Origin of the sequence: Exiguobacterium sp. s193, from assembly GCF_018618755.1 — a bacterium.
GTDB lineage: Bacteria > Bacillota > Bacilli > Exiguobacteriales > Exiguobacteriaceae > Exiguobacterium_A.
This window is the reverse complement of the sequence record NZ_JACSMR010000002.1, coordinates 1-115,343: the sequence shown is the minus strand read 5'-3', so window position 1 is coordinate 115,343 and position 115,343 is coordinate 1. Positions and strand designations below refer to the sequence as shown.

General features: G+C 45.3%; 108 protein-coding genes, 15 tRNA genes and 2 rRNA genes (1 of these 125 running past the window's edge). 37 read left to right on the top strand and 88 right to left on the bottom strand.

From position 1 onward, the window contains the following. The 13 genes from KNQ04_RS04255 to KNQ04_RS04195 all read right to left on the bottom strand — a co-directional run. On the bottom strand, positions 1-18 hold the start of the coding sequence (locus tag KNQ04_RS04255; RefSeq protein ID WP_214847562.1) for a helix-hairpin-helix domain-containing protein. Its footprint begins 597 nt before the window's first position; only the first 18 of its 615 coding nucleotides appear in the window; it begins with the start codon at positions 16-18; the stop codon falls past the left edge of the window. Positions 19-210: 192 nt separating this feature from the next. Continuing rightward, positions 211-939 carry a class I SAM-dependent DNA methyltransferase gene (locus KNQ04_RS04250; RefSeq protein ID WP_214847560.1) on the bottom strand — a complete coding sequence of 243 codons (729 nt, stop codon included), beginning with the start codon at positions 937-939 and terminating at the stop codon, positions 211-213. Continuing rightward, complete coding sequence (rsfS, locus tag KNQ04_RS04245; protein ID WP_214847558.1) at positions 939-1,286, bottom strand: ribosome silencing factor; 348 nt, start codon at positions 1,284-1,286, stop codon at positions 939-941. Before rsfS ends, KNQ04_RS04250 begins: the two co-directional genes overlap by 1 nt. After that, positions 1,283-1,858, bottom strand: a complete 576-nt coding sequence (gene yqeK, locus KNQ04_RS04240) for a bis(5'-nucleosyl)-tetraphosphatase (symmetrical) YqeK (RefSeq protein ID WP_214847556.1) — start codon at positions 1,856-1,858, stop codon at positions 1,283-1,285. Before yqeK ends, rsfS begins: the two co-directional genes overlap by 4 nt. Continuing rightward, a complete protein-coding gene (gene nadD, locus KNQ04_RS04235) occupies positions 1,848-2,417 on the bottom strand; it encodes a nicotinate-nucleotide adenylyltransferase (protein WP_214847554.1) in 570 nt (189 codons plus the stop codon). The genes yqeK and nadD overlap by 11 nt, the downstream gene beginning before the upstream one ends. Continuing rightward, complete coding sequence (yhbY, locus tag KNQ04_RS04230) at positions 2,414-2,707, bottom strand: ribosome assembly RNA-binding protein YhbY (protein WP_088836513.1); 294 nt, start codon at positions 2,705-2,707, stop codon at positions 2,414-2,416. The genes nadD and yhbY overlap by 4 nt, the downstream gene beginning before the upstream one ends. Position 2,708: 1 nt before the next feature. Then, positions 2,709-3,494, bottom strand: coding sequence for a shikimate dehydrogenase (gene aroE, locus KNQ04_RS04225; protein ID WP_214847551.1), 786 nt, complete (start codon positions 3,492-3,494; stop codon positions 2,709-2,711). After that, on the bottom strand, positions 3,494-4,603 hold the full coding sequence (yqeH, locus tag KNQ04_RS04220; RefSeq protein ID WP_214848050.1) for a ribosome biogenesis GTPase YqeH: 1,110 nt from the start codon (positions 4,601-4,603) through the stop codon (positions 3,494-3,496). The genes aroE and yqeH overlap by 1 nt, the downstream gene beginning before the upstream one ends. 141 nt (positions 4,604-4,744) lie before the next feature. Then, positions 4,745-5,329 carry a YqeG family HAD IIIA-type phosphatase gene (locus tag KNQ04_RS04215; protein WP_214847549.1) on the bottom strand — a complete coding sequence of 195 codons (585 nt, stop codon included), beginning with the start codon at positions 5,327-5,329 and terminating at the stop codon, positions 4,745-4,747. 143 nt (positions 5,330-5,472) lie between these two features. Beyond that, positions 5,473-6,252 carry a phosphatidylserine decarboxylase gene (locus tag KNQ04_RS04210; protein WP_214847547.1) on the bottom strand — a complete coding sequence of 260 codons (780 nt, stop codon included), beginning with the start codon at positions 6,250-6,252 and terminating at the stop codon, positions 5,473-5,475. Beyond that, a complete protein-coding gene (locus KNQ04_RS04205; RefSeq protein ID WP_214847546.1) occupies positions 6,245-6,736 on the bottom strand; it encodes a thioredoxin family protein in 492 nt (163 codons plus the stop codon). The genes KNQ04_RS04210 and KNQ04_RS04205 overlap by 8 nt, the downstream gene beginning before the upstream one ends. Positions 6,737-6,749: 13 nt before the next feature. Further along, positions 6,750-7,883, bottom strand: coding sequence for a beta-aspartyl-peptidase (gene iadA / locus KNQ04_RS04200; RefSeq protein WP_251136881.1), 1,134 nt, complete (start codon positions 7,881-7,883; stop codon positions 6,750-6,752). Positions 7,884-7,952: 69 nt separating this feature from the next. Continuing rightward, positions 7,953-8,147, bottom strand: a complete 195-nt coding sequence (locus tag KNQ04_RS04195; protein ID WP_012369663.1) for a YjzD family protein — start codon at positions 8,145-8,147, stop codon at positions 7,953-7,955. Positions 8,148-8,343: 196 nt separating this feature from the next. On the opposite strand from KNQ04_RS04195, the gene KNQ04_RS04190 reads away from it, so the two are divergent. Further along, entirely contained in the window at positions 8,344-9,153 is an 810-nt protein-coding gene (locus KNQ04_RS04190) for a Cof-type HAD-IIB family hydrolase (RefSeq protein WP_214847542.1), read from the top strand. Positions 9,154-9,214: 61 nt separating this feature from the next. Here KNQ04_RS04190 and KNQ04_RS04185 read toward each other — a convergent pair whose 3' ends face one another. From KNQ04_RS04185 to KNQ04_RS04155, 7 genes are all read right to left on the bottom strand, one after another. Beyond that, complete coding sequence (locus tag KNQ04_RS04185) at positions 9,215-10,066, bottom strand: YitT family protein (RefSeq protein ID WP_029332877.1); 852 nt, start codon at positions 10,064-10,066, stop codon at positions 9,215-9,217. Positions 10,067-10,302: 236 nt separating this feature from the next. Continuing rightward, entirely contained in the window at positions 10,303-12,603 is a 2,301-nt protein-coding gene (locus tag KNQ04_RS04180) for a glycoside hydrolase family 65 protein (protein WP_214847540.1), read from the bottom strand. Positions 12,604-12,988: 385 nt separating this feature from the next. Further along, complete coding sequence (locus KNQ04_RS04175; RefSeq protein WP_214847538.1) at positions 12,989-14,020, bottom strand: LacI family DNA-binding transcriptional regulator; 1,032 nt, start codon at positions 14,018-14,020, stop codon at positions 12,989-12,991. A 34-nt stretch (positions 14,021-14,054) separates the two neighbouring features. Beyond that, on the bottom strand, positions 14,055-15,584 hold the full coding sequence (locus KNQ04_RS04170; protein WP_214847536.1) for an alpha-amylase family glycosyl hydrolase: 1,530 nt from the start codon (positions 15,582-15,584) through the stop codon (positions 14,055-14,057). 19 nt (positions 15,585-15,603) lie between these two features. After that, positions 15,604-16,437: a sugar ABC transporter permease gene (locus KNQ04_RS04165; protein WP_214847534.1), complete on the bottom strand. Its 834-nt coding sequence runs from the start codon at positions 16,435-16,437 to the stop codon at positions 15,604-15,606. Continuing rightward, positions 16,437-17,792: a carbohydrate ABC transporter permease gene (locus tag KNQ04_RS04160; protein WP_214847532.1), complete on the bottom strand. Its 1,356-nt coding sequence runs from the start codon at positions 17,790-17,792 to the stop codon at positions 16,437-16,439. The genes KNQ04_RS04165 and KNQ04_RS04160 overlap by 1 nt, the downstream gene beginning before the upstream one ends. A gap of 123 nt (positions 17,793-17,915) precedes the next feature. After that, the gene (locus tag KNQ04_RS04155; protein ID WP_214848048.1) at positions 17,916-19,175 is read right to left on the bottom strand and encodes an extracellular solute-binding protein; all 1,260 of its coding nucleotides are present in this window, start codon (positions 19,173-19,175) and stop codon (positions 17,916-17,918) included. Positions 19,176-19,630: 455 nt separating this feature from the next. On the opposite strand from KNQ04_RS04155, the gene KNQ04_RS04150 reads away from it, so the two are divergent. Then, positions 19,631-21,418 (top strand): glycoside hydrolase family 13 protein, encoded by a 1,788-nt coding sequence (locus tag KNQ04_RS04150; protein ID WP_214847530.1) that lies wholly within the window; start codon positions 19,631-19,633, stop codon positions 21,416-21,418. 339 nt (positions 21,419-21,757) lie between these two features. Then, positions 21,758-22,909 (top strand): cation:proton antiporter, encoded by a 1,152-nt coding sequence (locus KNQ04_RS04145; RefSeq protein ID WP_214847528.1) that lies wholly within the window; start codon positions 21,758-21,760, stop codon positions 22,907-22,909. Between the two features lie 498 nt (positions 22,910-23,407). On the opposite strand, the gene KNQ04_RS04140 is transcribed toward KNQ04_RS04145, so the two are convergent. Then, on the bottom strand, positions 23,408-24,181 hold the full coding sequence (locus KNQ04_RS04140) for an enoyl-CoA hydratase/isomerase family protein (protein ID WP_214847527.1): 774 nt from the start codon (positions 24,179-24,181) through the stop codon (positions 23,408-23,410). A 196-nt stretch (positions 24,182-24,377) separates the two neighbouring features. On the opposite strand from KNQ04_RS04140, the gene KNQ04_RS04135 reads away from it, so the two are divergent. The 7 genes from KNQ04_RS04135 to KNQ04_RS04105 all read left to right on the top strand — a co-directional run bounded on the left by KNQ04_RS04135 (position 24,378) and on the right by KNQ04_RS04105 (position 31,058). Then, entirely contained in the window at positions 24,378-25,760 is a 1,383-nt protein-coding gene (locus KNQ04_RS04135; protein WP_214847526.1) for an MATE family efflux transporter, read from the top strand. Next, positions 25,720-26,187, top strand: coding sequence for a Cys-tRNA(Pro) deacylase (gene ybaK, locus KNQ04_RS04130; RefSeq protein WP_214847525.1), 468 nt, complete (start codon positions 25,720-25,722; stop codon positions 26,185-26,187). Before KNQ04_RS04135 ends, ybaK begins: the two co-directional genes overlap by 41 nt. Positions 26,188-26,207: 20 nt before the next feature. Next, positions 26,208-26,945, top strand: coding sequence for a CDP-diacylglycerol--serine O-phosphatidyltransferase (pssA, locus tag KNQ04_RS04125; RefSeq protein WP_214847524.1), 738 nt, complete (start codon positions 26,208-26,210; stop codon positions 26,943-26,945). A 131-nt stretch (positions 26,946-27,076) separates the two neighbouring features. Continuing rightward, entirely contained in the window at positions 27,077-27,832 is a 756-nt protein-coding gene (locus tag KNQ04_RS04120; RefSeq protein ID WP_214847523.1) for a carotenoid biosynthesis protein, read from the top strand. After that, positions 27,801-28,499 carry a lysophospholipid acyltransferase family protein gene (locus KNQ04_RS04115; protein WP_214847521.1) on the top strand — a complete coding sequence of 233 codons (699 nt, stop codon included), beginning with the start codon at positions 27,801-27,803 and terminating at the stop codon, positions 28,497-28,499. The genes KNQ04_RS04120 and KNQ04_RS04115 overlap by 32 nt, the downstream gene beginning before the upstream one ends. Further along, a complete protein-coding gene (locus KNQ04_RS04110; RefSeq protein WP_214847519.1) occupies positions 28,496-29,572 on the top strand; it encodes a glycosyltransferase family 2 protein in 1,077 nt (358 codons plus the stop codon). The genes KNQ04_RS04115 and KNQ04_RS04110 overlap by 4 nt, the downstream gene beginning before the upstream one ends. Positions 29,573-29,585: 13 nt before the next feature. Beyond that, on the top strand, positions 29,586-31,058 hold the full coding sequence (locus tag KNQ04_RS04105; RefSeq protein WP_214847517.1) for a phytoene desaturase family protein: 1,473 nt from the start codon (positions 29,586-29,588) through the stop codon (positions 31,056-31,058). Between the two features lie 439 nt (positions 31,059-31,497). Here KNQ04_RS04105 and KNQ04_RS04100 read toward each other — a convergent pair whose 3' ends face one another. The 9 genes from KNQ04_RS04100 to addB all read right to left on the bottom strand — a co-directional run bounded on the left by KNQ04_RS04100 (position 31,498) and on the right by addB (position 47,252). Further along, positions 31,498-32,325, bottom strand: a complete 828-nt coding sequence (locus tag KNQ04_RS04100; RefSeq protein ID WP_214847515.1) for a phytoene/squalene synthase family protein — start codon at positions 32,323-32,325, stop codon at positions 31,498-31,500. After that, the gene (locus tag KNQ04_RS04095) at positions 32,291-33,763 is read right to left on the bottom strand and encodes a phytoene desaturase family protein (RefSeq protein ID WP_214847514.1); all 1,473 of its coding nucleotides are present in this window, start codon (positions 33,761-33,763) and stop codon (positions 32,291-32,293) included. Before KNQ04_RS04095 ends, KNQ04_RS04100 begins: the two co-directional genes overlap by 35 nt. Then, positions 33,760-35,250 carry a phytoene desaturase family protein gene (locus KNQ04_RS04090; protein WP_214847512.1) on the bottom strand — a complete coding sequence of 497 codons (1,491 nt, stop codon included), beginning with the start codon at positions 35,248-35,250 and terminating at the stop codon, positions 33,760-33,762. Before KNQ04_RS04090 ends, KNQ04_RS04095 begins: the two co-directional genes overlap by 4 nt. Positions 35,251-35,357: 107 nt before the next feature. Further along, positions 35,358-36,356: a class I SAM-dependent methyltransferase gene (locus KNQ04_RS04085; RefSeq protein ID WP_214847511.1), complete on the bottom strand. Its 999-nt coding sequence runs from the start codon at positions 36,354-36,356 to the stop codon at positions 35,358-35,360. Between the two features lie 230 nt (positions 36,357-36,586). Further along, entirely contained in the window at positions 36,587-36,967 is a 381-nt protein-coding gene (locus KNQ04_RS04080; RefSeq protein ID WP_214847510.1) for a DUF1516 family protein, read from the bottom strand. A gap of 88 nt (positions 36,968-37,055) precedes the next feature. Further along, complete coding sequence (locus KNQ04_RS04075; RefSeq protein ID WP_214847509.1) at positions 37,056-39,596, bottom strand: HAMP domain-containing sensor histidine kinase; 2,541 nt, start codon at positions 39,594-39,596, stop codon at positions 37,056-37,058. Continuing rightward, complete coding sequence (locus KNQ04_RS04070) at positions 39,577-39,954, bottom strand: response regulator (protein ID WP_214847508.1); 378 nt, start codon at positions 39,952-39,954, stop codon at positions 39,577-39,579. The genes KNQ04_RS04075 and KNQ04_RS04070 overlap by 20 nt, the downstream gene beginning before the upstream one ends. Before the next feature lie 318 nt (positions 39,955-40,272). Then, positions 40,273-43,824: a helicase-exonuclease AddAB subunit AddA gene (gene addA, locus KNQ04_RS04065; protein WP_214847507.1), complete on the bottom strand. Its 3,552-nt coding sequence runs from the start codon at positions 43,822-43,824 to the stop codon at positions 40,273-40,275. Further along, the gene (gene addB, locus KNQ04_RS04060) at positions 43,821-47,252 is read right to left on the bottom strand and encodes a helicase-exonuclease AddAB subunit AddB (RefSeq protein ID WP_214847506.1); all 3,432 of its coding nucleotides are present in this window, start codon (positions 47,250-47,252) and stop codon (positions 43,821-43,823) included. Before addB ends, addA begins: the two co-directional genes overlap by 4 nt. Before the next feature lie 143 nt (positions 47,253-47,395). Here addB and KNQ04_RS04055 point away from each other — a divergent pair, with 143 nt between their 5' ends. Both KNQ04_RS04055 and KNQ04_RS04050 read left to right on the top strand, forming a co-directional pair. Further along, the gene (locus KNQ04_RS04055) at positions 47,396-47,776 is read left to right on the top strand and encodes a truncated hemoglobin (protein ID WP_214847504.1); all 381 of its coding nucleotides are present in this window, start codon (positions 47,396-47,398) and stop codon (positions 47,774-47,776) included. Between the two features lie 59 nt (positions 47,777-47,835). Then, positions 47,836-48,177: a hypothetical protein gene (locus tag KNQ04_RS04050; RefSeq protein ID WP_214847502.1), complete on the top strand. Its 342-nt coding sequence runs from the start codon at positions 47,836-47,838 to the stop codon at positions 48,175-48,177. 81 nt (positions 48,178-48,258) lie between these two features. Here KNQ04_RS04050 and KNQ04_RS04045 read toward each other — a convergent pair whose 3' ends face one another. The 14 genes from KNQ04_RS04045 to KNQ04_RS03980 form a co-directional block, all read right to left on the bottom strand. Further along, a complete protein-coding gene (locus KNQ04_RS04045; RefSeq protein ID WP_214847500.1) occupies positions 48,259-48,669 on the bottom strand; it encodes a hypothetical protein in 411 nt (136 codons plus the stop codon). 118 nt (positions 48,670-48,787) lie between these two features. Next, complete coding sequence (locus KNQ04_RS04040) at positions 48,788-49,261, bottom strand: competence protein ComK (protein ID WP_214847499.1); 474 nt, start codon at positions 49,259-49,261, stop codon at positions 48,788-48,790. 110 nt (positions 49,262-49,371) lie between these two features. Then, positions 49,372-50,754 (bottom strand): HAMP domain-containing sensor histidine kinase, encoded by a 1,383-nt coding sequence (locus KNQ04_RS04035; protein WP_214847498.1) that lies wholly within the window; start codon positions 50,752-50,754, stop codon positions 49,372-49,374. Continuing rightward, complete coding sequence (locus KNQ04_RS04030; RefSeq protein WP_214848047.1) at positions 50,751-51,416, bottom strand: response regulator transcription factor; 666 nt, start codon at positions 51,414-51,416, stop codon at positions 50,751-50,753. Before KNQ04_RS04030 ends, KNQ04_RS04035 begins: the two co-directional genes overlap by 4 nt. 130 nt (positions 51,417-51,546) lie before the next feature. Continuing rightward, complete coding sequence (locus KNQ04_RS04025) at positions 51,547-51,702, bottom strand: hypothetical protein (protein WP_214847497.1); 156 nt, start codon at positions 51,700-51,702, stop codon at positions 51,547-51,549. Between the two features lie 97 nt (positions 51,703-51,799). Beyond that, positions 51,800-52,234: a methylglyoxal synthase gene (locus tag KNQ04_RS04020; protein WP_214847496.1), complete on the bottom strand. Its 435-nt coding sequence runs from the start codon at positions 52,232-52,234 to the stop codon at positions 51,800-51,802. Between the two features lie 255 nt (positions 52,235-52,489). After that, a complete protein-coding gene (locus KNQ04_RS04015) occupies positions 52,490-54,034 on the bottom strand; it encodes a fatty acid--CoA ligase family protein (RefSeq protein ID WP_214848046.1) in 1,545 nt (514 codons plus the stop codon). A 125-nt stretch (positions 54,035-54,159) separates the two neighbouring features. Next, positions 54,160-55,047 (bottom strand): SDR family oxidoreductase, encoded by an 888-nt coding sequence (locus tag KNQ04_RS04010; protein WP_214847495.1) that lies wholly within the window; start codon positions 55,045-55,047, stop codon positions 54,160-54,162. Between the two features lie 51 nt (positions 55,048-55,098). Next, positions 55,099-56,088, bottom strand: coding sequence for a lipoate--protein ligase (gene lplA, locus KNQ04_RS04005; protein ID WP_214847493.1), 990 nt, complete (start codon positions 56,086-56,088; stop codon positions 55,099-55,101). Between the two features lie 34 nt (positions 56,089-56,122). Continuing rightward, positions 56,123-56,806, bottom strand: a complete 684-nt coding sequence (locus KNQ04_RS04000) for a DsbA family oxidoreductase (protein WP_214847491.1) — start codon at positions 56,804-56,806, stop codon at positions 56,123-56,125. A 536-nt stretch (positions 56,807-57,342) separates the two neighbouring features. Then, entirely contained in the window at positions 57,343-59,016 is a 1,674-nt protein-coding gene (locus KNQ04_RS03995; RefSeq protein ID WP_214847489.1) for a glycerol-3-phosphate dehydrogenase/oxidase, read from the bottom strand. Positions 59,017-59,153: 137 nt separating this feature from the next. Further along, a complete protein-coding gene (gene glpK, locus KNQ04_RS03990; RefSeq protein WP_214847487.1) occupies positions 59,154-60,644 on the bottom strand; it encodes a glycerol kinase GlpK in 1,491 nt (496 codons plus the stop codon). 28 nt (positions 60,645-60,672) lie between these two features. Further along, positions 60,673-61,497: an MIP/aquaporin family protein gene (locus tag KNQ04_RS03985; protein WP_214847485.1), complete on the bottom strand. Its 825-nt coding sequence runs from the start codon at positions 61,495-61,497 to the stop codon at positions 60,673-60,675. A gap of 188 nt (positions 61,498-61,685) precedes the next feature. Beyond that, on the bottom strand, positions 61,686-62,249 hold the full coding sequence (locus tag KNQ04_RS03980) for a glycerol-3-phosphate responsive antiterminator (RefSeq protein WP_214847483.1): 564 nt from the start codon (positions 62,247-62,249) through the stop codon (positions 61,686-61,688). A 170-nt stretch (positions 62,250-62,419) separates the two neighbouring features. On the opposite strand from KNQ04_RS03980, the gene KNQ04_RS03975 reads away from it, so the two are divergent. Next, on the top strand, positions 62,420-63,049 hold the full coding sequence (locus KNQ04_RS03975; protein WP_214847481.1) for a DUF6198 family protein: 630 nt from the start codon (positions 62,420-62,422) through the stop codon (positions 63,047-63,049). Between the two features lie 472 nt (positions 63,050-63,521). On the opposite strand, the gene KNQ04_RS03970 is transcribed toward KNQ04_RS03975, so the two are convergent. Both KNQ04_RS03970 and KNQ04_RS03965 read right to left on the bottom strand, forming a co-directional pair. Beyond that, positions 63,522-64,265, bottom strand: a complete 744-nt coding sequence (locus KNQ04_RS03970; protein ID WP_214847479.1) for an ABC transporter permease — start codon at positions 64,263-64,265, stop codon at positions 63,522-63,524. Next, positions 64,243-65,160 carry an ABC transporter ATP-binding protein gene (locus tag KNQ04_RS03965; protein WP_214847477.1) on the bottom strand — a complete coding sequence of 306 codons (918 nt, stop codon included), beginning with the start codon at positions 65,158-65,160 and terminating at the stop codon, positions 64,243-64,245. The genes KNQ04_RS03970 and KNQ04_RS03965 overlap by 23 nt, the downstream gene beginning before the upstream one ends. 156 nt (positions 65,161-65,316) lie before the next feature. Between KNQ04_RS03965 and KNQ04_RS03960 the strand changes: the two genes are divergently transcribed. The 3 genes from KNQ04_RS03960 (at position 65,317) to KNQ04_RS03950 (ending at position 68,993) form a co-directional block, all read left to right on the top strand. Next, the gene (locus KNQ04_RS03960; RefSeq protein ID WP_214847475.1) at positions 65,317-65,781 is read left to right on the top strand and encodes a GNAT family N-acetyltransferase; all 465 of its coding nucleotides are present in this window, start codon (positions 65,317-65,319) and stop codon (positions 65,779-65,781) included. A 65-nt stretch (positions 65,782-65,846) separates the two neighbouring features. Then, positions 65,847-67,436: a sensor domain-containing diguanylate cyclase gene (locus KNQ04_RS03955; protein WP_214847473.1), complete on the top strand. Its 1,590-nt coding sequence runs from the start codon at positions 65,847-65,849 to the stop codon at positions 67,434-67,436. A 93-nt stretch (positions 67,437-67,529) separates the two neighbouring features. Next, a complete protein-coding gene (locus KNQ04_RS03950) occupies positions 67,530-68,993 on the top strand; it encodes a glycoside hydrolase family 32 protein (RefSeq protein WP_214847471.1) in 1,464 nt (487 codons plus the stop codon). 133 nt (positions 68,994-69,126) lie between these two features. On the opposite strand, the gene KNQ04_RS03945 is transcribed toward KNQ04_RS03950, so the two are convergent. Continuing rightward, positions 69,127-69,624 (bottom strand): GNAT family N-acetyltransferase, encoded by a 498-nt coding sequence (locus KNQ04_RS03945; RefSeq protein WP_214847469.1) that lies wholly within the window; start codon positions 69,622-69,624, stop codon positions 69,127-69,129. A 265-nt stretch (positions 69,625-69,889) separates the two neighbouring features. On the opposite strand from KNQ04_RS03945, the gene KNQ04_RS03940 reads away from it, so the two are divergent. Then, a complete protein-coding gene (locus KNQ04_RS03940) occupies positions 69,890-72,052 on the top strand; it encodes an ATP-dependent helicase (RefSeq protein WP_214847467.1) in 2,163 nt (720 codons plus the stop codon). 78 nt (positions 72,053-72,130) lie between these two features. Here KNQ04_RS03940 and mscL read toward each other — a convergent pair whose 3' ends face one another. The 7 genes from mscL to KNQ04_RS03905 all read right to left on the bottom strand — a co-directional run bounded on the left by mscL (position 72,131) and on the right by KNQ04_RS03905 (position 78,879). Beyond that, positions 72,131-72,517 (bottom strand): large-conductance mechanosensitive channel protein MscL, encoded by a 387-nt coding sequence (gene mscL, locus KNQ04_RS03935; RefSeq protein WP_214847465.1) that lies wholly within the window; start codon positions 72,515-72,517, stop codon positions 72,131-72,133. Positions 72,518-72,529: 12 nt separating this feature from the next. Then, positions 72,530-73,423: a Cof-type HAD-IIB family hydrolase gene (locus KNQ04_RS03930; RefSeq protein ID WP_353049706.1), complete on the bottom strand. Its 894-nt coding sequence runs from the start codon at positions 73,421-73,423 to the stop codon at positions 72,530-72,532. 64 nt (positions 73,424-73,487) lie between these two features. Then, positions 73,488-74,951 (bottom strand): cardiolipin synthase, encoded by a 1,464-nt coding sequence (cls, locus tag KNQ04_RS03925; protein ID WP_251136878.1) that lies wholly within the window; start codon positions 74,949-74,951, stop codon positions 73,488-73,490. A 107-nt stretch (positions 74,952-75,058) separates the two neighbouring features. Next, on the bottom strand, positions 75,059-76,468 hold the full coding sequence (gene hemG, locus KNQ04_RS03920) for a protoporphyrinogen oxidase (protein ID WP_251136877.1): 1,410 nt from the start codon (positions 76,466-76,468) through the stop codon (positions 75,059-75,061). Further along, positions 76,458-77,390: a ferrochelatase gene (gene hemH / locus KNQ04_RS03915; RefSeq protein ID WP_214847460.1), complete on the bottom strand. Its 933-nt coding sequence runs from the start codon at positions 77,388-77,390 to the stop codon at positions 76,458-76,460. The genes hemG and hemH overlap by 11 nt, the downstream gene beginning before the upstream one ends. Continuing rightward, positions 77,387-78,433, bottom strand: a complete 1,047-nt coding sequence (gene hemE / locus KNQ04_RS03910) for a uroporphyrinogen decarboxylase (RefSeq protein WP_214847459.1) — start codon at positions 78,431-78,433, stop codon at positions 77,387-77,389. Before hemE ends, hemH begins: the two co-directional genes overlap by 4 nt. Positions 78,434-78,576: 143 nt before the next feature. Next, positions 78,577-78,879: a MerR family transcriptional regulator gene (locus KNQ04_RS03905; protein WP_214847458.1), complete on the bottom strand. Its 303-nt coding sequence runs from the start codon at positions 78,877-78,879 to the stop codon at positions 78,577-78,579. 117 nt (positions 78,880-78,996) lie between these two features. Here KNQ04_RS03905 and KNQ04_RS03900 point away from each other — a divergent pair, with 117 nt between their 5' ends. After that, on the top strand, positions 78,997-80,292 hold the full coding sequence (locus KNQ04_RS03900) for an ammonium transporter (protein ID WP_214847457.1): 1,296 nt from the start codon (positions 78,997-78,999) through the stop codon (positions 80,290-80,292). 86 nt (positions 80,293-80,378) lie between these two features. On the opposite strand, the gene KNQ04_RS03895 is transcribed toward KNQ04_RS03900, so the two are convergent. Further along, positions 80,379-81,515, bottom strand: coding sequence for an ABC transporter permease (locus tag KNQ04_RS03895; RefSeq protein ID WP_214847456.1), 1,137 nt, complete (start codon positions 81,513-81,515; stop codon positions 80,379-80,381). Further along, on the bottom strand, positions 81,512-82,246 hold the full coding sequence (locus tag KNQ04_RS03890; protein ID WP_214847455.1) for an ABC transporter ATP-binding protein: 735 nt from the start codon (positions 82,244-82,246) through the stop codon (positions 81,512-81,514). Before KNQ04_RS03890 ends, KNQ04_RS03895 begins: the two co-directional genes overlap by 4 nt. A gap of 338 nt (positions 82,247-82,584) precedes the next feature. On the opposite strand from KNQ04_RS03890, the gene KNQ04_RS03885 reads away from it, so the two are divergent. Genes KNQ04_RS03885 through KNQ04_RS03865 form a run of 5 tightly spaced genes read left to right on the top strand, consistent with a single transcriptional unit; the run spans position 82,585 to position 84,004 of the window. After that, positions 82,585-82,833, top strand: a complete 249-nt coding sequence (locus KNQ04_RS03885; RefSeq protein WP_214847453.1) for a GlsB/YeaQ/YmgE family stress response membrane protein — start codon at positions 82,585-82,587, stop codon at positions 82,831-82,833. 45 nt (positions 82,834-82,878) lie between these two features. After that, positions 82,879-83,130 (top strand): GlsB/YeaQ/YmgE family stress response membrane protein, encoded by a 252-nt coding sequence (locus KNQ04_RS03880; RefSeq protein ID WP_159172722.1) that lies wholly within the window; start codon positions 82,879-82,881, stop codon positions 83,128-83,130. Between the two features lie 44 nt (positions 83,131-83,174). Then, positions 83,175-83,426, top strand: a complete 252-nt coding sequence (locus KNQ04_RS03875; RefSeq protein WP_159172722.1) for a GlsB/YeaQ/YmgE family stress response membrane protein — start codon at positions 83,175-83,177, stop codon at positions 83,424-83,426. A 45-nt stretch (positions 83,427-83,471) separates the two neighbouring features. After that, positions 83,472-83,723, top strand: coding sequence for a GlsB/YeaQ/YmgE family stress response membrane protein (locus KNQ04_RS03870; RefSeq protein WP_159172722.1), 252 nt, complete (start codon positions 83,472-83,474; stop codon positions 83,721-83,723). Between the two features lie 29 nt (positions 83,724-83,752). After that, the gene (locus tag KNQ04_RS03865; protein WP_214847452.1) at positions 83,753-84,004 is read left to right on the top strand and encodes a GlsB/YeaQ/YmgE family stress response membrane protein; all 252 of its coding nucleotides are present in this window, start codon (positions 83,753-83,755) and stop codon (positions 84,002-84,004) included. A 65-nt stretch (positions 84,005-84,069) separates the two neighbouring features. On the opposite strand, the gene KNQ04_RS03860 is transcribed toward KNQ04_RS03865, so the two are convergent. Beyond that, complete coding sequence (locus KNQ04_RS03860; protein WP_214847450.1) at positions 84,070-85,134, bottom strand: hypothetical protein; 1,065 nt, start codon at positions 85,132-85,134, stop codon at positions 84,070-84,072. A gap of 130 nt (positions 85,135-85,264) precedes the next feature. On the opposite strand from KNQ04_RS03860, the gene KNQ04_RS03855 reads away from it, so the two are divergent. The 4 genes from KNQ04_RS03855 (at position 85,265) to KNQ04_RS03840 (ending at position 87,994) form a co-directional block, all read left to right on the top strand. After that, positions 85,265-85,690, top strand: coding sequence for an HIT family protein (locus tag KNQ04_RS03855; RefSeq protein ID WP_214847448.1), 426 nt, complete (start codon positions 85,265-85,267; stop codon positions 85,688-85,690). A gap of 126 nt (positions 85,691-85,816) precedes the next feature. Beyond that, positions 85,817-86,158, top strand: coding sequence for a hypothetical protein (locus KNQ04_RS03850; RefSeq protein ID WP_029332814.1), 342 nt, complete (start codon positions 85,817-85,819; stop codon positions 86,156-86,158). A gap of 84 nt (positions 86,159-86,242) precedes the next feature. Beyond that, the gene (locus KNQ04_RS03845; RefSeq protein ID WP_029332813.1) at positions 86,243-86,812 is read left to right on the top strand and encodes an HTH-type transcriptional regulator Hpr; all 570 of its coding nucleotides are present in this window, start codon (positions 86,243-86,245) and stop codon (positions 86,810-86,812) included. A 267-nt stretch (positions 86,813-87,079) separates the two neighbouring features. Then, positions 87,080-87,994, top strand: coding sequence for a peptidylprolyl isomerase (locus KNQ04_RS03840; RefSeq protein ID WP_214847447.1), 915 nt, complete (start codon positions 87,080-87,082; stop codon positions 87,992-87,994). Positions 87,995-88,037: 43 nt separating this feature from the next. On the opposite strand, the gene namA is transcribed toward KNQ04_RS03840, so the two are convergent. Continuing rightward, on the bottom strand, positions 88,038-89,060 hold the full coding sequence (gene namA, locus KNQ04_RS03835; RefSeq protein WP_214847446.1) for an NADPH dehydrogenase NamA: 1,023 nt from the start codon (positions 89,058-89,060) through the stop codon (positions 88,038-88,040). Between the two features lie 16 nt (positions 89,061-89,076). Beyond that, positions 89,077-89,997: an HD domain-containing protein gene (locus KNQ04_RS03830; protein ID WP_214847445.1), complete on the bottom strand. Its 921-nt coding sequence runs from the start codon at positions 89,995-89,997 to the stop codon at positions 89,077-89,079. A gap of 104 nt (positions 89,998-90,101) precedes the next feature. Here KNQ04_RS03830 and KNQ04_RS03825 point away from each other — a divergent pair, with 104 nt between their 5' ends. The 3 genes from KNQ04_RS03825 to KNQ04_RS03815 all read left to right on the top strand — a co-directional run bounded on the left by KNQ04_RS03825 (position 90,102) and on the right by KNQ04_RS03815 (position 92,418). Then, positions 90,102-91,004, top strand: coding sequence for a magnesium transporter CorA family protein (locus KNQ04_RS03825; protein ID WP_214847444.1), 903 nt, complete (start codon positions 90,102-90,104; stop codon positions 91,002-91,004). 62 nt (positions 91,005-91,066) lie between these two features. Beyond that, complete coding sequence (gene dinB, locus KNQ04_RS03820; protein WP_251136876.1) at positions 91,067-92,146, top strand: DNA polymerase IV; 1,080 nt, start codon at positions 91,067-91,069, stop codon at positions 92,144-92,146. Between the two features lie 56 nt (positions 92,147-92,202). Beyond that, positions 92,203-92,418 carry a YhzD family protein gene (locus tag KNQ04_RS03815; RefSeq protein WP_214847440.1) on the top strand — a complete coding sequence of 72 codons (216 nt, stop codon included), beginning with the start codon at positions 92,203-92,205 and terminating at the stop codon, positions 92,416-92,418. Between the two features lie 405 nt (positions 92,419-92,823). On the opposite strand, the gene KNQ04_RS03810 is transcribed toward KNQ04_RS03815, so the two are convergent. Both KNQ04_RS03810 and KNQ04_RS03805 read right to left on the bottom strand, forming a co-directional pair. After that, positions 92,824-93,201 (bottom strand): YlbF/YmcA family competence regulator, encoded by a 378-nt coding sequence (locus tag KNQ04_RS03810; protein WP_214847438.1) that lies wholly within the window; start codon positions 93,199-93,201, stop codon positions 92,824-92,826. Positions 93,202-93,220: 19 nt separating this feature from the next. Beyond that, positions 93,221-94,357 (bottom strand): DUF445 domain-containing protein, encoded by a 1,137-nt coding sequence (locus KNQ04_RS03805; RefSeq protein WP_214847437.1) that lies wholly within the window; start codon positions 94,355-94,357, stop codon positions 93,221-93,223. 73 nt (positions 94,358-94,430) lie between these two features. Here KNQ04_RS03805 and KNQ04_RS03800 point away from each other — a divergent pair, with 73 nt between their 5' ends. The 5 genes from KNQ04_RS03800 (at position 94,431) to KNQ04_RS03780 (ending at position 98,391) form a co-directional block, all read left to right on the top strand. Further along, entirely contained in the window at positions 94,431-95,264 is an 834-nt protein-coding gene (locus tag KNQ04_RS03800) for a PucR family transcriptional regulator (RefSeq protein WP_214847436.1), read from the top strand. Between the two features lie 119 nt (positions 95,265-95,383). After that, positions 95,384-96,490: an ABC transporter ATP-binding protein gene (locus KNQ04_RS03795; RefSeq protein ID WP_214847435.1), complete on the top strand. Its 1,107-nt coding sequence runs from the start codon at positions 95,384-95,386 to the stop codon at positions 96,488-96,490. Between the two features lie 161 nt (positions 96,491-96,651). Next, positions 96,652-97,413 carry a transporter substrate-binding domain-containing protein gene (locus tag KNQ04_RS03790; protein ID WP_214847434.1) on the top strand — a complete coding sequence of 254 codons (762 nt, stop codon included), beginning with the start codon at positions 96,652-96,654 and terminating at the stop codon, positions 97,411-97,413. After that, complete coding sequence (locus tag KNQ04_RS03785) at positions 97,410-98,060, top strand: amino acid ABC transporter permease (protein ID WP_214847433.1); 651 nt, start codon at positions 97,410-97,412, stop codon at positions 98,058-98,060. The genes KNQ04_RS03790 and KNQ04_RS03785 overlap by 4 nt, the downstream gene beginning before the upstream one ends. Positions 98,061-98,202: 142 nt before the next feature. Beyond that, on the top strand, positions 98,203-98,391 hold the full coding sequence (locus KNQ04_RS03780) for a hypothetical protein (RefSeq protein ID WP_014969669.1): 189 nt from the start codon (positions 98,203-98,205) through the stop codon (positions 98,389-98,391). Positions 98,392-98,796: 405 nt separating this feature from the next. On the opposite strand, the gene KNQ04_RS03775 is transcribed toward KNQ04_RS03780, so the two are convergent. Both KNQ04_RS03775 and KNQ04_RS03770 read right to left on the bottom strand, forming a co-directional pair. Further along, entirely contained in the window at positions 98,797-99,693 is an 897-nt protein-coding gene (locus KNQ04_RS03775) for an aldo/keto reductase (RefSeq protein WP_214847432.1), read from the bottom strand. A 147-nt stretch (positions 99,694-99,840) separates the two neighbouring features. Then, a complete protein-coding gene (locus tag KNQ04_RS03770; RefSeq protein ID WP_214847431.1) occupies positions 99,841-101,577 on the bottom strand; it encodes a phospho-sugar mutase in 1,737 nt (578 codons plus the stop codon). Between the two features lie 91 nt (positions 101,578-101,668). Here KNQ04_RS03770 and KNQ04_RS03765 point away from each other — a divergent pair, with 91 nt between their 5' ends. Then, positions 101,669-102,481, top strand: a complete 813-nt coding sequence (locus tag KNQ04_RS03765; RefSeq protein ID WP_251136875.1) for a sulfurtransferase — start codon at positions 101,669-101,671, stop codon at positions 102,479-102,481. 37 nt (positions 102,482-102,518) lie between these two features. Here the strand turns inward: KNQ04_RS03765 and KNQ04_RS03760 are convergent, their stop codons facing one another. Genes KNQ04_RS03760 through KNQ04_RS03745 form a run of 4 tightly spaced genes read right to left on the bottom strand, consistent with a single transcriptional unit; the run spans position 102,519 to position 108,710 of the window. Further along, positions 102,519-104,942, bottom strand: a complete 2,424-nt coding sequence (locus KNQ04_RS03760; protein ID WP_214847429.1) for a glycogen/starch/alpha-glucan phosphorylase — start codon at positions 104,940-104,942, stop codon at positions 102,519-102,521. Positions 104,943-104,970: 28 nt separating this feature from the next. Beyond that, the gene (gene glgA, locus KNQ04_RS03755; protein ID WP_214847428.1) at positions 104,971-106,422 is read right to left on the bottom strand and encodes a glycogen synthase GlgA; all 1,452 of its coding nucleotides are present in this window, start codon (positions 106,420-106,422) and stop codon (positions 104,971-104,973) included. 13 nt (positions 106,423-106,435) lie between these two features. After that, complete coding sequence (glgD, locus tag KNQ04_RS03750; protein ID WP_214847427.1) at positions 106,436-107,536, bottom strand: glucose-1-phosphate adenylyltransferase subunit GlgD; 1,101 nt, start codon at positions 107,534-107,536, stop codon at positions 106,436-106,438. A gap of 13 nt (positions 107,537-107,549) precedes the next feature. Further along, positions 107,550-108,710, bottom strand: a complete 1,161-nt coding sequence (locus tag KNQ04_RS03745; protein ID WP_214847426.1) for a glucose-1-phosphate adenylyltransferase — start codon at positions 108,708-108,710, stop codon at positions 107,550-107,552. Between the two features lie 208 nt (positions 108,711-108,918). On the opposite strand from KNQ04_RS03745, the gene KNQ04_RS03740 reads away from it, so the two are divergent. Further along, positions 108,919-110,694 carry a transglycosylase domain-containing protein gene (locus tag KNQ04_RS03740; protein ID WP_214847425.1) on the top strand — a complete coding sequence of 592 codons (1,776 nt, stop codon included), beginning with the start codon at positions 108,919-108,921 and terminating at the stop codon, positions 110,692-110,694. A 1-nt stretch (position 110,695) separates the two neighbouring features. Here KNQ04_RS03740 and KNQ04_RS03735 read toward each other — a convergent pair whose 3' ends face one another. The 21 genes from KNQ04_RS03735 to KNQ04_RS03635 all read right to left on the bottom strand — a co-directional run. Beyond that, positions 110,696-111,262, bottom strand: coding sequence for a DUF5366 family protein (locus KNQ04_RS03735; RefSeq protein WP_214847424.1), 567 nt, complete (start codon positions 111,260-111,262; stop codon positions 110,696-110,698). 245 nt (positions 111,263-111,507) lie between these two features. Further along, positions 111,508-111,981 (bottom strand): tRNA (uridine(34)/cytosine(34)/5-carboxymethylaminomethyluridine(34)-2'-O)-methyltransferase TrmL, encoded by a 474-nt coding sequence (trmL, locus tag KNQ04_RS03730; protein WP_214847422.1) that lies wholly within the window; start codon positions 111,979-111,981, stop codon positions 111,508-111,510. Next, positions 111,981-112,466 carry a methylated-DNA--[protein]-cysteine S-methyltransferase gene (locus tag KNQ04_RS15735; protein WP_214847420.1) on the bottom strand — a complete coding sequence of 162 codons (486 nt, stop codon included), beginning with the start codon at positions 112,464-112,466 and terminating at the stop codon, positions 111,981-111,983. The genes trmL and KNQ04_RS15735 overlap by 1 nt, the downstream gene beginning before the upstream one ends. Next, positions 112,456-113,601, bottom strand: coding sequence for a tRNA epoxyqueuosine(34) reductase QueG (queG, locus tag KNQ04_RS03720; RefSeq protein ID WP_214847418.1), 1,146 nt, complete (start codon positions 113,599-113,601; stop codon positions 112,456-112,458). Before queG ends, KNQ04_RS15735 begins: the two co-directional genes overlap by 11 nt. An 83-nt stretch (positions 113,602-113,684) precedes the next feature. Continuing rightward, positions 113,685-113,755, bottom strand: a tRNA-Gly gene (locus tag KNQ04_RS03715). A 32-nt stretch (positions 113,756-113,787) separates the two neighbouring features. After that, positions 113,788-113,858: transfer RNA gene (locus KNQ04_RS03710), tRNA-Gly, on the bottom strand. A gap of 4 nt (positions 113,859-113,862) precedes the next feature. Next, a tRNA-Leu gene (locus tag KNQ04_RS03705) sits at positions 113,863-113,943 on the bottom strand. A 35-nt stretch (positions 113,944-113,978) separates the two neighbouring features. Then, positions 113,979-114,052: transfer RNA gene (locus KNQ04_RS03700), tRNA-Cys, on the bottom strand. 6 nt (positions 114,053-114,058) lie between these two features. After that, a tRNA-Gly gene (locus KNQ04_RS03695) sits at positions 114,059-114,133 on the bottom strand. 8 nt (positions 114,134-114,141) lie between these two features. After that, positions 114,142-114,213 (bottom strand) — tRNA-Gln (locus KNQ04_RS03690). A gap of 10 nt (positions 114,214-114,223) precedes the next feature. Beyond that, a tRNA-His gene (locus KNQ04_RS03685) sits at positions 114,224-114,296 on the bottom strand. 9 nt (positions 114,297-114,305) lie between these two features. Then, positions 114,306-114,376, bottom strand: a tRNA-Trp gene (locus tag KNQ04_RS03680). 4 nt (positions 114,377-114,380) lie between these two features. After that, a tRNA-Tyr gene (locus KNQ04_RS03675) sits at positions 114,381-114,464 on the bottom strand. Positions 114,465-114,500: 36 nt separating this feature from the next. Further along, positions 114,501-114,573 (bottom strand) — tRNA-Phe (locus KNQ04_RS03670). Between the two features lie 7 nt (positions 114,574-114,580). Continuing rightward, a tRNA-Asp gene (locus KNQ04_RS03665) sits at positions 114,581-114,656 on the bottom strand. Positions 114,657-114,664: 8 nt separating this feature from the next. Further along, positions 114,665-114,738 (bottom strand) — tRNA-Met (locus tag KNQ04_RS03660). 10 nt (positions 114,739-114,748) lie between these two features. Then, a tRNA-Glu gene (locus KNQ04_RS03655) sits at positions 114,749-114,823 on the bottom strand. Positions 114,824-114,850: 27 nt separating this feature from the next. After that, positions 114,851-114,941, bottom strand: a tRNA-Ser gene (locus KNQ04_RS03650). Between the two features lie 26 nt (positions 114,942-114,967). Beyond that, positions 114,968-115,042: transfer RNA gene (locus tag KNQ04_RS03645), tRNA-Asn, on the bottom strand. Between the two features lie 6 nt (positions 115,043-115,048). Further along, positions 115,049-115,164, bottom strand: a 5S ribosomal RNA gene (gene rrf, locus KNQ04_RS03640). A gap of 93 nt (positions 115,165-115,257) precedes the next feature. Next, a 23S ribosomal RNA gene (locus KNQ04_RS03635) occupies positions 115,258-115,343 on the bottom strand; the annotation flags it as partial.

Genomic DNA, 115,343 nt, shown 5'->3' with positions numbered 1-115,343 from the left:
AATTCTCGGAATCGTCATCGGTCTCCCTCCTCTTACCTCGACTTTACCAGGCTCGCGTCGTCACGTAGCACCGACTAACTGTCCTATCGAACACCGTTACGGGATAAAGATAATCATCTAGAATGATTTTATTCAGCGAGGGACATCCCTTGACTAAATTAAGGCACAAAAAAACCGCTGTGAAAGTTTCCTTCCGCAACGGTTCGTCGATTATATTTTTTCAGCTACAAAGAAAATTCGTTCCGCTGTCGGCGTTGGTGCATCACTTGTGAAGTCACCTGTTACGGCGAGCGTCCTAAACCCTGCTTCACGAAGCCACGTCACGTATTGTTCCGGCGGATACGTCCGTTGATGATGTGTCTCGTCAACACGGTCGTAACGTCCATCTTCGTCTTCGATGAAGAACGTCAATTCGTGAACGACGGAAAGTGGTGCTTCTCCGGGATCAGCAAACCAAATATAAGAACTTTGTTCGGCGTGTGTCGCGTATGTTTTCCCGTTAAAGAGTGTTTCCATCTTATGCGGGGAATGGACATCAAACAACAACTTCCCGCCTTCTTTTAACGTCTGCGCCGCACGTTCGAACGTTTGTTGCACATCCGCTTCTGTCTTCAGGTAGTTGAGCGAGTCACACAGAATCGTCATTGCATCGACTGGAGCAGGCAATTCGATTTCGCGCATGTCTTGACACCAGAAATCGATTTTTTGCTGTTGTTCCATCGCTTTTTCCTGCGCGATTTCAAGCATCTCTTCCGATAAATCGATACCTGTCACGCGGTAATGCTCAGCGAGTAACAACGTCGCCGTCCCTGTCCCACAACCGACGTCAGCAATCGTACTGTTTGCTTCGACGTATTGCGCTACCCAGGCGACCCATTCGTCGTAGGGAACATCTTGCATCAACTCGTCATAGACGTATGCAAATTGTTCGTACGCCATCAGTCAATCTCGACTTCTACTTTAGGTGCGTCTGACCAGAGTTTCTCAAGGTTGTAGTAGTCACGGTCATCACGGTGGAAGACATGGACAACAACATTTTCAAGATCGGCGAGTACCCAACGTGCTGCGTCAAGTCCTTCGAGACGTTTGATCGGCAATTCATTTTTATGGGCAACTTCTTTCACTTCACGTGCGATGGCTTGTACTTGTTTTTCTGATCCACCTTCACAAATCACGAAATAATCCGCGATGGGTGAGATGTTTTTCATGTCTAAGACGATGATACCTTCTGCACGCTTATCATCAATTGCATTTACGATTAATTTTAATTCTTGTTCGACTGTCATAGGACGGTCCCCTTTCGTTTAGCCGTGACGAACGCATTATACGTTTCAATCGTCAACGGAAAAATCACTGTTTGTTTGTTGCATAAAAATTGGATGGTATGCGCAAGCGTCGCGATGACGGCGTCCGTTAAATCGGCGTCTGCGATCTCCCGTAATGTTTCAACACCCGGATACGTACGATTCGGCTCAATCGCATCGGCGACGAAAATCACTTGATCGAGTAACGGCATATCCGGAGCACCGGTCGTATGGTTCGCGATTGCTTGGTAAATCACCGTGTCCTCGATACCGAGTTCACGTTTGACGAGTTCTGCGCCGATTGGCGCGTGCAAGAGCTCATCGTCATAATCGAGCAACTCGAAATGTCCGAGTTCCCGAGCGAGCGTCCGCATTTCTTCGGCGTCACGATACTTCGCGTAATCGTGCAGCATCGCAGCGAACGCTGCCGTCTCCTCGTCGACCCCGTTTCGCCGCGCGAGTTGACGTGCGGTTTCAACAACTCCAAGCGTATGCACATAGCGCTTATGCGGGAGTGTTTGCTTAATAATGTCGTTTGCTTCTTCAAGTAACATACAATCCCCACTCCTCGATTAGTTGTCGGACAGTTTCCGGAACGAAATAACGGATACTTTTTCCGCGGGCGACACGTTTTCGGATATCCGTTGAGGACACTTCGAGCAACGGTAAATCGACTGCCGTAACCTGCGCACCTGACGGAATCAAATAACGACTCCCCGGACGTGCGACCGCACCGAATTGAATCGCCTTAAACAGACGCTCTGCTTGATACCATGTCTCGAGGCTCGCAAGTGAATCCGCCCCGAGCAGAAAGATGAACTCGTCTGTCGGATACCGTTTTTTCAATTCGAGAACCGTCTCAAGCGTATACGATTTTTCTTGACGTTCGAACTCAATCGTCGAGACGGAAAACGCATCGTTCGCCTGAACAGCGGCTTCGACAAGTTGCAACCGTTGCGTCGCACTCGTCACGTTCGCTGCTTTATGCGGAGGAACGTTTGCGGGTAAAAACCAGACCGCATCAAGACGCAGTTGTTCCTTTGCTTGTTCTGCTATCAATAAATGACCGATGTGGGGCGGATCAAATGTTCCGCCCATCAGACCAATCTTCATCGTGGTAATTGTAACGTTTTATTCTCTTTCGATTCTTTGTAGAGAACAACGACTTTACCGATGACTTGAACGAGTTCAGCATTTGTTCCGTCGACGAGTTCAGCCGCTACATCTTTAGGTGTGTCGGCACAGTTCTGCAAGACTTGGACTTTCAATAATTCGCGTTTTTCGAGTGCATCGATCAAATCAGCACACATCGCTTCTCCAACGCCATTTTTCCCTACTTGGAAAATCGGGCTTAAGTCATGTGCTGTTGCACGTAAAAATCGTTTTTGTTTACCTGTTAACATATTAATATTCCTCCAGTTGCTTTCGAATCACCTGCTCACCAAGCGTAAGATCAGGTGCGTGACCGGTGAAGCGTTCAAATGCTTCAGCCGCTTGTAAAACGAACATCGGGACGCCATCTAGTGTCGCGAGTCCTCGAGCCGAGGCATCACGTAGTAGTTGCGTCGGAGTCGGTCGATAAATAATATCACAAATCAGTGCCGTCGTCTCGGACAACTCGATTGGTGTCGCTTCGACGCGTGGCATCATACCGACCGATGTCGTGTTGATGATTGTGTCATAGGGCGTTAAATCCGGTGACGCTGTCCAGTCGATTGCCTGCGCCTGAAATTCAGCGGCAAGCGCGCACGCCCGTTCATTCGTCCGGTTTATGATTGTGACCGTCCCGTCGAGCGCCGCGACGATTCCTCGTGCCGCACCACCCGCTCCAATCACAAGAATGTTTTCTGACGATTGTCGCGCGGACAAAGCACGGACGAATCCCGTCCCGTCCGTATTCGCACCGACCAGTTCCTCCCCGTCAACGTAGACCGTATTGACCGCTCCCGCTTTTGCAGCAGAAGGCTCAAGCCGATCGAGAAACGGGATGATTGCTGTTTTATAGGGAATCGTGACGTTAATGCCATCGAGCTCGCGCATCCGTAATTGCCGGACGACCTGCGCTAATTCGTTTTCTTCGACGTCCATCATACTATAACAGCCGAAAAGCCCAGCCGCTTCCAGCCATGCCTCGTGCAGCACGGGTGAAAGTGAATGGGCAATCGGATGACCGATGACAGCGAAACGCATCAGACGAGCGCCTCACGTAAGGAAACAGCAACACCTTTAGGCGCGTAGGCAGCTACTCGCCCACCTTTTCCGTGAACCGCAACCCAACCGAGTCCACTGAAGACGATGTCTGTTTTCATGTTGTCACGTAAACTAAACTCATGACGGACGAGCGGTGGTAACATCTCAAGCGTTTTTTCATTCGGAGGCGACAACAGCTCCCCGTTATGATTTGCATAAAGATCGTCCGCCTTATCTAACTTCGTCCGGTGAACTTTAAGTTCATTTGACATATAGATGACGAATGAACGTTTGTTCCCTTCCATGTAGTCAAGGCGTGCTAAACCACCAAAGAATAACGTTTGTTGCGGATGAATTTGGAAGACTTGTGGTTTGATTTCTTTTTTCGGCGTAATCAATTTCAAGTCTCGTCCATCGACATAATGTGCCATTTGGTGATGATTGATGATTCCTGGCGTGTCGTACAGGTTACAGTTATCATCTAGCGGAATGTCGATCAAATCGAGTGTCGTTCCTGGGAAGTGACTGACGGTGATGACGGCCTCTTCTTCTTCACCAAACCGTTTGATGACTTGGTTGATCAGCGTTGATTTCCCGACGTTCGTACAGCCGACGACATAGACATCGCGCCCTTTACGGTAGTAGTCGATTTTCTCTGCTAATTCATCGACGCCGTGCCCTTTTTTCGCACTAATCAAGTGGACATCGACTGGACGTAAGCCCAGTTCTTTTGAGGTTTGGCGCATCCAGTTCATTAAACGATTCGGATTGAGCGACTTCGGCAACAAGTCTGCCTTATTCCCGACAAGCAGGACATCGTTTTTTCCGACGAAGCGGTGTAATCCGGGTAACCAACTTCCGTTGAAATCGAAAATATCAACGATTTTAACGACGAGTGCATCTTTTTGACCGATTCCGTCTAAGATTTTGACAAAATCATCGTCCGTCAATGCGACGTCTTGAATTTGGTTGTAGTGTTTCAGTTTAAAACAACGTTGGCAAATGACCATTTCACGGTCAAGTGCAGATTTAGGCGCATAACCTGGTGCTTTCGAATCCTCTGTTTGAATCTCGACACCACAGCCGGCGCAATGAATTTCTTCGTTCATATGTGTGTTGAGCCGCATCGGGAACTTTCCCTTCTCTATTCAACGTAGCACCCTGCACGCTACTCCCAGAGCGTAACTTCCGACCTATAGCCGTACATGTTGCGACTACTGCCTATCCTTTCATCTACCGGTATGACAGGGTCATTGTTGCTTATCCTGACGCAGTGGCTCGACCTGACGCTTCTCCGCTTCAGACTCTTCTTTGACACGTTGCGTCAATTTATAGATGCCTTTACGTTTCATGCGACGGAAGACGAGACGCTCCATCAAGCGATTGAATTTAGTGACGACACCGTCTGTTTTAACGACGGGTTGGACGTGAATGACTTCGATGCCTACGGAATTTGCTCCTAGCACATCAGTAAACAACTGATCCCCAAGAAATACTACTTCTTTTGCATGATAACCGAATTCCGTTAATGCTCGTTTGAAACCGATTGGTAATGGTTTTCGGGCAGGTGCAATATAGTGCAGTCCGAGTGGATCCGCAAACTTTTTGACACGATCGCCGTTATTATTCGAGACGATGATGACGTCAAATCCGTATTGATTATTCACCATATCCAGCCATGACACCAATTCGTCTGGAGCATCGGCAATATCCCATGCAACAAGCGTGTTATCAAGATCCGTCAAAATTGCTTTGACACCGTTTCGTTTTAACATCTCTAAATCGATATCATAAATGGATGCGACGAAATGTTTCGGATAAAGTCGTTTGAACAAGAATAAAACCTCCAGATAATGGTCTAGCTCTATAGTTAAGTTTAAGAAACAGTTATGTTCTTATCGTTCGATTATAGCACAATCAATGGCGTAGAGCGATGCACAAAAGAAAACACCCTTTCAATTGAAGGGTGCTTTTACTTTCATGAATTCCAATTACCAAGTGCTTGCCCCATCAAGACAGGACCTGTCACGTCATCTTTTAAATCAAGCGCACCTTTCGGACAAATCAAAACGACGGTCGAACCGAACGAAAAATACCCAAACTCATCGCCACGTTTGACCTCACGATTTTGGTTCGTCTGGACAATCGTATTGACGTTCAACGCTCCGACCATAACATGTTCAAGTGCATGCCCACCTTGTGTGATACGTGTGACGCGTCGATAGTTCCGCGTCAGCGGACGTTTCCCGTACTCGAGTCCCAATTCATTGACCGGTGCAGAATCGCGCCCGAGTGTATAACTCGTCCGAACCGTCCCATCAATCGGAACATGGACACGGTGATAGTTTTGTGGACTGAGATAAAAAATCAAGACACGTCCTCCAACGTACGTTGCCGCTTCATGGTGAGAACCAAGCAATTCCGCGACTGAATACGTTTGTCCTTTAACCGTGAAGCGACTGTCTTCCGTCAAGTCATCGACGACAGATAAGACACCATCACACGGACTGACGAATGCTTGCTCAGCTTGTGAAATCGGTCGGACATCTTCTTTTAAGTGACGGACGAACAAATCATGTAAGGTCGGATAGGCTTCGACCGGCTGACTCGCCTCGTGCATCTGTAAGTCATACAACTTAATGAATGGTTTGATCAACGGTCGACTCAACTCGCTCATCGCAAAACGTCGCAGTTGTCGCGCGACGAACGGGCGTCCATTTAATTCGAATAAATTTTTAAAAAACCATTTTTTAATCATTTAAATCACCCGATGATTCTTCTTTTGAATCCTCAACATTCTTACCTGCGAAGAATTCCTTGTAGCTTTCTTCTGTCTGTTCGCCTGCGACACGGCTCACTTCTTTACCATCCTTGAAGTGGACGACAGTGGGTGTTCCTTCAATTTTAAACGTATCCCATGCGGACTGTTCGACGGCAAGATCAATTTGTTCGAACGGAATATCCTGTTTCTCGCCGAGCGGTACTAAGTACGGCTTTACTTTTTCACAGTGGACACAACCCGTCTGGTAGAAATACGTATAGAACTCGTCACCTGACTTTAATTTTTCAGCGACTTGACTCGCTGTAAGATTTCCATCTTTCGTTGCTGAATCTTCATTATCCATGAAGAGTAGTAATGTCGCTCCCAGTATGACGATCAATGCGATGACGCCGGCCGTAATCCAATTCGCTTTTGATTGCGACTTTTTCGACGGCTTCACGCGCGTAGACTTTTTCGACAAATCGATCCCTCCATCATTTTGGCATAAGCCATTTTTTCTGAATCATTATAGCATGTCCACCCGCTAGAATCGTATCGATTTCAAAAGCGTCACTAATCAGTAACAGGTCGGCACGTTGACCCAGTTTGATCGTCCCGCCAGAAATCCCGTACGCTTCGGCAACGTTTCGTGTGACCGTCTGAATGGCGTCCGTAAATGCAACACCATGACCTACCGCCTCTTTGACCGCTTCAAGGATCGAAGTCGGTTGACCGGACTCGATCCGAGTGAGTTTTCCGGACGCATCGAACGCTGGTAAACTCGCACCGGCGTCACTCGACATCGTGATCTGCCGTAAAGGAATCCCTGCTTCAAGTGCCCGTTTCAGTGCAAGTCCTGCAGGTACTTCGCCTTCTTGGATGAAGGCTTTTGTCGTACAGGTCGTAAAATCAATCCGTCCACCTTGTTTCGCCCAGGCGAGACCGGCTTCAAAAATTCGTTCACTTCGATTGATATGTGTCGGTAAAAATTGTTCAATCGGTACATCCGACGTCCGGACGACTTCTTCAAGGAGATGTAACACTTGTTTCCCGTCTCCAATATGGACGTTCATCGTTCCATTGACCCCTTTGACCACCCCGGCGATACGCGCTTCCGCTGCGAGTCGCGTCATTTCCTGAACGGTCGGTTGGGTCGAACGGTGATCATTGATCGCAATCTCGCCGAGTCCGATGACTTCATTGATAAGGACGATATCACGACCGATCGTATCCGTAATCGAAACGGGTGGGACAGCGTAGCTGCCCGTTAACAGAAAAGGTCGGATTCCGTATCGTGTAAATCCACGGATATGTGCCAGTAAATCAATTCCGGTCCGGGTCCAACCATCCGTGCCAAGTAATCCGACGACCGTCGTCACACCACCCGTCAAGAAATCACTAGCGACTAGTGGAGCCGTCCGGGAAGCGAATCCACCTTCCCCACCTCCGCCAATCGGATGAACATGACCATCGATCAATCCTGGAATTAACCGTTTCCCCGTTCCGTCAATCGTTTGTTCAAGCAAATCCTGATCGATATCAAAGGAACCAATCCTAAGAATCGTTCCGCCTCCGACAAGTACATCCGTCGGGATTTCGTCGACAAGCGCTTGTTTAATTAAGATCAAATGTCCTCCCCCTCGCTGTAAACGATAAAAAGCGAGCATATCGCCCAGTGACGATACCTCGCTTTCAAGTTATTCTGCCTTTGTCCCTTGACCAAGACCAAGATCTTCATTGACTGCATCAAGTGCGAAGACAACAAGTGACGTCACGACTGACATCGCTGTCGCGAACCCGAAGTTATACGTAACTGCATCGACCGCTGATACGATGAACACAGCTGTGTTCACGAGTAAGAACGACCAGAAGAATGTAACGAGAAAACGCATTCTTTCCCCTCCATTTCCATAGCTTACTTTTATTAGTCCTACGTTTCGTAGTATATCATTTTTTATATCGTCCGACAGCTATTATCGGATTTTTTTAAGCGTTTTCCTTTTTGTTCAAAACAGTCGCTTTCCTGCTTTGTGTAGCTCCGTATGATAAAGTAATGAAGAAAGAATCTAAAGCGAAGTTGGTGTATGTATGAAACGTCATCTCATCGCCGTCGACCTCGACGGTACACTCTTAAAAGACGATAAGACCATTAGTCCTGCAAATCTTGCCGCACTACACAAAGCGCGTGAAAACGGTCATGAAGTCGTCATCGCGACGGGGCGACCGTTCCGTCATGCGAAACGCTATTATGAAGAACTTGGTTTAACGACACCAATCGTTAATTTTAATGGTGGATTTGTTCATCACCCGAACGATCCTCACTTTAAAGTCAGTCATCACCCGATTCCGTTAAAAACCGTGCAACATATTCTCGAGTCCGTTGCTGATACGAAAACACAAAATATCGTCTGTGAAGTGACCGATCACGTTTATTTCCAACGTGACCCGGTCGGGATTTACGAATTTTATACCGATCATGCCCTGTCGGTAACGACCGGTGATTTGCGGCAGTTGCTGCGTCACGAACCGACCTCGCTGTTGATTCATGCCAAGGGTGAACACGTTAACGAAATCCGGTCGGAGCTGTCGCATGTTCATGCCGAGACCGTCTTAAACCGACAGTGGGTCAAGCCCGAGTATATGGTCGAAGTCATGCGTAAGGGAACGAGTAAAGCGATTGGCTTGGAACAGATTGCCAAGCACCTCGGAATCGAACAGAAACACATCGTTGCCTTCGGTGACGAAGAAAACGATTTAGAAATGATTGAGTACGCGGGACACGGCGTCGCGATGGGAAATGCGATCGGACAGCTCAAGTTACTCGCGAACGGGACAACAAAACGAAATGAAGACGATGGCATCGCCTATTACTTGAAGCATGTCCTCGGACTCGCTTGATGTTAAAAAAACGCATCTCCTTGACCGACAGTTGTCGGCGATCAAGAAGATGCGTTTTTGATTACCCTTTTCGGAAGTAACCAACGACTGAATCGGTGGGTACAACATTGATAAAGACGGTTTCATCTGCGTCGCGGCAAATCCGTTCGATGTCCCGCAGTTCATGCCGTTCGATGACCATCATCAGCGTCGACTTCTCTGCCCGTGAATACGTTCCAATCGACGGCATCTGCGTGATTCCGCGAATGATGTGTTGATGCAGTGCCATCGTGATGTCATCGGCATGGTTCGTGATGATGAAGATCGTCAGGCGTTGATTGCTCGTATGAATCTCATCGACCACTTTCGACGTCACATAAATAAAGACAATCGTATAGAGTGCTGTCGACCAACCGAATAATGCTCCGGCGAGGATGGCGATTAAAAAATTCAAGACGAATAAATAAAGACCGACACTTCGGTCCGAGAACCGGGCAAAAATCAAGGCGACGATATCGAAGCCACCGGTCGACGCACCAAATTTAATCGTGATTCCCGTTCCAATCGCAAGCAGGACACCGCCAAACACTGCGTTTAATGTTTGGTCACCTGGAATGACAGCATATTGTGGAATCAAACCGATAAAGATCGTTGTCGCTAAAACAGAAATCAGTGTAATGATCGTAAAACTACGACCGAGCATAATCCATGCCAAAATGATCAATGGAATATTGAGGGCTAAAAACCAAACGTTCTCACCAAACGCAAATGCCGTGTCCTGTAATACTTGAGTCAGAATCTGGGCAAGCCCTGTAAATCCTGTCGAATAAACGCCACTTGGAATCAAGAACCAGTTCATTGCGACCGCAATGACGAACCCACCAATCGAAGCGACCATTACCTTTAAAATATTTTCCTTCACAACTGCTGTCACACCTTGTTCTCCTCTCTTGCTTGAACTATCTTGGAACACTTTAGCACATAACAAATGACAGCGGATAGTCAAGAATGCGAAAGAAATTGATTTCTTTTTTCGGTAGCGCTTTCATGTGTCAGCACGATGACTAAACGAAAATGACAAAAAAACCGGACGATTTTTCGAGATTCAACAAGAATTTCGAAAATCGTCCGGATTCGTTTTAAGCCTATGGATCCGATTCGTCCTAACGTTTAGAACGTCATCGAAGACGGAACCGTGACGCTACCTTCTGCTGGCACGTCAACGACTTGATCGTGAAGTTTTAATGAAAATGCTTCGCCTGTCGATTGTTCGATCGAGACTTCATTTTGTTTCACGTGGACGTGGATATGATGTCCGCGCCACTGCATCCGGAACGAATAACTCGTCCAGCCTTGTGGCAACATCGGATTAAAGGACAACGCGTCTTCTTGAACACGGAGTCCGGCAAAACCATGCACGATCGACATCCATGATCCGACCATCGACGTGATGTGGAGACCGTCTTCCGTATCGTTGTTGTAGTTATCAAGATCGAGGCGCGCAGAACGTTGGTACAATTCAACTGCCTTTTCTTCATATCCGACTTCCGCCGCAATGATGGAATAGATACAAGGTGAGAGCGACGATTCATGCACCGTACGCGGTTCATAGAAATCGAAGTTCGCTTTCTTTTGTTCGATCGAGAAACGATCCGTCAAGAAGTACAGTCCTTGCAAGACGTCCGCTTGTTTAATGAAGACCGACCGGAGGACCCGGTCCCACGACCAATTCTGATTGAGCGGCAGGTGTTTCGGATCAAGATCAGCAACCATGATTTGTTCTTTGTCCATGAAACCGTCTTGTTGCATGAAGACTGCCGGTTCCGTCTCATCTTTTGGATAATACATTTTTTGATTGATGTCGGCCCACTGCGCAAGCTCTTCATCCGTCAATGCTAATTGATGCATCAATTCGGCTAGACGATCCGGCTCGTTGTCTGCTAAATGACGGTGGACGGTTTGCGCGTATTCAAGACACCATGCTGCCATCAAGTTCGTATACCAGTTATTGTTAACGTTATTTTCATATTCATTCGGTCCTGTCACACCAAGGATCATGTAGACGTCTTTTTGCGGGACATAGTTGACACGGCTCGCCCAGTAACGCGCAATTTCGACAAGGACTTCAAACCCGTATTGTCCGAGATATGACGTATCCCCTGTGTAGTTCGTATAGTTATAGATAGCATGCGCAATCGCGCCGTTCCGGTGAATTTCTTCATGTGTGATTTCCCACTCGTTGTGACACTCTTCCCCGTTCATCGTGACCATCGGATAGAGTGCACCTTTCATACCGACGTTCTTGTCCGCATTCTCTTTTGCTTGCGGCAATTGATTATGACGGTATTTTAACAAGTTCCAGGCGACGTCAGGTTTGGATGTCGCAAGGTAGAAGTTGAGGCAATAGGCTTCCGTATCCCAGTAGGTCGCGCCACCGTATTTTTCGCCAGTGAACCCTTTTGGTCCGATGTTCAGACGTGAATCTTCTCCAGTATAGGTTTGGAACATGTGGAAGATGTTGAAGCGAATCCCTTGTTGCGCTTCGACGTCTCCTTCGATTTTAACGTCTGCTTCTTCCCAGTGTTTCAACCAAGCGGCCTCATGATTTGCGAGGACAGCATCGAATCCCAGTTCAAACGCTTCATTGACACGCTTCATGGCTTGCTCCAGTAAATCGTCGACTTCATAATCACGGTTCGTCACGAGAGCGACTAATTTCTCAACTGTCGCCGCTTCACCCGATTCGACTTGTTTCGTAAAACGATTCGCAACGTATTGTGATGTGCCGTCAACGACTTCACACACTGCTCCTTCGACATCTGTAATCATTGCCGCCGTCACGTGCCAATCGAGTTTTTTTGTTTTTGACGTGACATACCCGAAACGTTCTTCTGTACCATGTTCGACCGGAAGCCAGAATTTTTCATCATAGTTCGAGTCCTCGTTCTCGACGTCCGCGTCAAGATACGATTCAATGATGATTTCTGCTTCGAAGTTGATCGGTGTGACCGTATAACGAAGTCCCGCGATTTCTTTTGTGACGATCGAGAAGAACCGTGTCGATTCAATCTTCGTCTCCTCGACGCCATTCTTCAGTAACATCGTTCGTGTCAAAACACCGTGCTGCATATCGAGTTCACGCTTAAAATCGACGACTTCCCATTCGTTCAAATCGACATTCTTACCATTGATTGAAACACGTACACCCATGATGTTGACGGCGTTCAATACTTTTGCAAAGTACTCCGGATATCCGTTTTTCCACCAACCGACGCGTGTTTTATCGGGATAATAGACACCTGCCACATACATCCCTTGGTGTGTATCTCCTGAGTAATCTTCTTCAAAATTTCCACGCATCCCCATATGTCCATTCCCAATCGAAGTCATCGATTCGGCGAGACGGTTATCCTCGGGATGAAATCCCTGTTCTATGATTTTCCACTCATTCACATCAAATAATCGTTTCATCAGTAGTCGCTCCTTTTATCATTGCCGATTTCGAACGCTTTCAGCGTCATTTGTAAGCGTTTCAATATTTCTGTACATTCTTTATTTTACACATAAAACACACTAATGCAATCGTTTGCACGAAAATAAATTTCTTTTTGCGAAACCGTTTTTACTAACTTACCAGGCTGTAGACAAAGTGCTATCGGGAGATCAAGCGTCTTTTTTCATTGCTTTCCTCGGGCGAGGCGAGACAAGGAAGCGCGACCGGATTGTCTCTCTTCATGCTTCATAAGAGTTTGTCTACACGCTGTTACTTTTCTTGTTCAATCCACGCAGTTTTTTTGATCACACAAAAAAAACTTCATCTCGATTCCGTTGACGGACGAGATGAAGCCAATGTTTTTCATGGTTTTTGTGGACCCCCACAAGATTGACGCACGACTAGATGGTGCGGAACGATGACGCGTTTACCATACGGTGTCGCATCTTCATTGATTTGTTCGATCAAACAATTCGTTGCCTCAAAACCTAAACCAAAGATGTTGATTTCGACCGACGTCAATGGCGGACTTGAAAATTCAGCAATAAATAAGTTATTGAAGCTGACGACCGCCATTTCATCAGGCACACTGATCCCCATCTCGTTCAACGTACTCATAACTCCGAGAGCCATCATGTCATCACTGACGACGACAGCAGTCGGTGGATGTTTCAGTGACATCAATCGCTTAACGGCGTCAGCTCCACCTGTCGTCATGAATGGCGCACTGACGATATAGTTGTCTTCGACCGGAAGCCTCTCTTCCATCAAAGCTGTTTTGTAACCACCGACACGTTCTTGCGTAACGGCCAAATCTTGTGACCCACCAACAAAGGCGATGCATTCATGACCAAGCTGGTGCAAATACTTCGTCACTTCACGTCCTGCGAGGTAGTTATCGGTATCGACATATGTCACTTGCGTCGAATCGCTGAATGGTTTGCCGACGACGACGAACGGAAATTTCGATTCTTGAAGGAACTGAACGACCTTATCATCAGTTCTCGAATACAAGACGACGACCCCGTCGACACGACGGCCCTGAACCATCGAGACGACTCCTTCATATACCTCCTCTTCAGACACCCCCGTCGTCATATAAAGTGAATACCCATTTTGATGGGCTTTCGTACTGATTCCACGGATGACTTCTGAGAAGAACGGATTTTGGAGTGTTTTCGTCGCTGCGCTTGGCATGACGAGACCGATTGCCTGTGTCGTCCGGTTCGCTAAACTTCGGGCATGGACGTTCGGATAATAACCGAGATCTTCCATCGCCTGACGCACGCGTTCCTTCGTTTTTTGACTGATCCGCGGACTGTTCGCGATGACCCGTGATACGGTCGATGGTGCGACATTCGCTTCCCTAGCGACATCTTTAATTGTGACTTGCATCCCCTTCACCTCATCATTTCCCTACAAATGTATTTTACTCTGTTTCTTTCGTCCGATTGACGCGTCTCCGGTGAAGCAAGAGAAGGATTAAGGCAAGGATTGGTGCGATCGATCCAATCGCAACAAGTGACCACCAGTTGACTTGAGAATCTTCTAAGATATACCCGTTTGCACTATTCGCATCCAACGTAATTTCGTAAGCATCCCCATCTTGTCGAACGAGATCAGAGAATAATAATCCCCGTAAGCGTTGATCATCGCCGATTTCTGAAGCTTTGACACGCATCGTCGTTTTCTTTTCACCTAGATTGATCGCGTAAACCGCCGTCTGATTTTTCGTTTCTCGGGCGTATACGGCCATATGATCCGTCTTCCCAATCAGACGTTGCTTCCCTGTCGCAAACGCCGGATAGTCGTCACGCATCTGATTTAATGTTTTTACATAGTCCTGCATCTTGTCATTTTTATCAAACTCCATCATCATCCGGTTGCCTGGATCTTCGCCACCCGGCATCGCGACTTCCGTTCCTTGATAGACGACCGGCATACCTGGAGCAGCATATAAGGCAAACAATGCTAGACGCAGTTGACGTTCTTCGTCCATAGCCCCACCAATTTTTGCTTCCGTGATGAATCGTTTCAAGTCATGATTATCAATGAATGTCGCGAGCGACATCGCCTTCGGATTAAATGTAATATCTCGATTATAAACTGAATCGAGTTCTTCCGCTGAACCATTTTTACGGGCGAACTGATCTTTTATTCCATAATAAAACGGAAAGTTCGTTACGGAATCAAATCCAAGCTTTGAATAGGTAGCAATCCTACGCGGATCCCCATCGAATACTTCTCCGAGTAAAAACAAGTCCGGATGTTTTTCTTTGACAGCCGGAATGAACGTTTTCCAAAAGGCAGGCGGAACATGCCGTACCGTATCGAGACGGTATCCATCAATCCCCGTCTCATCGACCCAGTAGTTCGCAACATCAACCAAGTAATCGACGACTTCTGGATTTTCAGTGTTAAAGTCCGGTAAATCAAACAGCCAGTTATTTTCAACTTCCGCTTGATTGTTCCAATTCATGATCGGTTGTTCTTTATGGAACCAATCCGGCTTTTTCTCAACGAGTGGATGATTTGGTCCTAAGTGATTGACGACTAGATCGAGGACGACTTTGATGTCGCGCTCGTGTGCTTCGTCGACGAGTTGCTTGAACTCCTCTTTCGTTCCGAAGTGGGGATCGATTTTATAATAATCCTCTGTCCAGTAGCCGTGATAACCATTCGGTCGATTCTTAAAAATCGGTGTCAGCCAAATCGATGTAAAACCTTCATCTTTAATGTAATCCAGCCGTTTCGTCACTCCTGCCAAATCACCACCGTGATAGGCTTTCGGATCGTCTTTATTTACATCGCGATCATTACTCGTCTTCCCATTCTCAAACCGGTCGACCATAATGAAATACATTCGTTCTTTTTCCCAATTTGCTGCTTCACCTGTCTGCGGAAAAAGTCCGAAAGACAAGAGAAGCGGCAAGAAGAGAAGCATCACGCCTCGTCTCATGCCGCTAATTCCTCCTTTATTACCCTTTCGTTCCACCTGCCGTCAATCCAGATACGAAGTAGCGCTGGAAGGCGAAGAACAGAAGGACGATTGGTACTGCAGATAAAACGGCACCTGCCGCAAACAACGTGAAGTTGTTATCGAACTGCTCAGAAACCATGTTGTATAATCCGACCGCAAGCGTTTGTTTCTCCGGCGAACGGAGAACAAGTGACGCCAGGATGAAATCATTGAACGGTGCCATGAAATTGAACAACGCGATGACAGCAACCATTGGTTTAGCAAGCGGAAGGATGATTTGCCAGAAAATCCGAAGATGACCTGCTCCATCCATTCGTGCCGCTTCATCTAGCTCTTTTGGTATTGTATCAAAATATCCTTTGGCGAGATACGTATTCATCGGAATCGCTCCACCAGAGTACAAAAGAATCAACGCCAGGTGTGTATCAAACAAATCGAGCATGTTGAGTAACACATAGATTGCGATGATGGCAACGAATTGCGGCACCATCTGTAAAACGAGGAACAAAATCAATGAGTTTTTACGTCCGACAAACCGGTAACGTGAAAAGATATAACCTGTCAACGTAATCAATGCGACTGAGACGACCATCGTAATGACAGCAATCTTAATCGTATTCAAATACCACATGCCGTAATCCGTTTGTGTCGCATCAAACAAATCGAAATAGTGCATGAGTGTCGGATTACTTGGGAAGATATCCGAAGTAATACTTTTCCCTGGGTTAAGCGAGGTCCCGACAACCCATAGGAGTGGATAGACGATAATAATCGAGGCGATCGTCAAAATGAGGTATGACAACGCCATATTGATTCGGTTTTGTTTTCTCATTAGATCATATCCTCATCTTTGAATGATTTTGAACGTTTAAACTGAATGACGGCGATCGTCATGATGAAGAACGACAGTACGAGTGTAATCGCTGCTGCGAAACCGTACTGTGGATTCGAACCGAGCGATAGCTTGTAGATCCAGGAGATCAAGATATCGGTTCCACCTGCAGATTGTCCCGGTACAGCCGGTCCACCATTGTTAAAGAGATAAATGATGTTAAAGTTATTGAAGTTGAACGTGTATTGCGTGATTAAGATTGGTGCTGTCGCGAACAAAATCATCGGCAGCGTAATCAAACGGAATTTTTCACCTGAAGTTGCTCCGTCAATCGTCGCCGCTTCATATAAATCTTCCGGAATCGACTGCAAGATTCCTGTCGTCAATGTCATGATGTACGGGAATCCGAGCCACCACTGAATCCCGATTAATGCGAGACGTGTGTAAGTTGGATCGGTCATCCACTCGACACCACCACTTAATCCAATCGCTGGGAGTAACGTCGTGTTAAAGACACCAAACGTTTCATTGAACATCGAACGGAAAATCAAGATCGTGATGAAGGCTGGTACGGCCCACGATAAAATCAAGACTGAACGGAAAAAGCGTTTTCCCTTAAGACCTTTTTGGTTCAAGAGAACAGCAAGGCCAATCCCGATTGCAATGACACCTGTCGTCGAAGCGACCGTCCAGACGAGCGTCCAACCTAGCACGCTGACGAACGTATCACGGAAAATATCGACCGTGAAAATGTTCAAGAAGTTTTGAATGCCAATCCAGTCAACGAGCTTGGCGGGTGGCGAGTTGTTGAACTTATAGTTCGTAAAAGCAATCAAGAATGTGAAAATCAACGGTAAAACGACTGTGAATACGAGTAGTACCAACGATGGAATCAACATGGCGTACGGGAACCCGTTGTCACGGAAATTCCGTAGCTGCATTTTCAACGAAGGCACTTCCACCTTTAAATCACGCAGTTTACCGATTCGATACGCATCGATAAAGTTCCAGACGTAAATGGCGATACCAAACACAAGTAAAATCAACGCGATGATTCCCTCGACCATTAAGAAGATCGAGTGATCCCCCCTTACGCCTGCTACCTCACCGAGTGTAATCAGACCCCAGATCGCACCACGATCCCCTGGTCCATTCCCGGCTCCTTTAAAAAACAGATCAAAATTGACTAAAAAATATGACAGGACAACGATAAAGAATATCGCGCCTTTTAAAAATTGTTTATTATACAATTGCCCTAAACCTGGCACGATTGAAATCAACGCAGCAATTTTGCGGTGATTCGTTTGTAACTCCGGTGTCGGGTTTGTTTGTTTCGGTGTCGTAATGGCAGCCATCGTCTGTTCTCCTTTCCAAAGGTCATGTCTGACCTCAGGCTTCTCTTCCAACCATAAAGATAAGGGGGAATCAATGATCCCCCTCTCTTTAATTCTTTTTTAATGATTCAATTAAGGAACGGCTTATTGATTGTTGGCTTCGATTTGTTGCTTGATTTGTTTAACAGCATCATCAGCTGATTTTTGTGCATCTTGCTTGTCTGTTGCAACAAGTTGAAGTGCTGCTGCCATCGGCTCCCAAACTTGACCCATCTCGGCGATGTTCGGCATTGGAACACCATCTTTAGATTGTGCGAAGACCGCTGCTGCAACTTCGTTATCTTTAATCGCTGCATCTTCTTGGAGTGAAGTGACTGGTGGAATCTCGTTGTATTTCTCAAACATCGTTTTTGCGTTTTCTTCACCCGTTAGTGTAGAAAGGAATTTTTCTGCCCATTCTTGGTTTTCAGAATATGCAGAAACCGCATACGTTTTAACCCCTACGAATGTTTTAATCGGCTCACCATTCGGAAGCTTCGGAAGCGCCGATGCTCCTAAGTTAATGCCTTTTTCTTTGTAGCTTGCGACTGCCCATGGCCCGTTCATGACAGCGACTGCTTTCTTGTCGCCGAATAATTGGTCAAGTGCTTGACCACCGCCACCGCCGATCAAACCTTTCGGGAAGAGACCTTCTTTGTACCATTTTCCGATGTAATCCATTCCTTCGACAGCACCCTCGTTGTTGAGGCCGATGTCTGCAGGATCAAGTTTTCCACCGTTATCTTTAAAGACATATCCACCATATCCAGCGATTGGACCGTGTGCGAAGTAGAAGTTATCCCAAAGTGCGAGGAAACCATACTTGCCGTCTTTTTTCTGTTCTGTCGACAATTTGTAGAGGTCGTCCATTGAAGCCGGTGCTTCTTTTAACTCATCTTTGTTGAAGAGGAGGATTGGTGTTTCAACAGCTTTTGGATAACCGTATACTTTACCATCAAACGTGACAGCAGATTTTGCAGTATCGATGAATGGCTCAAGTGCTTTTTCACCGTCTTTAAGTTCAGCGATCAATCCTTGGTCAACGACTGTCCCGATCTGGTCGTGTGGAAGAAGAATGATATCAGGTCCTTTTCCAGCAGGTCCGTCGAGTGCAACTTTTTTCTGTTGATCCGTCATTTTAACTTCTTTGACTTCAACTTTGACGCCTTCTTTTTCTTCAAATGCTTTTGCCGCCGCTTTTGTTGTTTCAGCTTTTTCAGTATCTTCCCAGATGACGATTTTATCCGGTTTGCTACCGCTGTCTGATTTAGTAGATGAAGAATCTGAATCTGTTCCGCCGCCACATGCTGCGAGCGCACCGATTGCCATTACTGATACCGAAAGACCTGCTACAAGTTTTTTCATTTCCATGATTGAAAATTCCTCCCCAAGTTAACGTACGAATGATAAGTTCTAATGCACAACGTTTGCATAAAGGTACAACCGTTTTCTCATGATAACGATCGAGTAGTTGTAAGCGATTTATGAAAACGTTTGCATCACCTTTACATTTTTATTATACAATCTAAATTCCTTTTGACAAGTCCTTTTTATTAATTATTTTCTTACATTTCAAAAACATTCTAAAAAAGTATTTCGGAGATTAATTGACACTGGAGATTTTTATCTGCAAAAAAGAAAACGTTTACATTTATTTTATTTGCGCACATTAATGCAATCGATTGCACTTTACAAAAAAAAGATTCTTGACATGCGTTCTTTTCATCCATTCTCATTGACTTTAAGAAAGCGCTTTACTATTCTTAGTTCGAGGACTATTACATTAGAGTGCAATCGATTGCACTAGAGGAGTGACCACTATGCTCAAAGAAGCTGTATTCCATCGCGCCATGTCTCCGTTCGTCTATAAATACGACGAAAACACAATCCACATCCGTCTCCAGACTAAAAAAAATGATGTCGACCACGTCGAATTGATTTGGGGAGACCCGTATGATTGGCATACGGAAAATCCAGACGCCGCCGATTGGAACTTCGATCCTTCGAAAGCAAACTATTGGAACACGTTCGAAACAGCAATGGAACGCAGTGGATCGGATGAATTATATGATTACTGGTTCATCGATGTCATCCCACCGTTTCGTCGCCTTCGGTATGGTTTCCGGTTACACGATGGACAAACGACACACGTATTTACAGAACGCGGTTGGTTCGACGAAAAACCACTCGATGATACCGGTTATTACTTCTGTGTTCCTTACTTAAATAAAATTGATGTCTTCACCTCACCCGCCTGGGTCAAAGACACCGTTTGGTATCAAATCTTCCCGGACCGATTCGCGAATGGTGATACATCGAACGACCCCGCTGGAACACTTCCATGGAACAGTACGGAACCGACGACAACGAATCTTTTCGGCGGTGATTTCCAAGGCGTGATCGATCATATCGACTATTTGGTCGAACTCGGAATCACGGGCATTTATTTCTGTCCCATCTTCAAGGCAAAGTCCAATCATAAATATGATACGATCGATTACCTCGAAATCGATCCCCAGTTCGGTACAAAAGAAAAATTCAAAGAGATGGTCGACCTCCTGCATGAAAAAGGAATCCGAATTATGCTTGACGCCGTCTTCAACCATGCTGGATTCCATCATGAAGCCTTTGCTGATATCCGCGAACACGGCAGCAATTCGTCTTACCGTGATTGGTTCCACCTCCGTGACTTCCCACTCGTCACGGAACCGATGCCGAACTATGATACGTTCGCCTTTGTGCCCGAAATGCCGAAATTCAATACAGAGAATGCGGAAGTGAAAGCATACCTCCTCCATGTTGCACGGTACTGGGTCGAGGAATTCGGAATCGACGGTTGGCGTTTAGATGTCGCGAACGAGGTCGATCATGCGTTTTGGCGTGATTTCCGTCGTGTCGTCAAGGAAGCGAATCCGCAAACGTATATTCTCGGAGAAATTTGGCATGACTCGCAAGAATGGTTACTCGGGGATCAGTTCGATGCCGTCATGAACTATCCGTTTACGAACGCGGCGCTAAACTTCTTTGCACTCGATAAGACAACAGCGACAGCATACGCGAATGAGATGTCGCATGTCCTCTTCTCAAACACGATGAATGTCAATGAAGTTACGTTTAACTTGATTGGTTCTCATGATACACCTCGTGCCTTGACGCGGGCCGGAAACGATAAAAACAAGATGCGCCTTCTCCTGCTCTCGATGCTGACGTTCTCCGGTAGTCCCGTCATTTATTACGGTGACGAGATTGGACTTGACGGAGATCAAGACCCGGGTTGCCGGAAATGCATGCCTTGGGATAAAGAAGCACAGGACTTGAACCTCTTGATGTATACAAAACACTTGCTTCAATTGCGGCAACAACATAAGACCCTTGCGAACAATGGGCATATTTCATTCGTTCATGCAGATGACGAAACAAACTCGATCGTCATGCGTCGCATGAGTGATGACGGTACGTATTACGTCTACTTCAACAACTCGGATCAACAAGTGACGATTCCTGCACCCGCAACAGGACAAGGGATGGATTTATTCTTAAATTCACCTCTACCTTCATTAGAAGTAACGCTTCCTCCATATGCAGGAACTATCGTTCAAGCGCTCTAATTCATAATTGCTATATCGATAAGGTACAGACAATGGGCTGACTCTTTTCTTATCCATCTATGCTCTAGTTGCGCATCACGACGCCCTACTCGAAAAAATCGATAACGAAAACGCCGATGACTCCGTTTACGAAACGGAATCATCGGCGTTTTCTGCGTACAGGTCGGAACGTTCATCCCTCCGATTGATTTTGAAGCACCTGTTCATGCTGCTAAGAGGCGGGCAATCCGTTGCTCCTGGTTAGAGGACTACTGATGAAATTTCGTCTGAAATTTCCGTGTATAGTTATACCGGCGCTTTTCTGGGGTAAAGGAAAGCGTAAAGGAGGACGTGTTCGATATGGAATTATTTTTTTATGCCGGTCTTATTCTTATCGGTTTATTTGCAATCAGTTATTTGAGTGAACGTTTTCACCTTCCGAGCATCCTCGCTTTCATTTTAATCGGGATTGCCATCGGGCTTTATTACGATGCACCTAAAGAATTGAAGTTAGGCGGTGAAGCAGGAATCATCGTTCTATTTTTTTTGCTTGGTCTTAAGTTTTCAATCGCTGACTTACTCAGTCAACTCCGCCACGTTTGGAAAGCCGGATTAATTGACGTTGTCCTCTCTTTCGGTGGGACTTTTCTCCTGACACTTGCATTTGGTTTTTCTGTCCCGGAAGCCTTTTTGATTGGCTGTGTTTTATATGCGACAAGTTCATCGATTTCTGCCCGTTTACTTGATCGTGAACCGGATAAACACAAAGACGTCAACCGCTTTGTTTTGTCGTTACTTATTTTTGAGGATTTGATCGCCCCTCTTCTATTAACGACAGCGCCATTCATTCTTGGAACAGAGCCATTCACGTTTGGTAAAGTGGGTTCTATTTTCTTAGGGTTCTTCGTTTTATTTAGTGCCTTACTTTTATTAACCGTCTTCATCCGAAGAAAAGAACGAGTCATCAGTTCCTTGTATCGCCATCCGGATGCCGGAATTGGAATCATCGGCCTGATTTTGACCTTTTCAGGTATCGGTATCATGTTTGGCTTATCCGAGGTACTCGGTGCCTTCATCGTCGGTATCTTATTGACGGAACTAAAAGAAACGCGTTACTTGAAACGACTTGTCACACCCTTTCAAGATTTATTACTCCCCCTCTTTTTCATTGCATTTGGGATGTCGTTTGAATTAACGGAAGGTTTACCTTTAGATTGGTTCTTCTTGTCACTCGTCGTTTGGGGACTCTTATCTAAATTTTTAGTCGGGTTCTTCGGTGGCCGTTCATTTGGTCTATCGAACTACCATGCGATTGAATCCGGATTTTGTTTAGGACCACGCGGCGAATTTTCGATTCTCTTCATTACACTTGCGAGCGGAGCTTTCGTCACACTGACAGGATTATATATCTTTGTATCCGCTTTTCTAGGAATCTTACTATTTCGTCTCTCGAGTAAGTTAACGGACCAAACGCATGCGACCGCGCAAAAAATCAAACAAAAATTGAATTGATAAAATCATTTTTCTAAAAGAGACGCCCTTCCTGTACGTTTTGGAAGGGTGTCTCTTCGGCGTGTAGAAAAACTATTAAGAAGTGTAAACATGCGATATCTAGAAGCAATCCGTTCGCGCTTCCCTGTCTCGCCTCGTCTTCAAAACAATTCAAGACGGATTGCACCCTAAACCGTCTTCCTGCCCGGCTTTCCGTCATGGTATTCCCTAAAAAGCGTCACGTTTCGTTGACTCCTGCCTCTGAAAGTGCGTGATTCACGCACTTTCAGAGGCAGGCAAGACCCTGCTCATTGTCCGTGAGGATCAAGGAGCAACGGCTTGCGCCTCGCCCGAGGAAAGCAACGAAAAAAGACGCTTGACCCTCCCGATGGTACTTTGTCTACAGCCTGAAATGAAGCTTGATTTCCTGATAGTACTTTGTCTACAGTCTGAAGAGACTCCCTTCCTGTACGTTTGGAAGGGAGTCTCTTATTTTGCGTAATCTTCAATTAAACCGTTTCACCGACCAACAAAGACGGTTGGTTTTTTTTCAAGGAAAGCTTGAACGGCACGTTGATGATCTTCGGTTTTACCGGCGCGTGATTGATAGATGATTTCTTGCGCCAACATATCATCGAGCGTCGATTCAAAACTGGCTGCTTGCAGTTGTTTGATGTAGGCAATCACTTTCGTCGGTCGTGCTGCGAGTTGTTTTGCAAAATCCATCACGTCTTCATCAAAACGATCCGCTGCAACTGATTTCGTCACGAGCTGAAGCTCAAGCGCCTGCTTTGCTGTGATCGTATCACCTAACAATGCGAGTTCGAGCGCCTTCGCTGAACCAATCAAACGTGGCAAGAAGTACGGTGCTCCGGCATCCGGAACGAGACCGATATTAATGAAACCAAGCGATAATTTCGCATCTTCGCGGACGATCCGGAAATCACAAGCAAGTGTCAACGACAACCCCGCCCCTGCCGCTACCCCGTTAATCGCTGCAATGATCGGCTTTTTCGACCCGGCTAGCGCACGGACGACCGGGTGGTAATAGGTCTTTAAGTAATCACCATGATCCATGCCCGGAGAAACCGTCTTTAAATCCTGACCGGCACAAAAGCCACGCCCTTTTCCCGTCAATACGATGACACGGACTGCTTCATCTTGATTGGCTTCTTCAATCGAATCTGCTAGTTCATTTAAGAGTGTTGATGTTAAGGCATTCAGTCGGTCCGGACGAGCTAACGTCACCGTCGCTACATTTGATTCTACCGCGTATTCCACTTCAGTATTCATCCTATTCCCCTACCTTTCAAAAGTGAACAACCATTCATTATGATGTATTCGTGATGTTTTATGAAAATCCTTTTAAATCCTCTATTTTTTTATGAAAGCTCCCTTTTTCACTTTCATTATGAAAATCGAAGGCGTATAGTTTCCAAAAGATACAGAAAGACAAAACGTTTTAAGGACTTAAAGGGGAATTTAATTTATGAAAACTGTAAAACAACCGACATTATTCCAAATCACTTGGCCATTATTCATCGAAATCGCGCTGCATATGAGCTTAGGGATCATTGCGACATTAATCTTAAGTTACTACTCTGACAGTGCAGCCGCTGCTGTCGGTGTTTCGAACCAAGTCTTAAACATCTTCATTATTTTATTTAATATCACTTCCGTCGGAGCGACCATCATCATCGGTCAATATTTAGGTGCGAAACGTGTCCAAGATGCACGTCAGACGGCTCGCTCTGCGTTCTCGATCAATCTTTATATCGGACTAATCATTTCTGTTCTCGTCGCCTTGACGGGGAAACAATTGTTAGGTTTCTTTTCACTAGAAGGACAAACGTTAGTGTATGGCGAAACGTTCATAAAGATTGTTGGTTTATTCCTATTTTTAGAAGCCATTTCATTAACGCTCGGAGCCATTCTCCGAAGCCATGGTTTTACGAAAAATGCGATGTACGTCACGTTATTGATGAACTTCGTCAGTGCTTTCGGTAACGTCATCGCCGTACTCGGTCTCTTCGGGATTCCAGTACTCGGTGTCGCGGGTGTCGCCTGGTCGATCGTCATTGCCCGTGCATTTGCCGTCACCCTGTTGTTCTTCGTTGTTTACCGCAAACTGTCTTTACGTTTTCGTTTGAAAGACTTAATTCAAATCAACCGTCAAGACATCAAAAGCATCATGAACATCGGGATTCCATCGGCCGGCGAAGGGATTTCTTATCAATTTTCACAACTCATCATCACTGGATTCATCGCAACGATTGGTGAAGCTGCTTTATCAGCACGCGTTTACGTCTCAAACATCACGATGCTTTGTTTCTTGTTCAGTCTTGCGATTGCCCAAGGGACACAATTATTAGTCGCCCGCCAAGTCGGTGCACAACAATTCGAACAAGCACATGCACGTGGCGTCAAAACATTAAAAATTGCTGTCTTCGCAAGCTTCGTTTCAGCTGTCGCGATTGCATCGTTCGGTACGTCAATCATGTCGCTCTTTACATCGAGCCCTGAAATCATTGCCATCGGAATTCCATTGCTCTGGGCAAGTGTCATCCTTGAACCGGGTCGCGCAATGAACATCGTTTTGATGGGGACATTGAAATCAGCAGGAGACGTCCGCTTCCCGGTCACAATCGGTGTCCTCTCGATGTGGGGAATCGCTGTTGTCCTCAGTTACGTCCTCGGTCTTCAATTTGGACTCGGACTGCTCGGGATTTGGATCGCCTTCTCAGCTGACGAATGGTTCCGGGGAATCTTCGCGATGAAACGCTGGCACGGTCGTAAATGGGTCCAATACTCCCTCACTAAAGGAGAAACACATGAGCAAAACGAACGCAGAAAGACTTCTGAAGCAGTCTAAGGTCCCATTCGAATCGATTTCTTACGTTGTTGATTTGAACGACTTGTCTGCACTGGCCGTGTCTAAAAAAATTAACTTCCCGCTTTCGTCAATCTTCAAAACATTGGTGTTAGAAGATGATCAGAAAAACTACTTGTTCGTCGTCATTTCCGGCGAAGAGGAAGTCAATTTGAAGGCAGTTGCCCGATCTGCCGGTGCGAAGAAAGTGTCCTTAGTTCCGATGAAGGTGTTAGAAAGCCTGACGGGTTACGTCCGCGGTGGCGTTTCTCCGGTCGGAGCGAAGAAGGCTTTTCCCGTCTTCTTATCCGACCGCGCCGTCGACCAACCCTACATCGTTATCTCTGCCGGCAAACGAGGTGCTCAAATCAAATTATCACCACATGATTTATTGGCATTTACTAGTGGAATTCTCTATCCGAACCGCTGATAGGTAACCTTAATTATGATATGATGGGTAGTATCGAAGAAGTGGTAGGAGGAATCATTTTGTGGAAAGAACGTGTTCGTAACTCAATCCCGAATCTCTTTACATTCGGGAATTTATACTGTGGTTTTCTCGCAATCGTCATGGCAGCACGAGGGGATTTCCAAAATGCGACGCTGTTAATTGTCATCGCAATGATGTTGGATAGCTTAGATGGCCGGATTGCCCGGATGCTTGGTGTCGCGGGTGACTTCGGGAAAGAGCTCGATTCGCTCGCCGATGTCGTCACGTTTGGTGTCGCTCCTGCGATGATGGCGTATTACACTTATTTTTATGACTTTGGTGAAATCGGTTTACTCGTTGCCGCATTGTTCCCTTTGTTCGGAGCATTTCGTTTGGCACGGTTTAATCTTTCCGCCACTAACGTCGCCTCGACTTACTTTTCCGGTGTTCCGATTACGGCGGCTGGCGGTATATTGGCCGTCGTGACGTTGTTCAGTGGACGGATGAATGATTTGATGGTCCCACTCGCCTTTACGGGACTCGCCTTCTTGATGGTCAGTCGTGTCAAGATTCCAAGTTTTAAAGATATTCCGGTTCCACGTCATACCTTCGTCATCACTTTCACGCTACTTTATGTCACCTACGTGATTGTCGCAAGAAGCAATGAATGGTCGACGTTCTGGTTCATCGCCGTTCCCCTTTATATCGCCTTTTTACTCTTTTCATTCGTCAAACGAAAAAAACAAAAACAGCATTAAACACAATCCTTTTCAGCAGACAGTCATTCGACCGTCTGCTTTTTTAGTAGATTACCCCTCCGTGCTCGCTCGTTTTTGATGGATATGGGTATACTAATGACATCATGTTGAATTGGAGGGTTACATACGTTATGGCAGTATTTCAACGACGCCTCTGGCTGTTTTTTACGATTTGGTTCGTCATCGGCCTCGTTTTGGTCGGTTTTTCGTTGCTTCCGCCGTGGCTTGAATGGGCGAACGCCGTCTTTTTATTTGCTTCCGGTCTGTATGCCGCGTTTTATTTATGGGACGTCTTACCGAAAGGACGGTTTATCATCCCTGTCATTTTTTTCGGATCAATCGTGATTGAATCCATCGGTGTCCATACCGGATGGCCGTTCGGAACATATCGGTATGAATCTGACTTTGGTATTCAATTACTCGGTGTCCCGATTACGATTGGTGCTGCTTGGTTATCCGTCATGGGTGCCAGTCTTGCCTTTTCAAAACGATTTTCGTTTCGTTACAATACGATCGTCCTCGTTCCATTGTTTGCCGTTTGGCTTGATTTAGCGATTGATCCGGTCTCAGCGAACGTCAAGTCGTATTGGCTCTGGCAAGATGATGGCTGGTACTATGATATTCCGACGCAAAACTTTATCGGCTGGTATGGAACGGCGTTGTTTTTCGCACTATTGATGGCGCGATTCGAACAGACACCAACACATATCGAACTCGAACGAAACAATCAGTATCTATTCTTAATGCTACATGTCTTATTTGGTCTGACTGCGGGTGTCGCCGGATTGTACGGAGTGACGGTCGTCAGTGGTCTTGCCCTACTCGTTTACTTACTGACAAAAGGAGGAACGTTTTATGCAAAAAGCACAAAAAAACAGATTAGCTGAGCGCGCGTTCCATTTCTATTTAAAGGAACGTTTGATCCGCAAACAATTCCACCGTGTCCTCTATCGCCCGGATGACTTACCAATGCCCGGTTTGATGCTTGCGACGCATGGTTCGTGGTGGGATGGAATGATTTTGTTCCACTTGGACCAATCACTGCTACACCAAGATCCTTACGTCATGATCGACGAGGACGGATTGGCACGTTTTCCTTTTTTCTCCCGTCTCGGTGCCTTTTCCATCAATCGTGACTCGTTAAAAGATGTCAAAGTAAGTCTCAATTATGCGAAGGAGCGTCTGCAACAAGGCAGCAGTGTTTGGATGTTCCCCCAAGGAGAGGAACGCCATCAGGAAGAGCGTCCGTTACAACTTGCGAGTGGTGCGACCTACCTCGCTAAAGCCGCACGGTCCATCTCTCTTTTTTCATTCTATTATTCGTTCGGTCATGAGCAGCACCCTGACATCTATATCCGGACACGTCACGTCCACCTCCCGGACGGTCGTTCGTCTGTTCAAACTGACCACTTAAAACAAGAAATGACCCGCCTGTATGATGACGTCCGATTTGACGCAATGACCGAGAACGTTGGACAGTATCAGGTCTTGACAGAGCGGTCAGAGCCACTTCCTGCAAAAACGGAACGTTGGCTGAAGGCGGTTCGCCGATGAGTCTCGCGTTATTTATCTTTTCGCTCGCCGTCTGTCTCTATACATTCATCAATCTATTGTTCCTTCCGAAGCTCGCTTCACCGGTTTCTCCACCGAGTCTTGCCCTATGCATCCCACTTCGCAACGAGGAACGGAATGTCCCCGCGTTACTCGACTCCCTGAAACAAGCGCTCGGACCGAACATGCATGTTTATCTCTACGAGGATCGTTCGACGGATGGGACACGTGATTTGCTCCTTCGGCATACATCACAAGATGACCGGTTCACAATCATCGACGGCGTCGAGCTACCCGACGGTTGGGCAGGGAAAGTCCATGCCTGTCATCAGCTATCACGTGCTGCGACCGAAGATTATCTTCTGTTCCTCGATGCTGACGTCACGTTGACAAATGATGCGATTCCTCGCCTCTACGCGACGATGAAGCAAGAAGATGCTGTCTTTTTATCCGGTTTCCCGTCCTTCCCGGTCCCGACCTTTTTAGGAAAATGTCTAATCCCGATGCAACACGTCTTAATCGCCCAGCATCTTCCCCTCGCCTTCCGCAAAGTGAAGCATCCTGCTTTTGCTGCAGCGAACGGAATGGTCGTTCTCGTACATCGTCCGTCTTACCTACAGGTCGGAGGGCATCAAGCCATTAAAATGGCGCTTGTCGATGATTTAGAGTTATGTCGGGTCTTTAAGCAGAACCGCTATACGACGACGCTCGTACATGTCGCCCCATTTGTCAGTTGTGATATGTACGCGACGAACGGTGACGTCTGGCAAGGGTTTCTTAAAAATGTCTTCCGTGGCATGAATGACTCCTACCTTGTCGGCAGTTATTTTTTATTGTTTTATCTCGCCCAGTTTTCGTTACTCCCGGCGGCGCTTCTCTTTCCGTCTTGGGAGACGATTGGCGGACTTGTTTTATTACTACTCGCCCGTTTTCAGATTGACCGGATGGCGCGGATTCGTCACGTTTGGCTCTTGCATCCACTCGCGACCGGACTTTACGTCCTCTTACTCGCGACGGCGATGATTCGCAAGGTCAAGAAACGGGAAATCACTTGGAAAGGTCGAGCCTATTCTTAAGGAGGAATCATTCATGAAACATGTCGCTGTCATTGGAGCCGGATTAGGTGGCTTAAGTGCTGCCATTTCACTCGCTTCAAAAGGATTTAAAGTTACGGTCATCGAACGCAACGACCACATTGGTGGGAAAATGATGCCGATCATTGCAGAAGGGCATCGGTTCGATTTCGGTCCCAATACAATTACGATGCCTGAAGTATTTCAATCCGTCATTCGTGAGTCAGGCGCGGATCCTGATGATTACTTTCAGTTCGAAAAATTAGCACGCCATACCGCGAATCACTTTCCTGACGGACGGACATTGACCTTTACACATGGACGAGAAGCGATGCGGACGGAAGTCGATCGTTTTACGAACGGTCAATTAGCTAAAAATGATATCACAGGTTATCAGGAAGAAGCTGCTACGTTATTTAACATCGCCAAACAGCAATTTTTCATCAATATTGATTCCTACTTTAACTTTTCTTTGCTCCGGGACATGATTAAGGTGCATCCGTTAAAATCACTGCACGCGTTACACAAGAGCTATTTCAAAGACCCGCAACTCATTCAAGCACTCGACCGGTACGCGACCTATATCGGAAGCAGCCCGTTTCAGGCACCGGCGACCTTTGCCTTAATCGCTCATCTTGAATTAAACGACGGTGTCTATTTCACACGTGGCGGAAATACAGCGATCGCAGAAGGTTTCGCGCGCCGCGCCAAAGAAATCGGTGTCGACTTCCATTTAGGAACGGAAGTCACTCAAATCGAAGTCACGGACGGCATCGCAACAGACATCGAACTCAATCATGTCGACTACCTTCCCGTCGACTTCGTCGTGATGAATGGGGATTTACTGACACAATACCCACGCCTCGTTTCTGAGACGACGCGACCCGACTTTAAGAATCCGACGCCTAGCCAGATGGAGCCTTCGATTTCTGCTTATGTCCGCTGTATTGGTTTATCTCGTCGCATTGAGGGACTTACCCATCATAATGTTTTCTTTTCTTCTGATTATGAGGCTGAATTCCGGGCACTCTTCGAGGAACAACGGTATGCAGAAGAACCTACGATTTACATTTCAAACTCTTCCGTCACGGCACCTGAGATGGGGGAAGCCGGTGACAACTTATTTGTCCTCGTCAATGCACCGGCGACACATACGGGTGGAGCGATTGATTTTGACACGTACGACCACGTCATCAATCAACGGTTGAAGAAGTTCGGAATCGATCTAGAAACAGACGTCGTCTTCGAACAGCGCATCACACCAGCAGACATCGAACAGAAATTTTCTGCCTATCACGGGTCACTTTACGGCTTATCCTCGAACGGGACACGCAATGCCTTCATGCGTCCAAGCAACCGTTCAAAAAATGTTCACAATTTGTTTTTTGCCGGAGGATCCACCCACCCAGGTGGCGGTAGTCCAATGGTTACGCTTTCAGGAAAGCTTGCAAGTGAACGAATCGTGTCGCATGTTGCCCAATCCTTGTGAACGTTATGTGAATTGCAAATCGATTACTTGTACGGACAACTAAGATTTGATACGATTACTTCGAGTTCAAGAGGTAGTGATTGACCCCACATCCTCAAGTCAAGCGCAAGGTGACTTCCCCGAGTCAAGAGCGTTTAGGAACTTAACCCAACTGTTGCGAAATTTGATTCATCGTTCAAGACCCACTTGAGCGAAGTTGGTGTACGTTTGAACCTTCAGCATGACTTACGACGTTCCCCCTTAGATCGTCTCATCCTGAACGGTTCACAGACAGCTCATTAAATAAATCGATTCATCCCCGTGAATTGTCGACCTGTCTTGTTGACATCAACTAAACTGTTTCAAAATTCTGCACAGAACACGTCTTTGACTCCCCGGTCTAGACGACATAAAAAAAGACCTTGGTCCCCGCCAAGGTCTTTTTTTATTCTCTATTTTTTTAAATCGTTGCGAGTAACTTCATTTTTTGCCATCGACTGACGTAGGCGCGCTTCGTGAAGACGTCGTACTGGTTGTCGCGTGCCGCATCCAAAATGCCCCGATAGAGCAGCGCAGCTACTTTCAAGGCCCGCCGACTCTCTTTTGGATAGCGGTCAAAGGACGGAGCCGCTGCGTCGTACAAATATTCCGCGCGTAACGCTAACGCTTCCCATAATCCGACGAAATCGCCTGAAGGTGTGCCGACTAATAGTGACTCAGATGTCACGTCATATTCATCCATCCACTCTTTCGGTAAATAAATCCGCCCGCGTTTTGCATCTTCGCCGACGTCTCGCAAAATGTTCGTCAGTTGCATCGCAATCCCTAATTCAATCGCTGACTGACGAAGTTCAGGCTGCCCTGGTGCTAAGATTGGTAGCAACATCAATCCTACTGTACTCGCAACATAGTAACTATATTGCTCCGTCTCAGCAAGCGACTGGTAACGATTTTTTTCGATGTCCCAGCGCATCCCTTCCGCCAGCTCCAGAAAAGGTGTCTCATCCATCTCATACCGTTCAAACACATCCCCTAACGCAATCCAGAGTGGTGTCTTGAGCGATTGTCCGGACCGGAACAAACGGAATTCCTCTAAGAATGATTCCAAACTTTCTTTAGGTGTCTCGGATTCATCAACAGCATCATCTAAGAAACGACAGAATGTATAAATGGCATAAACCGCTAACCGATCTTGTTTCGGCAATAATGAGAACGCCTTATAAAATGTTTTTGATCCATTCTGAATCGTCTCTTCACATGTTGCGTACGCGTTCATCACTGTGTTCATTTTTCCACCTCATCTCTTGTTCCATACGATTGACAAGTAATGTTGCTCCCATCATGACGATCGGAACGCCTCCACATGGATGGACAGATGCACCTACCGCATATAACCGTTCGATATCTGGGTAAGGTCGTGCTTGCGTCTTTAAAGCCGCTGATTGGCGAATCGTCGGTGCAATCCCGAAGCTTCCACCCTCATACAATCCGAATGCTTTTGCATCTTGTGGTGTCCGGATTTGCGTCTCTTCGATTTGATCACGGAATCCAGGGTGATGGCTCTCGATTTTTTCTAAGACCGTTTCAATGAATCCTTGTTGCTCAAACATATCTCGGTCAAAGTTTCGTGGTGATGGAACTAACGCATAGACGACACTATCATTTTTTCCTGTCAACGAATCATCGACTTTACTCGGATTGAACAAGTAGACGGCAGGACGCTCCGGCAGTTCATCGCGATGGAAAATCGAATCCATCAATGGTTTTAAGTCGTTTGGCATCAAGAAACGATGAACCGGTAAATCGACTTTCCCCCGCATTTTAAAGTACAGCAATAACGTGCCACCAGATGGTGTATATGTCTTCGGTTTTTTCCCTTCGACCAAGTATTCCATCAATGGGAATTCGCCATTCAAAACGACATTATCGTAATGATGCTCTACTCCATCAACGACGACACCAGTCGCCTGTCCTGCTTCAATTTTGACCTGCTCGACCGCTTGATTGAATTCGAATCGGACACCCCGCTTGACCAATTCATCATACATCCGTTCAGCTAGCGAAAAATAACCACCCTTGACGTACCAAACCCCTTCCGCTTGTTCACGATAAGGAATCAGACCGTAAATCGATGGTGTCGTGTACGGATTTCCGCCAATATAAAATGTCGGGAAACTGTACGCCATCCGTAGATATTTACTTTTAAAGTAACGTTTTAAATGGTCGTGCGCCGTTTCAAGGGCATGCATGCTCCATAATGGCTTCAACATGTCTGGTTGTAGTAATTCTGATTTACGGAAATAACTCCGCTCTAAAAATTTCGAGACGCTGATGTCATAATCCTTTGATTTTTGGTTCATAAATTCAGAAAAGCCACGACCTTCTCCAAATTGACGCTCAATCGCAACTGCTTGATCGACGACATCCCCTAGTTTCGTCACGACCGTTCCATCATCAAAATGTAAATCGTACAGTGGATCGATTCGTAACAATTCGACTCCATCGAGTCCTGCTTCCGCTAACTGTTCCTGTAATTTTCCAGGCATCAATACAATCGTCGGTCCTTGATCGATTCGACCGCCCGACTCGAAATCAACCGAACTTAATCGTCCACCTGCCCGATCTTCCTTTTCAAAGATCGTAATTTCTGCATCCGGATAACGCTTCGTTAATAACAATGCTGCATGGAGTGTCCCGACACCTGCTCCTACAAATCCAATCTTCATGTCGTAGCACCTACTTCAGTCGTTAATAAGTCAGCCGTGATCCGTGCCGATTCAAAGATTGTCGGAAGACCGCTGCCGGGATGCGTCCCGCCCCCGACTAAATAAAGATGGTTCAATTCTTCGAACCGGTTATGCGGCCGGAAATACATCATCTGTGTCAATTGATGACCTAAGTTGAATGTCGCCCCTTGATGGACTCCCATCTCTTCCCAATCATCCGGCGTAAACATTTCTTCTACTTCGATTGCAGCTTCGACACCTTTATAAGGCGAACGTTCTTCGAGTGCATCGAGGACTTTTCGACGTAACTTCGGTCCCTCGACTGCCCAATCAAGATCCGAATAATTGTTCGGGACCGGTACGAGCACATACAGCGATGATTTGCCTTCAGGCGCAAGCGTCGTGTCAATGATTGAAGGGTTTTGAACATAAAACGAGAAGTCTTCTGATAATTCAAGTTTCTGAGTCATTTCACGCACATTCTTTTCGTAATCCTCAGCAAAGTAAATCGTATGGTGCGGTGCATCAAATCGTTTATTGACACCGAGGTATAACATGAAGGTCGAACAAGAGAATTTCTTGCGGTCGATTTTCGGACGCGACCATTTCTTGAGGACACCTTCCGGCACGAGATGATTCATCGCATGCGCAAAGTCTGCACCCACGACGACATTGTCATACAATACATGTTCTCCTGACTCAAGGACGACACCTTTCGTATCTTTTCCATCTAAAATTAATTGCGCAATCCCTGTGTTCAGATGAACGTTCCCACCAAGCTCCTCGACGGCTTGTTTCATCGCTTCCGGGATACGATTCATTCCACCAATCGGATGATGGACCCCGTAAGCATGTTCCATGTAAGACAAAATGGAAAATCCACCTGGACACTCCCAAGCTGACATACCGAGATATTTCGCTTGGAAGGTAAACGAGTACTTTAATTCTTCACTCGTAAAGTAATCGGATAACACATCATATAACGAACGACCCAACGATAGACGGGGTAACGCCGTCAACACACGTGGTGACAAATAATCGGTCAACCGATCATGTTTTGTTTGCAGGATTGGCATCAGCTTGCCTAGTTTTAGTGCCTGTTCCGCCATGAAACGATCGTACCCCTCTCCGTTTCCCGGGAACTGGTCTTCGATCGCCTGTTTCATCCGGTCACGGTCCGTCGTCATCGTGAACTGATCTTTTCCCCCATTGAAGTAGAGCGTATACATCGGATCAAGCGCTTTTAAATCTAAATAATCATGTAAATTCAAGCCGATGCTCGTGAATAAATTTTCTAAGATATGTGGCATGTTCAAAAATGTTGGACCCCGATCAAACTGATAGTCTCCCACTTGTACGCGTGACGTCCGTCCACCTACGACTGCTTGCTTTTCATATACAGTCACATCTACCCCTCTACCTGCCAATAACATGGCACAGGCGAGTCCTCCAGGTCCTGCTCCAATAACGGCTACACGCTGCTTCACATGAATCTCTCCTTTTTCTCTCTGGTCGTTTTAACTATTATACTAATCACATACTATGCCCACAAATCTAAACTGTTCTCAAACTGTAAAAAACGCCAGGCTTCCCGTCAGGAAGTGGCGTTTGCAGTGACGATATACCAGGCGCCTTCTTTCAAAAATGGCGTAATCGAAACATTTTTGAAACCAGCAGCATGCAGTTGTTCCGTAAGTTCAGCTTTACCAGGAAGAGGATATAGATTTTCATGAAGTGTCATGAAGGCATTGAACGCAGCTGAGAATTGCGCACCATACTCACTGTCGCGTAATGGTGTAACGAGAATGACCGTCCCGTCATCTTTGACGAAGCGACGGACGCCTTCTAACAGACGAAGTCGTTCTTCTTTCGGGAAGTAATAGAGAATGTTATTCATCATGACACCATCATACGTTTCCTTGACGTCAAAGGTCTTGATGTCACCGACGGCAAAATCGATTTTACCTGTCGTATCGCGCCGTTTCGCTTCTGTGATAACAGATTCTTCGATGTCGATTCCAGCGAGCCGGAGGTCAGGTAAAGCTTCATGTATTTTGCGTAAGTATCCGCCGTACGCACATCCGATATCAAGTAACGACTTTACATTATTTTGACGGATGATATGACGGACTGCCGGAAAAGCAACCGTTTCAACCAAAGCAGATGTCTCTGCGACGATGTCACCGTGTTCTTCTCCATTAAATGTTTTTTGTAGACCTTCTTCTAAAAATTGTGGGTAAGAAAATAAGGCCGGTAAATGAAGTTCCATCAACTCTGACAACATGAAACCGATACTCCGATCGTCCGATTTCGATAGTTCAGGCAAAACATGCCGTGTCGCCGTATACCGTAAATCTTTCTTTTTCAGATGCCCAACTGCCAAACCGACTTCAAACCAGCGGGATAAGGCTTCTGCCGTCAGTGGCTGCTTCAACCGGACTTGTGCCTCGGCTTGAGTCGCACCTGCACCTAGAACATCAAATAGCCCATATTTATATCCAATGTACCCGTGCCATAATGGCAGGACCGGTTCCGCCCGTTTCATCCACTTTCTCGCCCGAAAAACCTTTGTCCATTCTTTCAACTGTGCCACAAGCGTTCCCCTCTCTACCACGTAATACATCCCTTTTCCCAAATAACAACACCTTGTAAACAAAAAAAAGCATCAAACTCTCCATCTTGCAGAAAAAGTCATAGTCGCGGAATGACTGCCTCGTTCTTTTCGTTACTTTCCCCGATTGGGACACGGAAACGTAAAACAAAAAAAGTCGGCCATCGCTGTGCCGGAGCACAAAGATGGTCGACTCTCAACCGGGCATTGAATTAGAAGAACTCCATACCAAATGGTAACGAATATCCTAAGAAAATCGTCACGAGTACGAGAACTGCAAATCCGAGTAAGAAACCAGAATACGATTTCCCTTTTTTCAGACGAACCAACGTCAATTCACCAAAGATGAGTGATAATAGACCACCTGTGATTTTTGCGTGGTATAAAGCATCTGGATTTTCAGACATCCCCATAATCTTGATGTACAAGTAAAGTCCCGTCGCAAACGTCAATAACAGGAAGAGACGGAATGCCATGTGGATTCCTTTCGCCGCAGGTTTTCCTTTCTTATACATTGAAAAAGCGATAAAGAATGTTACGAGTAGTAAGACCCAGAGTAAAACATGGGTATGAACAAAAGCAGTGATCGGCATGTTGGTTTCCCCCTTTTTCTAATACCTATTTCATGGTAGCTGATTTTCGCTACTAGATATAGGGTTATTTTTCTGACATATCGTTTATTCAAGAAATCGTCACACGTTCTACCAGCAATGGCAGTTTAACCGTAAACGTACTTCCTTGTTTCTCAATCGACTCAACAAGTATTTCTCCACCATGACCCGTCACGATTTCCTTACAAATCGAAAGGCCAAGCCCTGTCCCGCCAATTTTACGGCTATCTGAATTATCGACGCGGTAAAACTTTTCAAACAGCTTATTGAGAGCTGCTGCTGGAATCCCGATGCCTTGATCGCACACCTTAAACAGGACATGATGATTTTCGACTGACAAGATAACGTCAATCTGGCCACCGAATGGTGAATATTTGACGGCATTGTTCAACAGATTATTCATCAATTGCTTCATTTTTTCTTCATCCGCTTCAATCAATGGCAACGACTCGTCCATTGCCCGGAAGGAGATACGATGTTGTTTTGTTGATGCCGCATAAAACTGTGTCGTCTCTTCAAGAAGCAGTCGTAAATCGAGTGGTGCTTTCTTATACGACTGCGTCCCTGCCTCCATCCGCTGAACATCAAGGAAATCATTGACAAGATTCGCCAGTCGCTCCGTCTCCGAGTGAATCGTCTGCAAGTACTTATCTTGGCGGGACGTATCGATATCTCGGTTTAACATCAATTCCGTGAATCCGTAAATTGACGAGAGTGGTGTTCGTAATTCATGAGAGACCGTCGAAACGAGTTCCGATTTCAGACGATCCATTTCCGTTTCCTTCGTCACGTCACGTAAGACGAGCATCGTCCCTTTGTGTACGCCAAGAATTTCAATCGATTCGACATAGAATTGAATAAAGACGGTTTGTTGACGAACCGAGAATTGAAGACTATCCGTCGGAACATTTCCTGCCAAGACCGCTTCAACATATTGAGAAAATGCCTCTGGCTCATCAACAATCGTATGAATTGCTTCAAGACAGAAGTTTAGCGTCTCGACTTCCCCATTTGTTCCGTAGCGAAGTTCTGGGAATAAATCATATAACGGCTGATTGACGAAGACATCTTCTTTACCGGGCTCGATATAAATGACAGCTTCACGAATTGAATCGAGGATTCGTTCCGTTTTCGTTTTTTCTTTGTTCATCTCATCGAATAGTCGCATCCGTAAGAGCGAGAGCGACAATTGACGCGAGAACGACATGACGTCTCGCATTTGTTCATTCGTAAACTGATCACGATAACGAACGAGATAAATAAAGGCAATCACTTCATCCGATGACGGATCTAAAATCGGAACTGCCGTCTCGTACATGTAATACGGATACGGTAACGGATGATTACTCGATACTTGTTTTGACGAATGGACGGCTTTCTTCAAGGTATCTGCACGTTTAAGCAATGAGAAGTCACTTCCAAGCAGTTGTTCTGTCAATTGCTCCGTCATACCATGCGTCACGACAGAATAAGTTTGACCTTCATCCACAAAAACGAGGGCTCCGATTTCCGAATCCGTAATCGCCACAAGTTTCTCGATGATTTCCGGATAAGCGGTCAGCGCTTCGCGGGCCGCTAATGTTTCCGTCAAATCATTTCGATACTGAAGGTGTTGTTCATTTCGCATCGTCAATTCAAGTGCTTCTTCTAATTCTTGTTGTTGTGCTTGCAATTCTTCTTGTTGCGCTTGTAATTCTTCTTGCTGTGCTTGTAACTCTTCATTTTTCGCAAGGAGATGTTGCTTGTTTTCTGAAATCGATCCTGCCATCTGATTGAACGACAACGCTAAGATCCCAATCTCGTCTTTACGTTTCGGAACTTTTACACTCGTGACATCTTCACCATTTGCTAAACGTTGACTGTTTTTGACGAGTTCTAGAAGTTCAGACGTGATCCTCCGGATGAACGGATAGATAAAGAAAATCAACACGGCAAGCAAGACGATGATATTCGACAACCAAATCAATTGTGTCGTGCGAATCTCCTGTTCTAACTGCTTGCTCGTCTTCCCTGCCCAGTCCTCAAGAAATTCACGGTATCCACCAAGTGCTAACTCACTTTTGTTAATCTCTGAGAGCACATCGATATTTCCAGAAGCATCTAAAGAAAGTTGACCATTCGCGACGAGTTCTTTTCCTAAAGGAAGATTCGCTAAGGTCGTCCCACGGAGGAAGGTCTCATCCACCTCCCCCTGTCGTTTTTCCTTTACGTATGACTGCACTAACGGCAAAACCGCATTAAAATAATAGCTGTACAGTTCGCGAGAAGAGGACGCATACACTTTTCCTTGATCATAAATTGCATTTTCCTCAAACCAACGTGTTTGTCGATCAATGACAGCCTTTTGCTTGTTCATTTTCTGATACACAGCGTCATCGCCCATCAACGCGTATCCACGCATATTGAACTGAAGATCTTGCCATTCTTCCCAAAGAGCGCCGGCACGTGCACTACGATCCCTAATATCCTCAAGCTTTCCACGGGTATCCTGTAACTTAGAATCCGTATAATTGTAGACAAACAAAGAAGAAATCATCAACGTAGCTAAAACGACATAAAAGGAGGCCATCAACTGGCGTCCGATTTTTCGATTAATCCACTTGACGATCACTCAGTATCCCTCCTACGACATCAATCAATTCGAGCGGACTGAATGGTTTTGAGAAAAAGTAGTTCGCACCAATTTCTTCAGCACGTTCACGGTCTGACTGTTGACTCTTCGCTGTCAGCATCATAATTTTTAATTGTTGTTTATCTGGGTGACGGCGCACCTTCTCGATGACTTCAATCCCTGTCATCCCTGGCATCATATAATCAAGTAAAACAAGGTCATAATGCTGACTCATGATTTTTTGATAGGCTTCGTCTCCGTCTGTCGCTTCATCGATCGTATATCCTTCATCTTCTAACGTATCGAGTACCAACATCCGTAATACGTCTTCGTCCTCTGCTAATAAAATACGTGCCATCTATAATTCCTCCTAAAAGTATCCACTTATCTTAATCCATACCTTATTCATTCTACACAGTTCCTTCACAATAGGAAATGGAAATCACTCGGATGACTTTTGTTTTTCACACGTCTCCAAACAAAAAAACGTAAAAGCTCGCACTAGTCACTCTAGCAAAAACAATTCCATCACTTATCCAAACTAAAATGCAGGTATTTGGTGCTGTCAGGAGCACTCGTGTCCCAACCGCATTAGCATTAGCGAAAGACCCCTATTTCTAGAGGTCTCGTGTAGACAAAGTAGCATTCGGCGATAACCATTTTTTCGTTGACCTAGTCAGTCAATTTCAATCACCTGTTGCAACGAAAAGGCGTAAATCAGTTTCCGTGAGATTGAAATATTTAAAATCGACTCAAGCGCTTCTTGGTATAAATTCAACTGGGTTGCATACCGTTCGCACAAAATCTGCGCTGGTGTCTGGTCCACACTCGCCTCAAAAACTTGATCGGATTTATAGTCCAAGAGAATATAGTGCTCGCCGTCTTTAATCAAACAATCGACAATCCCTTGCATGACTGCTTGATCGACCGGTCCATGCCAGTCGGCACGAAAACGTGAAGAGTCGATTTTGTACGTAAACGGTAACTCACGATAGACGTCTCCCGTTCGCAAACGCTCTTCAAACAATTGCCCGATACTCGATGACAAAAACGTTTCCAATTGTTCCTGTGCGTCGCGCATCGTCAAAGCCTCCTGCTCCGAAATTCGTTCTGTCGTCACCCACTGTGTGATTTGTTCAGTAAGCGGTAGTCCGACTTCGTATAGTTGCATTGCCAAGTGTAGGACGGTCCCGCGTTCCGCACCCGTTAGGACTGGTCCTAAAAATTGTGGTGTCCGGTAATACGTCGCTTGACGCTCGGGCGCTTCAAATGCTGCCCGTTCCAACTGTTCCGTCCGTTTGAGCTCCGTTACGGTTTGCTTCGCTGCCGTTTCCGTTGCGATTTGGTGCGGATAACGGTATGAAAAACTTTCTTCAATCCGTGCTTTAAATGCTTGATTTTCAGGTCGGTCGATTTTTTCGAGTTGACGAACATGTTCCAACTGTTCAATCATCGTCGAAATTTCTTGGTACGGCGCGATTTCTTCAAGTTCCATGATGCGAAGCGCCCACTGCTGCTCATCCTCACGTAACATGAAATTCCGCAGGACGGCAGGAACTACCCAGTCCGCATACGTTTTCGCATTCCGACGATTGATTTCCGGTAACAACAATTCGTCGAGCGGAACATCCTGCCATTTGATTAGTTGCTCATCTAATCCTTTAATCGATCCAACTAAAATCAACTTTTCTTTTGCTCTCGTCATCGCGACATAGAGGACACGCATTTCTTCTGCTTTCATCTCACGGTCCATTTCACGGCGAATGACCTCTTTTAATAACGTTCCAGAACGCAAACGTTTCACGGGATCAATGGCATCGAGGGCGATTCCATACGTTTTATGCAACTGAATCGCTTGGATTTGATCTTGTTTATTAAATTGTTTTCCAAGCTGACTGACAATCGTCACCGGAAACTCGAGTCCTTTTGATTGGTGAATCGTCATGACACGGACGACATCTTCATCTTCTCCTAAAGACCGTGCTTCCGAGAAGTCTTCGCCTCGTTCGACGAGACGGTTAATCAGACGCAGGAAACGATACAACCCACGATATCCTGCTCCTTCATATTGTTTGGCACGTTCGTATAACGCATTCAAGTTTGCTTGACGACTTCGTCCTCCTGCAAGGCATCCGACGTATTCGAAATAACCGGTTTGGTCAAACAGCGAGCGAATGAGTGCGGCAAGTGACTTCCCACGGGCTTCTGTCCGCCATTGATTGACACGTTGTAACGCTTCATCGACCCGAATCCCGAGTGGCGTCGCTTCGCCTGCGACATGGACGGCAGCCTCATAAAAACTCGTATCCTTCGACTTTGCACGGATTCGCCCTAAATCACGATCGGTCAGACCAAAAATCGGTGACCGGAGCAAACTCGCGAATGGAATGTCCTGTATCGGATTATCAATCGTTTTTAATAATGCCATCATGATTTGAATTTCCGTCGCTTGGAAGTAACCGCCCGTTGTATCCGCATAGACGGGTAACTCATATTGCTCGAATACTTCCACCAATGCTTGAACACGTTTTCCGCGCGAACGAACGAGCACGACGATGTCACGGTATTCGCATTTTCGGAAACGTTTTTGTTTGGCATCGAACACGAGGTACGGATTATCCTCATTGACCATCTCGATAATTCGGGTTGCGATGACACGCGCCTCTAACTCTTCTTTGTTCTCGTCCTGTTGATCGATTAGAATCAACTCGGGTTCGACTTGTTCTGATTCGAAGTAACCAAGATTCCCGAGGCGCAAATAGGCTGCATCGTCATAATCGATTTCACCGACTGCGGCATCCATCACTTGTCTGAAAATATGATTCGTCCCATCGAGTACTTCAAGGCGACTCCGGAAATTTTTCGTCAAATCGATCCGTGTGCCATGATCTGTTTGCCGAAACCGCTTGAACTTATCAAGAAAGAGCCCTGGCTCGGCATGACGGAATTTATAAATCGATTGTTTGACATCGCCGACCATAAATAAATTACCGGTTTGTTCGTCTGATTGGGAAACTAACGTCAAGATGCGTTCCTGAACTTCATTCGTATCTTGGTATTCATCGACGAGCACTTCGACAAACCGTTCTTGAAGTAAGCGTGCCACATCGGTCGCTTCCCCGTCTTGTTCTAAAATCGCTAAGGCAAAGTGCTCAAGATCTGAAAAATCAACGAGTCCCCGCTCTTGTTTTGCTTCAAGATAGGCTTCAGCGAACTTCCTTACGAGTGTCACGATCATCTCGACATGCCCGAGTTGTGTCCGAAGATCTTCGAGGTAGTCGACGCCTTCTTTTTGAACGAATAATTCCTGATGTTTTTTTAGTTCGCCGACGAGACGTGTCCGTTCCACCTGAAATGTTTTAATGACATCGTCACCACGCGGACTCTTCCAACGTCCGAATCCGACAGCTTGAAATGCCAGCGCGACCGTTGTCCAGCGATCAATTTCCGGGTTGATCCGCCGTAACGGTTCGATGTCATGCAAAAGAAGTTCTGCCATTTCTGTGTAACCAGCCTGTTGTAAGCGATGTGACAGTTCCAGGTAACGTTCTAAAAGCGGTGCGATTTTTTGCCATTCCAGTTCGAGCAATCGTGTCAGCAAAGAAGACTCGTCGGGGTCAACCGGCTGATCGTATTGCGCGAGCAAGTGCTCATAAAACGCATCAGGATCTGGTAGGGAACGGGAGAACCGGTATAGATTCGAAATGAGCGATAACATCGCTTGATCGTCCCGGTCCGATGTGTAACTATCAATCAGTTCATAAAATGCGGGATCAGCAGCAGCGTAGAAATCTTCGAACACTGCTTCAAGCACATCGTCCTGCAATAAGACTAACTCCGCTTCATCGGCAATCCGAAAAGCAGGGTCTAGCCCAATCCGGTAATAGTTTTCCCGTAAAATCGATAGGCAAAAGGAATGAATCGTCGTGATTTGTGCTCGGTTCATCAGTTGACGTTGTTTCTTTAAATAAACATCTTCTGGGGATTCCTTGATTTTTGCTTCAATCGCTTCGATGACACGGGTTTTCATTTCTTTTGCCGCGGCGTTCGTAAACGTCGCGACTAAAATCCGGTCCGCCGTCAGCGGATCTGCTTGGTCGATGACGCGTTGTGTCAGCCGTTCAACGAGTACGGCGGTCTTTCCTGAACCGGCTGCTGCCGAAACAAGAATATGTCCACCGCGCGCATCGATTGCCTGTTGCTGTTCTTCCGTCCAATTGACGCTCATTCCTCTTCCTCCTTCAGTCGTTCTAATACTTCTTTTTCAGATAAAGGATCCAGTTCACGATAACTGTTTCCTAGCGATTCATCGAATTGACAGACCGAACGGTACTCACAAAACGTACAGGGTGTTCGCTCTTGATAGTCGAATGGATCGATGGCGATATCTCCTGCGTACATCTCAGCACTGCTCGTTTTCAACTCATCCCAAGCATGATCCATCAACGCGTTTAGTTCCGCTTCCTTGACGACACCTTTCGTATGCGACTTATGAAGTCCGGTCTTTGTAAAAGTCACTTTGACGAGTGGTGATTTTTTTCGTTCATCAAACGCAATTTGATCCATCGCCCGCAACACATCATCGTTTTCGACGATTACACCTTGCATCTGATAGGATTCGAGCAGTAAACGATTCCGTTCTTCTTCAGCTGCCGACAAATCACTCCGTAACATCGGATTCTTGACATGGAAGTACAGGGCACCTGCTGGTTTTGCCTGTTGATTAAACAACACTTCCGACTGCTCGACGACCGTCTTTAAATACAGCAACATCTGAATTGCGAGACCATAATAAATTTCAGCAAAATCAAGCGTTTTGGCACTCGACTTGTAATCGACGACCCGGACATACAGTTGGTCACCGATCGTCGCTTGGTCGACACGGTCGATTCGCCCTGTAAATTCGATTTCCGTTCCATCCGGTAGTGTAAACCGCAATGGTGGGAACATCGCGTTCCCAAAACTGATTTCAAATAAATCCGGTTCGAAGTCAGACCGTTCTGCTTGTTTAACGAGCATCTTCGTCGTCTGTTCGACGACATCCGTCAGCTTCTTCTGGATATATCCGAACCGGTTTGAACTCATTAAAATGGCATTTTGAATATCCGGAGTCACTTTTTCGACGGCTTCTTTCGCAAGCGCCGTACAAGACGCGTCATCTAAATCACGCCACTTTCTGCCGGACTCCTTGATATTGCTTGATAAGTCATTTAAAGCACCATGAAACAGATTTCCGATGTCGGGCGCTTCGAATTTATACAATTTCCGTTCTTTCAAGCGCAACCCATACCGTGCAAAGTGTTTATACGAACATGCGTTATACGTCTCAAACCGTGAAACACTCGCTTTGATGCGATCTCCGTAGAGCGAACGTGCCAAATCATCCGGGAGGTCCTCCGCCCGGTTTTGGTAAAATAACGCATCCACGAGGAGACTCATGCGTTCTCGTCCTTGTCCGTTTTCTAATAGTGTGTTGTACACGTCAAACCAGGACGATTGAATCGGATAACGCCGTTGTAAACGTCGAAGTTCAATCGCGGTTGCTGCAGCAGCGCGGTCCGGACTCGTTACGAAATCAAACTGATCGTTCAGTGCATGCTCCCCCGCTTCCGCGAAGTGTGTTTTGACGGGACGGTCTTGCAACAGTTGGTGTTTTAATTGTTTGACAATCGAAGCCGGTTGCAACGCTTTCCCATCCTCATCAACGAGGGCATAACTGATGTACAATGCCTCGCTCGGTGCCGTTACACCGTGATAGAGGTAATACAGTTCGTCATCAAAAACATCTAACGACGCCTTACCGACCGGGACCCCGTGATCATGAAGGAAGTCATGATCACCTTCCGATAGTAGCTTTGATTGATCTTCGACGAACGGAATCATTCCATCATTCGCACCGAGTAAAAAAGCGACCTTGATCCGTTGTAAACGCCCCCGGACATAATCTGTCGCGATGACTTGATCAAGTGATGGCGGCACGAGTGAGAAACGTAGACTCTCAAGTCCGGTTTCGACCATTTGTACGAATAATTCTGTCGACAGTTCCGTTTCAGGGGCTGCCGCCTCCAGTTGTTCGAGTAGATGTAAAACAGCTTCATACACTTGATCGTGTTCCCGGGCGTAGCTCAATTCGTTCCGTTCGAGTGCTTCTTGTTTCCAGCGGAAAAGACGGTCTGTCAACTGGTGTTCTTCGAGAAACTGATAGAGTGCCCGTGTGTGTTCACTCATCGTTTTTGATTTCTTCAACCTCGTTTGTAACGGTGTCACGGCATCGACGACAAATTGACGTAATCGATTCAATTCATCCTCTTCTTCAAGTTCATCCGCTGTCAAACTCACTTCGTCCGCAAGACGCCGTTTCAGTTGCCATGGTTTTTGCCACATCGAGCCTTTAATACCTCGCTCTAAGACAAACGTCTCCAATCGATCGAGCGCGAGTCGTTGATTATCTGCCGGGAGTGGCATCAACTCTGTTTTCAATAAACGAAAAACCGCTTCTTCACGATATCCGGAGACGACTAGTTCCAAAATAGATTGAATCAATTCGACAATCGGATGATGAATCATCGTTTCTCGTTTATCAAGGAAATACGGAATACCGTAGAGCTGGAAAGCACGTTCTAAATGATCGGCATAGGGCTCAAGATGACGGACGATGAAGGCAATCTCATTGAATCGGTAACCCTGGTGACGGGTCAGTTGAATCGCCTGACGAACGGCAGCTTCCGCTTCGACTTGTCGATTGACGGCAGCCGTCACCGTAACACCTTCAACTTCATGATCGACGGGTGGATAAGTTGGACTCATCAACGCCTGTTCTAGTATGTGTAGTCCTTCCGTCTTAAATTTGAGCGATTGTCCATACCGGATTTCTTCATGATCGAGTTGACGGTCCTGCATCTGTTCAAGCAATTGCATGTAACACCGCTGCGATACACCGAACTCTGTTTGTTTGGCGTACGGGTCACTGACATCAATCGTAAAACTAATATGCATTTCCTTCGCCAGTTCCATCAGCTTCAACAGAACTTGTTGCTCTTGTAATGAAAACTCATAGAATCCATCGACGAAGAATCGTGTTTCCTTCAGATTGGCCTCCGGTAACAAATCAAGCAATGTCGTGTAGTAATCGTCTGCATGTAAGGCCTTATGTTCAATCCGCTCCGTAAAACGTTCATAAATCAAAGCTAAATCATTTAATTTTGGTGAGCGTTCCGGCGAAAGATCACTGATTTGACGAAGCATATCTGGTGCGACGAGTGAACGTTTGAATGATGCAATCAACTCATCCAGTCCTTTATAGAATCCAGGCATATTCTTTGTGCGCTTAAAAATCTTCAGTTCATTTTCTACTTCTTCGACGACTTGTCGCAATAATAATTGTGTCCCCGTCTCATCTAAAAATGGAATCGCCTGACTCCCATAATCCCGCATGATGTGGAAGGCAAAACGGCGTAAACTCATGACTTCCATCCGGACGAGTCCAGACAGACGAGAATCTGTCGCAATCCGGCGTTCCATCTCAAATGACATTTGGTCAGGTACGATAAAATAAATTGACTCTCCAAGTGGTCGTTCGACAAGTTCATCAATGACAGTCTCGATCAATCTTGTTGTTTTTCCTGTTCCAGCACGGCCAAGATGCATATAATTCATCCGTGTCATTCCTCCTTCAACTCGTTTTTATATGTATCATTATCTCACAAAACACGAACAAACGTCCGTTTCTCTTTCTATATTTTTTTAGCTATTTTTGGTATACTGAATCCATTCGAATTAATCCTGAAAGGAAGAATGTCATGCTCTATGACGACATCGGAAAACAACCGGTTCTTGAACAGATTGTCGCTCATTTTTATCAACTCGTCTATGCTGACTCTGTACTCTGTCCCCTCTTCCCAGCCGACCGTACACGTGTCGAACGTGCCCAAGTAATTTTTTTAACACAGTTGACGGGCGGACCACGCCACTATGACACACATGATTCGCGCATGAACCTAGCAATGATTCATCGTCTGTTACCCATCGAACGACACCATGCGTTTCGCTGGATCGAGTTGATGGAAATAGCCATTTATGAGACACTTTCGAATCAAGTAGTAGCAGAACGCTTACTTGAACGCTTACGAATCGGAGCCATGAACGTCCTACGGATTTGCGAAGCTCATCGTGAGCCGTGAGGGATTTTTCTTTCTCATCCGTCCATTTCCATGTAAAATGAAAGGTGGAGGCGATAACCATGACTGAAGAACAAGATAAAAAACCGGATTTAGTGAAAACCGCACTCGAACAGGCTGAGGCTGCAAAAACTGAGGACAACGCGGTTGAAGAAGAAAAATCCGATGAACAAAAGAAGCTCGAACATATTAAAGGACTCGTCACACTAGAACGTGGATCAGATTACTTCCGCGTCGTCTTTTATGATGACCATAAGCATTTGATTTTCAAGGAACTCGATTATGACCGTGTCGAATTCGTTGGTCGTTTCTATAATGATAGTTTTGATCCGACGAACTTGAAACAACTCGAAGAAATCGCGGAGAAAGCTCTTTCCACTTCGATTCGCAAACGTTTCCTTTAAAATGAATGATGTATAAAAGAGCCGGATCCCTTCGCTACGATGGGATCCGGCTCTTTTGCTTCACTTCACTTACTTCATTCTTCATTGATTTTCAGTAGTCGTTCTTTTTTTACGACGCAGGACATAGGCGAGTACTCCACCTGCGACAGCAAGACCTGTCGCTGCTAAGACAGGAAGCAATACCTTCTTAGATGTAATTTTTTGTTTTACTTGTTCTAGACGTGATTCCGTAACCTCTTTTTGTGCAATCGATGTCCGACGATTGATTGTCATATGTTTCGAAGCATCCGTGACGACGATTCGTTTCGTCACCCAACGGCGATTACCTGATTCATCGACGACGAGTTGACGTGTTCGTTTAATATCCTTAATTCGTTTTCCCGGTGTATTCTCCGGACGGACAATTCGTGAACTAATGAAACGTCGTCCACCATTTACACCAAATCCTGGTTGTAATTTTCTACGGTTTAACCATTCATAAGATTCATTCATCGTGTAGCGACCTCGAGCGGCCGCTTCACCTCCCCTTCATAATACACAGTCATTTTTGAAATATCTTTCGTTTTATTAATGATGATTCCTGTTAAGATGTTCCACTTTTACTAACTTGTTAAACGTGTTCCGGACCTGTTCCTTGAAAACGACGCTGCATTTCATAAGCTAATTCTAACGTTTTAATTCGTTGGCGCTCGATGCTGTATGCAGAGGCATCCGTATTAATCCGCTGGCCCGTCTGAAACTCAACTTGGACTTTCCCACCACTTTTTTTGACTGTTTTCATCTGTTTGAAGTTAATCCAAACGCATTCTGCCTTCTCTTTTGCTGTCGTCGGGAAAAAGATTGTCTGTGCTTGCCAATCAATCAAAACAGGAGTTTTACGGTTCGGACCTAAAATGTGCCGTGCCGCTTCGATTCGTCCACGCATCGATGAGCCGAAATATAAACAGGATTCTTCAATCAATTTGATGGGATGACCTTCTAATACCATTTCCGAACGTTCTTTAATAAGTAATGTTTGAGGTTCTCCGTATTGACCATATCGTGGAATCAGCGCTAACGTCTCTTCTGTGATTGTATGTGGCATGCTAGTATCTCCCTTCTCGTGATACTTTGGTTATATCAAAAAATATCTTTCCTTGTATCCATCCATTTAATATTTCCCAACATAAAAAACGAGATATCGCTATCTCGTTTTTAAAGTTCTTCCGTTATTTTATTCGTCTCTGGCAAAACATGTCGTGGGAATTTAAAAATCACACGAACTTTGTCGACACCATTTCCCGAAGCTTGGTTTTCAATCGCGACTTCGCCATCATGACGCTCGACGATTCGTTTTACGATGTAGAGGCCAAGCCCGAATTTCCCCTCTTTGCCTCGTGAAAACTGATGGAACAACGGAGAAGATGGATCGAGTGGTGGACCGTCATTCTCAATCTCGATTTGAGCAAACTCCGGTGTTCCGGATAAACGAATGGCAATCGATGTCTCAGCATAACGAATGGCGTTATCGATGACATTTTCAAGTGCGACCCGTAGCTGTTCTCCTTCTCCCCGCACGAGTCCAGCCTCCCCCGTGATCGACCACGTGAGGGCTTTCGTACTGGAAAAACGATTTTGTAACAAATGAACCATCCGGTCCAAATCAACGGTGTCCCATGTCGAACGGTCTAACTCGAAGTAATCTAATTTCGTCACATACAGCAAGGCGGCGACTTTTTTTTCTAGGCGCTCTGCCTCTTCCTCGATGACGGAGACCGATCCCGTCAAATCACCGTCTGGATAAATCCCGTCAGAAATCGACTGGGCATAACTCCGTATGACCATGATTGGCGTTTTTAAGTCATGCGAAATATTTTGTAACAATGCCTTTTGTGCTTTATCTTGTTTCTCTAAATCGACCCGCATTGCATTGACCGATCGCGCCAGCCGGCCAATCTCATCCCCACGATCGAGAGGAAGCGGCGTATTCCACTGTTGCGCGGCGATTTTTCCAACGGCCCCCTCAATTTCAATCAACGGTTGAGTCAAGCGACGCGCAAGCCAAAAGGCGATGAACAGCGTCAAGATACTAACGATCGCGACGACCCATCCAATCTTCGAAAAGAGTTGGGTGATTAATTCTTGACGGTACGCATCCCAAACATAAGAGACGCGGTAATACGTTTCCCCTTCTGATTCCATTTTGAGAATGTTGTAATAGACATCCTCTTTTCCGAGACGCGTCGTATATTTTGCTGTTTCTCCTTTTTGACTCACCGCATCACGGTACATCTGATCGATCAACTGTTGGGGTGCTCCACCATAGTAGAGTTTTCCATTTTTCGAAAGTAATAAGATATTGACGGAACGAGACTCTTGAATCCGGCGATCAAATTCAATCGGATTGTCTTGCAACATTTTGATGACGGAGGCATCTTTTGAAAAAAAGACTTCACTGTTCTCGAGCGTCGTGTAGACTTGATCGTCAATAAAGTTTCCGATTGATGATCGCATGACGACAAGAATGACAATCGAGAGCGTTGCGATGACAAGAAGGAACATCGCCCAAATCTGAAAACCTAAACTGCGGTTCTTCATGCAGACACCAGTCGGTAACCAATCCCATAAATCGTCTCTAGTTCAAGTTTAGGTAGTTTTTTCCGGACTCGTCTGACTAAGTCATCGACGACGCGGTCGGAACCGAAGTAATCGTCACCCCAGACACTGACAAGAATTTGTTCCCGTGTCATCGGTGTCCCGATTTGTGTCGCAAAAAGAATCAGCAAATCGTATTCCTTCGAAGTTAAATCGATTTCTTGACCATGTTCTTCGATGATCCGCTTTTCCGGATAAATTTTATAATCACCGTACTGAATAAGTCCCGTTTTTGGAGCCGAATAAGCGCGAGCCAAGATTTTTTTGACACGAATGACCAATTCACGGGGCAAGAATGGTTTTGCGATATAATCATCCGACCCCATTTCGAGACCGATGATTTTGTCGATATCTTCATCCCGGGCTGAAATGAAGATGACAGGTGTCGTTTCGTCATGAGCCTTGATTCGTTTAATCAATTGAAATCCATCGATATCCGGAAGCATGATATCGAGGACCCAAAGATCCGGTTTTTCGATAATCGCTGAAGCCGCAGCTTCACCCGAGATAAACGATTTGACCGCCCATCCTTCCTGTTCCAAATACTTTACGAGAACTCGGTTTAAATTCACTTCATCATCCACTAAATAAATCGTATGCATCACTGTCACTCCTGACTAAGTCCTTTTTTGTAGTGTATCAAAGGAATTCCGCAAAATTATGTGAGAACCCTCGAAATGTAAAAAAACGCCCTCTTTTTATCCAAAAAGAGTGGCGTCCTGCGTGTACAGCTATTTATTTGACGAGGCGCAACGATGGATAGGTCGCACGCTCTACATTCGTTTTAACATCCGTCGCCATATGACGACGTTCTGTTTTCACAATATGGGTCAAGAAAGTTGTTCCTCCACCAAGTAAGAGCGTGACACCTGTCATTAAAATGATTTCCATTGTTTTCGCCACCCTTTTCTATCGCAATTGATAATCAGTATCATCCTCAATACGACTATAACACGATGAATCGAAAATGAGAAGCGTTCTCAAAAAATTATTTACCTGAAAATTTTTCTTGCTCAGATTCACGTCGTTTTTGAATGATTTCGCGCCACTTGAAATCACCTTGTTCCAATCCATTAATCAAAATTTCAGCCGTCCCGACATTCGTCGCTAACGGTAGGTCGTACACATCACATAAGCGAATCAACGCTGAGACGTCCGGTTCATGAGGTTGTGCCGTCAATGGGTCACGTAAAAAGATGACGATATCAATTTCACCGCGTGCGACCATCGCCCCAATCTCTTGGTCACCACCGAGCGGTCCCGATTTGCAGCGATGGACGTCAAGTCCTGTCGCTTCAATGATTCGTTTCCCCGTCGTCCCTGTCGCATACAATCGATTCTTAATTAAATAGTCTTTATAGGCCTGTGCAAACATCATCATTTCGTCTTTTTTCTCATCATGGGCAATCAAGGCAATATTCATGTTATCGTCCCCCTCTTTATTGTATATGCACTCAAATGCCTCTTCAAAAACCTGTCTATTCTTTAAACCGTCTAGTTCATCATTCAAAAATGCAGTCTCTACATACAGAAAAAGGGATGGCACACCTTCTCAGGTCGCAATCCCTTCTTGTTTATCAAAATCAGGCGAGAATACTCCCACCTCTAAGCGTAGGTGGAGGTAGTTCAACATCACCTTCAAAATCAGCTTGTTGTCTCCTAGCCTCTAAGAAAGATGTCATGAAGTTGATGGTTGTTTTTTTAACACGGTCCGTAAAATTTTACCCGTCGTGTTGCGCGGCAATTGATCAATGAATTCAAGACGCGTCGGGCACTTGTATTTTGCGAGCGAAATCGCACAGAAATCAAGAAGGTCTGCTTCTGTGACGCTGTCTTTTAAGACGACGAATGCCTTGACGGCTTCTCCCATCGCTTCGTCAGGTACACCGATGACGGCTGCCTCAACGACTCCCGGATGTTTGTAGAGTACTTCTTCGACTTCACGTGGATAGACATTGTAACCACCAACGATAATCATATCCTTTTTCCGGTCGACGATATAAAAATAACCGTCTTCGTCTCTTTTGGCGAGATCTCCCGTATATAACCAGCCACCGCGCAGCGTCGCTTGTGTCTCTTCCGGCATCTTATAATAGCCCGTCATGACATTCGGTCCACGAACAATCAATTCCCCGACTTGACCGTCTGGTAATTCTTGTCCGAGTTCATCGACGACTTTATTTTCGACATCAATGATGGATGGACCGATTGATCCCGGCTTTTGAATCCCGTTCAACGGGTTAAAACACGTGACCGGTGAGGCTTCTGATAAGCCGTATCCTTCTAATATGTGACAGTTAAACGTTTTTTCAAAGGATTCGAGTAAAGGAACCGGTAAACTCGATCCACCTGAAACGAATAGCCGGCTCGTCGCAAAGTAATCGGCAAAGTGCGGATGTGCCTGAACCGTTTGAAGGAGGAAGTTGTACATCGTCGGCACGCCGGCAAAAATCGTAACTTGCTCTCTTTTCGCCAGTTCAAATGTTTCTTGTGGCGAAAAACGTGGCGCGATGACAATTGAAGCACCGCGGACTAATGTAGCATTGACGACGACCGTCAAGCAAAAGACGTGGAACATCGGTAAAACGGCAAGTGTACGATCTTGTTCTGTTACGTTTAAGTATTCCCCGATTGATTGTGCGTTAGAGGTCAAGTTACGGTGCGAGAGCATGGCGCCTTTCGGCTTCCCCGTTGTTCCGCTCGTATAGAGAATGACTGCTGTATCATCGAGTTCATTCGTCACGTCTTCGACCGGATGTTCGATGGAAAGCCAATCTTCTAACGTCGTAAATTCAACCAATCCGATTTTTTCGTTTGGTCCTGTTTCCCCGTTAAACGGAACCGATACGACAACAGATAAATTCGGCAGATGGACTAACCGTTCTTTTGCTGCTTCGACGAGCGGCGCAATCCCAAGAATCCCTTTGACATCCCCATTCATTAAAATATAACCGATTTCATCCGGTGTGTAGGTCGGATTGATTGGAATCGCAATTGCTCCTTGTTTCATAATCGCGTAGTATCCGACTAAAAACGCTGGACTATTTCCAAGAATCAATGCAACATGGTCACCTTTACGAATCCCATTCGCTTCTAGTGCTCCTGCCGCCCGGTGGAACTTCTCAACAAACTCGTGATAACTGACTTTCGTGTCTTCGAAGACGTAGGCGGTTGCCTCCGGATTTCTCCGGGCGGTCTCCTCTACAGAATGAATCAATCCCATCATCATCAACTTCCCCCTTCAAATGAACAACCATTCATTTTTTGCGTAAAAAAAATCCATACATAACTATAGCGTTAGTATGGATAGTATATCATTTTTTGGAAACGTTTTCACGTTCTTTATCGTTAACCGTTGACAATAACCCCACCATTGAGATGAAGCACTTGTCCTGTCATATAACTTGAGTCGTTACATGCTAAGAATACATACGCCGATGCCATTTCAGCCGGTTGTCCTGGACGATCCATCGGTGTATTCTTACCGAATGTTTTCACCGATTCATCAGGGAAAGTCTCCGTAATCAACGGCGTCCAAATCGGACCAGGAGCGACGGCATTGACACGAATTCCTTGTTTCGCAAGGTTCATCGAGAGGCTTCGCGTGAAGCTGACGATTGCCCCTTTCGTCGAGGAATAATCGATTAAGAGCGCATTTCCTTCATACGCTGTTGATGATGTTGTATTGATGATGGCAGACCCTTGCTTGAGGTGTGGTAAAGCAGCCCGTGCGAGGCGCATCATGCCAAAAATATTCGTTTTAAAGGTCTTCTCCATCGACTCATCTTCAATATCAAGAAGCGAGTCCTTCGGTTTTTGCATACTCGCGTTATTGACGACGATATCGAGGCGACCGAATTTGTCGATTGTTTTTTGAACAAGTTCTTCACAATACGTTGCGTCTCCAATGTCGCCTTTAGAAAGGAGCACTTCTCCACCAAGCTCTTCGACACGTGCTTTCGTTTCTTCAGCACCTTCTAAGTCTCCATGGAACGCGATAACGATTTTAGCACCCTCTAGCGTGTAAGCAAGTGATACGGCACGTCCGATTCCGGAATTACCACCAGTGATGATTGCGACCTTGCCTTTTAATTTCCCGGCCGCACGATAATCGTCACGTTCATAGTAAGGGAGCGGTTGATTATCCTCAGTTTTTGGTAACCCCTCTGAGACCTGTTCAAAATGAATGAAATCCTCTAACGTACCTTCTAAAAAGTTATCTTTATTGTAGCCCATAAAAAAAGCTCCCCCTATGCAAGTTGATAGAGAGAGTTTTCCCAAAAAAGCTTATGCTAAAACGTCGAGTACTTCATCGAGGTCGACAGCACCAAAATATTTTTTTAATTCATACTGGCTTAAGACTTCGCGCAGTGACGCACGGTCGTATCGTTTTCCTTCTAATGCTTGGGCAATTTCCGAGGCATCTGCGACACCAAAGAAATCTCCATAGATTTTCGCTTCTTGAATGATTCCCTTCGTGACGTTCAAGCGGAAATCAATCGTTCCGATTGGAAAACGTTTTTTATGGATGACATCAAACTTCGGAGACTTGCCGAAGTTCCAGTCCCAATTGCCGTAACGTTCTGCTGAAATGGCGTTCACTTTTTCCCAGTCCTCTTCCGTCAACGTATAGCGCTCGATTTCTTTTCCTTCATAAATCGAAGCGAGCAGATGATCAACGAATTGATCCATCGTCAACGGCTCCGTCAAGAATTCAGAAATGTTTGCGACACGACTACGAACTGATTTGATTCCTTTTGACCGCATTTTTTCTTCGCTGACGACTAGCGCATTGACGACTTCTTCAATATTCGAATCAAGCATCAAAGTCCCGTGGCTAAACATGCGTCCACGCGTCGTAAACTGGGCATTCCCGCTAATCTTACGCGTTCCGACATGAATGTCGTTTCGCCCAGATAATTCCGCCTCTACCCCTAGCTTGTGGAGGGCTTGCACGACAGGTTCCGTGAATTTTTTGTAGTTATTAAACGAATCGCCATCATCTTTCGTCAAGAAACTGAAGTTCAGGTTTCCTTCGTCATGGTAGACAGCTCCACCGCCAGATAGGCGACGGACGACGTGAATGCCATGATCCTCGACGTACTTGAGGTTGACTTCTTCATTCGTATTTTGATTTTTTCCGACAATGATGGAAGGACCATTGATATAAAATAAAAAATAGTCTTCTTCATTGACGTTCAAGTTATTCAGGATAAATTCTTCAACGGCAAGGTTAATCCGCGCATCTCGAATTTCAGGATGAAAGATAAGTTTCATGTAGGGTACGTTCTCCTTTTGTTAGCCTAAGATTTTAGTTACAACCATCGACTCCGCAAGCATCACCATCTGCTACGACTTCAATCTTTTGCTCTGCTTGAATCCGGTCCATCACTTGCGTGAACGCTTCAACAGGTTGCGCCCCTGAAATCGCATATTTTCGGTCAAATACGAAGAACGGGACTCCTGTCACACCAAGTTCGCGTGCCATATCTTCTTCCTCGCGGACTTCAGTTGTTGAAGTATCTGACGCGAGGAATGCCTGGACCATATCTGAGTCGAGACCGACTTCCTGTGCAACGCGCGTCAAGACGGATGAATCATTCAAGTTTTCACCTTTCATGAAATACGACTGAAAGAGTGCTTCCGATATCTCATCCATTTTACCATGTTTTTTCGCAAGTTGAGTTAAGCGATGAGCTTCAAATGTATTTGCCGGAACGACACGATCCATTTCGTACATTAATCCGTCTGCTTTCGCCGATTCGACAATGCCTTGTGACATATTACGTGCTTCCTCGACTGTCGTACCGTATTTCGAAGCAAGAATTTCATATAATCCTTTCGTCGGTTCAGTCGGTGCATTCGGATCAAGTTCAAAACTTTTAAATTCGACTTCGACATTTTTCATTCCATTCGCTTCAATTGCTTTTTCCAGACGTTTTTTCCCGATATAACAAAACGGACACGCGTAATCTGACCATACTTCTACTTTCATTTCAGTCCAACTCCCTTTGATTTTTCAGTATGGACTAAGCATAATCCTCACCGGCACCGCTTGCAATAAATCTGATTTCAAGTCATGGAAAAATGCCCCCGACGTATCGTCGGGGGCACAGCATGTCGATAAATGCTTATGAAGCGTGAACATGCGATAACGAGAGATAATCCAGTCGCGCTTCCCTGTCTCGCCTCGTCTTCAAAGCGGCAATCTTCCGCGCCGCGACCGATTGCTTTTCGCTTAAAAAGCGATTCGAGACGGATTGCGCTTTAAACCGTCTGCATGCCCGGCTTCCCGTCACGGTATTACCTAAAAAGCGTCACGTTTCGTTGACTCCTACGGGGAAAAGTGCGTTTTTAACGCACTTTCAGAGGCAGGCAAGACCCTGCTCGTTGTCCGTTAGGATCAAGGAGCAACGGCTTGCGCCTCGCCCGAGGAAAGTAACGAAAAAAGACGCTTGATCTCCCGATGGCACTTTGTCTACAGTGTGAAAAGCCCCCGACGACACGTCGGGGGCTTTTCACTTATTTCATTCAGTTAGCAGCAGAAGCTTTTTCAGTAACGAGTGCGTGTGACGCATCATGAATTTCAATTTCTAATTCTTCTGTATACTGTTTCGTTTGTTCTTCCGTCCAGTTCAAGTGTTGTTTCATCTCTTCGATGACTGCGTCTTTATACTGACGAGCCCAGTCGATGTTGAAGAAGACAGCTCCGGTCCGACGGATGAAGAAATCGACTGGACGTGCAACCATTTCTTGCTCGATACCATAATGCAATTGAGCATAGACGTCCCGTGGAAGTTTTGTTTCTGCATGATCGTAAGCTGCCGCATACGTCAATACTTCTGAGATATTTGAGCCATAACGTTTCGCAAGGAATAAAACTTCTTCTGAAGTGAGTCCGTTCGCTGGCGCTTGTGATTTCAAGAAGCGTTCATAACCTTTCGCTCCGTCGACATGTCCACCAGAAATCGGCATGTTTTTTGTTGAACAACGTGCGTAAGCACGGTTTGTTTCTTCTTTCAATAATTTTGCGACCAGGTTGACAACATGTTCCGCCATTTTACGGTATCCTGTCAATTTACCACCTGCGATTGTGATGAGTCCTGACTCTGACTGCCACACTTCATCTTTTCGTGAAATTTCAGAAGGATCTTTACCTTCTTCATAAATCAACGGACGAACACCAGCCCAGCTTGACTCGACGTCTTCTGCTGTGACTTTTACTTCTGGGAACATATAGCGGATTGCATCTAAAACATACTCTTGGTCTTCGACCGTAAATTTCGGGTGTGCCGTATCTTTATCAAAGAATGTGTCCGTTGTCCCGACGTATGCTTTGCCATCACGCGGAATCGCGAAGATCATCCGACCATCTGGCGTATCAAAGTAAACGGCTTGTTTGAGTGGGAATTTTGATTGATCGATGACGACGTGGACACCTTTTGTCAGGCGAAGTTGTTTCCCGACTTTCGAACCATCTTTTTCACGTAACTCATCTACCCATGGACCTGTTGCATTGACAACTTTTTTAGCACGGATTTCATGGACGTCTCCTGTTAAAAGATCTGTCACGCGCATGCCAACGACTTTACCTGCTTCATAGATGATTTCTTCCGCTTTCGTATAGTTGACGACACGTGCTCCGTGACTGACTGCTTCTTTCATGACTTCAATTGTCAATCGCGCGTCATCTGTCCGATACTCAACGTAATACCCGCCACCTTTGAGTCCATCTTGTTTGACTAATGGTTCTTTTGCGAGTGTTTCTTTCGCAGATAACATCGAACGCCATTCTGAACGTTTGACGCCCGCTAAGAAATCATAGACACGAAGTCCGATTGACGTACTGAACGGTCCGAATGTACCACCTTTATGCATCGGTAGTAACATCCATTCTGGTGTCGTGACGTGTGGTCCGTTCTCATATACGATTGCTCGTTCTTTCCCGACTTCAGCGACCATTTGGATTTCGAACTGTTTCAGGTAACGTAAACCACCATGCACGAGTTTCGTTGAACGGCTTGACGTTCCTGCTGCGAAGTCTTGCATTTCTACGAGTCCGATTTTCATGCCACGTGACGCAGCATCAAGTGCGATTCCTGCACCAGTAATTCCGCCACCGACGACAAGTAAATCTAGTTCTTCCCGCGTCAATCGATTGTAGACGTCTGTACGGTTTTTGCTTGAAAAGGATAGGTTAGCCATGAATAGTTCCTCCTGTAAGGTTCGAAAAAGAAAAAAAGAGACCACAACGAACAAGCTGACTATGCCAACTGCTGTTGTGGTCTCTCCATATTCTCCGACCGGTTTATTAACTTATACCCAATATAACATATGTCACATCATTTAAACAACATCGTAGCTTGAACAGCTTTTTTCCATCCACCATATAATGCATCGCTTTCTGTTTCGCCCATCTCTGGTTCGAAACGATGATCCATTTTCCAATGTGCAGCGATTTGCTCTTTATTCTCAAAGAATCCGACTGCGAGTCCTGCAAGGTACGCAGCACCAAGTGCCGTCGTCTCATTGATTTCTGGACGTTCGACTGGTGCATTGATGATATCTCCTTGGAACTGCATCAAGAAATCATTTTTAACAGCACCACCATCAACACGAAGTGCTGACATCTCAATCCCTGAATCTTGCTCCATCGCTGTCAAGACATCACGTGTCTGATAGGCAAGCGATTCGAGCGTCGCCCGAATGAAATGTTCTTTTTCCGTTCCACGAGTCAGGCCGAAGACTGCTCCACGGACATCACTATCCCAGTAAGGTGTCCCAAGTCCGACAAACGCCGGAACGACGTAGACGCCGTCTGAAGATGTGACACGTTTTGCGTAAGCTTCCGTTTCTTTCGCATCATTAATGAGACGTAAACCATCCCGTAACCATTGAATCGCTGATCCGGCAACAAAGATACTTCCTTCGAGTGCATATTCGACTTTCCCATCAACACCCCAAGCAATCGTCGTCAATAAGCCGTGATCCGAAACGACTGGTTTTTCACCTGTATTCAACAACATGAAACATCCTGTACCGTATGTGTTTTTCGCCATTCCTTTTTCAAAACAAGCTTGACCAAATAATGCCGCTTGCTGGTCCCCTGCTGCTCCCGCGATTGGAACGGATTCACCGAAGAAATGATACCCTGCTGTATTCGCGTACACTTCAGACGACGGACGGACTTCAGGTAGCATTGCTTTAGGCACATCAAGAATCTCAAGTAACTCATCATCCCACTTCAATTCGTGGATGTTATACATCAATGTCCGACTGGCATTTGAATAATCTGTCACGTGTGCTTTTCCACCTGACAACTTCCAAATCAACCACGTGTCAATCGTTCCGAATAAGAGTTCTCCCCGTTCTGCACGTTCTCGTGACCCCTCGACGTGATCGAGAATCCACTTGACTTTCGTACCTGAGAAATAGGCGTCAATTAATAGACCAGTTTTTGAACGGAACAATTCGTTGTGGCCGGCTTTACGTAATTCTTCGCAGATTTCTGCTGTTTGTCTCGATTGCCAGACTACAGCATTATGAATTGGTTTTCCCGTTTCTTTTTCCCAGACGACTGCTGTTTCCCGTTGGTTCGTGATCCCGATTCCGGCGATTTGTGTCGCTTTGACGTTAGCTTCTGTTAAGCAGGTTGCGACAACTGCAAGGACGGTCCCCCAGATTTCATTCGCATTATGCTCAACCCAACCTGGTTTTGGAAAATACTGCGTGAATTCACGTTGTGCGGAATGAACGATTTCCCCTGCCTTGTTAAACAGAATCGCTCGTGTACTCGTTGTTCCTTGGTCTAATGATAAAATGTAGTTCTCCATCTCTTCCCCATCCTTTGTATCTAGTAAGTTAAGCTGACTTTGACGCTACTGACGATTCTTTATTCGGACGAATACCGAATTTATAGCATAAACCTAAAATGACAATTGTCACAAGTCCGACGATAATGAATGCCGGTGTATCCTTGCCTGAGAAAACAGACCGATAAAACAATCCACCTAAGCTTCCACCGAGCACCGGACCGAGTACTGGAATCCAAGCGTAACCCCAATTTGATGATCCTTTTCCTGCAATCGGTAAAATGAAGTGGGCAATCCGCGGCCCTAAATCTCGTGCCGGATTCATCGCATAACCTGTCGTTCCCCCGAACGACATACCGAGACTAACAATCAAAAAGCCGACGATCAAAGGATTCAAACCATCTGAAAACGTATTTGCACCAATCGATAAGATTCCGACGACGAGCAAGAACGTAGCAATCAATTCACTGACAACGTTTGCGAACGTATGTGGAATAGCGGGTGATGTTGCGAAAACACCCAATTTTGCCGCTGGGTCTTTTGTTTCTGCCCAGTGCGGTAAGTAATGAAGGTAAACGATACTGGCACCGACGATTCCACCTAATACTTGTGCGATGATGTATCCTGGTACATCTGCCCAAGCAAATGAACCATCAAAGGCTAACCCGAGTGTGACGGCAGGGTTCAAGTGGGCTCCACTGAACTGACCGACGGCATAGACGGATAACGCTACTGCGAATCCCCATGCGAAGGTGATGACAATCCATCCCGCGTCCTTGGCATATGATTTAGATAAGGAAACACCTGCCCCGACCCCGTTCCCTAAGGCAACAAGCAAGGCTGTTCCTAAAAATTCTGCTAGTACTGCTGACATATCCTTTTCCCCCTTTATGAAAATAGCAACAAAAAAAAGAGAATCACACTTCCTCCCTTTGAGAATTACTCAAAGGGAATAAAAGCGTGAATCTCCGATTTCTCCGTCACTTTGTATTAACTTAATGTCACTATAACAATCGATGAAAACGCTGTCAAACACTTTCTGTGCGTTTTATCATAGCGCTTTCATCGTTCTGGTTCAAAATGTCGCCACAAATCTTTATTGGACGTCGTAATACTCGACGCCCCCGCCGCAATCGCCTGTTCTACTTCATCAACCGTATCAATCAATCCACCCGCAAAAACGAGCCGCCCTGTTTTTCGTTTGACTTCCTCAATGTATTTCGGCATCAATCCGGGTAGGACTTCGATATAATCAGGTTGAGTCCGCTCCATCAACTGATAACTTTTTTCAAGTGAACTGGAATCGAGCAGGAACATCCGTTGCATCGTCTTCACTTTCTTTTGGCGTGCCTTTAAGATGACGCTCGCTTTCGTCGAAATGACCCCATATGGCTTTAATTCTTGGCAGACATATTCCGTCGCATATTCATCATTTTTAAGACCTTGAACTAAATCCATATGTAAAAACATTTTTTTATCATATCGGTTTGCCAGCTCATAAACAGACTTCAGACGCGACACGTGCATTTCGAGCAGGACTCCATATTCATAAGGACTTTTCAACATTTTCTCAAAGTCCTCTAGCTTTCTGACGGACGGTAAAATCTTCTGACCAAAGTATGTCATCGGCTCTCCCCATTTCTGTAGTTTGATATCAGTATGTCGTGTTCACTCACAGTTCCGCAATGCCCTTTCCTGAATTCATGTGAAAAGAATTGACGAATTTAGGGTATACCTTAACGTGAAACCGTCTGAAAAGGAGGTGAGAAGCGTAGCATCACCTGCTACGTTCCACCATGAGTCAACAAAAACGAATTACGATCTACTTATTTTCCATCATCATCAATGCCTTAGGAAACAGTTTTATGGTAACCGCCGCAATCGGAAGTGCACCTTGGACTTCCGCTAGCGAAGCTTTAGCGAGAATCTCACCTTTAACGGTCGGATTAGCGATCGTTTGCCTGCATATCTTCGCACTCGGCAGTGCCCTCGCTTTAGGAAGTCGTTTTAGTTGGTGGACGATCATCTTAAGCTTTTCACTCGTCGTCTTGTTCGGGGCAGCGATTGATTTCTTCTTAGCGATCCATCAGCTGCTCTATGTCCCTTCAACGCTAATCGTTCGTTCCATCTACATGATAATTGGGATGCCGATGATTTCGTTAGGCCTCGCGCTTTACCTCCAAATCGGCTTCGTCTTGATGCCGCCTGATTATTTGATGAAATCGTTAATCAGTCGTTTCAAAAGTACGACAATCGGTGCGACCATCAGTTTAGCGATTCCGTTCCTCATCGCAAGTATTCTCTCGCTTGTTGAACACGAATTGATTGGTATTGGTGTCGGAACCTTTGTGTTCTTATTATTGAATGGTCCATTAATCGAATTTTTCCAACGGATTTTCCCGATCTCCAATCGAGTGAAATCGTAAAACAACCCGTCCCCACGACAATGTGAGGACGGGTTGTGAGCGTGTAGACAAACGCTTATGAAGCATGAACACGCGATATCGAGAAGTAGTCCGTTTTCGCTTACCTGTCTCGCCTCGTCTTCAAAGCGGCAATCGCTCACGCCCCTACAGCAAAGCTGCAGGGTCGCGATCGATTGCTTTTCGCTTTAAAAGCGATTCGAGACGGATTGCGCTCTAAGCCGTCTGCATGCCTGGATTTCCCTCACGGTATTCCCTAAAAAGCGTCACATTTCGTTGACTCCTGCGGGGAAAAGTGCGTTTTTAACGCACTTTCAGAGGCAGGCAAGACCCTGCTCGTTGTCCGCTAGGACCAAGGAGCAACGGCTTGCGCCTCGCCCGAGGAAAGCAACGAAAAAAACGCTTGATCTCCCGATATCACGTTGTCTACAGTCTGACAACCCGTCCCCACGACAATGTGGGGACGGGTTGTGTTTTACGTATACGATTTCTTTTGGAAGATTAAGATTGAACCGCCGAGCAACACAAGAATGTGGGCCAGCACAAAAATGACAGAGAATGTCAACGTCGTATCCATTGGATTAACAAGCTGTGCCTCCAAACTCTGATCGAAATACATCGACCAATCGAGATGCATGAAGACGATCCATTTCGCAAGTCCTGGTTTAAACGCAAGCAGAACGCTTCCGGCAATCGTCGTGAAAAACTGTGCGAGTACCGTAAAACCGATGATCATTCCGACTGAGCGGAAGAGCAGTGAGAAGAACAGCGTCATGAAAATCGTAAAGATTGGACTGACAAGTAGCAACCATGTATCCCGCATGACGAGTGGATCTCCTGCTTCAGAGAACGTAAACGACAACACATATGAAATCAGGACGATCAACAGGAATTGTCCTAACATAAGCAAGATTGAAAACACTAATTTCGAGAAATAAATTGTCATCCGTGAATACGGACTCATCAATAAATGTTTCATCGTGTCATAGCGGACTTCATTTCCGATTGCTTCAGCAGTGAAAACAATCGTGATAATACCGAGTAACGTGATTAAGATAATTGACGTCAGATCATAAAATTCACTTCGTGTAAAATCAATGTCATTCGTCTTTGCAATAATGACGATTCCGATTGCAATCAAGACATAAATCGCTAAGACGATTTTCGACTTTTTCATCGTCCACCATTTCATCCATTCATTTTGTATGAGCGAAAGCATGTGAATCCCCCTCTTTTTTCGTAATTTCTAAGAATTGTTCTTCGAGCGTCATCCGTTTAATCGTCAATTCATGCAAATCAGCCATCGGTACGATCAGACGCGCAATTGCAGGACATTCTTCTTCAGGTGCGGTAATCATAATTTGGTCGTTCCATTGTTCTGCCGGATAATTCGCATTTCTGAGCACTTCGATCACTTCTGCTGTCGCTGCTTTTGAGACACGAATCGAGATTTTAGCCCCCGTCTCATTACGGACGGATTCAACCGATTTGATGACACCTTGATCGATGATTGCGTACCGATCACTAATCTGTTCCATCTCACCTAACATATGACTCGAAATCAAAATCGCAATGTTCTGGTCACGTGCCATCGCCCGTAAATACTCCCGTAATTCTGCGATGCCGGCCGGATCAAGACCATTCGTCGGTTCATCGAGAATAAGGACACGCGGATTATGTAGTAGCGCACGCGCAATCCCTAAACGTTGTTTCATGCCGAGCGAATACTCACCGACTTTTTTGGATAACTTGCCTTCGAGACCAACAAGCCGTGCGAGCGCTTCATAGTCCACGTCACCCAATCCGGGAATCAGATTTTTCGCATGGACGAGGTTTTGTTTTCCTGTCATGTATGGATAAAATGCCGGATTCTCGACGATTGCCCCGATTTGTGTCAGTGCTTTCGAACGTTCCTCGACGACATCGTGCCCATTGACCGTAACTTTTCCTTCGTCTTGTTCTAATAATCCTGTAATGATTCGAATGGTCGTTGTTTTCCCGGCACCATTCGGTCCTAAAAAGCCGAAGACTTCTCCAGGTGCCACTTCGAAGCTGACATTTTTTAAAATTTGGTCTTTGCCTAGTCGTTTTGAGATGTTTTCGATCTTCAACAATTTTTTCGCCCCCTTATATTTGACGCTACCTTTACATTGTACGGGAAGTTTCAGGAAAAGTTTCTTTTCTTACAATTATGTAATCAATATCCACCTACTATTTGTATAATAGAAGTAACTCAAATGATTGGTTATGCAGAAGAAAGGGTTGACAACATGATGCGTTTTTCAGAGATTTCACCCGATGATTTTCATGACGTCCAAACGATTTTTAACGAAAACTTAGCATACGCCCGCTTAGAAAATCGTAAGCTCCCACTCACGCGCCAAGCGTTCACGGAAGAATTTCTTAACCCAGAGACGATTAGTTATATGTATCGGGATGAAACTGGACCGATCGCCATCATCGATTACTTACCCCGTCATCCGGTCGATCACTCGACATGGATTGGTTTATTCATCGTTGTAGCCCGGTATCATCACCAAGGCATCGGGACAGCGATCTATCAAGAATTTCATCAGCATTGCTTAAAAAATGAACCTGTCATCCGATTAGCGGTCCTCCCGAACAATCCAATCGGTCGCCTCTTTTGGGAACGTGTCGGCTTTACGTTTGAACGCATGAGTACTTCAAATACAAAGCAAGTTGTCGAAGTTTTCGTCAAGCGGCAAGATGACTGACTTGGATATGGTAAAATAACTGAAACACATAACTCGATACTTATGATTGAAATGGAGCTTAACCGATGCAAAAGTTATCAATTCGTTTTGATGTATTACTCGCTACACTCATCGCGTTACTTTTTTTTATCACGACCTTATGCCTCACATATTTTATTAGTCACCAAACGACTGAACGACTGAAAGAAGAAGTCGGAACGACCTTGTCCGCAACAGCCTATCAATTATCAGATAAACTTGACCATTACATGTGGTCGCGGACAGCTGAAGTCAATTTGCTTGGAACGTTACCGACAATCAAGCAATCGGACGACGTCACCGTGACCCGTACGACTTTAGAGCAACTCCAACAACAAATTCCTGATTTCTCTTGGATTGGTTTATTAGATGCGGAGGGGACAGTCCGCGCATCAACCAAACAAATTTTAGAAGGTCAATCGATTCAATCCCGTCCTGTCTTTCAACAGGCCAAAGAACATCCTTTCATCGGAGATGTCCATGACGCCTTACTCCTTTCAAAATTACTTCCTAATCCGAGTAACGAACCATTACAATTCGTCGACATCAGTACGCCCCTGTTTACGGATGGTCAACTGACAGGTATCCTCGCCGCACACCTAAGTTTTACCTGGGCGAAAGAAATCGAGCAAAGCTTTAAAAGTTCGACAGAACAAATCGATGGCTTAGAATTTTTCATCGTCAGCGAAAAACAACGGACCGTTTTGCTTGGTCCTGACAATTGGCGCGGGAAACAGCTTCCACCCGAATACATGGCAGACGGTTACAAGGTGGCCCAGTGGCCTGACGGCGAAACTTATTTGACCGGTTCGACGAAAAGTCAAGGCTATAAAAATTATGATGGACTCGGCTGGACGATCCTCGTTCGCCAACCAAGTGAGGTTGCTTTCAAAGATGCCATCTTATTGAAGCAATATATTTTTTTCGCTGGGTTAATCGCCTCTTTCGTCACTGCCATCATTGGTTGGTTTATCGCTAAACTCATGACACAGCCGCTTCAAAAAATCACGTTTGCTGCCGAACAAATGCAACACGACCGTTCCATTACGATACCGCCACACACAGGAATCCGGGAAATCACCGTGCTTTCCGTTGCATTACGCCAACTCATTTCTCAACTCTCACATACGGAACAAGAACGAACGACTTATGAATCGTTAGCGCTTATTGATCCATTAACGGGCTTACCTAATCGAAATGGGTTGACTGATTACTTACAAATGATTTCATCCGATGATGCTCCTGAAGTCTATTTCTACCTCGATTTAGATGGCTTCAAAGCAATCAATGATCAATTCGGACATCAAACGGGTGACTTGGTCCTCAAGGAAGTCGCAGCACGCTTACATCAACTGAAACGACCAAACAGCATCGTTACTCGTCTCGGTGGTGATGAATTTTTAATCGTCCTGAATGATGTTTTAGCATTCGATAGACTCGAACAATATGGAGAAGACCTGATCGCGCTTCTCTCACGTCCTTATCTCATCGACCGGATCCCCCTTCACATCGGTGCAAGTATCGGCATTGCAATTCGGTTTCCTGACGAAACCGTCGAGCAAGTCATTCACCGTGCCGACATCGCACTGTATGATTCTAAGAAACAAGGGAAAGGTCGTCTAACTTTTAATGGTTGACTAGGCATTGACAAGTCCAGCGTCGCTCCGTAATGTGAACGGATAGAAGCGTATAGTAGAGATTAGAAATTGAAGAAATAAGGAGCTGTCAGTATGAATCAGTGGACACGCGAAGCACGATATCGCCCCCTCTCAGATATCGCACCGGAAGTTTATCAAGCAATGAAGGAAGAAATCAGAAACTCACCTTGGCGTTTTTCTTATCACATCCAGCCTCCGACTGGTCTCCTGAACGATCCGAATGGTTTTATTTATCATGACGGAACCTATCATTTATTTTATCAATGGTTCCCACTCGGTCCTGTCCATGGACTGAAATATTGGTATCACATGACATCAAAAGATTTAGTCCACTGGTTTGATGAGGGTGCTGCCCTGATTCCGAATGATGATGCGGACTCACACGGTGCTTATTCAGGTAGTGGCTTCGTCAAAGATGATACTGTCCATGTTATGTACACAGGAAACAAACGGGATAAAGACTGGGTCCGCCACCCAAGTCAAATCGTAGGTCATCTTCGGTCAGATGGTCGAATCGATAAACACTTACCTCCGGCAATTCCGGCAGTCCCCCCAGGTTACACGGAACACTTCCGTGACCCGAAAGTTTTTCAAGATGCTTCTGGTATCTGGTACTGCATCATCGGAGCGCAACGTGAGAACTTGACGGGATGTGCCGTTTTTTATCAATCCGTTGATGCCGAGACATGGACATTTCTTGGCGAATTGACGACACAGTACCCCGACTTCGGTTATATGTGGGAATGCCCGGATTATTTTGAATTAGACGAACATGGTATTTTATTATTCAGCCCACAGGGGATTATTCCGGAAGGCGATGCCTACCAAAATATTTTCCAGTCAGGTTACTTGATTGGCGAAAAATTAATTTTGCCGCAACTGACGTATCACCATGAAACATTTTTAGAACTTGATTTTGGCTTTGATTTTTATGCGCCACAAACAACCCTTGCAGCAGATGGCCGACGAATTTTAGTCGGATGGATGGGATTACCGGATATTTCTTACCCAACTGACATGTACGACTGGGCCCATGCCTTGACACTTCCACGTGAATTAACGATTAAAGACGGACGCCTGCATCAAAAACCGGTGCGCGAACTGACGGAGCTCCGAAAAGAAACGATCTACGATCAAGAGACAGTACTCACTCAAAGTACCGTACTTGCTCAAGCAGAAATATTCGAATTGGAATTATCAAATGTATCGCTCCAAACAGATCAATTTACTCTTAATATCCGAGCGAGTAACCAAGAAGCGACAACCCTTTCTTATGACGCTGCGACACAACGATTTACGATTGATCGTAGTCGTTCGGGTGTCGATGTTCCTGCGACAGACTACGGAACGACACGGACTGTTCAGTTAACACAACCGCTTCATCAACTTCGATTGTTTGTCGACCGCTCCTCGATTGAAGTCTTTTTGAATGATGGAGAAGCTACAGCGTCTGCCCGTATCTTCCCTAAATCGACGAGTCAAGACATCATGTTAAGTGGTGCTTTAACTGCTTCTATTTCAATTTATTCTTTGTGAGAACAACTTAGATAGAAATAAGACATTTTCTCCTACAGCATAAAAACACCATGACTAATCGCAGTCATGGTGTTTTAGCATTCAGACAAGTTCTTTTACAGGTTGAAGATTATCCTAGTTGAAAACTATTTTTTCACCGTCCTACCTCTGATTCTTTTTGTAAATTAAAGGCAAGTATATGCTGCTCTCCAATCGGTCCCATAACAGATTGGAGCGTATCGACGTAACCCGTTTTGAAATATAACGATTTGGCGGCGATATTTTTTTTGTTGACGGCTAATGTAATGGCTGTCACTTTCGGGAAGTGATGATGGACGAATTCCGGAAGTTGCAACATCGCCTCTTTCGCATACCCTTGTTTTTGGTGCCTCGCATCAATCGAAAAAGCGCGTAGTAAAACACTTTGCTCGTCTGTCCGATGTGTTTTTGGTGGATTTAAATGGAGGATAAAAAAGCCCACGACGTCGTTCTCTTTTTTGATGACGACAGGAAATTTATCTGGATTCTCCAGTGCTTCGGTTACGACATGCGTCGGAAACGTCGTGAACTGGACTTGTTCCTCCGGAAGGATGAATGCGTCACATTGTTCATAATGTTCGTTCGTGTACATGGATAATCTGATTTGAGACATGTTTTTTTCCGCCTTCCATCTAATTCGAAGCGAGTAACTCACATCACTCAACTTACATCAATTTCCATTTTACACTGTTTTTAATTTTATTCCTATTCAAAAAAAGGATTTACGTATCCACCAATATGTTTCACTCTCTCAAATTGTTCATTTAGTCTTTTTATCTATATTCCACTTCTTTTCTTTACTTAATCAATTATGAAGAGGAAAATGCTAAACTAGGGAAAGAAAATCGAGTTTACAGATGTTAGAGGTGAAGAAAGACATGTCCGAGGATTTTTTTAAACGAATGGAGCTTGAGACTGGTACAACATTAAACCCTGTTCAACGCGCCGCAATTGAACATGACGAAGGTCCACTCTTATTGCTTGCTTCTCCTGGATCAGGTAAAACGACTACACTGAACTTTAAGATTGCTTATTTAATTTTAGAAAAAAAAGTGAACCCACATGCGATTTTAGGGCTGACATTCAGCAAGGCAGCCGCTCACGAAATGGCTGAGCGGTTTCACGGTTGGTTCCATCATCTGATTGGAAAAACCGCCTCTTTTTCTACTATCCATAGTTTCGCTTTTCAAGTCGTCCGGGACTATGCCTCGATGAATCAGCTGCAATATACAATTATCGAAGGGGCTTTAGAAAAAACAGCGAACCAACCGATGCATAAAAGAATGGTACTACGACGTATTTTCCAGGAAATAAACCGAAGCGTCATCACGGAAGATCAAATGGATGAGTTACTCCGCATGATTTCTTTCGTCAAAAACCGTCTACTCGTCGAACAGGATATCCGAACGTTAAAAACGACGATTAAAAATTTTACAGAGATTTATCTCGCTTACGAACAGTTCAAATTACGTGACCCTTCTCATCCTTTGATGGATTTTGATGACATGCTAACGTATGCGAATACGATACTTGCCGATCATGCTTCGTTACTCGCAAGCTATCAACGCCGATTCGAATATATCTTGACGGATGAGAGTCAAGACACTTCACTCGTACAACATCAACTTGTTGAAAAATTGGCTCTCCCGCACAACAATCTTTGTGTTGTCGCGGATGATGATCAAACACTGTACAGTTGGCGTGGAGCGGATGTCTCAAAAATCATTCACTTCAAGGATACGTATCCGGACGCAACCGTCTTATATATGGAACAAAATTATCGTTCGTCCAAGGAAATCGTCGAAACGGCGAACCAGTTCATTCAACGCAACAAAGTACGACACCCGAAAAAAATGTTCACAGAAAACCCGTCAGTCCGACCCATCACAATCGAACAACTTGCCGCTTATGAAGACCAGACACGTTACGTCATCCATCACTTACGGCAAGAGACGAATTTTGAAGAAACCGCAATTCTTTACCGGAACAATGCGTCGTCGATCAATATCATGAATGCACTTGATCTAGCGAATATTCCCTTTTATATTAAAGATGTCGACCATAAATTCTTTAGTCACTGGGTCCTAAAAGACATCCTCAATTTCATTGCATTTGCTGAGGATCCTTCTGACATCGATGTACTCGCACAAATACATACGAAGTTCGCCGGATATATCTCAAAAATCCAATTGCAACGGCTGTATGAATTACGCAATGGTGACCATGCTTTTGATTTATTGCTGCAACATGTTGAGATGAAGTTTTATCAAAAAAAACAACTGAAAACGATGAAGTCCGTTTTTCTGTCCATGAAAACGGCACGTCCTGCTGCTGCCCTGACATTGATTCGCAATGAACTCGGGTATGAGAAAAATTTACGGAAGATGAGTGACAGCTTAGGATTCAGCATCGATTATTTACTGGAGATGTTAAATACGATTGAAAACGTCGCAAGCGATTTACCGACTGCCCTCTCGTTCAAGGAACGCATACTTCATTTGGAACAATTGATGCGCGATGCAAAATCAAACAAACATCAAAATGCCGTAACACTCTCGACTTTCCATAGTGCTAAAGGTCTTGAATTCAATCGTGTCTTCATGATTGATTTAATCAATGGTGTCTTACCGTCATCGGATAACATCAAATCGTTTAAAGATGGAGAACTCGAGGAAATGGAAGAAGCTGCCCGATTATTTTACGTCGGGATGACACGGGCACGCCATGAATTGCATTTGATTTCGTATCGTTACAAATCAAAAATCGTGGAAGAATCGATTTTCGTCAACGATGTCCGGAAGATTCTCAATCCAAATCAAGATGAACGCAAAAAACAACGGACATCGGTCCGTCCAAGTATGCGTCCTCATGTCCCGTTGTTACCCATTAAAGAAAAAATGCGAATCGTCCATAAATCGTTTGGTCAAGGGACGGTGCTTCACCTGACAGGGGACGTCCTCGATGTCCAGTTTGATCAAGGGATTGAAAAACAGTTTTCCCTTCAAGTCTGTTCCGAAAATCAACTGATTTCGATACTTTAATGAACAAAAACCGCTTTTCCTGTCCCTTTGTATATACATAGGAGTCAGAAAAAGCGGTTGTTTTAGTTGACGATTTAGTTAAATGCCATTCCCCTTTTGGCTGACGAGGGCATCGCGAATTTCTGTAAGCAATTTCTCTTCCGTCGTCGGTTCTGGAACTTCTTCCGGAACTTCTTCCTGATTCCGAAATCGATTAATTGCTTTGACGAATAAAAATAACGCAAAGGCAATCAGGATGAATTCGATTGTCGCTTGCAAGAATTGTCCATACAACAATTCCACGCTCCCGACAGTGACAGATAATCCTTTTACGTTAATGCCACCTATGACGATACCGATCAATGGCATAAAAATACTGTTGACGAGCGACTTGACGATCCCACTGAACGCCGCCCCCAAGATGACACCGATCGCTAAATCAACGACATTTCCGCGAAAGGCAAACTCTTTGAATGCTTTAAACATAATACCCTCCCGTTAAGACCAGGCACCGGATGCAAGCTGACTGATTGCATGACCGACACCATGTTCATCGTTTGTTTTCGTGACATGCTTGGCGATTGCTTTCGCATCTTCATGTCCATTCCCCATCGCGATTGCCACTCCAGCAACCTTGAACATCGGAACGTCGTTTAAGTTATCACCAATCACAGCAACCTCATCAATCGAAACGCCAAGATGTTTCGCCAACGTTTTGACAGCTGTTCCTTTATCCGCACCAATTGCCATGACTTCAATGTTATCGTGACCCGAAGAGGTTACATAAATTCCTTCCACTTTCTCTTCAATTTCTTTCCAAATCTTTTTCATCAAGTCTTGATCGAAAGAGAACGAGATGAATTTAAAGACCTGTCCCGCCTGGTTACGAATGAACGAACGGAACCCATCAATCATTTTGACATCTTCGTTGACGTAATACCGTTTATAGAAAAAGTCGAGAACATCTTTCGCCCGATCACTCTCACGGCTCATATCCTTTAGAGAATCATACGCTGCATCAATCGTTGCACCTTGTGCTGTGACGAGACCTTGATCACAAAACATCTCGAAAAATACTTCATATTGGCTGATGATACTGTAAATCTGTTGCGCCTGATCCGACGATAAGGTCGTCGCACTTAATTGTTCGCCATCAACCGTCATGACACGTGCCCCGTTTGAAGCAATGATTGGACAGACGATTCCTGCTTGATCCGTCAATTCTTTTGCATTTAAGTAATTACGTCCAGTTGCAATCGCAAAATCAACACCTTGTTCTTTTGCCGCATGAATCGCATCGATTGTTTCTTGTTCGATTTTTTGGTTACCCGATAAAACTGTACCATCCATGTCGGAAATCAATAACTTGATTGCTTTTGCCAATCTCTCCACTCTCCTTTATCTTTTTCAATCCCACTATACCATTTCTCTTTTTCCTTGCCTTCTCAAACCTGTTTTACAAGATTGGTGATAACAACCGTGAGATACTTTCCTTGAACTTGATCATCCGCGATCGTCCGGCATATTTTTCAGCAGTCAGCAGCTCGGATGCTTCACAGTCTGTTAAAAACAGTTGTTCGAGCTCGCGTGCAGTTTCCATATCATAGACAATCGAATTCATTTCAAAATTCAACCGAAAACTGCGTGCATCGATGTTCGTCGTTCCGACTGATGCAATCTCTCCGTCGACGACAATCGTCTTCGCATGGAGAAATCCCGGCTCATAGGTGTAGATTTTTGCTCCATACGCAATCAATTCTCCGGCAGCCGCCGTCGTCGCCCAATAAACGAATGGATGATCCGGTTTATTCGGAATCATGATTCGAACATCAACACCGGATAACAGTGCCATCTTACAGGCATCGAGGTAACTCGTGTCCGGTATGAAGTACGGTGACTGGATCATGACTGTTTTCTTAGCCAAGGTAATCATCTTAATCAATAGATTTTTTAAGTGCTCCGTCTCCGAGTCCGGTCCCGAAGTTACGATTTGCATCGGTAAGGTTTTTTTGATTTCATGGGTACCGTAATAAAACAGTGTTTTATCCGTATAAATATCATTGGCTTCGTTCCAGTCAAGAATGAACCGATCGAGTTGATCATGAACGACTTCCCCTTCTAACCGAAAATGTGTATCGCGCCAATACCCGAATTTCTCATCAATCCCGAAGTACTCTGTTCCGACATTAAAACCACCGATATAACCAACTTGCCCATCGATGATACACGACTTACGGTGATTCCGATTGTTCATTCGGAAATTAATCAAGCCGAGCGTCGGCGGAAAAAATGCAAACACTTCCCCCCCATGATGAAGCAAATCCTTAAAATCGCGTCGTTTCAAATCACGCGACCCTACGGCATCATACAGCAAACGAACTTTGACACCTTGACGCGCCATGTTGGTTAATGCTTCAATCATGGCCAGGCCGAGAGAATCCTTTTGGATAATGTAATATTGAATATTAATTTCATGTTTCGCATTCATGATATCCGTCATCATCCGGTTAAATTTTTGTTCACCGTCCGAAAGGATCGTCACTTTATTTTTCAGGCTAAGTAAAGACCCGTTCGAGTTGAGGTTCATCTGAATCAATTGGTTATACCGTTCGACCATCGGATATTCCTGTCTTAGCTCACCTGAATGATTCAACTCCGCTATCTGTAACGAAACGCGTCGTCTTTGTTCAAGCCGTTCTTCTTCTTTAATGTGATAAAACTCTTTTTTCTTGAGTAAACGGCCAAAAAATACATAAATCAAAAAGCCGACTAACGGGATGAAGTAGAGGACAAGCACCCATGCCCACGTCGACCCGATGTCACGACGTTCTAAAAAGATGACTGTCAAAACGGCTAATAAATTCATAATGAATAGCCCGAATACGAGCACGACAGTGAATGTACTAAGTAGCTCCAACAAGCGACCGCCCCCTTTTTCTTCCTTATTCCCTTCATGCCATTCTTTAGTCTCCCTTCTTTTCCACAAAAAAACGCCTGAAACCCTGCACCAGGTTTCAGACGCTTTCATCATGACTGATTTGTTTCTTCATGTGCATGCTGTAACGCGATTTCTTCAATCATCGTTTTTGCACTGGCAACACAGTCTGGTAGTCCGACGCCATCATAAGCTAGTCCTGCTAAATATACGCCAGGATACTTGCTCATGACTTCGTCACGGGAAATTTGAATCCGCGCTGCGTGGCCGACCGTATAGGCCGGTAAACCATCTACTAGCCGACTGATGATGACTTGTTTCGGTTCCAGTGATTGACCGCAAATGTCTTCCAGGTCCTTGAGTACCGTTTGTTTGATTACGTCATCTGACTGATGGACAAGAGAATCATTGCCCGGCCGACCAACAAACGCACGTAAAACCGTATGATCGGGTGCCGAATGACTCCATTTTTGATCGATTGCGGTACATGCCGTAATTGAATACGGCGCGCGCCGGTTGACGACAAAGCCCGTACCTTCGATGGGTAATGTCGCTTGTTCATCAAAAATCAACGTAATCGTCGCCGTTGAATGGGTCTTTAGCTGCTCAAGCTCTCGTAAATCAGCATCCGGAAGCAAGTGAACGACTTGCGGATGTGGAATCGTCAAAAGGACATAATCGGCATATTCAGGACCATGATCAGTTTTTAAGCGATACCGCTCATTTTCACGAGCGATTTCGAGTAAAGGCGTTTCCAAACGAATTTCAGTCCGTTCAAGGACTTCTTCTAACCGTTCGACTAGCGATTCAAGCCCCGTCGAAAGTGACAGAAACTGTCCGGTCGCTGGTTTCGTTTGGCCTTCAGCTTGCGCAGTCGGGCGCATCAACCGCATCCCTTCGAATAACGATCCGGCCTTTTGTTCATTCGCAACGAACTGAGGATACGTCGCGAACGTACTCATTTGATCGATGTTCCCAGCATAAATCCCGGATAGAAGCGGCTCAATCAATTTTTCGACTAATGCATCACCAAGGCGGGGACGCAAATAATCTCCGAGCGGGATATCTTTTTCCGGTATCGTTAATTGATCAGACGGATGAAGCAACAATTCGGTAACTTCCGCTTTTTCCGCTTCCGTCAATAACGTCGTTTCTGAAAAGAGATTTAAATCGGTCGGAATCCCCATCACGGAACCTTTCGGAATCGGATGTAAACCACCAGGATCTAAAATGAACGCTTGCGACGTATTGTTCCGAACTAACTTGTCACCTAGACCAACGGCTTCAATCAAATCAGTCAGAATATGCTTTCGTGCGACATAGGAATCTGGACCGCGCTCAATCATAAAGCCGTCCTCGCGATATGTCGCGACTTTCCCACCCAGTCGTTCGCCCGCTTCTAAAACAGTAATATTCAAATCAGGAAAAGAACGTTCTGCGAAATAGGCAGCGGCAAGACCAGTAATACCACCGCCGACGATGACGAGACGTTTACTTGACATAACTGCCAACCTGTTTCGCGACAGCTTCCGTGACTGCCTCCATGAAAGCTGGTTCTGCATTTGGCATAGCTGGTCGGGCATAATGAATACCAATTTCATCACAGACCACTTTACATTCGTAATCATTATCGAATAATACTTCTAAATGATCGGCTACGAATCCGACGGGCACATAAACGAATGCTTCATATCCTTCAGCCTCATACACGTCCCGTGTCAAATCTTGAACATCCGGTCCAAGCCAAGGTTCAGGTGTTTGGCCTGCCGATTGCCATCCTGTGATCATATGTTTGACACCGGCCCGTTTTGCAATCAACTCTGCCGTCTCTTTCAATTGATCCGGGTACGGGTCGCCGTTCGCAATGATTTTTTCAGGAAGACTATGCGCTGACACGACGAGGACCGCTTTTTCTTCTGGTACAGGCAACGCATCGAATGTTTGGCGGATTGCTTGTCCCCACCAGTTGATGAATGCTTCTTCTTGATACCATGATTCGACGGAAGCAAGCTGGATTCCGTGCTTGTCCGCGACTTCTTTCGCACGTCCATTGTATGAACGGATACTGAACGTCGAATAATGTGGTGCTAAAACAACCGTCACTGCTTCCGTAATGCCGTCTTTTGCCATTTGCTCGACCGCATCTTCGACGAACGGTTCGATATGCTTCAGACCAAGATAAAGCTTAAATTCGATTTCGCCCGCGTATTTTGCTGACAATTGACGATGTAACTCTTCTGCCTGGTCAATCGTGACTTGAGCAAGCGGGGAGACGCCACCGATTGCTTCATAACGCTCCGTTAGTTCAGCGAGTGCTTCCGGTGACGGTTTACGTCCACGGCGGATGTGCGTGTAATACCGTTCGATATCTTCCGGTTTATACGGTGTTCCATATGCCATTACGAGTAAGCCAAGTGTTTTCATTTTGCTACCTCCATTTTTTCTTTCGAATAATCATGGATAAATGCAGTCAAACGTTTCAAGACCTCTGGGTCGACTTCCGGGAAAATACCATGTCCTAAATTAAAGATGAATCCAGGACGCTTCATTCCCATATCGAGAATCTCTTTAGTTTTTGCTTCTAAGATTTCCCACGGTGCTAATAAATAAGACGGATCGAGGTTTCCTTGTAACGTCTTCGTCAATCCGCGTTCGCGTGCCTCGTCAATCGATAGACGCCAATCGAGTCCGACGACGTCGAGCGGCAAATCATGCCATTCTTCTGCTAAGTGACTGGCGCCGACACCGAACATGATCATCGGGACACCTGCATCTTTTAATTCCGTGAAAATCCGTTCCATCGTCGGTTTGATGTAGAGAACATAATCTTTCCGACTCGTCGTCCCAACCCATGAATCGAAAATCTGAAACGCTTGAATCCCGGCATCGACCTGTGCCTTGATATAATCGACTACCATGTCGCCGAGTTTCTCCATTAATGCATGCCAGACATCCGGGTGTCCATACATCAATGCTTTCGTTTTATGGTAGCCTTTTGAAGGGCCACCCTCAATCATATAGCTCGCGAGCGTAAATGGTGCCCCGGAGAAACCAATCAATGGTACTTCTAATCGTTCCCGTAACAATTTAATCGTCTCAAAGATATACGGAATATCTTCTTTTTTGAAGGGGTGTAATGCTTGCACATCATCCATCGTCCGAATCGGATTCGCAATGACCGGACCAATTCCACTCTTGATTTCAACATCAACTCCCATTGATGGTAGTGGTGTCATGATATCTTTGTATAAAATCGCAGCGTCAACACCCAATTGTTTGACAGGTAGTTCTGTGACGTACGCACATAATTCAGGATCATGCGTGATCTCGAACAGTGTCCGTGTCTTTTTAATTTCACGGTATTCCGCTTGATAACGACCTGCTTGTCGCATATACCAGACAGGTACGTGACCGACCTGTTCGCCACGGATTGCCCGTAAAAACGTATCATTGAAGTTCTTCATCATAACTACCCCTTTATACTCGTTCTAACGCCCCAAAATAACGTACGATAAGTTTGTGAACACAGAAACATTATATCTGAAATGAAGAAGCCTGTGCCAATAAATCGGTTACAAAATTACAGTTCCCCGTCCAGTTCATGAAATGTTCACCGTTTCTTGTATAAACCAAATGCTGCATTCAATTGTCCCCGGATTAAATCCGTCCGCTGTTGTTCTGTCACTTTCCGCTCTTTTTCACGGATTTCATGTGTCCTCCAGCCATCTTCTAGCTTTTCTGCGACTTCAATCAATCGTTCGATATCCGTGAACGAATATTTTCTTGTCTTCCCATTCGTCCGTTCCGGAAAAATCAGTTTCCGTTCTTCATAGTAACGAATTTGACGTTCCGATAACCCTGTCAACTCACAGACAATCCCAATCGTCATCACCTTTTTTTCGCGGTAATTCATCTTCGTCACTCCTTTCCTCAAAAATACCATGTCAGATTTTCTGACACAAGTCGTTTCTTGGAAAGGATTTCCGTCTAAAGTAAACACATACTTTAAATTGATAAAGGAGGAACGACGATGAATCTTGAAGAAATGATCATTTCGGTTGATACGTTTTATGTCTTATTCGCTACGCTACTCGTCTTTACGATGCAAATCGGTTTCCTATTACTTGAGACTGGAATGTTACGTGCCAAAAACGCTGGACATGTCGCGGTCAAACAGCTGATTAGTTTTTCCGTTGCCGCATTAGCCTTTTGGGCAATTGGGTTTGGACTAACGTTCGGAGACGGACCCGGACTAATCGGAACAGAAGGATTCTTCTTACACGGAGGGTTCTCAAGTCTCGACTGGTCTAACGTCACGATTGACGTTAAATTCCTTTTCCAACTCTCATTCGTCGCCGTATCACTCGCCATCGCTTGGGGTGGTTTCGCAGAACGGGCTAAACTTTCTGTTTATCTCTTGTTTGGGACGTTCTTCGTCGCCATCATCTATCCGATCATCGCCCGCTCCGTTTGGGCTGGTGGTTTCCTCGGTTCGCTCGGTATGCAAGACTTCGCCGGATCGACCGTCGTCCACTTACAAGGCGGAATCGCCGCTCTTGTCGCCGCGTTAATTTTAAAGAAACGGATTGGTGCTGAAAAAACACCGCTTCTCGGTCATAACGTCATCTATTCTGTCGTTGGTGCTTTCATTCTTTGGTTATGTTGGTTCGGCTTCAACGCTGGATCGACCTTAACGATTGCCGATGGATTCTTCAGTTATGTTGCCTTGACGACGTTACTTGCGACAGCTGCCGGAGCACTCGGCGCACTCGCCATTTCTTTCTGGCATCGTCGCGTGGCAGATATTCCTTCTATCATCAATGGCGTACTCGCAGCACTCGTCGCGATTACTGCAGCCTGTGCCTTTGTTGAACCGTGGGGTGCAGTTGTCATCGGTTTCCTCGCAGGTATCATCACGTACGGAACAAGCATCCTACTCGCTCGCCGTGTCGATGATCCATTATGCGCCTTCTCTGTTCACGGTGTCGCCGGAATTTGGGGCACACTTGCTACCGGGTTCTTCGCCTCACCACGCCTCGTTGAAATCACAGGGATTGGACAAGCTGGATTATTCTACGGGGGTGGCTTTGGTCAGCTCGGTGTCCAAGCACTTGGTGTTGTCTTCGCCGTCGTCGTCGTCAGCGTCTTAAGTTACGCTTTCCTCAAGCTTCTCGACGTGACGATTGGTCTTCGGATCACACGGGAAGATGAACTCCGCGGACTTGACGTCGCTGAGCATGGACAAGCATCATACGACCTTCCCGCACCAGTCAGCAAAGAAGTTACATCAACTTACGATGCTGAAACTTCTGAAAAAGTAAACTAACTATTACTTCAGCAAAAAGCAAAACCCGCACTTTCGTCCCTAAACAGGTACGAAAGTGCGGGTTTTTGCGTGTCATCCATCGACGCCTATTTTCTGAGATACACTTCACTGACGAGTATGGCGATGATTGCTCCGAGCAACACGACAGGTTGCCCGTTAATCAAAACAGCAATCAGCGATAATGCAATGATTTGAAGAAGCGATGCCATCCGAATGACTTTTTTACGGGACTTACCCGCATCACCGAACGGCAGCAAGCGCGTCAAGAGGTGTGAGTCGATCGCCCGTGTGAACGGTGCCAGTTGAAAGCTCGTCAAACCGCTGAACGCAGGAATCGCGAACGTGACGAGCCATGGATTATCTTTCCCGAGCCAGATGAAGATTGCCCCAATCACTGTCAATCGAACGATTAAACCAATCCCATCCGTACTTCGTATGAGTTGTTTCATATAGAGGTATTCGAACGTTTGATTTTTGTTGAAGTTAATTTTTTCGACGAGTCGGCTTAAAAAACGGCGTTGTTTATAGGTCTTCGACAGATGTGGTACATCGACGAACCAATTCGCAATTCGGTAAAAACGATCACGCGATTCTTGCTCTAACGCAATCCAATTCATCAACGGTAACTGCTGATATTTTTTTAGATGAAGCGTTATTAGGAGAAAACTCGTGATCACGATGCTGAATAGTGGCATATCGATCATCACTAAAATTCCTGCACCAAGGCTATACAAAATCACAATTCGGTGTGGAATCATTTCTAGTTTCGACAGATTCGCGCTCGCTCCAATCATTGCGAGAGCCAAAAACAGCACAATCATCTCTAACGAATTCGTCGTTTCTGTCCGGACATAAAGGACAGCGACCGCCAAAAATGGGACGATGACCCGTACCATTCCAAAAAAGGCATTGTACAATCTGACTCGCTTCATATAGGAACTAAGTTGCGGTAAATTCGGTAATAAAAACACTTGATCAGCTTCGACTAAGAACGTCCGCGTCGTTCGATAACCTGCCATGATGAAAAACAAGCTACCCATGAGTAAATTCCCCGGAAAGTCACCATCGATTTGATTGAGGAACCGACCATAAACGACGAGCGCGTAAAGAATGACGAAGTAAACTGTAAATAATAATCCGCCATTCGCCATGTACTTCGTATACTTAGTCATTTCCGCCATCGCCGTTTGGTAACGCTCTTGCCATAAGGTAGAACTCGTCATCTTTCCGCCTCCCCGATGGCGGCTACATAAATGTCATCAAGCGAACTATCTATCAAATCAAACCGTTTCCGTAATTCAACCGTCGTTCCTTCCGCTGCGATTCGCCCATCATGGAGAAGAATGAAGCGGTCACAATGTCGCTCAGCCGTCTCTAAAATATGCGTCGACATTAATATCCCTTTTCCTTCGCCCTTCAATTCACTAAAGATATTCAACAGTTCTCGAATGGCTAAGGGATCTAGGCCAACAAACGGTTCATCGACAATCAATAGTTCACTTCCCGTGATCAAGGCGCAAAGAATCATCGCCTTTTGCTTCATCCCTTTCGAGAAGACACTCGGAAACCATTCTAATTGTTTCGTCATTCGTAATCTTTCCGCGTAATGACGCATTCGTTCTTCAGCAGTCTCCCGGTCGACATCATACCCTTGCGCCATTAAACGGAGATGCTCACGAAGCGTAAGTTGTTCGTATAACATTGGTTGCTCCGGGATATATGCCACTTGTTTCCGATACGTTTGTTCATCAGCTGCCAGACTGACATCGTTAATCAAGATTTCACCTGATTTGATTGGTAATAATCCTAATATGTGCTTGATCGTCGTCGACTTCCCGGCACCATTCAATCCAATCAGTCCAACTAACTCCCCTTGTTCTACTGCTATATCAATATGATGCAGCACTGTTTTCGATCCATAACCACCTGAAAGATCTTTAATTTCTAATAACAATTCTAGCCACTCCTCTCATTAACTATCCTAGACAATTCATCTCCGTTTTTCTACTTCTGACAATTTTTTTTAAAAGAAAAGGTTTGAATACATCTTATTACGGCAATTACTCTAAGTGTAATCGTTACATCAATATATGAAAAACGATTTACAAAAATTGAAAGTGTATGTCACATCAAATGTTTTAATGAGAAGTAACTGGTCTAATCATCTAGCTATCTTATCTACTTGTATTGTTTTACTTCTCAGCAAAAATTACGTTTATGAGTCATTCATTTTCAACGTGTTTATAACAACCTGAAAACAGGTAAATCTAAGTATGAAAAGGAGTGTGTCATATGGGATTCTTATGGGCTTTAATTGTTGGTGGACTAATCGGTTGGGTGGCAAGCTTAATCATCGGAAAAGACGTTCCCGGCGGCATCATCGGTAACATCATCGCAGGTTTCATCGGCGCAATGATCGGACAATCAATCTTCGGTACAATGGGACCTGATCTTGCAGGGTTCGCAATCATTCCAGCTATCTTAGGTGCAGTCATCTTAATCTTCATCGTATCATTGATTCTTCGTGCCATTCGTAAGTAATCATTATTAAAGAATAATAATTTAAATCAAAAGGAGTGTTTTTAAATGGGATTCTTATGGGCTTTAATCGTTGGTGGACTAATCGGTTGGGTAGCAAGCTTAATTATCGGGAAAGACGTTCCCGGCGGCATCATCGGTAACATCATCGCAGGTTTCATCGGTTCAATGATCGGACAAGCTATTTTCGGTGATATGGGACCTGATATTGGTGGGTTCGCTGTCATCCCTGCAATCATCGGTGCAATCATCTTAATCTTCATCGTGTCACTTGTCCTTCGTTCAGTAAACAAAAAGTAAGCAACAGTAACGACTAAAACTAGTAAATTAGAGGAGTGTTTTTAATGGGATTCTTATGGGCTTTAATCGTCGGCGGTTTAATTGGTTGGGTAGCAAGCTTAATTATCGGGAAAGACGTTCCCGGCGGCATCATCGGTAACATCATCGCAGGTTTCATCGGTTCAATGATCGGACAAGCTATTTTCGGTGATATGGGACCTGACATTGGTGGGTTCGCAGTCATCCCTGCAATCATCGGTGCAATCATCTTAATCTTCATCGTGTCACTTGTCCTTCGTTCAGTAAACAAAAAGTAAGCAACAGTAACGACTAAAACTAGTAAATTAGAGGAGTGTTTTTTAATGGGATTCTTATGGGCTTTAATCGTCGGCGGTTTAATTGGTTGGGTAGCAAGCTTAATCATCGGGAAAGACGTTCCTGGTGGCATCATCGGTAACATCATCGCAGGTTTCATCGGTTCAATGATCGGACAAGCTATTTTCGGTGATATGGGACCTGATATTGGTGGGTTCGCAGTCATCCCTGCAATCATCGGTGCAATCATCTTAATCTTCATCGTGTCACTTGTCCTTCGTTCAGTAAATAAAAAGTAAGTAACTAAAATTAAAAAGGAGTGTTTTCAATGGGATTCTTATGGGCTTTAATCGTCGGTGGTATCATTGGTTGGTTAGCAAGTCTTATTCTTGGTAAAGACGTTCCCGGTGGCATCATCGGTAACATCATCGCAGGTTTTGTTGGTGCAATGATCGGTCAAGCTCTTTTCGGTAGTTGGGGACCTGACCTTGGAGGATTCGCCATCATTCCAGCATTACTCGGTGCGATCATCTTAATCTTAATCGTTTCGTTCATTCTTCGTGCAGTGAACAAAAAATAACAAATGAAAGCACTGGTAACAGACTCGAATTTTTCAAAGTCGTTACCGGTGCTTTTTTTGTACCATCAGCGTAATTCTAACCACATTTTATCCGAACGCTCGATTACTCTTTTTTCTGACCGTAAGTTAAGCCACCCTAATATATCTTCAAAGAAACTGGTTGGGTATTCCCAGACGGTCCCGATTGATTCGTTACTTTTCGATTCCGGCTTGCCGGCAACTGCTTCAAGCTCAGAAGGTGTCTTGTTTAAATCAATCATGATGCTTTTTACCTTACCACTTGCATACGTCACTTCGAAACCGTCATATAGTGCACGATTTGCTACATTTGATGCTGGAGATCCAAATTCTTTTTCGATAGAAGAACGATTTTCATCCAGATAAGCTGTCATCGCGTCGATTGACTTGCCTGTTCGTGCCTTGACTTCGGTCTCTAACAATTTTTCGATGTCTAATCCATACTGTTCCGTGACATCTGGTTTGATTTGGTCCGCTAACTTAAACGTTACTTCCGTTGTTTTCTTGTCTCCCAATTGAACGGTTTGACGATCTCGTCCTGTCTTACCATTGGCTTCGACAGTTGCAAGTACATCGTATTCACCCGGGAAACGTTTGATTTTTAACGGCTCACCGTCTTGGACGCCTGCTTCTTCATCCTCTATGAAGACGGTCGTCCCTGGTACATCACTCGTTACTTGAAGTAGCTGTTTATTTAGATGAAGCACATATTCGTCAAACCAAAAGCGCCCTGCTGTTTTTTTTAGCTCGAACAAATCCTGTTCAGTTTTCTCTGCTGTAGGTTCAGGGTAGTTTTGCTGATCGACTTTAATTTCTGTTACTGCTCGACTGAGACGTCCTTCATCTGCCCGGAACCATTTCATCAAACGATTTGCTTCCGCAATCGATACGACTTGATCATCTTCATACACGAGTTTTTGGAACGTAGCCCGGTCATTGTCGTTCACGGCTTTCATAAATACAGCTTCTGTACGCTCTCTCTCAGCAGCCGGCTTGATTTGGCTTACGTACATCCAGCCTGCTAGTATAATTAAAAGGAGCGCAATCCCGCTGATGAGCAAACGTTGATTTCGTTTTTTCTTTTGTTCAAATAACGTCATACGAGACGGCATCGTCTGTTCCCTACTTTCTTTTCGCTTTGTGTATCTAAGTGTAAAAACGTTTGATTACGTTGTCAATCACACTTAAGATGGAGATAATTCTATTTTCATTTCGAAATTATTTAAAAAAGGAGTAATCCCTATGCAAAAAGATAACTGTATTTTCTGCAAAATCGCTAAGCACGAAGTACCTAGCCATAAAGTATTTGAAAACGATGAGGTCCTTGCTTTCCTCGACCTCTCCCAAGTAACAAAAGGACACACGTTAGTCATTCCAAAACAGCATGCCGATCATGTGTATGAGTTGTCTGTCGAAGATGCTAAATCTGTTTTTGCCGTCGTTCCTGAAATCAGCCGTGCCTTACAACAAGAGACAGAGGCTGCCGGCATCAACATCTTATCGAATACAGGGAAAGTCGCTGGACAGTCGGTGCCGCACTTCCATATCCACCTGATTCCCCGGCATGACAAGCACGATGGATTCGGTGCCAAATGGGAAGTCCATAATGAAGATTATACGGTAGAAGAGCTGGCAAACTTAGCAGATTCTATTGCCCAACACCTTTAAAATCCAATACCTAATCCGGAATTTCTGAATCCTTTTTTAGAAATATTGTCAAAATAGGTTTCCGATATCGAATTTTCGGTAAAATAATATGAAACAAATATTTTAATATCAAGAAGGAGGTAAACTATGTCGAAGCGTCCCCAACGTAACTGGGTCGCTTTTGGTGCTACGCTGTCGCTTGTGACTTTTTACGGTTTGAAGGCGCTTCGCCAAGGTACTAAAAGTGACTCTTCGAATGGTAAACAACGTCGAAATTCTTATTCTACAATCGTAACGAACGTGCAGGATTTAACGCAGGAGGGCAAGAACTTAATAGAGACAGCTAAAATTTCGGGTACAACCTTCAAAGATGAAGTTACGAAAGATGTCTCTGTGTATCAAGCCGAGATTCAAGAATCCATTTCGCGTATCCAAGAATTAGCTGATGAGGCGAAACAAGATGCGGATCACCTCTCTCCTCAAAAGTAAGGTCCATTGCTTCGATTTGTTTTTTGTATAGTTTGCATTTTGCGTTTTTTAGCCATCGTCACCTTTCGAAAGGATGAGTCAGATATGGAACATGAAAAATTATATCCTGGACAAGAAGCACTGTTATACAGTCATAAAATTGTCCAGCTGAGCAAAGCACTATGGAAAACGGTAGAAAAAGATTGGCAAAATTGGATTAAGCCCTTTGATTTAAATATCAATGAGCATCATATCCTCTGGATTTCACATGCTTTAGGTGGTGCTTCGATTTCTGAGATCGCCAAATACGGTGTCATGCACGTTTCAACAGCATTCAACTTCTCTAAAAAATTAGAAGATCGTGGTCTGTTGACGTTCTCAAAAAAAGAGACGGATAAACGAAATACGTATGTCCAACTTACGCCAGCCGGTGAAACGTTATTACTTGAGACTATCCAAGCGTTCCGTCCGGAAGAGAATGGTGTCTTCCGTGCCTCGCTCCCGCTTCAAGAGTTATACGGCAAGTTTCCTGAGTTAACGGACATTTCTGCGATTGTTCGTCGTTTATACGGAGACAGTTTCATGGATATTTTCGCCGAAACGTCGAAGATGATTACCGAAGAAGCCGACCGCCGTCCGCAAGACCCTGTCATCGATTCAATTAAAAAGGCATAAATTCGTTTAATCATTTGAAACCCTAGCGTTCTGGCCAAAGCCTAGAGCGCTTTTTTGATGCTTTTTAAGATTGCGACTACATTACTAGTCGATGTCAAACATCGCTTCACCTTCACAATTTCCCATAAAAATAGTCATCAACACGGATCGTGTATGTGATAGCATAGAAAAGAGCAAACATCTTATGGTAAGGTGTACAGCTGTCAACCTAGCCAGGATATGATATGATAGAACGGTTGAAATAAATGGTAAATTAGGGGTGTATGTATGAAGAAGAAATTTTTAAGTGCAGCAGCAGTGGCAAGTGTCTTCACATTAGCAGCTTGTGGTTCGAATGATGAAGCAGTCATCAACTACAAAGGCGGGGAAATCAATAAAGCGGACGTCCAAGACGAAGCTTATGAAAAAGCAGGCGCACAAATTGCGTTCCAGCAAACGATGAATAAACTGCTAGAAGAAGAATACGGTAAAAAAGTCACGGACAAAGAAGTCGAGGCTGAAGTCAAAAAGACGAAAGACCAGTTCCCAGATAAAGAACAGTTCAATTCAACTTTGAAAACAGCTGGTATCAACAGTGAAAAAGAGTTCGAAAAAGTGCTTCGTACACAAATGCTCTTAACGGAAGCAAAATCTGCGAAATCTAAAGTAACAGATAAAGAAATCGAAGACCGCTTCAACCAAGAGAAAGTCGAAGTAAAAGCGAGCCATATTCTTGTTGAAAAAGAATCAGAAGCCAAAGCAATTAAAAAAGAATTAGATAACGGTGGCGATTTCGCAAAAATCGCGAAAGCCAAATCAACAGATACAGGCAGTGCAACAAAAGGTGGAGACCTCGGTTACTTCACAAAAGGTAAAATGGTCGAGGAATTCGAAAACTATGCCTTTAAAGATGGCGTTGAAGGTAAAATTTCTGATCCAATCAAAACACAATTCGGTTACCACATCATCAAGGTAACAGACCGTAAAGAGAAAAAAGATTTCACGCTTGAAAAAGAAAAAGACCGGATTAAAAAAGCACTCGCTGAAGAAAAAGCAGCGCAAGTCAATCCAAATGATATTTACCGTTCATTGATGAAAAAATATGATGTTAAAATCGAAAACAAAGACTTCAAAGATGCATTCGATCTGGATAAGCAAGAGCAACAACAAATGCAACAACAAATGATGCAACAGCAACAGTAAGTAAAAAAACCCTTTGCCACATGGCGAAGGGTTTTTTTGTGTTTTACCGAATTGGCGCACGTTCATACTGTTTTGGTAGCAACACCTCATCGTGAAGCTCTGCCGCTGCATGGTGGACCCAGTACGGCTGTCGTAAGAGCTCACGCGCAAGTAATACGACGTCAGCCCGCTCACTCCGTACGATTTCTTCAGCCATCGCCGAAGACGTAATTAGACCGACTGCTCCCGTCTTCATTCCCGTCGTTTGCTTCAGCTCTGCCGCGTACGGCACTTGATATCCGGGGTATACTTCCGGAACTGCATTTGCGACAACTGCCCCTGAACTACAATCCAGTAAGTCGATTCCCCGCTCAAGCAATGCTTCCGCAAGTGGAATATAGTCTGTCGCCGTCATTCCACCTGGTGCATGATCCGCAGCAGAAATCCGTACCCAAAGCGAAATGGCTGATTTCGCTTGAATCCCCTCGATGATTTCCAGCAGGAAGCGCATCCGATTTTCGACTGATCCACCGTACTGATCTTGTCGTTCATTCGACAAGGGTGACAAAAATGTGTTAATTAAATAACCATGCGCACCATGAAGTTCAATGAAATCATAGCCGGCTGCTTCAACACGCAGTGCCGCATCGACGAATTGTTGTTTGATCTCTTCGATTTCTGTCAGTGACAACTCGTGTGGCTGTCCATAAGAGTCATCAAACGCAAGTGGACTCGGTGCGACAGGCGGATGCGCCGTCGTACTTTTTCGACCAGCATGTGCTAATTGGACGCCCACCTTCGCTCCTGCTGCTTGTACTTGCTCCGCAATCCGTTTTAACCCGTCGATTTGCGAATCAGACCAAATACCGAGATCACCTGCCGAGATTCGCCCGTCAGGTGTCACAGCCGTCGCTTCCAGGATGAGTCCCCCAACGCCGCCGACTGCACGCGACGCATAGTGTGTCACGTGCCAATCCGTCACCTTGCCATCGTCCTTTGCGCTGTACATACACATCGGTGCCATGATGACACGGTTTCGGAACGTAACTTTTCCAATTTCAATCGCTTCAAATAATTTTGTCTTCATGCCCATGCCTCCCTACTTATAGTTTTGGACGATAAAATGACCGGTTATCCAGTGCAAACGACCGTTCAGAAAACTGACCCGGTTCGACATACTCTAAAAGACGATCCATCATCGTCATACGTGCGTCTAAGTTATCGATTAAAAACAGAACTTCTGCTTCACGCATTTGAGGTGCAACGGCCGATCCCCACTCCGGACGACCATGATGACTCAAGACTAGATGTTGCAAGACGGTCAGTACTTCAGAATCAATTGAAAGTTCTGCCCCGACTTTTTCGAGTTCCGCAACCATTAACGAGATATGACCGACTAATTTTCCGGGAAGCGTATACTCTGGAGTTACAGGATCTGATAGCTCTTTAATCTTCGCATAGTCATGTAAAACGACACCAGACACTAATAAGTCACGATTTAATGTCGGGTACAATTTTGCGATTTGGTCAGCCAGCTTCAACATCGAGAGCACATGGTACGATAAACCTGAATAAAACGCATGATGATTTTTAACCGCTGCCGGGTGCGTAAAATAGGCGTTAAAGTTTTTGGTGACCAAGTGTTTGACGATTTTTTTCATGTCTGCCTGCTGAATCGATTCGATATATTGTAGAACTTCCGTTTCGATTTGTTCCCGCGGAATCGGTGCCGATTGGATGTAGTCTTCGACATTCGTTTCGTCAAGGACTGTAATTTGTTTTAATTTCAGTTGTGTCCGACCTCGATAGTCCATCACTTCACCAGCCGCATGGACGATAAACTTCGGCGCATACTTTTCGACATCACTCGTATCCCACATCTTCGTCTCAATCTCGCCTGTCTTGTCCGCTAAAATCAATGTCAGATATGGTTTGCCGTTTGCTGCGATTCCTTTCGTTGCCTGTTTAATCATCACACGTTGGTCAAGCATTTCTCCAACCGTCAGTTGTCCAATACCTTTCATGTCACAACACTTCCTTTATTGTATGGATTGATATTATTATTGATATGTTTGCATTACACTTAATATAGATCACTTATTTATTCTACTATATGGGAGCCTTGAACATGGAATTCGATTCGCAATTTAAATGGTACCGCTACATGACTGTATCAGAATTTGACCAACAACTGAACGAAGAACGCACCACTCAAACGAAACTCGACTGGTTACGGCAACTTCGAATCAAAGATGTCAACTTCACACGGGCAGAACTCGGTGTCTTGTATGGCTCAATCGTGACCTGGCAAAACCCTGATGATAAAAGCGACCGCCGCTTCATCTGCTATTACATCACGCCAACTGAGCTCATTACGATCGGACTGTCTGAACATATTATCTCACTGGCTACACCATTTGACCCGAAAACAGCTTTTGATGCCTTTTATGCGATTCTTTCGTTACAAATGAATACGTATTTTGCTGGCATCGACGACTTTGAAAAGGAACTCTTTTCTCGACAAGATGAACTCCGGGGCAACATCAACGAAAATTCACTCGATAGCATCTTTGCTTTACGCGATACCATCGAGAATTGGTCCGACTTGATCGTCCCATTTCAAGAACTGATCCTCGCAGGACAAGAAGCCTTCGTCGCTGTCATTGATTTTGAACACCATCTTCCGTTTCGCCTTGCCAAACAACGTGTCGAGCGTTTATTGATGTTGATTGAACACTATCAAAAAGATATTGAGGTTCTACTCGATTTATCGACGACTGTTTCGAACTTCAGGGGAAACGAAATCATGAAGGCCTTGACGATTTTCACCGCTGTCGCGACCCCGATGATGGCCCTCGGCGCGATTTGGGGCATGAACTTCAAGAACATGCCGGAACTCGACTGGAAATACGGCTACGCAGGTGCGCTCACCCTGATCTTGATTACGACTGGCGGAATCTTTTATTGGATGAAATGGCGTGGATGGCTCGGAGCACTCGTTCGTATGCCTAAAAAACGGACAAAAAAATAGATACAAGAACATAAGTTCGTTATACTTAGCTTATCATATTTATTTGGAGGAGGTGACTTTTGATGGGACGAAAAATCATTCATATCGATATGGACGCTTTTTACGCCTCTGTCGAGCAACGAGACCGTCCTCACCTAAAGGGGGTTCCTGTCATCGTTGGTGGTCCTCCTCACGCACGCGGCGTCGTTGCGACGTGTTCTTATGAAGCGCGTAAGTATGGTGTTCATAGTGCCATGCCGTCCCGTCGTGCCTTCCAGCTCTGTCCCCGTGCCGTCTTCATCCGTCCCCGCTTCGAGGTCTACCGGGCAGTCAGTGCGCAAATCATGGAGTTGTTTCTTGAGGTCACGCCACTCGTCGAACCGTTATCACTCGATGAAGCCTATCTCGACGTCACAGAAAATCATTTAAATATGCTGAGCGCAACCCACATCGCAGAGTATATCCTCGCTGAAATCAAGCGACGAACGGGCTTGACGGCATCCGCTGGTGTCTCGAATTCGAAGCTCGTTGCAAAGATTGCTTCCGGTTATCAAAAACCGAACGGCTTGACGGTCCTCCCACCGGACGAGGTCCTCCCCTTTTTGTCTTCTTTACAAATCGGTGACTTGCACGGTGTCGGGAAGGTCACAGAGCAGACGCTTCGCAAACATGGATTTGAGACCGTTGCTGATATTCAGCAGTCTCCGGTCGAAGAACTCCGCGGCTTACTCGGTCGGGACCGTGGAACAGAGTTGTATACGATGGCCCATGGCGAAGACGAACGCTTAGTCCGTCCTCATCGTGAACGGAAATCAATTGGTTCTGAAACAACATTCGAAGAAGATACAGAAGACATCGATACAATTTTCGAAACCTTAAAACGAGAAGCGCAGTCTGTCGTCCGTAGTCTGCAACAAAAAGAACTCGTTTGTCGGACCGTCACCGTCAAATGGAAAACAGAATCATTCCAATCCCGTTCGAAGCGTTTTACTTTTCTCGAAGAAACAAATGATGAAGAGAAATTATTGAAAGTGACAACAAAACTATTCAATGAAATCGAGTTCACCGGACCGATCCGTTTAATCGGGATGAGCGTCAGCCATCTTGAAGCGCCACCTCAATCTAAACAGTTGACGTGGCAAGATATCGACTCCTACTTGTAAAGTGAATGGCTATTCAGTACACTTGAATTAGTTATTTGAATAAAGGAGGAAGAACCATGATTTATACGCTCACTGTTTTTTCAGACCGGGGAGAAACATTGCTCGACGACACTTTTGAATCCCCTAACGATTCCGATGCACGTGAAGAAGGGATTCGTCGTCTCAAAGAGGGTCAATTCGAACATAAAGGGGCCCGTGTCACGCGCGCCGGTAAATTGATTCACTTCGAGCGGGCTTACTTACCTAAAATCGTACCTGCAAAAAGCACGTAACGATACAATCTTCAAGCGTCTTTTTTCGTTGCTTTCCTCGGGCGAGGCGCAAGCCGTTGCTCCTTCGTCCTAACGGACAAGAAGCAGGGTCTTGCCTGCCTCTGAAAGTGCGTTTTTAACACACTTTTCCCCGCAGGAGTCAACGAAACGTGACGCTTTTTAGGTAACACTATGACGGAAAGCCAGTCATGCAGACGGTTTAGGGCGCGATCCGTCTCGAATCGCTTAGAACCGCGAAAAACAATCGATCGCGATCCTGCAGCTTTGCTGTAGCGGCGCGGAAGATTGCCGCTTTGAAGACGAGGCGAGACAGGGAAGCGCGACCGGATTGTCTCTCTTCACGCTTCATAAGAGTTTGTCTACACGCAAAGAGCCCCGGACGTGATCCGGGGCTCTTTGTACTTCTTACTGAACGTCGTCTTGATTTTGTTCCATCATCGGTGCATACAGCTCTTCAAGCGGCTTCATGATGATTTGTGTGACTTCTGTCAACATCGTGTGCATCCGTTGCTCTTCTTGCATCAGCTGGTTGATCAGCGAATTGTTTTGCACTTCCAGCATTTTCGCCTGTGCCGATGCCATATCTTCAGGTGTAATTTCTTCACCTTGCATTTGCTTTTGTTGAAGTTCCAATTGAACGTTCCGGAATGAAGCAAACAGTTCGTTTGATTCTGGATCCGCGTTCACTTGTGTGTACAGGTCTTTTAGCGTCGTATACTCTGCTGTTTCACGAAGTGCACGTTCGAGCGTATACGCGTGGTCATACAAATTTGTTTCAGACATTTTAAAACCCCCAATTTAGTTAAGCAATCACCAGGATTGCTTGTATCATTCCAATTAAACCACCTAATAGTCCCCCGAGCCAAGTGATAGCCCGAAATTCTTTCCGTGAAATCGATAAGACGATTTCTTCGAGATACTGTGTATCCAGTAAATCAACTTCATCCCGAACAATCGACTCGATATCGAGTGTCATCATGATACGTTCTGCATGGTTCGCAGATTGCTCAATCAACCGATCCACGATCAGGGGAACAAACTCTGAACGGATTTTCTCTTCGAATCGGCTCAAGTAGTGGTGCAACGGTAAATCTAACGCCTGCGTCAAAGGAATCCGGTTCAGAATTTCAGATTTGATACGTTCGATTACTTGTTGTTCGATCGTCTCGTCCAAGAGTGTATGAATCGGACGATTCATTACTTGTCCGATTTCTTGATCCACCATCTGTGTGATGAATCGACGTGTCGACTCTCCTTGTAATACCCGTTTGATTTCCGGTTGAATCATTTCCACCAAATTGATATTTGCAAGTAACATCCCGAACATCCCGCCTCCAAGTTTTCCTTGGATGAACCGCGCGGTCGTCTCCTCTAATTGCATCTTCCCTTCCGGACTATCAAAATAAACATCTGTTTGTTTTAATAAGGCATCTACGATTTCCGGAATGACCGTCTTGATTTTACCAACACCCGCCTCACCGACGACTTCTTCAATCGTCGATCGTTTTAACCCTGACATCATATCAGTCAGTTCGTGCTCGAGCGTATCGCCTATTTTGTCACGCATCTTTTGTTCCGGCTGCTCGATAAACCGGGACACTACTGTCCGGACCGTCACGTCCGAATGAAGCCATTTCATAATTTCAGTCGTCACAAGTCCCGTTACCGCCTCATGCATCGCAGGTTGCCGCAGACGTTTCCCGATTCCTCCTGGTGTCACTAAGTGCTTGACGACGGTCCGTCCAAGATTTGCTGCTAACTCATCTCGCCGTTTCGGGATGAGACCTGGTGTAAAAGGAATACGGTATTTTCCGATATATTTCGCTTCGAGTGGTCGAAATAACATCCGAATCGCCAGGTGATTCGTGACCGCACCAATCATTGCCCCTATGGCAATCATCCCGATGATTTTTAAGATGGTGATTAGTTCGATTTGCATAGATCATCGTTCCTTCCGAATTTAGTATTGTGGTAAAGTCTGAGTATCACTTGTTATGTAGGAGAGATGTAACGTGTTACAACAATTGACTTCCTTGTTTAAAGATCAGTTATCGACAGACCCCACGGTGTACTGCATGGATAATTATAGCGTATATCAGCTAGCAGATGGACTCCGCTTCGGAATCGAAAGTTCTGCCCTGACCGGACGTGAACTCGACTTATTGAATTTAATCGCAGAACGTGTCGTCACTTCCATTTCAACCGACCTGACGTATTGGCGTCAACGACTCGAATTGCCAGTAGCTGAGGAAAGCGAACCATTCCGAATGATTCACTTTTTGTTTGATCAACTCGATGAACGGATAACGGAAGATCTCGAGAATTTATTAACTTCCTTTTTTGAGGCTGCGAGTATCTTTGTCCCATTAACAACAAATCGTTTACTCGTTATTGAGCGCGACGAATTAGTCAGTGAACATGACTTAAACGACTTGTTCACAGCACTCCAATCTGATTTTTTAACGAACGGAAAAGTCTTGATCGGTCAACGCCGGTCGCACGGGGACATCGCAACACAATTCCGACTCGAACAAGCAGCCTTACGTCATCTTCCGCTATCCCGCGTCGAACGTTTTCTTCCGGCCGTGACACGACTCGCGCTCTTATCACAACCGGTCCGTGACGAATTGACGAGTCGCTTCATCGGTCCACTCGAACCCGAATCAAGGGAGACGATTGATGCTTTTTGTCGTGCCAATCTGAACGTTTCCTTAACGGCAAAACATTTATTCCTGCATCGCAATAGCCTTCAGTACCGGCTTGACCGCTTAACCGAACAGACAGAAATTGATATTCGATCGTTTGAAGGGGCAGCCTTCCTCTACACGTTGTTACTCCTGGCATAGTGCCCAAATGAAAACGGTTGCATTTCGTCATGTTGTCCATGTTCAGTTGATCCTTTTTCTTCTATACTAAGGATTGTAAGCGTTACATTACCCGATCACATTACTAGGAGGATATACACATGGCAGATATTCGTCTTGAACATATCGATAAAATTTATTCCGGCTCAGCAAAGGCCGTTGACGACTTTAACCTTCACATCCAAGATAAAGAATTCATCGTTTTCGTCGGACCATCAGGTTGTGGTAAATCAACAACACTTCGGATGATTGCCGGACTCGAAGAAATCTCAGGCGGAGATTTCATCATCGATGGGAAACGGATGAATGACGTCGCGCCGAAAGACCGCGATATCGCGATGGTTTTCCAAAACTACGCACTCTACCCGCACATGAACGTGTTTGACAACATGGCATTCGGGCTCAAGCTACGTAAGTTCCCGAAAGATGAAATCAAACAGCGCGTCGACAATGCGGCACGCATCCTTGGACTTGAAGAGTACCTCGAGCGGAAACCAAAAGCATTATCAGGTGGACAACGTCAACGTGTTGCCATCGGCCGTGCCATCGTTCGTGATGCAAAAGTCTTCCTGATGGATGAACCCCTCTCGAACTTGGACGCAAAACTGCGTGTTCAGATGCGTAAAGAAATCATCCAACTTCATAAACGTCTTGAAACAACGACAATTTATGTTACCCATGACCAAACAGAAGCGATGACGCTTGCGACGCGTATCGTCATCATGAAAGCCGGGCTCATTCAACAAGTCGGTTCTCCTAAAGAAGTATACGATCACCCAGACAACATGTTCGTCGCGGGATTCATCGGATCACCTTCGATGAACTTCTTAACAGGAAAACTTGCTGACGATGGACTTTTCCATGTTACAGGAACGGATGAGAAGTTCGAAGTCCCTGAAGGCAAAATGAAAGTTCTCCGTGAACGTGGTTATACAAGTAAAGACCTCGTCCTCGGGATTCGTCCGGAAGACATTCATGCTGAGTTGATTTATCAAGACACAAAAACAGCGCACCGTTTCCCTGCGCATATCGAAGTTTCTGAATTGATGGGGGCAGAATCATACCTCTACTCAAAAGTAGGCGACCAAGCCTTCACAGCACGTGTCGACTCACGCTCACACGTCGAGATGGGATCAAACCTCGACCTCTTCTTCGACATGACAAAAGCACATTTCTTCGATGCTGCAACCGAAGCGACAATCCGTTAATTTCAACTGAATGTTTACTTTTCAAAGACTGCCCATTCGTGGGCAGTCTTTTTTATTGACAGAGGATCCTGTAACTTTGTATGATACTGCTTGTAGTCTTAAATTAATCCTATTCGAAAACTAGGAATTGAAATCATTTATTATTTAAAGGAGAGAGCGCTATGAAACACGGACTAAAGCTAGCAGTAGCAGCACTATCAACGGCGGGGGTGTTAGCAGCGTGCGGCGCTTCTAATGAAGAAGCAAGCAAAGACAGCAAGATGATTACGGTCGGTACGGAAGCGACATACCCACCATTTACGTATAAAGAAAAAGGCAAACTCACAGGTTATGACATCGATGTCATGAATGAAGTCGCTAAACGTGCCGGTTATAAAGTCGACTATAAAGCGATGGACTTTAAAGGACTCATCCCAGCGCTCGATTCGAAACGAATCGATGTCATTGCGAACCAAATGGGAATTACAGATGAGCGGAAAGAGAAATATGCATTCTCTGACCCGTACACGGTTTCCGGATCAACGATCATCGTCAATGAAAAAACGGACGATATCAAAACACTTGACGACTTAAAAGGCAAAACGGTCGGTTCGACACAAGGATCACTTTATGCAAAGACAGCAGAAGATGCTGGCGCAAAAGTAAAATACTATAAAGGTGCCAACCAAGTCTTGAAAGATCTTGAAGCAGGACGTGTCGACGCCGCGATGAACGATCGTCTGTTCGTTTTGACAGAACTCAAAAAAGCGGGATACAAAGTCAAAGCAGTTGGTGAAACATTCGATAAGAATGAATCTGGTTTCATGATGCGTAAAGACAGTAAGTATGCAGCAGACTTCAATAAAGCACTTACAGAAATGAAAAAAGACGGCACACTTGCAGACATCGGTAAAAAATATTTTGACGAGGACATCAGTCAGTGACGGAATTGTTCACGATTGTTCGCGATAACGCGAACGTCTACGGAGAGGCGATTGGCATTACACTTCTTGCAAGTGGATTTGCCATCGTCTTTGCGCTTTTCCTCGGATTGATTCTTGCGGTCATGCGCGATAGCCGCTTCGCCGTCTTTAGCGGTTTCGCCCGATTGTATGTCTCGTTCTTCCGTGGAACACCTTTACTGTTACAAATCTTGATTTTATATAACGGGCTCGTCGCGTTACAGTTGTCAGGGTTCCAGGCCCTTGCCTTCGGACTCTCACTCCACTTCTCCGCTTATATCTCAGAGTCATTCCGCGCCGCAATCGCCTCGGTCGATCGTGGTCAATGGGAAGCTGCCGACTCACTCGGGATTCCGCGTCGGAAAACGTTTAAGGATGTCATTCTTCCACAAGCCTTGTCACGCGCCATTCCGCCGCTTTCGAACTCCGTCATCGACATCATCAAGTCGACGTCGCTCGGGACGATTGTTGCCGTCGAGGAATTGACGTATGTGTCCGATCAAATCTCTGCTACGACGTATCTCGTCATGCCACTCCTGCTGTTCTCGGCAGCGATTTACTGGATCATGTCGACGCTCGTACAGATGTTACAACATCGTCTAGAAATGCGTTTTAGCATTCCGGATTAAACATTACCGACTTGGAATGATTGCACATTCCAAGTCTTTTTTTTGCTTTTTTTTAGGTTTAATACTAGGCAACTCGGGAATAATCAAGTATACTAATAAAAAATCAGAATTATCTGATAACTTTAAAAGGAGCGTGGCCAAGATGAAACAAGTAATTGAAGCTTTCCGTAGACAAGATGCAGAACAGCGGATTCCAGTGCTACGCCTCGAGATTGATTATGAACTCAGCACTCTCTTTGATGCCATCCAGGTCAGTGATCAAGCTGCCGTAGTCGCTAGTAAAGAACGTCTAGATAAATATCGCCAGGAGATGCTTCGTTTAGAAGCTTGACCCTATAGATACCCATCTCACCTCCCCCTTGAGATGGGGTTTTTTGCGCAAAAAAATAGCCCGAAGGCTATTTTAGGTTATGGACAAACTCTAATGAAGGATTTATCAAAATTAGACGATAATACGCCCACTTCTTAGCAAAGCGTAGGTGGGGGTAGTTCAAACCGATATGATTCTTCCCTGTCTCGCCTCGTCTTAAAAGCGTCACTTTTCCGTTGGCTCCTACGGGAAAAAGTGCGTTTTTTAACGCACTGTCAGAGGTAGGCAAGACCCTGCTCGTTGTCCGCTAGGATCAAGGAGCAACGGCTTGCCCCTCGCCCGAGGACTGCAACGGAAAAGGGATAAGCTTTTCTCTCACCCTATGTTACTTTGGCTAGACGCTGAAAATAGCCCGAAGGCTATTTTTTAATCAACGTCACGTCCACGAGAAGCTTTTAGGATTTCGAACCACTGTTCACGTGATAACGTCAAACGAGTCGCATTGACCGCAGATTCAATCCGTTCAATTTTCCCTGAACCTACAATCGGCATGATCCGTGCCGGGTGTTTCAAGAGCCACGCATAGGCGACTTCATCGATGTCACTTGCTCCAATTTGTTTCCCGATTTCCTCGAGCTTGTCGCGTAAGGCGCTGTATGCTTCTTCCTTGAACAACCGTCCACCGGCAAGCGGGCTCCATGCCATAAGCGGCATTTCGTTTTCATGGCAAAGATCGACCGATCCATCTTCGAAATGTTTCAGTTCAGCGACTGAAAGCTCTAATTGATTCGTCACGAGCATGAATGGTAGACGAGATTGAATTAAACTTTGTTGGGCCGGTGTATGATTTGATAAACCGAACGTCCGCACTTTACCCGATTCTTTTAATTCAACGAATGCTTCGGCAATTTCATTTGGATCCATCAATGGATCCGGGCGGTGAATCAATAACGTATCGATATATTCGACACCAAGTTCCTTTAATGAACGTGTCGCATGGTCGATGATATGTTCTTTTGTTGTATCGTAGAATGAAAGGTTTTGATCGGAATAGTAGTTCCCTTTCATCTTAATCCCCGTTTTTGTGACAATCTCCATTCGTTCACGCAATTCTGGTTTTAACGCCAAGGCTTCACCGAACAAACCTTCATTCGTATAATCCCCGTAGATGTCCGCATGGTCAAACGTCGTGATTCCAAGTGCTAGACATTGCTCAATTAAAGCAAGGCGTTCTTCTGCCGTCATGTTCCATTCATTCAATCGCCATAATCCATGAATCACACGCGAAAATGACAACTCTTCTGTTAGTTGAATTCGTTCCATTCCAATTCATCCTTTCGATCTCGTGCTTTTTCTGTCCTATTTAACTTTACAGGAAGTTGGTACCGGTTGCACGGATTTCGCTTTTCACAAAAAGGCACGAGATACCTGTCCGGTACTCGTGCCTTTATGATCAGTAGTCAACTTGTCTTACTGAATTTGTTCCACTTCTTGCATCACTTCATCTTCTATCATTTGACGTTTACGTGTCGTATCTGCCGCATCCGGTGATGTCACACTGAAGTAAAACTTAATTTTCGGCTCCGTTCCTGATGGTCGGAGACAGAACCAAGAACCGTCCTCAAGCGTAAATTTCAACACATTCGATTTCGGAAGATTAATGGGTGACGGCTTGTGTTGAATCAAATCATGCGCGATGCTCGCATCATAATCTTCGAACAAGACCACTTTCTCTCCCGCCACTTGTTTCGGTGGGTTCTCACGGAACGTATTCATGATTCTTCCAATCTGTTCCACTCCGTCTTTTCCTTTTAACGTCAGTGAACGTAATGATTCCTCGAAGTAACCGAACTGTTCGTAAATGGCCTGTAATGCCTCATACAACGTCCGTCCTTCTTTCTTGTGGTATGCTGCCATCTCTGCTACGAGTAAGCACGCCTGGACAGCATCCTTGTCGCGACAGAAATCGCCGATCAAATAACCGTAACTCTCTTCATAACCGAACAAGTATTCATATTCACCTGAAGCGTTATATTGTTTAATCTTTTCACCGATGAACTTAAAGCCCGTTAATGTATTCTCGACATGAAGATCGTAATGACGGGCGATCAACGCACCAAGTTCTGATGTTACGATTGTCTTCGCAACAAAACCGTTCGCGGGTAATGTACCTTGGGCTGATTTTTGCGACAGAATATAATCGAGTAACAGTGCACCCGTTTGATTTCCTGTCAGTACCGTCCATTCCCCACTTGCATCGCGCGTCGCGACACCGACACGGTCCGCATCTGGATCTGTCGCAAGTAATACATCCGCTTCGACACGGTCTCCGTATTCAATCGCGAGTTCAAACGCAGCATGCTCTTCTGGGTTTGGTGACGAGACTGTTGGGAAGGCGCCATCTGGTTTCGCCTGTTCGTCAACGACCGTCACGTTTTCAAACCCGTAGTTCTTCAATCCAACTGTAACCGGGACAAGGCCGGTTCCGTGGAGTGGTGTGTAGACAATTTTTAGTGCATCCTGCAACTCGTCTTGAATCGTCGGTAACACACGAATCGTTTTTAATTTTTCTTGATACGCATCATCAAGTTGTTCTCCGACACGGACGATGAGACCGTTTGCACGAAGGACTTCTTCTGCTTCGAGGACAATCGATAGTTCATCTTCGACTTGATCGACATACGAAACGAGGTCATCTGCTTCTTTAGGCGGTAGTTGTCCACCATCATTCCCGTATACTTTGTACCCATTGTACTCCGGTGGGTTATGACTTGCCGTAATGACGATCCCACCTGCAGCACGAAGCTCACGAACAGCAAATGACAATTCTGGTGTCGGGCGTAATCCATCAAATAAATATGCTTTAATTCCGTTGCTTGCGAGCGTTTTTGCTGCTTCTAAAGCAAACTCTGGCGAAAAGTGACGCGAGTCATGCGCGATGACGATTCCTTGCGCAACAGCTTCTTCTCCTGCTTTTTTGATAAAGTCTGCAAACCCTTGCGAGGCTTTACGGACTGTGTAAACGTTCATTCGGTTTGTACCGACGCCGATTTCTCCACGCATACCACCTGTACCAAACTCAAGTTCTTTATAAAAAGCATCTTCCGCCGCTTTATCATCTGCGGCTAACGTGACGAGCTCTTCTTTTAATTCAGGCTCTAAATGCTCAAACTGGTTCCACTTTTGATAGGTCTCTTTCCATGCCATATTCATTCCACTCCTTTAATTTATCGAAGTCATACTTGCGATGACGCGTCACCTTTCATATGATTAATCTAGAAAGGTCGAGGTGATTCAAATGTTTCCAACCATTCAAATGGCGGACTTACAACAACTCGTCCACTCGGATCAAATCCGTTGGTTCGATTGCCGCTACGATTTACGTGACCCGAATTATGGTCGTCTAGCTTTTGAGGACCAGCATGTGCCTGGTGCGCATTATCTTGATTTAGCAAATGATTTATCAGGACCTACATCAACTACCGGTGGACGTCACCCTTTACCATCGAAAGAAAACTGGACGAAGACGCTAGAATCGCACGGCATCAAAAATGACGACTTTATCGTCTTATATGATGATGGTTTTCCTTATGCAGCACGTGCATGGTGGCTCTTCAAATGGGCCGGACATGAACGTGTCGTCGTGCTCGAAGGCGGCCTCTCATCCTATCTTGCGTTTGATTATCCGATGACTCGCGAGCTGGAAACTTTTGCGCCTTCTACATATGACGCTGATTTCCGAGATGACATGCTCGTCGATTTTGACGCAGTCAAAGATCGTTCGACGGATACGCTACTCGTCGACTCCCGTTCGCCTGACCGGTTTCAAGGTCAGAATGAAACGATTGATGCCGTCGCGGGTCATATTCCGGGCGCCGTCAACTGCTTTTTTGAAGAAGCGATTTCACCTGACGGAAGACTGAAGGATGCAGAAGATTTAAAGGAACTCTATGCTCCATTACTTGAAGAAGAGTCCCCAATCCTCTATTGCGGTAGTGGTGTGACGGCTTGCGTCAACATTCTCGCACTACACTCGCTCGGTAAAAATGACGTCCGGCTGTATGCAGGTTCTTACAGTGACTGGATTAGTCAAACAGATGATATTTCTTAACTTTCAAAGCCTGATTCAATCAGGCTTTTTTATTTTTTCATAATTGAACCGGTTTGATGTTCCAAATCGCATTCGCATATTCTTTAATCGTCCGGTCGCTCGAGAAGATGCCGGATTTCCCGATGTTCATGATGACCATGCGGTACCATTTCTCCGGATTCTGATAGATACGATCGATTCGTTCTTGTGCTTGTTGATACGACTGGAAGTCTTTTAAAATCAAGTACTCATCGTTATATGTGATGAGCGAGTCATAAATCGCTTGGAACTCACCGACTGGGAATAAGGATCCGTCCACTAAGCTATCGACGATTCTCCGTAACTCCGGTTGTGAGCTATATTGATCGTAGGCATTATAACCACCATATTTTTTATAGTTCATTACTTCTTGTGGTGTGAGCCCAAAGATAAAGATGTTTGCGTCTTCGACTTCGTCACGGATTTCAATGTTTGCCCCATCCAGTGTACCGACCGTCAATGCCCCGTTCATCATGAATTTCATGTTCCCTGTACCGGACGCTTCATAACTCGCCGTCGAGATCTGTTCACTGACATCACTCGCCGGGAAGATTTTTTCAGCTAACGAGACACGGTAATTTTCTAAGAAAACGACTTTCATGTATGGGCTGACTTCCGGATCAGAATTGATCAATTTCGCGAGCGCATTGATGTAGCGAATGACTTCTTTTGCATAATGATAGCCTGGTGCTGCCTTCGCTCCGAAAATAAAGGTCCGTGGTGTCATCTTAAAGGACTTATCTTCTTTTAGGCGATAATATAACGAGTGAATGTGAAGCGCATTAAGTAACTGGCGTTTATAGGCATGGAGTCGTTTGACTTGTACATCAAAGATGGAAGAGGGATCAACACTGATTCCTGTCTCTGCCTCAATCAACTGCGCAAGTTCTTGTTTGCTCTCCAGTTTGATTTGTGCAATATCATGTTGGAGTTCTTCGTTATCGGCCCATTTCGTTAACTTTTGTAAGTCCGACGGGTGATTGATCCAGCTATCGCCGATTGCTTCCGTCACACGATTCGCGAGTTTAGGGTTTGACAACAAGAACCAGCGACGGTGCGTAATTCCGTTCGTTTTATTATTGAAACGGAGCGGGAACATTTCGTAAAACAGACGCATCTCCCGTTGTTTCAAGATTTCAGTATGAATTTGCGCGACACCGTTCGTCGAATGTGTCCCGACAACTGCCAAGTTCGCCATGTTAATCCGCCCGTCCGCAATGATGGCGATTTCTTGCATATGCGAAGCAAGATGCGGATAGTTATCGATGACATCCTGACAGAAGCGACGGTTGATTTCCTCGACGATCTGATAAATCCGTGGTAATAAGTTACGGAACAGATCGACCGGCCAACGCTCTAGTGCTTCTGCGAGCAACGTGTGGTTCGTAAATGACATGACACTCTTCGTGATGCGCCATGCTTCTTCCCACTCATAGTTTTCCTCATCGATTAGAATGCGCATCAATTCCGGAATCGCGACGACAGGGTGTGTATCGTTGATATGGATGGCGATTTGATTCCCCAGTTGCTTAAACGAAGCATTTCGTTTTTTATGTGATAATAGAATACTGCGTAAACCGGCTGCAACAAAGAAATATTGTTGCTTCAGGCGAAGGACCTTCCCTTCATCCGTCGTATCGTCCGGATAAAGAAACTCGGAAATCGTTTGAATCGATTGTTTGTGTGCAAGTAAATCCTTATAATTTCCGCGGTGCTGATGCAACAGTTCATCATCATCATACGGAGATTCTGCACTCCACAGGCGTAAATTATTGACGACCCCATTTTGATACCCGACGATTGGCATATCATACGGGACGGCACGGACGATTTCAGCCGGTTCGTGGTGGACACGATAGCCCCCATCGACTTCTTCTAGCCAGACATGTCCGCCGAACGGAATGTCGACTGATTTGTCGGGACGACGAATCTCCCACATGTTTCCGTTCTTGAGCCAGTTATCCGGGAGTTCGACTTGATAACCATCGATGATTTTTTGTTTGAACAATCCATACTGATACCGAATTCCGTTTCCGTGTCCAGGTAACCCAAGTGCAGCTAACGAATCCAGGAAACATGCTGCTAGTCGCCCTAGCCCCCCGTTGCCAAGTCCAGGCTCCGGTTCTTCTTCCGTCAGGTCTGCTAAGTTGTAGCCAAGCTCGGCTAGACCTGCACGGACATCTTCGAGGACATCTAGATTCAGCAAGTTGTTATATAGAAAACGTCCGAGTAAAAACTCGAGCGAAAAATAATAGACTTGTTTACTCTTTTTATGAATGTACGTTTCTTTTGTATGCATCCAGTCCGAGGTGACGTATTCCCGGACCATGTAGGCAAGTGTCTGATAGACGTCATTCTCCGTTGCATCGCTTAACGCTTTCCCATGCATCGAAACAAAACGTTCGTTAAACCTCTCCTTGAACTTCTCTTTATCTTTAAACATTCCATGACCTCATTTCTCTTAATCTCAATCAGTCAACAGACGGTGCGATGAGATGATAGAGTGCTAAATATTCATCGGCTGAGCGAATCCAACTAAAATCTTCTTGCATCGCGGTCTCAATCAGATGCTTAAAGACGGGTTTATCTTGATAGACCTCAATCGTCCGCTTGATCGCGTCAAGGAACTCATGTGCATTATAATTCGAGAACGAGAAGCCATTCCCCTCTAATGTGAACTGATTAAACGGCGTGACGGTGTCACGTAATCCGCCTGTTTCACGAACGACAGGGAGCGAACCGTACTTCATCGAAATCAATTGACTGAGACCACATGGTTCAAATCGTGACGGCATCAAAAAGGCGTCACTACCTGCATAGATCCGTTGTGCCAGTCCGACATCAAAACCAATATACGACGCCACTTTATCAGGACGGATCGTTGTCGCATGGTGGAATAAGCCTTCATACTCTGCTTCTCCTGAACCTAAAATGATGAACTGGGCATCGAGTTCAAACAGTTCCGGTAAGATATGGGCAAGCAAATCGATTCCTTTTTGATCGACGAGACGTGAGACGAATCCGAACAAGGGAACTTCTGGATTGACCGGCAATCCTAACTCTTTTTGTAAAGCCGCCTTGTTAATCGCTTTTCCTTCTTCCGCCGTCTCGAGATCATAGTTCTCAACGAGATGCTGATCGGTCGCTGGATCGAATTGGCGGTAATCAATCCCATTCAGAATACCACGGACGTCGACGGCACGATGCTGTAAGACCGGTTCCAGACTTTCACCATAATAAGGATCCATGATTTCATCACGATACGACGGACTGACTGTCGTGATTTGATTGGCATGAACGAGTCCTGCCTTCATGTAGTTGACGAGTCCATTATGTGCGAGCCCATCCATCGTGAAGTGTTCATGACTGAGACCTAGCAAGTCACCGAGGACTTCTTCAGGGAAAATCCCTTGGTACTGCAAATTGTGGATCGTAAAGACAGTCTTGATTTCTTGATAACGCTCGAGATGCTGGTAATGAATCCGTAAGAATGCCGGAATGACACCAGTCTGCCAATCATGACAGTGGATGACATCCGGTACTTCCGCACGGTCGATATGCTGAATCATCTCAAGGACGGCCCGTGAAAAGTATGCAAAACGTTCCGCGTCATCGTAATGACCGTAAATGATGCCGTCACGTTTGAAGTAATATTCGTTATCAATGAAATAAAACGTGACCCCATCCTGTTTTAGGCGTAAGACAGCACCAAACTGTTGCCGCCAGCCGACTGGAATGATGAAATCGAATAAAAACTCCATTTCCGACTTAAATTGTTCTTTAATTTGACCATAGTTCGGTAAAATAACGGATACTTCCGCACCTTCTTCAGCAAGCGCTAAAGGGAGCGAGCCGACGACGTCAGCTAGCCCCCCTGTCTTGATGAAGGGTGTCGCTTCTGTGGCAGCAAACCATACCTTCATGATGACATCCCCTTTAAACGATTGTTTGTTTTTTGATGACGATTGGTTCTTCAGCCGTACCCCGAATCACTTGCCCACGCTTGACGGTAACCTCTTTATCAAGGATGGCATATTCGACGACTGCCCCTTCTTCGATGACCGATTTTTGCATGATAATCGAATTTTTGACCCGTGCATGCTTTCCGACTTTCACACCGCGGAATAAAATGCTGTCTTTTGTTGTTCCCTCTAGCTTACAGCCATTCGCAACAAGTGAGTTCTTGATTGTCGAACCAGGTAAATAACGTGTTGGTGGCTCATGCTTAATCTTCGTGTAGACATGCTGGAAGTCATTGATTGCACCCCATTGCTCGAGCAACAGCATGCTTTCCCGGTAATAAGACCGGAGTGAATGAATGACCTGCGACGTCCCTTCGTATTCATATCCATGAACATGCAGACGGTTCAGCTGTGAACGAATGATGCTTTGCAGCAAGTCATACTCGCCACGACCAACTGCTTCGTCAACGAGACGAACGAATAAATTTTTCGAGAGGACGACCGTCTCCATATAAAATGTTTCGTCTGATGGTTCATATCCACGTGACCCGATTGCCGTCACACGGTTTTGGTCGCCAAAACGAATCGGACGGCAATATTTACATGGTAAATCACGTTTCGTATAGACGACGGTGATATCTGCATTGGACGCTTTGTGCTCACGTAATACATCGCGGTAATCGACCGCCGATAGAATGTTTGAACCAGAGATCACGACGTAATTTTCTTTACTGCGCAAGAAGAAGTCGCGGTGCAGATGGAAGTTTGACAAGTCGCCCCGGAATTCATGTGCGTCTTGCGACAACGCTGGCGGGAAGATGTAAAGTCCACCGTTTGAACGGTCAAGATCCCACTCTTTTCCCGAACCGAGGTGGTCCATCATCGCCCGGTATTTCTCGAGTGTGAAGACACCGATGTTTGCGATTTCATTTTGGACCATGTTCGTCAATGTGAAATCAATCAACCGATACCGTCCGGCGAATGGAACCGCAGCTAGATTTCGATGTTCTGTCAGTTCTTTAAAGAACCCTTCTTCGCCACTTAGATTGATGACGCCTAATAAATCTGCTTTCATCCGTAGTTCCCCCTTATTGAATCGCTTCTTTTACGACTTCATTTTTCTTGATGACACTATTTGCTTCGATGACGAACACTTCGCCACCCGGTGTACCGATTGTCGCTCCATCTTCGACGACGACGCCGTCTGCTAAAATCGCCCGATGAATCGTGACATCTTTCCCAATCTTAACGTTCGGGAAAATGACAGAGTCTTTGACGAGTGCCCCTTCCGCGACATCAACGCCATAGAAAAGAACGGAGTGATTGATTTCTCCCTCGATGTGGCACCCTTCATTGATGATCGATGTTTCGATCGTCGCATTGTTCCCGATGTATTGTGGTTGCTGGTTCGGGTTGACGGAATGGACTTTCCATGATGGTTCGTACAAATCAAACTCTGGATCTGCTTCAAGTAAATCCATATTTGCTTCCCATAATGATTGAATCGTACCAACGTCTTTCCAGTAGCCTTTAAATTTATAAGCACGAATATTTAAGTTCTCAAATAACATGTTCGGAATGATATTTTTCCCGAAATCAAAGCTCGACTCGGCATCGCCCGCATCTTGAATCAAGTGACGCTTGAGCACATCCCAGTTAAAGACGTAGATTCCCATCGAAGCCAAGTTCGATTTTGGATTTTCTGGTTTTTCTTCGAACTCATTGATTCGAAGATCGTCATCTGTATTCAGGATTCCGAAGCGTGGTGCTTCTTCCCATGGGACTTCACGAACCGAAATCGTTACGTCCGCTCCACCTTGACGATGTTCTTCAATCATTTTTTCATAATCCATTTTATAAATATGGTCTCCGGATAGGACAAGGACATAGTTTGGATCAAATTGGTTAATGTAACTCATGTTCCGGTAAATCGCGTTCGCCGTTCCTTCATACCAGTTCTTACCGTTTTGTGCTTGGTACGGAGGTAAAATCGTTAATCCACCGTTTCGACGATCTAAGTCCCAAGCGCTCCCGATTCCTAGATAACGATTCAGTTCTAACGGTTCATATTGTGTCAAGACACCGACCGTATCGATTCCTGAGTTCGTACAGTTCGACAACGGGAAATCGATGATCCGGTATTTTCCTCCAAACGCGACTGCTGGTTTTGCAGTATGTTTCGTAAGTGCTCCTAGACGTTTACCTTCTCCGCCAGCAAGCAACATCGCTACGACATTCTTTTTAGCCATTTCGTCCCCTCCAGTATATGCTCTTTTTTTTACACTTAGACCATGGTTTGTTTTATACAGATACTCTTATATACCCACCTTTTCTCTTTTTAATATAACATTCCTGCAAAATAGGTTTATTAAAATACGAAATACTGAAAAAAATTCTATTCCTTTCCTCAAAAGAGACCGATAATAGGAATGAAATGTCGATTTGAGAGGAGTTTTCATGAGAATTACGACTGGCTATCTTTTATTACTTGGACTTACCGTGTGTTTACTCTTGACGTTGTTCTCAGTTAGCGATCAACTCCAGGTGTCCCGAAAACTCTTTACCTGGGCCGACGTACAGACAACGCGTCAGCCATTAACGTCTTATCAACCCATTACCGTCACATACGGAAAAAAACAAGTTGAACTCTACGATGGGTTACGCCGAAATGACTTGTCAGCGAGTGCCCTTCCTAAAAAAATCGAACAGACGTTCATCGCCATCGAGGATCAGCGATTTTATCAACATGCTGGTTATGATATTACAGGAATTCTTCGTGCGTTCACTGAAAATCAGTCGACTGACCAAAAAGGGCAAGGCGGCAGTACAATCACTCAACAACTTGCCCGCATGACGTATCTTTCAAACGAAAAAACATATACTAGAAAAATAAAAGAAATTTTAATTGCCATCTCTTTAGAACAAAAATATTCAAAAAAAGAGCTTTTGACGGCGTACGTCAATCAAGCATACTTCGCCAATAATATCTATGGCATCAATCTTGCTGCTTCCGCTTATCTCGGAAAACAGGCGCAAGACTTATCTTGGTCCGAAGTGAGCTACCTAGCTGCGATTCCGAATAATCCATCGCTGTATGATCCACTCCGTCAACCGAAAAATACTGAAAAACGGCAGCAACGGATCTTAAAAATCTTAGCGAGTAAACAGGCGTTACCAAAACAGGCTCAAACCAAAAAAGTGTCCGTCTCTTTTAATAAACCGGTCATTCCCTACCCGGATTACATCGATGCGAGCATCAAGGAAGCCGTACGCCAAACAGCAACTATCAAAAACATCGATTATGAAGAGGCGACACAATACCTTCATCAACACGGTGCGACGATAGCGACTTATTTAGATCCTGTAGAACAGACACGGGCGAAACAAGCCATTCAACGTTTACCACAAGACATCGAAGGTGCCTATGTCGGAATTGACGGTCGGACACGTGGCGTGACGGCAATCGTCGGACATAAAGCGAACTTAACCGGTCAGTTCAATCGGGCGACACAATCGTTCCGTCAGCCGGGATCGACATTAAAACCCTTACTCGTCTATGGCCCATATCTCGAAAAAACAAAGGCAACATTGAGTAGTCCCCTTGACGGTCGACCTGTCTGCTTCGACGGGTATTGTCCTGAGAACAGCGGAAACCGGATTTTAAAAGACGTGACGATTGCCGATGCGATTGCCTACTCTTACAACACACCCGCACTCCGGGCATTTTCCGTGTCGTTCGCAGAAGGTTTGAAAACAATCCGCCCGTTCGCTTTCAGTCAATGGACAAAAGCTGATAACTCCTATTCCAGTGCATTAGGGGGATTAAAATATGGTGTAAGTCCATATGAGTTAACGAATGCCTACACGACACTTGTCAATGACGGACTCTATAGCCCGGCCTCGCCGGTACGGACGATCACCTTGACAGAAGGACCTTTTTATCGTCATACGATTAAAAATGACCGCATTTGGTCAAGCCGGACGAATCAACTGTTGCGAAAAGGCATGACCAATGTCATGACCTATGGAACAGGACGCCTCGGCTATGATGCGAAACCAAGCTACATCGGTGGGAAAACAGGTACGACAAATGATAATAAAGATATGTGGTTCGTCGGAATCAAAAATCAAAAAATCGGTGGGATTTGGTTAGGCGCAGATATCCCACGTCCGTTTCCAGTCGAAGCCAATTCGACACTTCAGGTACGGACATGGGCGACCATTCTACGTTAAGTTACTTCGGGAACAAAATCGCTTCACCAAGCGAATTGAATAACGTCAATCCAACCCAGGCTAAGCCTGCAAGTAAGGTCCCCCAGGCAAGACAGAGAAAGATGATTAAGCCGACTGCTCCAGCTGCTGTCGTCATCTTACTGATTTGGAAGGTATAAAAGAAGAAATAAATCACGAAGGAACTCGCTAAGACAAGACAAACAAGCGGAAACGACGTCATGAAGGCAAAACTGATACATCCACCGACTAACATCAAGATGCTTCCGGGGCGTAACATACTGAGCGTCGTCCCGACCTGCTCCTTGATGAAGAAAGCGAAACCAAGCTGATTGACTGTATCGGAAATCAATTTGAGTGTACTAAAAATCATGAAATAGACAATTAAAAAACCGAGCCACACTAATAATTTAGTGTCACGAGCGCTCAAAATTTGTAACAATTCATTATATACACCAACATCCTTCAGCCAAGAGAGCGCTAACTCAGATGTCGCGATCGCAAGCGACGTACTAAACAACAAGATGCTAATCAGAGGGGCATAACTTAACAGATAAACATTCGTCCGCATTTCTAATCTCCATTCATAGAAAATTCATATGTAGCACACAATTTCACTTACAGGTATACTATAATAGATTATATCGGTTATTGAGACTGAAGGGGGAAGCAAAAATGGCATTTATTTTAATGGTTGGTGTGAGTCTCGCTTTCTTGACAGCGATTTTCACTGCAGGCTACAACAAAAAACCTGAAGGTAACGAATAATAAAAAGCCCTGACGCGCCGATAATGGCAGCTCAGGGCTTTTTATTATTCAGAGCAGGCCAGCATAGCCTTGTTGCCGTAATGCTTCATACACGATGATTGCTGCCGTATTTGAAACATTTAACGAACGCACTAAATTTGACTGGGGTAGCCGGATACAACGATCGGCATTTTGATCGATGACCTCAAGCGGTAACCCTTTTGTTTCACGACCGAATACAAAGAAATAATCTTCTTCGACGTCAGATAAATCGATTTGACTCGGATACTGTTCTCCGTACTTCGTAATGTAATAAAATTTACCTTCCGGATGTTTGCTCCATAATTCTTCGAGCGAATCATGATATCTCACATCAACGAACTCCCAGTAGTCGAGTCCTGCCCGTTTCAACTGCTTATCATCCGTCGAAAAACCTAACGGACGGATTAAATGAAGAACGGAATGTGTCGCGGCACACGTTCTTGAGATATTTCCTGTATTTTGAGGAATCTCTGGTTGATACATCACAACATGAATAGCCATTATCTTCTCTCTCCTGTCTCATGCGCAAGTAGCGCTTGTTTATGATCGATTCCGCTAGCGAACCCTGTCAGCTTCCCTGACGCTCCAATAATCCGGTGACATGGATAAATCAAGGCAATCGGATTTCGATTCAGTGCTCCGCCGACGGCCCGTGCAGCTTTTTCAGAACCAATCATTTTAGCGAGTGTCCCATAACTTGCCGTTTTCCCGAATGGAATGGTTCTTAGACTTGTCAAGACACGTCGTTGAAAGTCAGTCACGTCGAGTCGACATTGAACCTGGTCGAACGCGTCCGCTTGATGCTTCTCATACGCTTCAAACGCCTGTCTGAGATGAGGCGGGAGTGGTGCTTCATAGCGGCTACTCTCAGTCAAATAGTCCATCGCACGCTCAACACTCAGACCAAAATCCAAATAGACAACCGTCTCTTCCTCCCAAGCAACCAGTAATTCTCCGAACGAATAGGACATCTGTTTATACGGCATTGGATTCACCCCATTCGAGCAACAGGCGCTCGCCTTCCGTCTGGACATCCTCTGCTGCATCGACCGCTAGTCGTGCTTCAATGTAGCTACTTTCAACGTTACCGGCAATTCGTCCAATCGCCCATAAGGCAAGGGCGCGCATGTCATCCCTTTGGTCGCTTTCAGCCATCACACGTAGCGCATCGAGTGCCGACTTGTCTTGATAGTGCACAAGCGCACAAATCGCATTTCGCTGGATTGGCTTTTTCCCCCGCCATGCTCCTGAAAGCGAGCCGAATTTCGCTTTGAACTCACGGTTGCTCAGAGACAGGATCGGAATCAATAACGGTTTGACTTGTTCCGGGTCCGGCTGCAATTCAGCATGTTGTGTCGCATGTTTTTTTCGATTGTAAGGACAGACTTGCTGACACGTATCACAACCGTATAAACGATTTCCTAATGCGTAACGGAAATCCTCCGGAATCAACGTTTTCGTCTGGGTGATGAAGGAGATGCAACGTTTCGCATCAATCACGCCGGGTTCGACTAATGCATCCGTCGGGCAGGCATCCATACACTTGTTACACGTTCCGCAAAGTTCTTCAACCGCTTGGTCGGGAGGTAAATAAAGATCTGTGATCAATTCACCGAGATAAAGATAAGAACCATGTTCTTCGCTAATGATCGAACAATTCTTTCCGCTAAAACCAACCCCTGCCCGTTCCGCGACGGCGCGATCGACGAGTTCACCCGTATCGACCATCGAACGTGTTTTTGCCCCGGGCGATAATTCTTCGATTTTCTTCTCTAATAGTTGGAGTCGTTGGTTCAGTGCCTGATGATAATCAAGCCCCCAGGAAGAGCGACCGAAAATCCCACGTCGCTCCCCTGCTTTCCCACGTGGTGCATCCGTTAACTTGCTTGGATAAGCAACTGCGATTGCAATGATTGATACAGCATCATCTAACAAAAGTTTTGGAGTTGTTCGTTTTTCGAGATCCGGTTCTTCAAAACCAGATGCATAATTTTTATTCTGTTGATCAATCAATCGCTGCTTCATCGTTAAAAACGGATCAGCTGTCGTCACCCGAAACACATCAATTCCAATTTCTGAAGCATATGCTTGAAGTGTTTCTTTAAGTTGTTCTCCTCGCATGACAGATTTCTCCTTTCATCATTCTCTCCTAAACAAAAAGAGCAATGTGTCAGATGAAAACGACACGTTGCTCTTTTTAAGTAAGCGGGTGAAGGGAATCGAACCCTCATCATCAGCTTGGAAGGCTGAGGTTTTACCACTAAACTACACCCGCATGGGTTAAAACTAAGATTGTGAAAAGGTAAAAGCGGGTGAAGGGAATCGAACCCTCATCATCAGCTTGGAAGGCTGAGGTTTTACCACTAAACTACACCCGCAAGATACCGGTGGTCGGAATCGAACCGACACTCCAAAGGAACACGATTTTGAGTCGTGCGCGTCTACCAGTTCCGCCACACCGGCACAATCTCTTGCAAAATTATTGAATTAAAACTAATTGGAGGCGCCAGTCAGAATCGAACTGACGATAGAGGAGTTGCAGTCCTCTGCCTTACCACTTGGCTATGGCGCCACTCGTTGGAGCGGAAGACGGGATTCGAACCCGCGACCCCGACCTTGGCAAGGTCGTATTCTACCACTGAACTACTTCCGCTTGAAAAGCTGGGCTGGAAGGGATCGAACCTTCGCGTGCTGGAATCAAAATCCAGTGCCTTACCACTTGGCTACAGCCCAATAATAAGAGGGCGACTGATGGGAATTGAACCCACGAATGCCGGAATCACAATCCGGTGCGTTAACCACTTCGCCACAATCGCCATAATAAACAGGGGCAGCAGGAATCGAACCCGCGCTGACGGTTTTGGAGACCGTAGTTCTACCGCTAAACTATGCCCCTATGGTGGTGGGGGGGGGCGGATTCGAACCGCCGAACCCGAGGGAGCGGATTTACAGTCCGCCGCGTTTAGCCACTTCGCTACCCCCCCACAAATGGGAAATCAACTTCATTCTTTTATAAAAGGTGGCTTTGGACGGAATCGAACCGCCGACACGAGGATTTTCAGTCCTCTGCTCTACCGACTGAGCTACAAAGCCTTAACAATGGCGGTCCTGACGGGATTCGAACCCGCGATCTCCTGCGTGACAGGCAGGCATGTTAACCGCTACACCACAGGACCGTATGTAATTGCGGGGGCCGGATTTGAACCGACGACCTTTGGGTTATGAGCCCAACGAGCTACCAGACTGCTCCACCCCGCGATGATAAAAATGGTGACCCGTACGGGAATCGAACCCGTGTTACCGCCGTGAAAGGGCGGTGTCTTAACCGCTTGACCAACGGGCCATCTTAGGAATTAAAAATGTGTAATTATGGCGGAGAGCAAGGGATTCGAACCCTTGAGACGCTTGTGACGCCTACACGATTTCCAATCGTGCTCCTTCGGCCACTCGGACAGCTCTCCAGTGAACGTGGTGAAGAAGTTGTAAATGGCTCCGCAAGTAGGATTTGAACCTACGACCTACCGGTTAACAGCCGGTTGCTCTACCACTGAGCTATTGCGGAACGATCGCCTGGCAGCGTCCTATCCTCACAGGGGGAAGCCCCCAACTACTTTCGGCGTTCAAGTGCTTAACTTCCGTGTTCGGCATGGGAACGGGTGTGACCACTTGGCTATCGCCACCAGACATCTATTATCTTAACATTATGTTTCCATAACGTCAAGCACTTTTTTTGAAAGGCTCGCGCCCTCAAAACTGAAGTCATCAACAATCATCTGCTAGAACAAGGCCTCGACCGATTAGTATCACTCAGCTCCGCATGTCACCATGCTTCCACCCGTGACCTATCTACCTCATCGTCTCTG

Bases quoted from the DNA above. Each gene is read 5' to 3' on its own strand.
- KNQ04_RS03985 (WP_214847485.1), bottom strand. From the start codon at position 61,497: ATGTCAGCAGTACTAGCAGAATTTTTAGGAACAGCCTTGCTTGTTGCC.
- rsfS (WP_214847558.1), bottom strand. From the start codon at position 1,286: ATGACAGTCGAACAAGAATTAAAATTAATCGTAAATGCAATTGATGAT.
- KNQ04_RS03825 (WP_214847444.1), top strand. From the start codon at position 90,102: ATGGAATTCGATTCGCAATTTAAATGGTACCGCTACATGACTGTATCA.
- glpK (WP_214847487.1), bottom strand. From the start codon at position 60,644: ATGGAGAACTACATTTTATCATTAGACCAAGGAACAACGAGTACACGA.
- dinB (WP_251136876.1), top strand. From the start codon at position 91,067: ATGGGACGAAAAATCATTCATATCGATATGGACGCTTTTTACGCCTCT.
- KNQ04_RS03775 (WP_214847432.1), bottom strand. From the start codon at position 99,693: ATGGAACGAATTCAACTAACAGAAGAGTTGTCATTTTCGCGTGTGATT.
- KNQ04_RS04100 (WP_214847515.1), bottom strand. From the start codon at position 32,325: ATGAACACAGTGATGAACGCGTACGCAACATGTGAAGAGACGATTCAG.
- KNQ04_RS04000 (WP_214847491.1), bottom strand. From the start codon at position 56,806: ATGAAAGTAGAAGTATGGTCAGATTACGCGTGTCCGTTTTGTTATATC.
- pssA (WP_214847524.1), top strand. From the start codon at position 26,208: ATGATGGGTAGTATCGAAGAAGTGGTAGGAGGAATCATTTTGTGGAAA.
- KNQ04_RS03740 (WP_214847425.1), top strand. From the start codon at position 108,919: ATGAGAATTACGACTGGCTATCTTTTATTACTTGGACTTACCGTGTGT.
- KNQ04_RS03945 (WP_214847469.1), bottom strand. From the start codon at position 69,624: ATGTCTCAAATCAGATTATCCATGTACACGAACGAACATTATGAACAA.
- KNQ04_RS04165 (WP_214847534.1), bottom strand. From the start codon at position 16,437: ATGAGAAAACAAAACCGAATCAATATGGCGTTGTCATACCTCATTTTG.
- KNQ04_RS04095 (WP_214847514.1), bottom strand. From the start codon at position 33,763: ATGAAGATTGGATTTGTAGGAGCAGGTGTCGGGACACTCCATGCAGCA.
- yqeK (WP_214847556.1), bottom strand. From the start codon at position 1,858: ATGTTACTTGAAGAAGCAAACGACATTATTAAGCAAACACTCCCGCAT.
- KNQ04_RS03865 (WP_214847452.1), top strand. From the start codon at position 83,753: ATGGGATTCTTATGGGCTTTAATCGTCGGTGGTATCATTGGTTGGTTA.
- KNQ04_RS04250 (WP_214847560.1), bottom strand. From the start codon at position 939: ATGGCGTACGAACAATTTGCATACGTCTATGACGAGTTGATGCAAGAT.
- KNQ04_RS03885 (WP_214847453.1), top strand. From the start codon at position 82,585: ATGGGATTCTTATGGGCTTTAATTGTTGGTGGACTAATCGGTTGGGTG.
- KNQ04_RS03980 (WP_214847483.1), bottom strand. From the start codon at position 62,249: ATGACATACTTTGGTCAGAAGATTTTACCGTCCGTCAGAAAGCTAGAG.
- KNQ04_RS04155 (WP_214848048.1), bottom strand. From the start codon at position 19,175: ATGAAAAAACTTGTAGCAGGTCTTTCGGTATCAGTAATGGCAATCGGT.
- KNQ04_RS04025 (WP_214847497.1), bottom strand. From the start codon at position 51,702: ATGGAAATCATTTTAATGACAGGTGTCACGCTCTTACTTGGTGGAGGA.
- KNQ04_RS03960 (WP_214847475.1), top strand. From the start codon at position 65,317: ATGATGCGTTTTTCAGAGATTTCACCCGATGATTTTCATGACGTCCAA.
- KNQ04_RS04035 (WP_214847498.1), bottom strand. From the start codon at position 50,754: ATGAAGAACCGCAGTTTAGGTTTTCAGATTTGGGCGATGTTCCTTCTT.
- KNQ04_RS03795 (WP_214847435.1), top strand. From the start codon at position 95,384: ATGGCAGATATTCGTCTTGAACATATCGATAAAATTTATTCCGGCTCA.
- KNQ04_RS04210 (WP_214847547.1), bottom strand. From the start codon at position 6,252: ATGATTAAAAAATGGTTTTTTAAAAATTTATTCGAATTAAATGGACGC.
- nadD (WP_214847554.1), bottom strand. From the start codon at position 2,417: ATGAAGATTGGTCTGATGGGCGGAACATTTGATCCGCCCCACATCGGT.
- KNQ04_RS04145 (WP_214847528.1), top strand. From the start codon at position 21,758: ATGGAATTATTTTTTTATGCCGGTCTTATTCTTATCGGTTTATTTGCA.
- KNQ04_RS04195 (WP_012369663.1), bottom strand. From the start codon at position 8,147: ATGCGTTTTCTCGTTACATTCTTCTGGTCGTTCTTACTCGTGAACACA.
- KNQ04_RS03880 (WP_159172722.1), top strand. From the start codon at position 82,879: ATGGGATTCTTATGGGCTTTAATCGTTGGTGGACTAATCGGTTGGGTA.
- KNQ04_RS03830 (WP_214847445.1), bottom strand. From the start codon at position 89,997: ATGAAAGGTATTGGACAACTGACGGTTGGAGAAATGCTTGACCAACGT.
- KNQ04_RS03955 (WP_214847473.1), top strand. From the start codon at position 65,847: ATGCAAAAGTTATCAATTCGTTTTGATGTATTACTCGCTACACTCATC.
- KNQ04_RS04190 (WP_214847542.1), top strand. From the start codon at position 8,344: ATGAAACGTCATCTCATCGCCGTCGACCTCGACGGTACACTCTTAAAA.
- hemG (WP_251136877.1), bottom strand. From the start codon at position 76,468: ATGTCAAGTAAACGTCTCGTCATCGTCGGCGGTGGTATTACTGGTCTT.
- KNQ04_RS04045 (WP_214847500.1), bottom strand. From the start codon at position 48,669: ATGAATGAATCTTATGAATGGTTAAACCGTAGAAAATTACAACCAGGA.
- KNQ04_RS03875 (WP_159172722.1), top strand. From the start codon at position 83,175: ATGGGATTCTTATGGGCTTTAATCGTCGGCGGTTTAATTGGTTGGGTA.
- KNQ04_RS03995 (WP_214847489.1), bottom strand. From the start codon at position 59,016: ATGGCTAACCTATCCTTTTCAAGCAAAAACCGTACAGACGTCTACAAT.
- mscL (WP_214847465.1), bottom strand. From the start codon at position 72,517: ATGTTTAAAGCATTCAAAGAGTTTGCCTTTCGCGGAAATGTCGTTGAT.
- queG (WP_214847418.1), bottom strand. From the start codon at position 113,601: ATGCGAGGAGAACAACTTAAAGAAACACTTCAAGCATATGCTTCAGAA.
- KNQ04_RS04010 (WP_214847495.1), bottom strand. From the start codon at position 55,047: ATGGGCTACAATAAAGATAACTTTTTAGAAGGTACGTTAGAGGATTTC.
- KNQ04_RS04170 (WP_214847536.1), bottom strand. From the start codon at position 15,584: ATGAGACGAGGCGTGATGCTTCTCTTCTTGCCGCTTCTCTTGTCTTTC.
- KNQ04_RS04175 (WP_214847538.1), bottom strand. From the start codon at position 14,020: ATGCAAGTCACAATTAAAGATGTCGCTAGGGAAGCGAATGTCGCACCA.
- KNQ04_RS03840 (WP_214847447.1), top strand. From the start codon at position 87,080: ATGAAGAAGAAATTTTTAAGTGCAGCAGCAGTGGCAAGTGTCTTCACA.
- KNQ04_RS03850 (WP_029332814.1), top strand. From the start codon at position 85,817: ATGTCGAAGCGTCCCCAACGTAACTGGGTCGCTTTTGGTGCTACGCTG.
- KNQ04_RS04055 (WP_214847504.1), top strand. From the start codon at position 47,396: ATGCTCTATGACGACATCGGAAAACAACCGGTTCTTGAACAGATTGTC.
- KNQ04_RS03810 (WP_214847438.1), bottom strand. From the start codon at position 93,201: ATGTCTGAAACAAATTTGTATGACCACGCGTATACGCTCGAACGTGCA.
- KNQ04_RS03760 (WP_214847429.1), bottom strand. From the start codon at position 104,942: ATGTTTAAAGATAAAGAGAAGTTCAAGGAGAGGTTTAACGAACGTTTT.
- namA (WP_214847446.1), bottom strand. From the start codon at position 89,060: ATGAAGACAAAATTATTTGAAGCGATTGAAATTGGAAAAGTTACGTTC.
- glgD (WP_214847427.1), bottom strand. From the start codon at position 107,536: ATGAAAGCAGATTTATTAGGCGTCATCAATCTAAGTGGCGAAGAAGGG.
- KNQ04_RS04140 (WP_214847527.1), bottom strand. From the start codon at position 24,181: ATGAATACTGAAGTGGAATACGCGGTAGAATCAAATGTAGCGACGGTG.
- KNQ04_RS04050 (WP_214847502.1), top strand. From the start codon at position 47,836: ATGACTGAAGAACAAGATAAAAAACCGGATTTAGTGAAAACCGCACTC.
- KNQ04_RS03895 (WP_214847456.1), bottom strand. From the start codon at position 81,515: ATGACGAGTTCTACCTTATGGCAAGAGCGTTACCAAACGGCGATGGCG.
- KNQ04_RS04180 (WP_214847540.1), bottom strand. From the start codon at position 12,603: ATGAAACGATTATTTGATGTGAATGAGTGGAAAATCATAGAACAGGGA.
- trmL (WP_214847422.1), bottom strand. From the start codon at position 111,981: ATGGCTATTCATGTTGTGATGTATCAACCAGAGATTCCTCAAAATACA.
- addB (WP_214847506.1), bottom strand. From the start codon at position 47,252: ATGAATTATATGCATCTTGGCCGTGCTGGAACAGGAAAAACAACAAGA.
- KNQ04_RS03770 (WP_214847431.1), bottom strand. From the start codon at position 101,577: ATGGCATGGAAAGAGACCTATCAAAAGTGGAACCAGTTTGAGCATTTA.
- KNQ04_RS03900 (WP_214847457.1), top strand. From the start codon at position 78,997: ATGAATCTTGAAGAAATGATCATTTCGGTTGATACGTTTTATGTCTTA.
- KNQ04_RS04110 (WP_214847519.1), top strand. From the start codon at position 28,496: ATGAGTCTCGCGTTATTTATCTTTTCGCTCGCCGTCTGTCTCTATACA.
- KNQ04_RS15735 (WP_214847420.1), bottom strand. From the start codon at position 112,466: ATGCCGTATAAACAGATGTCCTATTCGTTCGGAGAATTACTGGTTGCT.
- KNQ04_RS03905 (WP_214847458.1), bottom strand. From the start codon at position 78,879: ATGAATTACCGCGAAAAAAAGGTGATGACGATTGGGATTGTCTGTGAG.
- KNQ04_RS03735 (WP_214847424.1), bottom strand. From the start codon at position 111,262: ATGCGGACGAATGTTTATCTGTTAAGTTATGCCCCTCTGATTAGCATC.
- yhbY (WP_088836513.1), bottom strand. From the start codon at position 2,707: ATGTTAACAGGTAAACAAAAACGATTTTTACGTGCAACAGCACATGAC.
- hemE (WP_214847459.1), bottom strand. From the start codon at position 78,433: ATGATGAAGAACTTCAATGATACGTTTTTACGGGCAATCCGTGGCGAA.
- KNQ04_RS03870 (WP_159172722.1), top strand. From the start codon at position 83,472: ATGGGATTCTTATGGGCTTTAATCGTCGGCGGTTTAATTGGTTGGGTA.
- KNQ04_RS03855 (WP_214847448.1), top strand. From the start codon at position 85,265: ATGCAAAAAGATAACTGTATTTTCTGCAAAATCGCTAAGCACGAAGTA.
- KNQ04_RS03745 (WP_214847426.1), bottom strand. From the start codon at position 108,710: ATGGCTAAAAAGAATGTCGTAGCGATGTTGCTTGCTGGCGGAGAAGGT.
- KNQ04_RS04080 (WP_214847510.1), bottom strand. From the start codon at position 36,967: ATGCCGATCACTGCTTTTGTTCATACCCATGTTTTACTCTGGGTCTTA.
- KNQ04_RS03860 (WP_214847450.1), bottom strand. From the start codon at position 85,134: ATGCCGTCTCGTATGACGTTATTTGAACAAAAGAAAAAACGAAATCAA.
- KNQ04_RS03950 (WP_214847471.1), top strand. From the start codon at position 67,530: ATGAATCAGTGGACACGCGAAGCACGATATCGCCCCCTCTCAGATATC.
- lplA (WP_214847493.1), bottom strand. From the start codon at position 56,088: ATGAAACTTATCTTTCATCCTGAAATTCGAGATGCGCGGATTAACCTT.
- KNQ04_RS03940 (WP_214847467.1), top strand. From the start codon at position 69,890: ATGTCCGAGGATTTTTTTAAACGAATGGAGCTTGAGACTGGTACAACA.
- KNQ04_RS04150 (WP_214847530.1), top strand. From the start codon at position 19,631: ATGCTCAAAGAAGCTGTATTCCATCGCGCCATGTCTCCGTTCGTCTAT.
- KNQ04_RS04160 (WP_214847532.1), bottom strand. From the start codon at position 17,792: ATGGCTGCCATTACGACACCGAAACAAACAAACCCGACACCGGAGTTA.
- KNQ04_RS03765 (WP_251136875.1), top strand. From the start codon at position 101,669: ATGTTTCCAACCATTCAAATGGCGGACTTACAACAACTCGTCCACTCG.
- KNQ04_RS03815 (WP_214847440.1), top strand. From the start codon at position 92,203: ATGATTTATACGCTCACTGTTTTTTCAGACCGGGGAGAAACATTGCTC.
- KNQ04_RS04020 (WP_214847496.1), bottom strand. From the start codon at position 52,234: ATGAATATTGCCTTGATTGCCCATGATGAGAAAAAAGACGAAATGATG.
- KNQ04_RS04070 (WP_214847508.1), bottom strand. From the start codon at position 39,954: ATGGCACGTATTTTATTAGCAGAGGACGAAGACGTATTACGGATGTTG.
- KNQ04_RS03780 (WP_014969669.1), top strand. From the start codon at position 98,203: ATGAAACAAGTAATTGAAGCTTTCCGTAGACAAGATGCAGAACAGCGG.
- glgA (WP_214847428.1), bottom strand. From the start codon at position 106,422: ATGAAGGTATGGTTTGCTGCCACAGAAGCGACACCCTTCATCAAGACA.
- KNQ04_RS04135 (WP_214847526.1), top strand. From the start codon at position 24,378: ATGAAAACTGTAAAACAACCGACATTATTCCAAATCACTTGGCCATTA.
- hemH (WP_214847460.1), bottom strand. From the start codon at position 77,390: ATGAAAACACTTGGCTTACTCGTAATGGCATATGGAACACCGTATAAA.
- KNQ04_RS04120 (WP_214847523.1), top strand. From the start codon at position 27,077: ATGGCAGTATTTCAACGACGCCTCTGGCTGTTTTTTACGATTTGGTTC.
- aroE (WP_214847551.1), bottom strand. From the start codon at position 3,494: ATGCGTTTCGCTGTCATCGGTCATCCGATTGCCCATTCACTTTCACCC.
- KNQ04_RS03805 (WP_214847437.1), bottom strand. From the start codon at position 94,357: ATGCAAATCGAACTAATCACCATCTTAAAAATCATCGGGATGATTGCC.
- yqeH (WP_214848050.1), bottom strand. From the start codon at position 4,603: ATGAACGAAGAAATTCATTGCGCCGGCTGTGGTGTCGAGATTCAAACA.
- ybaK (WP_214847525.1), top strand. From the start codon at position 25,720: ATGAGCAAAACGAACGCAGAAAGACTTCTGAAGCAGTCTAAGGTCCCA.
- KNQ04_RS04115 (WP_214847521.1), top strand. From the start codon at position 27,801: ATGCAAAAAGCACAAAAAAACAGATTAGCTGAGCGCGCGTTCCATTTC.
- KNQ04_RS04105 (WP_214847517.1), top strand. From the start codon at position 29,586: ATGAAACATGTCGCTGTCATTGGAGCCGGATTAGGTGGCTTAAGTGCT.
- KNQ04_RS04015 (WP_214848046.1), bottom strand. From the start codon at position 54,034: ATGGGATTGATTCATTCTGTAGAGGAGACCGCCCGGAGAAATCCGGAG.
- KNQ04_RS03975 (WP_214847481.1), top strand. From the start codon at position 62,420: ATGAGTCAACAAAAACGAATTACGATCTACTTATTTTCCATCATCATC.
- KNQ04_RS03790 (WP_214847434.1), top strand. From the start codon at position 96,652: ATGAAACACGGACTAAAGCTAGCAGTAGCAGCACTATCAACGGCGGGG.
- KNQ04_RS04040 (WP_214847499.1), bottom strand. From the start codon at position 49,261: ATGCCACATACAATCACAGAAGAGACGTTAGCGCTGATTCCACGATAT.
- KNQ04_RS03845 (WP_029332813.1), top strand. From the start codon at position 86,243: ATGGAACATGAAAAATTATATCCTGGACAAGAAGCACTGTTATACAGT.
- addA (WP_214847507.1), bottom strand. From the start codon at position 43,824: ATGAGCGTCAATTGGACGGAAGAACAGCAACAGGCAATCGATGCGCGC.
- KNQ04_RS03970 (WP_214847479.1), bottom strand. From the start codon at position 64,265: ATGCTTTCGCTCATACAAAATGAATGGATGAAATGGTGGACGATGAAA.